We start from the raw sequence: 115197 nt of genomic DNA, 5'->3' as shown, positions 1-115197 counted from the left end.
CTAATGGTTTTATCCGCTTACTTGGGATTAAAGTCGACCACAATGGCGAAGATCACCTGAGCTCGGAAGAACTGCGCACCGTGGTGAACGAAGCGGGCAGCCTGATCCCAAGACGCCACCAAGATATGTTGATCTCCATTCTCGATTTAGAGCATGTGACGGTGAATGACATCATGGTGCCGAGAAACGAAATCACCGGCATTGATATCAACGACGATTGGAAATCGATTGTGCGTCAATTGTCTCACTCACCGCACGGGCGCGTGGTGCTGTATCGCGGTCAAATTGACGAAGTGGTGGGCATGCTGCGTTTGCGTGAGTCGTATCGCTTGATGCTAGAGAAAAACGAGTCGACCAAAGAGACCCTGCTACGCGCTGCCGATGAAGTCTACTTTATCCCAGAAGGCACGCCACTCAACGTCCAACTGCTTAAGTTCCAGCGCAACAAAGAGCGGATTGGTCTGATTGTTGATGAGTATGGCGACATCATAGGTCTCATTACGTTGGAAGATATTTTGGAAGAGATCGTCGGTGAGTTCACCACTTCTATCACGCCAAGTTTGTCGGATGAGATTACCCCACAACGTGATGGCAGTTTCTTGATTGAGGGCAGCGCCAACATCCGCGATATCAATAAAGGTCTCAAATGGGACTTCCCTACCGATGGCCCAAGAACCCTAAACGGTTTGATTCTCGAGCATCTTGAAGAGATCCCTGAGAGCCATTTGAGCGTTCATGTCTCTGGCCACCCAATGGAAATCGTCGAGCTAGAAGAGAATCGTATCAAGACGGTGAAAGTCTTCCCGCGCAGCAAAGGGAAAAAGCACGGTTAACCTTTGCCGTTTTTCATCACTGATTGAACAACGGCATTTCGCCACACGATCAAAAAAGCCTTGGTTCCCCCAAGGCTTTTTTCTGATTAAGACACTCTATCTATATCTCTGATTATGGATTATGTGTCTATCGTTATATCTCTTCCATTATACGTCTGTCGTTACTCTTCGGTCACACCAAACAAGTTCTCCATATTGAGACCTTGCTTAACCAGAAGCTCACGTAAACGACGCAGACCTTCCACTTGGATTTGGCGCACCCGCTCACGGGTGAGGTTGATCTCACGCCCGACTTCTTCAAGTGTTGAAGGCTCGTAGCCAAGTAGACCAAAGCGGCGTGCTAACACTTCTTTTTGTTTCGGATTGAGCTCGTCCAGCCAATGGATCAATGAATTTTTGATGTCATCGTCTTGAGTGGAAATTTCTGGGTCTGAGTTGTTGGCATCTGGGATAATATCCAGCAGAGCTTTCTCACCGTCACCACCAATTGGCGTATCCACAGAGCTAATGCGCTCATTCAGACGCAGCATTTTACTCACGTCATCAACTGGCTTATCCAGTTGCTGAGCAATTTCTTCAGCAGTCGGCTCGTGGTCGAGTTTTTGCGACAACTCGCGAGCAGTACGCAGATAGATGTTGAGCTCTTTCACCACATGAATAGGTAGACGGATGGTACGAGTTTGGTTCATGAGCGCACGCTCAATGGTTTGACGTATCCACCACGTCGCGTAAGTCGAGAAACGGAATCCGCGTTCTGGGTCGAATTTTTCTACCGCGCGAATCAATCCCAAGTTCCCTTCTTCAATAAGATCCAAGAGAGCAAGGCCACGGTTGCTATAACGACGGGAGATTTTCACAACCAAACGCAAGTTACTTTCGATCATACGTTTACGCGCTGCTTCATCGCCACGTAATGCACGTCTTGCGTAGAGGACTTCTTCCTCTGCGGTTAATAGGGGTGAGAAGCCGATTTCGCCAAGGTAAAGCTGTGTGGCATCTAGGCTTTTCGATGAAGCGTCAAACTCCTCTTTGACACTCTCAGATTTGGATGAGGTGAGTTCATTGCTGCCTTGAAGCGTATCTAGTTGTGCTTCCTGCTCAATATCAAACTCTTCGACTTTCGTTGCTGTATTGCTGATACTCATGGCGCCTCCCCTTGGCGAGCTAGCAAGACATTACTACCTCTAATGTCGCTAATTTACCCGGTCAGTAAAGTAAATTTAAGGTAAGTATCGTTTCGGATCGACCGACTTACCTTGATAGCGAATTTCAAAATGCAAACGAACGCTGTTCGTTCCGGAGCTGCCCATTGTTGCTATTTTTTGACCAGCCTTAACACTTTGTCCTTCATGTACTAGCAACTTGTCGTTGTGTGCATACGCACTTAGATAGTTATCGTTATGTTTGATAATCACCAGATTACCGTAGCCGCGCAGTGCGTTGCCTGAATAGACGACAGTGCCACTTGCTGTCGATACGATGGATTGACCACGCTGTCCTGCGATATCAATGCCTTTATTTCCCTGATCGCCAGCAGAAAAGTTTTTTATTACCCTCCCTTTTGTTGGCCATAACCATTTGGAAACCTTTTGATTAGAAGCCGTGTTACTCGCTTTACTGCTAGAGGCAGTATTGGCATTTTTGTTAACACTTTGTTGCTTCTTAGGTTCAACATACTCCTTTGATTTTGATTGATCAATACTCTTTTTAGGTGGCGTTTGGGTGACGTTTTTCTGACCGCTGCTGTTTTGCGATGTAACTGATTGATTAGAGTTTTTACTTGAATTCGGAGTGGATGGGGTAGCGGCAACCACAGCGACAGGCGCAGATACCGTACCAGCACCCGTCCCACCAAAGGCGGGCGCTTTGTAGGCACTACGCCATAAGTTGAGTTTTTGACCGGGGTAAATGGTGTAGGGCTCAGTCAAGCCGTTGTAACGAATAATATCGTTTACATCTTTATCTGTGACGTAGGCTATAAAGTATAGCGTATCGCCTTTTTCTACTTCGTAATAGCTGCCGCGATAACTGCCACGAGTGACAGACCCATAATCTTTGTTTAACCCAGACACAGGAGCAGGCGAGTGTGCAGCGCAGCCATACAGCGCACTGAATACCAGGATCAGCCACACACACCTTCTCAAGCTCATGCCTACGCCAATTCACCTGCGATTAAAGGAACAAAACGTACCATCTCTATGGGCTCTGTGGAGAACGCCTCACCCTGTCGGGTGATTTTGTACAGTTGCTGCTGCTCGACACCAACAGGAATGACCATGGTGCCGCCCTCACTGAGTTGTGAGAGCAGTGCCTGTGGCACAGACTCCGCTGCCGCTGTGACAATAATGGCATCAAATGGGCCTTTCGCTGGCCAACCTTGCCAACCATCACCGTGCTTGGTGGAGATGTTATAAATGTCGAGCTGCTTTAAACGTCGTTTAGCTTCCCATTGCAACGCCTTAATCCGCTCAATGGAGAAGACGTGATCGACCAGTTGAGCTAGTACTGCGGTTTGGTAACCAGACCCAGTGCCAACTTCCAGCACTTTGCTGTCTCGATTCAGAGCCAACAGTTCGGTCATTTTCGCCACGATATAGGGCTGAGAGATGGTCTGCCCAGCGCCAATCGGCAGCGCATTATTATCGTATGCTTGATGCATCATCGCCTGTGACACGAACTGCTCACGAGGCAATCGATAGATGGCATCTAATACGCGTTGATCTTGAATGCCACTCGCGACAAGAAAGTCGATTAATCTGTCGGCATGTGGGTTTACCATTGTTACTTGTCCTTTAACCAATTATCCATGCTCATCAGCGATTCATGAGCGGTCAAATCTACTTGCAGCGGTGTAATGGAGACAAAGCCATGTTCGATAGCATAAAAGTCGGTTCCTTCACCCGCATCCTGCTCTTTTCCTGGTGGGCCTAACCAATAAATATCATGACCACGAGGATCTTGCTGTTTTATCATTGCTTCCGCGTGATGGCGCGCACCTAAACGGGTTACTTTTGAACCTTTTAGCGCGGAGAGCTCAACGTCGGGAATATTGACGTTTAACAGTCGGTTAGTAGGAATAGGGCGTCGTCCGTGCTGCAACACCAGCTGTTTGGCAATGTGCGCCGCCGTGTCAAAATGGCGCAGCCCCACGAGTGAAAAGGCGATCGCCTGAACACCGAGAAAGTGCCCTTCCATCGCTGCCGCGACCGTGCCAGAGTAGAGCACATCATCGCCAAGGTTTGCACCATGGTTAATGCCCGCTAGCACCAGGTCCGGAAGATCGTCTTTCATCAGCTCATTAAGCGCAAAGTGAACACAGTCGGTCGGCGTTCCTTGTACCGAATAAGTACGCTCGGCTATGCGAGTCACCCTCAAAGGCTGCTCTAGGGTTAACGAGTTGGATGCGCCTGAGCGGTTTCTATCTGGCGCGACGATCGTCACTTCGGCGATCTCACTCAGTGCCTGCGCGAGCGCGTGTATGCCTTTCGCATGCACGCCATCATCGTTACTGATCAATACTCTCAGTGTGTTGGCTGTCATAAATCCTGTCACTTCCTGTTGAAAGAGGGCATATGGCCCTACCGGCTACTGACTGTCATTGGCCTTGCTGTCATTAGCGTAATGGCGTTCTTTCTCCGTCGCAATGAGCAGCTCTCGCAAAATAGCAGTCGCAAAACTGCCTGCATCCAATGAGAAGTCGAGCGTTAAGCTGTCACCATCGACGGACCAAGTCAGACTCTCAGGCTTCAATAACACCTCTCGGCGGTCGTGACGCATGCGATTACCACGAATCAACGCCATGAGATCTGGCTCATTATCAAGCAGCGGTTGTTCAAGTGCGAGCGCCTCGTGCTGAGTGGGTAAGGCATTGTCACCCGCGAGCGCAGCGGTTAATGTCACCTCACCACGCTGCAACTGCGCATTGAACGCCTCGCACTCTTCAGGCGTGACAAGGCGCGTTTCATTGCCTTGGTAGACAATATCGCCCGCAATACAGGTGTTCAATAGCGCTTGTTCAATCCGCGCGGAGACGATGGTGTTAAACACCCAAGAGCGAGCGGCAGAGAGGTAGAGACTGCGTTTGTTTTGGTTACGAGTACGGACATTGTCTCTTCCCCAACGTCTGGCTTCAGTGAGGTTATTGCCATCGTGACCAAAACGCTGACTGCCAAAGTAGTTGGGAACCCCTTTCGCTTGCACCTTCTCCAATCGAGACAGCACCGATGGCATGTCGGAGACTTGGGTTAACGTTAAGCGAAAGTCATTACCGATTAAGTCGCCGGGACGCAATTTTTTATGGTGTCGGTCTGTGGCGAGAATTTCGATACTCGGGTACGCCGCCAGAAAGGCGCTAAAGTCTGGTGTCTCGCCTTTAGGTAGATGTACACTCAGCCACTGCTCTGTGACTGCATGACGATCCTTAAGACCTGCCCAACTGACGTCTTTCGATTTCACCCCGCACGCTTTGGCCAGTTCATTGGCGACAAAGCTGGTGTTCTCGCCGGTTTTGCGAATACGCACCATTAGGTGCTCACCCGTACCACTAAATGAGAACCCTAAGTTTTCGCGTACTTGAAAGTGCTCGGGTTGCGCTTTGAGTACGCCGGTGGCGACAGGCTGACCATTGAGGTACGCCAAAGAAGAAAGTAAATCAGACATGAATAGAGTTCCGTTTAGCCAGCGGCCGCGCTTGTGACCGTCCGCTGTTGAAAAATAGCTAGAAATTACGCTTTAACCAGCAGAACAACTGCTTCGCTGGCAATGCCTTCTTTGCGCCCAGTAAAGCCGAGACGCTCTGTGGTGGTCGCTTTGACATTAATGTTGGTGACGTCGGTGTCCAAATCTTGTGCGATGGTTTGGCACATCGATTCGATATATGGCGCCATTTTCGGTGCTTGAGCAATGATGGTGATGTCAGCATTACCCAGCACATACCCCTGCGCTTGTACTCGTTGGTACACATCGCGCAGAAGAAAACGGCTGTCCGCGCCTTTCCACTCATCATCGGTATCAGGGAAATGGCGACCAATATCACCGGCAGCAATCGCGCCCAACAGTGCATCACACAGTGCGTGCAGCGCCACATCGCCATCGGAGTGAGCAATCAAACCTTGCTCGTAAGGAATGGCAACACCGCCAATGATGACTGGGCCTTCTCCGCCAAATTTGTGCACGTCAAAACCGTGACCGATTCGAATCATCGTGTTATGTCCTTTCATTTATTCGAGGCAAAGGGTCTGTTCCCTCTGCAAATAAAACTCTGCCAGAGCCAGATCCTCTGGTTGGGTGATTTTAATATTATCGCCGCTCCCAGGTACCAGCAGTGATGCTCCGCCACTCCACTCAATCGCGGACGCTTCATCCGTAATGACGGCCTGAGATTGCAACGCCTTGCTCAGCGCTTGGGTCAAGGTGTGAGTCGGGTACATCTGCGGTGTCAGGGCATGCCATAGCCCTTCTCTATCAACGGTGTGATCCACCGTATTGCTGACGGCGTTGTGATGAGCTGCTCGTTTCATGGTATCTCGTACCGGCATTGCAAGAATGCCTCCGATTTGCTCAGCTAAGCAGCGCTCAATCAGATGAGAAATATCCGCTAATTTCACACAAGGTCTGGCTGCATCATGCACTAACACCCACGGTGACATCTGATGCTGAGAAACATACTCGAGCCCACGCAGCACAGAATCAGCGCGCTCACGACCACCACTGACACGAATCACCTTGGGGTGAGTCGCAATGGGCAGCTGTTCAAAGTAAGGGTCGCCATCGCTAATCGCGACGACAACATGTTCAATATCTGGGTGAGAAAGTAGACGCGAGAGGGTGTGCTCAAGAACGGTTTTACCCAAGATCTCTAGATATTGCTTGGGACGATCCGCCTGCATGCGTTTGCCCACGCCCGCCGCGGGGACAATCGCAGTAATTTTGCCAGCAAAATGGCTGTCTGACATTTAGTTGTCCTCTCCAATGATGCGATAGAAGGTTTCCCCTTCTTTCACCATGCCCAGCTCATGCCGAGCACGCTCTTCGATGGCATCAAGTCCTTGGCGTAAATCGTCAATTTCGGCGAACATTTCATTGTTGCGAGATTGGAGGCTCGCATTGACTTGATGTTGAACGTCGATTTCTGCACTGACCGCTTGGTAGTCGGCCACGCCATTCTTACCCAGCCACAACTCATATTGTAGCCAGCCTAAAATCAGCAATAGAGTCAGAGCAAAAACACGCATACTGTCAATCAAAGATGAGAGATAAAGAAAGACCACATATATATCACAATGTTGCCCCTCAAGCGAGGTACGGATTGTCTATGTGGTCTGAGAAGAGTGGGATTAGCGAGTCAGCAGAAAAGCAAACAAACCGACACCCAAAAGCAAACGGTAAATCACAAATGGCGTCATACCCATTTTTGAAATCAGCTTCAAGAAGAAGTGAATACAGAGGTAAGCGCTGACAAATGACGTGACAATGCCCGTTAATAGGAAACCAGTGTGGATAGGCTCACCGCTGATCACCAACTTAAGACCTAAGTAACCGCCAGCAAGAAGAATGATAGGGATAGACATCAAAAACGAAAAACGCGCCGCGGCTTCGCGAGTAAAGCCTAGATAGAGCGCTGCCGTCATCGTTGCGCCAGAACGTGAGGTACCCGGAATCATCGCCATCGCTTGCGCAAGACCAATAAAGAGCGCCTTTTTCCAACCCGCTTGGTATTCATCATCGGTCAGCGTGGCGGTTTTATCCACCCACCAGAGCAACAAACCAAACACTATGGTGGTGGTGGCAATCACCCAGGCACTGCGCAAGTAGATCTCAATGATGTCTTTCATCAGTAGCCCGAAGATACAGGCCGGAATCGTGGCTAATAGAATCATCCACGCCAATTTGGCTTCTTTGCTGCGCTCTGCTCTAAAAATGGACGCAAAAAAGGACGAGAGCAGTGTCACCACTTCTTGGCGGAAATAGATAATGACCGCCGCTAACGTACCCACGTGTACCGCGACATCAAACGCTAAGCCTTGGTCATCCCAACCTAAAATGGCGGAAGGCAAAATTAAGTGCGCAGAGCTGGAGATGGGCAAAAACTCGGTCAGACCTTGGATCAAGGCCAAAATGAAGGCTTCAAAATAACTCATGGATATCTCATTGGGTGGTGTCATCGAACCACATCGGAACGGCGGTCAATGGCGTGGTTAAATTCAGTTGTTGCTGGAGTTCTTGCACTTGTCGGCCATCACCGGGAATGACCCTATCGGGGCAAAGCTCCGCCAATGGTTTGAGAACAAACGCGTAGTGATAAATGTCTTTGCGCGGAATCTGGGGCGATTGCGCAGAAACTTCATCACCAAACAGCAGAATGTCCAGATCGATAGTGCGAGGCTGAAATTTTTCTGCGTGTTCACAGCGGCCCCATTTAAGCTCAATATCGCGCAGAGAGCGTGAAAATTTTGTCAGATTTTCAGTCGTTTGCAACTCAACGACCAAATTATAGAAACGGTCTCCGTCAAATCCGACCGACGGGCACTCGTAAATGGTCGACAGCCTTAATCCTTGGCCTAAATGGCGTAACTCATCAATCGCCGCCTTGATGTGCTTTTTTCTCTCCACATTGGAACCGACGCCAATGTATGCGGTGATCATGCCTTGCCTCGCTCAATCACCACACCCACAGCTTTGGCCTGTGCCACCGCGCCCGGCTTGGCTAGTCGAATGCGAATCCAGGGTACATTAAAGGTGGTCATGACTAACTCCGCGACCTCTTCCGCCACACGCTCAACTAACAAAAAACGGCCTTGCTCAATGTGGTTCAACACCGCTTCACTCACCTTGGCGTAATCTAAGGCGTCCACCACATCATCGCTTTTACCTGCGGGGCGGTTGTCGTGCGCCATTTCAATGTCCAACACCAATTTTTGTTTGATTTGTTGTTCCCAGTCGTACACGCCAATGGTGGTGATGACTTCTAACTGCTCAATAAATACTTTATCCATGGTCACTGCTGTCCTGTTTGATCCGAGGAGAGGTCGGATACCCATTTCTCATAAAAAGTCGTACTATTTTACTGCTCTGGCGCTCAGTGTCAGTAGTTTAAGTCGCGAAGCCGCGATATGATACCAGTTAAACGCAACAGAATATCAATGACTGGTTTACCTCACCCTTGCTGACTATGAGTGAATTCGAATGACACCACTTGCCCTCATCTTGATCATTTGCGCCTATTTATTAGGCTCAATCTCAAGTGCGGTGCTGATTTGTCGTCTCCTCAAACTCCCCGACCCCAGAAAGCAAGGCTCACACAACCCCGGCGCCACTAATGTGTTGCGTATTGGGGGCAAGAAAGCCGCTATCGCAGTGTTACTGTGCGACATGCTCAAGGGTACCATTCCAGTGTGGGGGGGATACTTTTTGCACATTGATCCAATCATTCTTGGTGTTGTTGCAATTGCTGCCTGCCTGGGTCACATGTACCCCATCTTCTTTCACTTTAAAGGTGGTAAAGGCGTGGCCACGGCATTAGGTGCGATAGCCCCTATCGGTTTGGATTTAACAGGCATGATCATCGCCACTTGGCTCAGCGTTGCGCTTATCTTTCGCTACTCTTCGTTAGCGGCGATTGTCACCGTGCTGCTAGCCCCGTTTTATACATGGATGGTCAAGCCGCAGTACACCTTGCCAGTCGCCATGCTGTGTTGTCTGATTGTCTTGCGTCATCATCAAAACATTAAACGCCTGTTTGCTGGCACCGAGCCCAAAGTGGGCGAAAAGAAGCAGGCATAAAAAAGGCTTCAACCAAGAAGCCTTTAAACACGATGTATTCCGTTGAACCGAACGAAGAATCCAGCGATCATTCTGCGCCGCGCAGTGGTTGCAGAGTATCGATGGGCCATCTCGGCGTCGCTTGAACCGCCAAATCCGCTACCTCACCGTTTTTAAGACGCTGCATACCCGCAAACGCGATCATCGCACCGTTATCGGTACAAAATTCCGTACGAGGATAATAGACTTCCCCGCCAATTTTTTTCGCCAGCGCCGCCAAATCGGCCCGCAATCGCTTATTGGCACTTACGCCACCGGCAATAACGATGCGCTTAAAGCCGGTTTGTTCCAACGCTCGCTTACATTTGATGGTTAACGTCGCGCACACGGCCTCTTCAAACGCTAGGGCAATATCCGCTCGGGTTTGTTCATCATCGCCATTGGCGGCAATCGTGTTGGCTGTGAACGTTTTCAAGCCAGAGAAGCTCATATCAAGGCCCGGACGATCCGTCATTGGACGCGGAAACTTAAATCGCCCTGGCGTGCCTTTCTCGGCCAGTTTCGACAACAGCGGACCACCTGGGTAGTCTAGCCCCATCAGCTTTGCGGTTTTATCGAAGGCTTCCCCCGCGGCGTCATCAATCGACTCACCCAAGATTTTGTACTCGCCAATCCCTTTTACTTCGACCATCATCGAGTGGCCACCTGAGACCAACACCGCAACAAACGGAAACGGCGGCGGGTTCTCCTCTAGCATCGGCGCGAGCAAATGCCCTTCCATATGATGTACGGGCACGGCTGGCACACCCCAAGCGTACGCGAGACTGCGACCAATGGTCGCCCCAACCAGCAGCGCCCCCACAAGACCTGGGCCAGCGGTGTAAGCAATACCATCAATCTCTTTTGGCGTGACGCCCGCTTCTTTCATCGCCGCTTTAATTAACGGAATCGTCTTTTTAACGTGATCGCGAGAGGCCAACTCAGGCACAACACCGCCGTAGTCAGCATGAAGCTTAACTTGGCTGTAGAGTTGATGGGAAAGCAGCCCTTTCTCATCATCGTAAATGGCTATGCCTGTCTCATCACACGAGGTTTCAATACCAATAATGCGCATGGTTTACCCTGGATGCCTCTGTCTCAATTTCAAAATTGGCGCAATCTTACCTTGCCTTCGCGCTGCAAACAAATTTTGTACAGTGTATAAACAATAAAAGGCTTTACAAAGCTAATGTGATCGGATTAAAATTCCGCACCATTTTTGATCAAGCTGATTGTAGGCCTTGCAACTGAGCAGGTACTGTGAAGTCAGCATTAACGAATTAACCCCTGAGGTGAAAGGCATATGCCAGTAGTTAAAGTACGTGAAAACGAACCGTTCGACGTTGCACTACGTCGTTTCAAACGCTCTTGCGAAAAAGCAGGTATCCTTTCTGAAGTGCGTCGTCGTGAGCACTACGAAAAACCAACTACAGTTCGCAAACGCGCTAAAGCAGCAGCTCAAAAGCGTCACGCTAAGAAGCTAGCTCGCGAAAACGCTCGTCGCGTTCGCCTGTACTAATAGCTAAGTCCTAAAGGATTCTAGTTATGGCTCTGATTGACCAACTCAAAGAAGAGCAAAAATTAGCGATGAAAGCCAAGGACAAATTGCGCCTTGGCACTATCCGTTTAGCTTTGTCAGCAATTAAGCAACGTGAAGTCGACGAACAGATCACTCTTAACGACGACAACATTCTTGCTGTGTTGACGAAAATGGTTAAACAGCGTCGCGATTCTGTCGCTCAATATGAATCAGCGGGTCGCCAAGACCTTGCGGATGCAGAAAAAGCCGAAATTACGGTGCTTGAGGATTTTATGCCTCAACCACTGACCGACGACGAAGTTGCCGCATTGATTGACAATGCAGTTACTGAATCAGGCGCAGCGGGCATGCAAGACATGGGTAAAGTAATGGGCGTTCTAAAACCACAGATTCAAGGGCGTGCAGACATGGGTAAAGTGAGCGGTTTAGTTCGCGCTAAACTGGCTTAACACACCCAAGCCTATTACAACAAGCCGTGCTATCCTTCGGAATGCGCGGCTTGTTTGTATCTATCCCCCAATTGTTTAGTTAGTGCATTTTTCTAAGGTTTTATGGCAGGACACATTCCTCGTAGTTTTATTGATGATCTGCTTGCTCGACTGGATATCGTCGACATCATAGACGCACGAGTAAAACTTAAGAAAAAAGGCAAAAACTACAGCGCGTGCTGCCCTTTCCATAACGAAAAAACCCCATCATTCAGCGTGTCGCAAGAGAAGCAGTTTTACCACTGTTTTGGCTGTGGTGTGCATGGCAACGCCATCGACTTTATGATGGAGTATGAGCGCCTCGAATTTGTCGAAGCCATTGAAGAGCTTGCCTCATTCCTAGGTTTAGATGTCCCTAGAGAGCAGCGCCAAGATGGTCGTTTCAACCGAAGCAATCAACCGCAAGCCAGCAGCGAACAAAAGCGCAACCTCTACGATTTGATGGGCACCATCGCGCAGTTTTATCGTGACCAGCTTAAGCTCTCTAGCAGCAAGCCTGCGATTGAATACCTTAAGCAGCGCGGCCTCTCTGGCGAAATCGTGCAGAAATTTGGCATTGGCTATGTCGCCGACGAATGGGATTTAGTGCGCAAGAACTTTGGTCAGCATAAAGCGACCCAAGACATGCTGGTCAGTGGCGGCATGTTGATTGAGAACGACAAAGGCAACCGCTACGACCGTTTTCGCGGGCGTATTATGTTCCCGATTCGTGACCGACGCGGGCGGGTGATTGGCTTTGGTGGCCGAATTATTGACGAAGGCACGCCCAAGTACCTCAACTCGCCAGAGACGCCAATTTTCCACAAAGGCAAAGAGCTCTATGGCTTGTATGAAGTCATGCAGGCATATCGAGAGCCGAAACAAATCCTCGTGGTTGAAGGCTATATGGACGTGGTTGCCCTCGCGCAATATGGTATTGATTATTCCGTAGCGTCCCTTGGCACCTCAACGACCGGTGATCATATCCAGCTTTTGTTTCGACAAACCCATACCGTGGTCTGTTGTTATGACGGTGACCGAGCAGGTAAAGAAGCCGCATGGCGCGCTCTAGAGAATGCCCTTCAGTACCTAAAAACAGGCAACACACTGAAGTTTCTCTTCCTGCCGGACGGAGAAGATCCAGACAGTTACGTACGTAAATACGGTAAAGAGGCGTTTGAGCAACAAATGGAGCAGGCCACGCCGCTCTCCAGTTACTTATTTGATAATCTGATTGAGATTCACAACCTCAATTTAGGTTCAAACGAGGGCAAGTCAGCACTGCGCGCGCACGCCAGTAGCCTGATCGATAAGATTCCAGACCCGTATTTTCAAGAACTGCTAGAAAAATTGCTCGACGAGCGAACCGGATTCGATAATCAGCTTAGACAACCGCGCAAAAAGCAAAGCGAAACTCGACCTCAGCCACACAAAGAGATCAAACGTACACCCATGCGTGAGGTCATCGCTTTGCTTATCCAAAATCCGAGCTATGCTCAAATGGTACCGGATTTATCGAGCGTCCGAGAGTTACCCGTACCCGGTTTAAGTTTATTTGCCCAGGTGCTTGAATATTGTCATCAGCACCCCAATATCAACACAGGCCAGTTGCTAGAGACCTGGCGAAATACGAGCCATGAAGCGCTACTGTCTCGTTTAGCGAGCTGGGAAATCCCGCTCGATGCAGATAACGAGCAAGATATATTTTTAGACTCATTGGACAGAATACTGGCCCAGTGCGTCGAAAAACAAATTGAAAACCTGCAGGCCAAAGAAAGAAGTGTCGGTTTATCAGCCGAAGAAAGAAGGGAGCTGCTAGCGTTGATGCTAGATTTGAAAGCGTAACCCTGTTTAATTAGTCAGCAATCAATTAATTTGTTATTATGTGTGGTTTGCAACTCGCATACTAATTCCTTCACCAGATACTAAGTTGGATACCGTCTATGGATCAAAATCCGCAGTCACAGCTGAAACAACTTGTCATTAAAGGCAAGGAACAAGGCTATCTGACCTACGCAGAAGTAAACGACCACCTGCCAGCAGAAATCGTTGATTCCGAGCAGGTTGAAGATATCATTCAGATGATCAATGACATGGGCATTCGAGTCGTCGAAACGGCGCCCGATGCCGATGATCTTGCACTGAATGATGATGACACCATTACCGATGAAGACGCAGCAGAAGCTGCGGCAGCGGCGCTTTCTAGCGTAGAGAACGAAATTGGCCGCACAACTGACCCAGTTCGCATGTACATGCGTGAAATGGGTACGGTTGAACTTCTGACTCGAGAGGGCGAAATCGACATCGCTAAGCGTATTGAAGACGGTATTAACCAAGTTCAAAACGCTGTTGCCGAATACCCAGGCACTATCCCATACATTCTTGAGCAGTTCGACAAAGTACAAGCGGAAGAGCTTCGTCTTACCGATCTCATTACTGGCTTTGTTGATCCAGATGCAGAAGAGACCACAGCACCGACGGCGACGCACATCGGCTCTGAGCTCGCACAGTCTGACTTGAAAGATGAAGACGAAGAAGATGCGGATGACGATGAGGACGATTCAGATGACGATGACTCTGAAGAAGATACTGGTATCGACCCTGAGCTTGCACTAGAGAAGTTCACGTCGCTGCGTAATACCTTCCAGAACTTCCAGCTCGCCTGTAACGAGTACGGCAAAGAGAGTCCGAAAGCGCAAATCGCTCATGAACTCGTCCTCGACGTATTCAAAGAGTTCCGTCTGACGCCGAAGCAGTTTGACTACTTGGTCGATGAACTTCGCACCTCGATGGAGCGCGTTCGTACTCAAGAACGTCTAATCATGAAAGCGGCCGTTGAATACGGCAAAATGCCGAAGAAATCGTTCATTACGCTCTTTACCGGCAATGAATCTAGCGACGCTTGGCTTGATGAGATCCTTGCTTCTGACAAGCCGTACGCAGAGAAAGTTCGTCGCAGCGAAGACGACATCCGCCGCTCGATCATGAAGCTAAAAGCGATCGAAGAAGAGACCTCTTTGACGGTGCAAAACATCAAAGAGATCAGCCGCCGTATGTCGATCGGTGAAGCGAAAGCTCGCCGTGCGAAGAAAGAGATGGTGGAAGCGAACTTACGTCTGGTTATCTCGATTGCGAAGAAATACACCAACCGTGGTCTACAGTTCTTGGATCTTATCCAAGAAGGTAACATCGGCTTAATGAAAGCGGTCGACAAATTTGAATACCGTCGTGGTTACAAATTCTCGACCTACGCAACATGGTGGATTCGTCAGGCAATCACTCGCTCGATTGCAGACCAAGCACGTACGATCCGTATTCCGGTACACATGATCGAAACGATCAACAAACTCAACCGTATCTCTCGTCAAATGTTGCAAGAGATGGGTCGTGAGCCCCTACCGGAAGAGTTGGCTGAGCGCATGCAGATGCCAGAAGATAAGATCCGTAAAGTGCTGAAGATCGCCAAAGAGCCAATCTCAATGGAAACACCGATCGGTGATGATGAAGATTCACATCTAGGTGATTTTATCGAGGACACCACGCTTGAGTTGCCTCTCGATTCTGCCACCGCCACCAGCTTGAAAGTGGCCACCAAAGACGTACTGGCCGGCCTCACACCTCGTGAAGCAAAAGTACTGCGCATGCGCTTTGGTATCGACATGAACACAGACCACACTCTGGAAGAAGTCGGTAAGCAGTTCGATGTAACGCGTGAGCGTATTCGTCAGATCGAAGCAAAAGCGCTACGTAAATTGCGCCACCCTAGCCGCTCAGAAACTCTGCGCAGCTTCTTGGATGAGTAATTCACGCTAAGACGCATGATTGATGAAAAGGTGAGCAAGCGCTCACCTTTTTTATTATGGGTAGACTTAAGTGAATAAAAACTAAGCGCATTTAGCCATGCTTGCGGCTAGACAGCTTCGGGGGCTTCCCCTATAATCGATGCCCTACGGCCCCTTAGCTCAGTGGTTAGAGCAGTCGACTCATAATCGATTGGTCCCCAGTTCAAGTCTGGGAGGGGCCACCAATTCTAGAAGGCGAGTAACCAAAGGTTAACTCGCCTTTTTTGATCCTATACCTAATTGTACTAATCACACTACAGCTGTCTCGTATCGTTCGATTTAAACATTAGTAAACGCTAATTTTTTAAACTCTTAAAAACGAGACATTTTTTGAATCTGTGCCACATATAAACTAAGTTAGTATAAGTACGCGTCAGCTTTTTCGGCTAGTTTGATAATAAGCACTCATTAGAAAGTAGCAAACCTATTTATATTTCATCGACCTAACGCACCCTGTTGGTGCCAATGAGGCCATTTATGCTATTTTTTCGCAGCCGTAAAGACTCTGCTTACACTGATCTTGAACTCAATGCAATGCGTTCCTCTGCGCAAGTGTTCAGCGCCATCAAATCCAGCGTTGCCTACATTGAGTTTCAGCCTGACGGTCATGTCATCACCGCAAATCACTTATTTCTCGACACACTCGGCTACCAATTGAGTGACGTTCAGGGTAAACATCATCGCCTTTTTTGTGATTCGATCCTGACCTCTTCTTCCGATTATCAACAATTTTGGCGCGATCTAGCCAATGGACAGCCTCAGACAGGCACCTTCAGACGCCTTCGTAAGGGGGGCGAAGAGATTTGGATTGAGGCGACCTACGTTCCCGTGAAAGATGACAATAATAAAGTGGTCAAAGTGATCAAAGTCGCTAGTGATGTCACGGAGAAAAAGCACCGCCTAGACAATCAAGAAGCCATTTTTGAATCGCTTAAAAAATCCATGGCCTATATTGAATTTACCCCAAAAGGGGAAATCATCAATGCCAACGATAACTTCTGCGCCTGTGTTGGCTATAAGCTTTCTGAGATTCGAGGTCAGCATCACCACATTTTTTGTAGCGAAGATTTCATCCACAACAATCCAAACTTTTGGCCCTCATTAGCCAAAGGCGAGTTCAAAGGCGGGCTCTTTGAAAGACGTAACAAACACGGTGAGATACTGTGGTTAGAAGCGACCTACAACCCTGTTTTTGATCGTCATGGCAAGGTGGTGCGTGTGGTGAAATTTGCCAGTGATATCACTGACCGAATTCTTCATCAGCAGGCTATACGAGATGCCTCTAAGGTGGCTCAGCAGACCTCGCTTCACACTTTAGACATTGCCAATGATGGCGCTCGAACGCTAGGTACCGCGACCGATGTCGCCAATCAAATTGACGTATCAGTCAGTACCGCGTCCACTCTAATGGGGAAACTGACGGAGCAATCGCAACAAATTACCCACATTGTCACGACCATCTCCAACATTGCCGATCAAACCAACTTACTCGCACTGAATGCCGCCATAGAGGCCGCACGCGCAGGGGAGTTTGGCCGCGGGTTTGCGGTTGTTGCTGACGAGGTGCGAAACCTCGCAGCGAATACAACGAAAGCGACCGATGAGATAGGGAATATTGTTAAGCGCAACAGTGAGTTGACTTCAGAATCTGAGGAAACCATGGCGCAGATTCAAGCGAGAGTCGTCGAATGCAACCAGCAGTTGCAGGAGACACAAGCCCTGATTGACGAGATTCGACAAGGAGCGCAGAACGTTGCAGATACGGTGACGCAACTGGTCAAAGATTGATAAGGATATGTGCCCGACCAGCGTCGGGCACGTAATTTCATTAAAAGCCTTTGCTTTTCTTAATCAAGTCGTAAGCGTTTTGAATTTCCTGCGCTTTTTCTTTCGCGACATTCATCATTTCAGGGGGGAGGCCCTTCGCCATCAACTTATCTGGATGATGCTCATTCATCAGTTTACGATAGGCACGCTTGATCGCTTTGGCATCAGCGCTGCTATCAATACCCAGTAATTTGTAGGCATCGCTCAGTTGATCTGCGGTACTCGCTTGCTGCCACTGCCCGCCAGATTGATGAGAGTGCCCACCATTGCTGCCACCAAAACCCCCGCGTTGAAAACGAAACGCCGCTTCTTGCATGCGAAGGCGTTGCTCAAGTTGTTCTGATGAAAACCCCAAACCTTGTGCAATCTTGTGCAGGACATTGCGCTCTGCCGGGTGAATCTCGCCATCCGCAAACGCTGCAGATAGTTGTAACTCGAGAAAAAACTGCAGCAAATCAAAACGACCTCCGGTTGAGATGCGGACACGCTCTAAGACTCGCTCCAATGGGAAATCTGCGCTTTTTCCTTCTCTGAAGGCTTCTTGTGCCGCTAATTTCTGCTCACCATGCAGGTTCATGCGATCCATCATCGTTGAAGCCAGCTGAATCTCCTCGCGAGTGACCTGCCCTTTTGATTTCGCAACGTGCCCCATCACAGAGAACGCCGCTTTAAAAAACTCTTCTTGGCGCTGCGCTTGGCTTGGCCCTTCGCCAAAGCCGCTATTGAAACCCGCCTGTCTTAAACGGCGTGCTTTATCAAACTGATGGCCTAGAAAAAGACCGAACAACGCCCCAAATGGTCCTCCAAACAGAAAACCAAAAAAAGTGCCAAGGATTTTGCCGAAAATGTGCATTATATGCTCTCAACCTCTGAATTTTTTCTTCTCAACGCGGTCTGATAGTGCCGTACGCCACAATTTACTTTATTATAAAGACCGTTTTATCTTAGATTCGGTTACCTATTCACCGGATATATCAAGTTCAACAGGATAGTAAAACTCGATGTCATTTTTCCCCCGCACCTTACTGGCCGCATCGATCGGCGCTGCGCTCTATGTCCCTCAGGCCTTATCTGAAGCAATCGTAGACGATAGTGTGCAGGAACTGCCCTCTATTGATCAATGCTTAATCAACGAACCTGAGTCTGATAACCCGAATCAAGATCCCATCAATGTCGAAGCAGACAGCTTAGAGGCGATCAACGGCGATAAAGCCACCTACAGCGGGAACGTTGTGGTCGTTCAAGGCAAGAAGCAGATGCGTGCCGACAACGTCACCCTCCACCAGCAAGAAAACATCGTGGTTGCGGAAGGGAACGTGATGTTCAGCGACGGTGAGCTGAAAAGTATATCAGAGAAAGCCACCAACAACCTCAACACAGAAGAAGTGACATTGGAGAACACCCAGTATCAATTCTTGTGTGAGCCAGGGCGCGGTGAAGCGGTCTACGTGGCCAAGACGGGTAAGGCAATGTACGAAATCGAAGACGGTACGATTACCTCTTGCCCGGAAGGTGATAAATCATGGCGACTGCGTGCCTCTAGTATTGATGTTGACCAAAACGAAGAAGAAGCGACCTTCTACAATCCGCGTTTCGAAATCGTCAATGTGCCGGTATTCTACTTGCCTTATTTGACCGTACCTATCGGAGATACACGTAAGACAGGCTTTTTGTATCCAACGGTCTCATACGGCTCAAGCGATGGTTTTGAAATGGAGGTGCCGTTTTACTGGAACTTAGCACCAAACTATGACCTCGAAACCACACTCAAATACATGCAAAACCGTGGGACGCAACTCAATAGTGAATTCCGTTACTTGTCCAACTTTGGCCTCAGCACCATCAAATCTGAGTACCTTCCCGATGACAGTAAATATGATGAATATGATGATCGATGGGCAGCGCAGCTGACGCACTCTGGTCTGTACAAAGATAACTGGAAGTTCGATATCGACTATTCCAAAGTCAGTGATATCTACTACTTCTCTGATATAGATTCCGGTATTGGTAGCCGCGAAGACGGGCAACTCACTCAAGAGGCTCAAGTCTCGTACCGAAATCAATCATGGGATATGTCTCTTCTCACCCGTGACTTTCAAGTTTTAACGACCAGTGATAACCTCCCTTATCGTGTCGTTCCTCAGGTAGGCTTCAACTACTATGCACCGGAACTGATGCGCTACTTGGATTTTGACCTCGTGAGTCATATTTCCCGTTTCGAAACCGACGCGGAAGGCAAACCGAGCGCCACGCGTATGCATGTGGAACCCGGTCTCAAAATCCCCCTAGGCACAACTTGGGGAACATGGACAACAGAGGCGAGACTGTTAGGTACGTATTATCAACAGGATCTCGATGGTGTTACCTCAACGAGCTATGAAGAGAGCGTCACTCGCGTTATTCCAGAATTAAGAACCCACGCCGGGTTGATTTTGGAGCGTGATACCGTGGTATTTGACAACTACACGCAAACTCTTGAGCCTCAAGTCCAGTATCTCTACGTCCCGAAAGAGGACCAAAGCAATATTGCAAAATACGACACGACTTTACTTCAAACGGATTATTACGGTCTTTTCCGCAGCCGAAAGTTTAGTGGCGTAGACCAAATTGCTCACGCCAACCAGTTCAGTTACGGAGCGTCAACTCGATTCTATGACGATCGTTATAAAGAGCGTTTGAATATATCCTTCGGGCAAATCTTTTATTTAGACAAAGATATTAAGGGCCAAACGCTCTCAGAGGTTGATGAGGAAAAGCTCTCTAACTACTCTGCTTGGGCCGTCGAAATGGATTTTAATTATGACGACTACTTGTTTTACCACGGCGGCATTCAATACGATATTGACTCCAATGAAGTCCAGTTAGCCAACAGCACGCTTGAATATCGATTTAACCAAGGTTACGTTCAGGCTAACTATCGTTATGTCACTCGAAACTACATTGAGCAAACGCTCGGTGATAGTCTGGAAGATGACCTAGATACCATTACTGAAGATGGTATTTCTCAGGCCGGCATCCTCGCGAGCTACCAGATCTCAAGGCGTTGGAGCACAGGCGCTCAGTACTTCCACGATCTCACGACGAATGAGGCGTTGGAATGGTTAGCAAGATTAAAATATACGTCTGATTGCTGGTACTTTGGTCTGACTTATAGCAACAGATTACGCTCTTGGAGTGGCGATGGGTTTGTTGACTATCCCCAGTCTTCTCCTGAGTATGAAAATAACCTGAGTATCAACTTTGGCATTATTGGCTTCGGGACGAAAATTGGATCGGATATGGATAGTTCTGATAACTCCCTCGGCTACGGTCGCCCATTCTTCTTAAACAACTAAATCTCTCTCCTGCTGCGCAGCGGCAGGAGCCTAATAATGGATAGGATGTTAATGAAACCATTGAAACACACCCTACTCGCGCTCGTTGCCGCGAGCCAAGTTGCCATCGCTCACGCGCAGCCGGTTGAGCTGGATGGCGTTTCTGTCATCGTCAATGATGGGGTGATTTTACACAGTGACATCAACGCATCACTGAAAACATTGAAAGCCAACGCGCGTAAAAACAACCAAGCGTTACCCGATGAAGCGACGCTGCGTGAACAAGTCACGGAAAAACTTATCGTTGATACCATTCAGCAGCAAGAAGCCGAACGATTGGGTGTGCGTATTGATGACAACCGTCTTAACCAAGCCATCGCTGAGATTGCTGAAAACAATAACCAGACCATCGAAGAACTGAGTAACGCTATTGTCAGTGAAGGTCTCAGTTATCCTGAGTTTCGTGAACAAATCCGCAAAGAAATCGCGGCGAGCGAAGCACGAAATGCACTGGTCCGTCGCCGCATCAACATTCTGCCGGCTGAGGTTGATAACCTAGCGGATATTCTCGCGCAAGAGACCAACGCCACCGTGCAGTACAAAATCAGCCATATTCAGTTGCGTGTCGACGACGGTGAAGACAAAGCCGCGGTAGAAAAAGAGGCGACAACGCTCGTTGAACGCCTCAATCAAGGTGAAGACTTTAGCACCATGGCCTACACCTATTCAAAAGGCCCGAAAGCCCTTGAAGGTGGTGATTGGGGCTGGATGCGCAAAGAAGAGATGCCGACCATCTTCGCCGACCAAATTAGCTTGCAAAACAAGGGCACCATCATTGGTCCATTTCGCAGTGGTGTCGGTTTCCATATCCTCAAAATCGACGATGTAAAAGGGCTAGAAACCGTGGCGGTGACCGAGGTAAACGCGCGTCACATCCTGATTAAGCCAACGGTGATCCTCAGTGATGAAGGGGTGCAAAAAGAGCTAAACGACATCATTGAACGCATCAACAATGGCGAAGCGACCTTTGGTGAGATGGCGCAGCAATACAGCCAAGATCCAGGCTCTGCCGCACGCGATGGTGAACTCGGCTATCAAACCTCAGATCTCTACGTCCCTGAGTTCAAACACCAAGTGGACACCTTACCGGCTGGAGAGATCAGTGCGCCGTTTAAAACCGTCCATGGTTGGCACATTGTCGAAGTCCTGGATCGCCGCGAGGTGGACCGCACGGACTCTGCGCTGAAAAACCGCGCGTATCGCATCCTGTTCAACCGCAAATTTAATGAAGAAGCCAGCACATGGATTCAAGAGATCCGCGCCAGCGCCTTTGTCGAAATGGTTGAGGATGAGCAAGATGACAATTAGACGTATCGTAGTCACCGCCGGTGAACCTGCCGGTATTGGCCCAGACTTAGTTCTTGCGCTCTCCAAAGAGAGTTGGACTCATCAGATAGTGGTGTGCGCCGATAAGTCCTTACTTGCCGAGCGCGCAGCTCAACTCGGTATTGAGGTTGAGCTGCTGGATTATGAGAAAGGCAGCGATCCGAGCCCACAACGTCAAGGTACGCTGATTGTCGATCACATTGCGATGGATGCCCCCTGCATTGCGGGCGAACTCAATGAAACGAACGGTCACTACGTACTAAAAACGCTCGAAAGAGCCGCTTTGGGCTGTATGAATCGTGAATTTGATGCTATTGTCACCGGCCCTGTGCACAAAGGGGTCATCAACCGTGCCGGTGTGGCATTCAGTGGTCATACTGAGTTTTTCGCTGAAAAGTCGAATACGCCACTGGTGGTCATGATGTTGGCGACACAAGGCTTACGCGTCGCGCTTGTTACCACACACATACCTTTAGCGTATGTGTCCAAAGCGGTCACCACAGAACGCTTGGAAGCCATCATCCATATTCTTCACCAAGATTTGGTCGAGAAATTTGCGATCCCATCACCGAAAATTTACGTGTGTGGCTTAAACCCACATGCGGGTGAGGACGGTTGCTTAGGCCGAGAAGAGATAGAGACGATAACGCCAACATTAGAGCGCTTACGCGAGCGCGATGGCATCGACCTCATCGGGCCGTTACCCGCTGACACCATCTTCAACGAAAAATACCTTGAAGAGGCGGACGCCGTATTAGGGATGTACCACGATCAGGTACTTCCTGTACTAAAATATAAAGGATTTGGGCGCTCAGTAAACATTACTTTGGGCTTGCCCTTTATTAGGACCTCCGTTGATCACGGCACCGCATTAGATCTTGCAGGAACAGGCGATGCGGACACAGGAAGCTTTAGAACTGCACTGGCTCATGCCATTGAGCTAGTGGAAAAGAAACCCAGTTAACTTGAGATCATTATGAGAAACGATGTCCACTTAGGACACAAAGCACGTAAACGCTTTGGTCAGAACTTTTTAAACGACCCATACATCATTGACGGTATCGTCTCGGCCATCAACCCACTACCTGGGCAGAACTTGGTTGAGATCGGCCCTGGCCTTGGCGCCATCACTGAGCCAGTCGGTCGTGAAGTGGATAAATTCACCGTGATCGAGCTCGACCGCGATCTAGCAGAGCGCCTACGCAATCACCCTGAATTGGCGGATAAGCTGACCATTCATGAAGGCGATGCGATGCGTTTCGACTTCTCGCAACTCGTTAAGCCGAACAACAAGCTGCGCATCTTCGGCAACCTGCCATACAATATCTCAACGCCGTTGATGTTCCACCTTTTTGAGTACCATAAAGACGTACAAGACATGCACTTTATGTTGCAAAAAGAAGTGGTGAACCGCCTCGCTGCAGGCCCTGGTACTAAGGCATACGGCCGCTTGACGGTGATGGCACAATACTACTGCAAAGTGGTGCCGGTCCTTGAAGTGCCGCCGACGGCGTTTGTTCCGCCACCGAAAGTCGACTCAGCTGTGGTTCGTTTGGTGCCTTACGAGACGCTGCCTTACCCAGCGACCAGCTTGAATTGGCTTGATCGCGTTTGCCGTGAGGGCTTCAACCAGCGCCGTAAAACCGTGCGCAACTGCTACAAGTCACTTATTGATGCAGAATCGCTTGAAGCACTAGGTATTAACCCAGGCATGCGACCAGAGAACCTCACCTTGCAGCAATTTGTCTCCCTCGCCAACTGGCTGGATGCAAAACATCAATAAAATCATCTAGTATAAGGGGGACAGTGCCACGCATTGTCGCCCTTTTTCTTTTTTGGAGGTGTGAAATGGATGTCGACCCTTGCATCAAAGTTCAGGTCAATACTCGCTATATCCCTGAGCAGTCTCAACCACACGCGAAGCGCTATATTTTCGCCTACATGGTCACCATAAAAAACCTCAGCAATCAGACCGTGCAATTGATCAGCCGACGCTGGCTGATTACCGATGCTAATGGCAAGCAGATGACGGTGGAAGGCGATGGCGTCGTCGGCCAGCAGCCATTTATCGCCGCCGGTGATGAATACACGTACAGCAGTGGTACTGCACTCGAAACACCGGTCGGTGTTATGCAAGGCCAATACATAATGCACGATGAGCAAGGTCGAGAGTTCCATGCCGAGATTGAACCTTTTCGCCTCGCACTGCCCAATATTCTTAACTAAATTAGGACAACAGTTTGGCTACCTATATTGTCGGTGACATTCAAGGCTGCTTTGACGAATTGCAGCAACTCCTCAGTAACATCAAATTCAAACCCAAAAAAGATACCCTCTGGTTCGCCGGCGATTTGGTCGCACGCGGGCCCAAATCACTGGAAACCCTGCGCTTTGTCCAAAGCCTCGGCGAGAGCGCCAAAGTGGTGCTCGGTAACCACGATTTACACCTTCTGGCTGTTGCGCTGGGTATCCATAAGAAAAAAGACAAAGACAAAACGGCGCCGATTTTTGATGCGCCCGATAAACAGGCACTGCTTGACTGGTTGAGACAACAGCCGTTATTGGCAGAACATGACGAGTTCGTGATGTGCCATGCGGGCATCTCACCTGACTGGGATCTCGCAGAGGCCAGAGCGTGCGCCGCCGAAGTGGAAGCGATTTTAAAAAGTGACGATTGGCCTTGGCTGATTGAAAACATGTATGCCAACCAACCAGACAAATGGCACAACGCACTAAGCGGATTAGAGCGCTATCGCTACACCATCAATGCTTTCACGCGGATGCGATTTTGTTTTGCCGATGGGCGGCTAGACATGGCCTGCAAACTGCCACCAAAGCAAGTGAGCGATGGTGAATTGATGCCTTGGTTTAAACTGCCCAGTCGCATCGTACTGGAAAAGCCCGTGCTGTTTGGTCATTGGGCGGCCTTAGAAGGCTACCAGAGCAAGGAAGTGATTGGCTTAGACACTGGCTGTGTGTGGGGCGGAAAACTGACCTTACTCCATTGGGAAAAGCAGCGTTACCACAGTGTCGAAGCGGGGAAGAAATAGTAGAGGTTTGGGGTGATGGGTGATGGGTGATGGGTGATGGGTGATGCAGCTTAGGGACAGGATGGGCGAGTGCAAGCGCTATTAGGTAACGCTATTAGGTAAAAAGAGCGCGAACGGGAATGGTCCGCGCCAGAGTACTGCCCTACTTTTCTAACACCACAAACTGCATATCGTAGCGATTTTTCTCATCCGCAGCGTAGGCTTCGCGGTAGGTTTCTTGATACGCATCGCCCCAGTCTGGGAACTGGGTATCGCCCTCTACCTTGGCATCAATAAAGGTCAGGTACAACTTATCTGCTTGCGCCAGACAGTGTTGATAGATGGAGCCGCCACCGATGATCATCACTTCCTCGACATCCCCAGCTGCGGCAAGCGCCTGCTCAATCGACGCCACCACCGTCACTCCTTCAATAGACAAACTGCTGTCTCGGCTAATGACAATATTGGTTCGTCCCGGTAAAGGACGACCAATCGATTGATACGTTTTGCGCCCCATCACCACAGGCTTGCCCATCGTACAGCGCTTGAACCACGCAAAGTCAGCGGGCAGATGCCACGGCATTTGGTTATCTTTTCCAATGACACGATCCTGGGCCATCGCCGCGATCATACTGATGATCATACTCTACTCCTAATCAAGACTGCGCAATATCAACGCTATACAATGGGTTTGCGGCGATAGAATAGCAACCCAGGCATCGCTAAGCCAACCGCTAATCCGGCAATAATAAACATCGCCTTGAGAAAGTTCTCGAGCAGCATGGCCACCAACTCAGGGCTGTAACCCACATGGTTGAGCTCGACCAATGCAATCATGGCTTTAAAAGCAAACACGCCCGGCACCATGGGGATCAACGCCGCGACAGTAAACACTTTCGGATGCGCCAAAAATCGGCGTGACCAAACAATCCCCACCATGCTGACGATCATGGCCGCAAAAAACGTCGCCCACTCAATCGGCACGCCAAATTGCATCATCAGATAGCGTGAGCCATGACCAATCGCACCACCCAGTGCGCAATACAGCAAGGCTTTTTGCGGCACATTGAACACCAGAGCAAAGCCCACCGCGGGTATGGCGGCGAACAACATATCATTGAGTAGACCTAACAACAGTTCCATTCCGACATCCATCATCACACCACCCATCCACGAACGCCAACCACACTCATCGCGGCGACAATGCCCAAACAGGTCGCCAACGTGAGTAAGCTTGCCATCACGAATCGAGCGATGCCCATGTTGGTGTAGCCTTTGAGCATATCAGCCACCGCATTGATCAACGGAAACCCCGGTACGAGCATCAACACAGAAGACGCCATCACAATCGATGGCGCATTACCCAGCTCATAAATCACAGCTTGGGCCGAGATCACTGTAGTGACAAACGCCGTCACGGCAAAGTTCATCAGCGGGTTAAAGTGACGATGGCCTATCTCTTGGCGCACGATCATGCCACCGGATGAGGCGAGAAACGTCATCATAAACACCATCCAGTCGCCTCCCGCTAAGCGACTAAAGGCAGCGCAAGATAAGCCAATCATTCCGACCACCAACCAACGGTTATATCGCTCGGGGCTGATGGCGTTGAGCTTACGCTGCGCCATCTCATAGTCAATCACGCCGCGCTCAACCATAATGCAGATACGTTGGATTTGAGTGACGGCACGCATATTAATGCCGCGGTCGGGGCAACTGCGAGTGGTGGTGATGCAGTGCTGCTGATATAAGGTCGTCACGACGAGTGAACTTGATGATAGCGAGATTTCCACCTCATCCATCCCAGAGGCGCGCCCAAAGCGGCGCATCAAATCGCCCACCAACGTGCTTTCCGCGCCGTGGGCCAAGAGCATTTGCCCTGCTTGGGCAATCAAGCGAGAGACGGCTCGCTGCTTCGATGCCATATTACCGATGTCCTATTCCATTAGAGAGAAGTCACAGCCAAAGGCTGCTTATATTGATCAAGAAATATTGATCAAGAAAGAGCCCTATTGTGCAACTCACACACACTATACGTATTGATGTAGATAAAAAAACAGCCGCAATATGTGATTGCGGCTGCTTAAAAAGGTTTAATTAATCGCGGACGTAGACCACGTGACCATCGTCTTCTTCGTCGTCCCAATCATCCCAGTCGTCTTCATCTTCAGTGATGACGTCTTTACCTGACATGGCATCCTTGTGGTAATCATCCCACATGAAGTTGACCTTCTCTTCTTCAGAGATCTCTTCCTCTTCGCGTGGTAGAGATTCCATAAAGTCAGCCAGCTTGTAGCACAGTTCCTTAGTACCTTGTCGGTTGATGGCAGAGATTTTGAAGTACTCGTCTTCCCAACCCAGTGCATCAAGGATGGCTTGAATCACTTCATTGGCTTCTTCTTCTGGCATCAGATCCACTTTATTGAAGACTAACCAACGCGGCTTATCTGCAAGCTTCTCGCTGTACTGCTCGAGCTCATCAATGATCGTCAGCGCATTTTGCACTGGATCCGATTGATCAATCGGCATGATATCGATCATATGCAGCAACACGCGACAACGCTCAAGGTGCTTCAAGAATCGAATACCAAGACCAGCACCGTCAGCCGCGCCTTCGATGAGGCCCGGGATGTCGGCAACAACAAAGCTTTTCTCTGGGACAACACTGACCACACCCAAGCTTGGGATCAAGGTCGTGAATGGGTAGTCCGCCACTTTCGGCTTCGCCGCAGAAACGGCGCGAATAAAGGTCGATTTACCTGCGTTAGGAAGACCAAGCATACCCACATCGGCCAATAGCAATAGCTCCAAACGCAGCTCACGGATTTCACCTTTCGTACCCAACGTCTTTTGACGTGGCGCACGGTTCACCGAGGATTTAAAACGCGTGTTACCTAAACCGTGCCAACCGCCTTTTGCGACCATGACTTTTTTGCCATGCTCGGCCACTTCAGCCACGATCTCATTAGTGTGGATATCCACCGCACGTGTACCAACAGGCACGCGCAACACTTTGTCTTTTCCGCGTTTACCCGTACAGTTACCGCCGCGACCATTTTCGCCACGCTCTGCTTCATAGAAGCGCTGAAAACGGTAATCAATTAGGGTGTTGAGGTTCTCGTCCGCTAGGATGTAAACATCACCACCGTCACCACCATCACCACCATCAGGGCCACCTTTGGTTACGAATTTTTCGCGCCAAAAACTGACGACACCACTACCGCCGTCGCCGGCTTGAACTTTAACGACCGCTTCATCAACGAATTTCATCTCTTACTCCGCTCTCTTACCGCGCACCTCGCTGAGTGCGCCGCTGCGTTGCAACATCATCTCAACCGCTCAGGTTGAATGATATAAATTCTAGCAGATTCCACCTTCAGCTTGATCTCATCAGCTGAGCAGGACATCGCCCGTGGGGAACCAATAATGAGGGACTCTTATACAGAGTGCCTGAGTATTGGTTCATAAATAAAAAACCCCGCCGAATCGGCAGGGCTTTTGAATTCAGTCAGAAGGTAAATTATTCAGCTTCGATGCTTACAAATTTACGGTTCTTAGGACCTTTCACTTCAAATTTCACTTTACCTTCAGTAAGAGCGAAAAGAGTGTGGTCTTTACCGATACCAACGTTGGTGCCAGCGTGGAACTTAGTACCACGTTGACGAACGATGATGTTACCTGCAAGAACAGATTCACCACCGAAACGCTTAACACCTAGACGTTTGCTTTCTGAATCGCGGCCGTTACGAGTAGAACCACCAGCTTTTTTGTGTGCCATTGTTAAACTCTCCTAATCGATTAAGCGTTGATACCAGTGATCTTCACTTCCGTGAACCACTGACGGTGACCTTGTTGCTTACGAGAGTGCTTACGACGACGGAACTTAACGATTTTAACTTTATCGCCACGACCGTGTTGTACAACTTCTGCTACAACTTTACCGCCCTCTACTAGAGGAGCACCAACTTTAATGTCTTCACCGTTAGCAACAAGAAGAACTTTATCAAATTCAACAGTTGCACCAGTTTCAACGTCTAATTTCTCTAAACGAAGAGTTTGACCTTCGCTTACACGGTGTTGTTTACCACCAGATTGGAAAACAGCGTACATATCTTACTCCGCTTTTTCCGCACAGCCTTATGCACTTTGGGCAATTTGGGTGTGCGCTAAACTAATCATCAATAGGGCGCAGATTCTACAGAAAGCTCGCACCTATGACAAGCCATATTTTTAAAAAATTGGCGAAAAGCTAATCGCCAATGAAAAGTGCGCCAATCATGCCCGTTAAGCATGTATTAATCAACGTTTTTTAGTGTATTATTGGCCGATAAATACAGATAAGAATACCTTACCAGTTCTAACCTTCAGCCGGATGTATAATGGATTTTAAAGCTATCCAAGCGCTCACTGCCGATGACATGGCAAAAGTGAATGAAACAATTCATGCCCAACTCAACTCTGACGTCTCTTTAATCAACCAACTAGGGTTCTATATCGTCAGTGGTGGCGGTAAACGAATCCGGCCGCTGCTTGCGGTGTTGTCTGCCCGCGCACTGGGCTACCAAGGTCAGGATCACACCACCGCCGCCGCGTTCATTGAATTTATACACACAGCGACCCTGTTGCACGATGATGTCGTGGATGAATCTGATATGCGCCGTGGTAAAGCCACCGCGAATGCCGCGTTTGGCAATGCCGCCAGTGTTTTGGTGGGTGATTACATCTATACCCGTTCATTCCAAATGATGACTGCACTCGGATCATTAAAGATCCTCGAGCTAATGAGTGACGCGGTGAATGTGATTTCCGAAGGTGAAGTGCAGCAATTAATCAACTGTAACGATCCCGATACCACCGAAGAGAGCTACATGCAGGTCATCTATTCGAAGACGGCACGCCTCTTCGAAGCGGCAACACAAATCGGCGCGATTCTCACCGACGCCGATGCCGAACTTGAGCTCGCGATGCAAAACTACGGCAAATATCTCGGCACCGCATTCCAGTTGATTGATGATGTGATGGATTACACCTCTGACGGCGAAGAGATGGGTAAGAACGTGGGCGACGATCTGGCCGAGGGCAAACCAACCCTCCCTCTTCTTTACGCAATGCGTCATGGCACCCCAGAACAAGCGGCAATGATTCGCGAAGCCATTGAACAAGCAAACGGAATGGAGAAGCTCAACGAGATTCTGGCCGCGATGGATGAAACCGGCTCTTTGGAGTACACGCGCCAGCTGGCTTATCAAGAAGCCGATAAAGCCATTGCTCAGCTTGCCCTTGTGCCTGACTCGCCTTATAAAGAAGCATTGGTAACGCTTGCTCATATGGCGGTGCATCGCAGCGCTTAAACAGCGAAATCGTCCTCTCCTTATCAGGCAGTGAGTCAGCATTCACTGCCTGATCGCCATCCTATCGTTCGTCATCAAACCGTCATCGCTCAGTCACCGAACTCTCACTAAACTGTCCTTTCAGTGACATCTAAATGACCTACGCTCATCATCAACTCCTGTTTAGACGAGATTGATATGGACGTATCTAGCCCTTTCCGATTGCCGCGCAAAACGCCATTTGGCCTTGGTGAGAACCTCACTGAATGGGCCACGGGCCTCAGTCGTTTGGATAAGTTTTACGCCAAGCGTCCGGCTAACGCCACAACAGAGCAGTTTCTTCGCTACACCTTAACTATCCTAGGTATCGACTACCAGATTGCAAAAGGCTCGCTCGATCCTATCCCGCGCAGTGGTGCGACCGTTGTGGTCGCCAATCATCCGCTGGGTTGTGTCGAAGGTGTGATCCTCGCTGAATTGCTACTGCATATCCGCCAAGACGTGCAGATCTTAGCCAATCAGTACCTCAAAACTGTCCCTGAGTTGGATCGTCTATTTATTGGTGTGGATGTGTTTGAAGGCAAACAGGCGCACAAAGCCAATTTAAAAGCGCTGAGACTGGCTCACCAACACCTGGAGAAAGGGGGGATCTTATTGATCTTTCCCGCTGGCGAAGTGTCACAACTGGTCGATAGCAAAACTCAGAAATTAGAAGATAAAGAGTGGAGCCGCTCGGTCGCTAGCTTAGTACGAAGATCCAAAGCCACCACGGTGCCCGTTTTTATTGACGGTCAAAACTCAAAACGCTTTTACCTTGCGGGAAAAGTGCATCCACTGCTGCGCACATTAATGCTGGGTCGAGAGTTACTCAACAAATCACACACCCCGATTCGACTCTCCATCGGCTCCGCCATCAAGTACAAAGAGCTCCACGCGCTCAATGATACTCAAATCGTCAACTATCTGCGTCTCAATACCTATTTGCTCGCGACAAACACTCAGCTTCGCTCAAACAAGGCGCCTGGCATTGATCTCAGCGGTCCTATCGCGAGCCCTCTCCCAGCGAGCGATCTTGAAGTGGATCTCGACCAATTGCCGCGCGATCATCACCTATTATCAAGCGGTGAATTCGACGTCTACTGCACCAGCGCCGACTACATTCCCTCTGTGTTGTATGAAATCGGCCGCCTGCGTGAAAAGAACTTTCGTGCGGTGGGAGAAGGGACGGGCTTGGCCCTAGACATCGATCAGTTTGATGGTCACTACCAACATCTGTTTATTTGGGACAGAGAGCAACGACGCCTGGTCGGCGCCTACCGACTCGGTTTGGTCGATAAACTGATTGAGCAACAAGGGGTTGATGCGCTCTACTCTCGTACTTTGTTTGAATATGATGAGCGCTTTATTAATACGATGGGCTGCGCCATTGAAATGGGCCGCTCAGTGATCGATAAGCCGTATCAAAAAAGCATGGGCGCTTTACTCTTGCTTTGGAAGGGCATAGCAACGTTTGTTTCTCGCCATCCTCACTATACGCATCTGTTTGGTCCAGTCAGCATCAGTAGTGATTACAGCGAGCAGGCAAGACAACTGCTCGCAGAAACCATGACGCTTCACCACTACGACACGAAAGCCGCTGAGTACGTCTCGCCGTCCAACCCGCTACCGAAACACGACACCCACTGGAACACCAGCATGTTAACCGCGCTGGCGGATTTACAACTGCTCTCTCGCGTGATTGATCGTATTGACGAAGGCAAGGGAGTCCCTGTTCTGCTGCGTCAATATTTGAACCTCAATGGCAAGCTGGTCTCATTCAATGTCGATCCTGATTTCAACAACGCTTTGGATGGATTGATCATGGTGGATTTAACTCGTGTTGGCACCAAAACTCTTGCCCGCTATATGGGTCAAGATGCCGCAAGCCAATACCTTGAGCATCACCACCCGCAAGCGGATTGATCCCTATCGAGCAAAAACTCAATGCCATGTGATTCACATGGCATTTTCCATCGATCGCATCATTACTCTAAAAGCGCGGCTGGTTTTAGGGCAATTTAACTTCTTGCCGCTCAGCTAAGCTCACTTCTCACTGTTTATTCATTCTCTATCCGAATATCTTCTCGCCCCATCACTTGATGCCACCAATAAAATGGTTGACGAAAAATAGCGCAAATTCGAAGCTAACAGTGAATTTGAAGCAATAGACAAAAATCATTGCAATATTCTAATAACAACACAAAAGGACGTGAACTCAACATGCTGCCATCCACTCCCCGCTCACTCAAAAACATGAAACGCGTGACGACCACGTTGCTCGCGAGCGTATGCGCTTTGCTTGCTAGCGTCAGCCACGCTGACGATAAAGTCTACCGACTTAAACTTGCCGAAACTTGGGGGCCCAATACCCCTATCCTAGGTGATGCAAGTAAGAACATGGCCAAACTGGCTGAAGAGATGTCCAATGGTCGTTTGCAGATCCGTATTGACTCTGCCAATAAGCACAAAGCGCCTTTGGGTATTTTTGATATGGTCAAATCAGGTCAATACGATTTAGGCCATTCCAGTTCTTACTACTGGAAAGGCAAGGTACCCAATACGCTGTTTTTCTCCTCGATGCCTTTTGGCATGATGGCGACCGAGCAATACGCGTGGTTTTATCGCGGTGGCGGTATGGAGTTGATGGAGAAAGTCTACGCGCCGCACAATTTGCTCTCTTTCCCCGGCGGTAACTCCGATATTCAGATGGGCGGCTGGTTCAAAAAAGAGATCAACACCATTGATGACCTGCAAGGGCTGAAGATCCGCATTCCGGGCTTTGCCGGTGAAGTCATGGCACGCGTCGGCGCCGCTCCAACTAACATCGCACCTGGGGAACTCTACACCTCACTCGAGAGAGGTACAATTGACGCGCTCGAATGGGTCGGCCCTGCTTTTGATTTGCGCATGGGCTTTCAAAAAATCGCGCCGTATTACTACACCGCGTGGCACGAGCCAGGTTCCGAGACGCAGTTCTTAGTCAACAAGAAGGTGTGGGACAGCTTGCCAAAGGATCTGCAAGTGATCCTAGAAACCGCCTTTAGAGTGGCCGCTTTTGACATGTATACCCAAGCGATTGACGCTAATGCCAACAGTTGGGCAAGCATGAGCCAAGAGTTCCCAGACATCAAAGTGCGCGACTTCCCGCCGCAAGTATTGTCAGCGCTGCACAGCGCCACAGAAGCCTTGCTGCAAGAGCAAGCAGAAAAAGACGCACTGGCGCAAGAGATCATCACTTCGCAACGCGACTACCTCACTAAAGTGCGCGCTTGGACCGACATCTCAACCAAAGCCTATCTTGAGACGACGCCTTAAGCGCTGTACGGTTATTCCTGTCAAAAAATATGGCTGTCAAAAAGCATTGCTTTCAAAGTGACGTCTTCAATCACTATCGCCGCCTTCGGGCGGCGTTTTTAGTCGCTCGCTGGCCAACCCCTCCCCTCCCTTTTTACTCCTTTTCTCGCTTTATAAAAAAACTGTCACTATTGATGTAGAGAATAGAGTCATAAAAGCCGTTGATGGCCTAATTCGTGACGAAAGATCATTTATTCCACAAAAATAGTGGCGAAATCTCACGCCTTATTTTACAATGCAAATTAAGAAATCCAATCGAGCACTTGAAACAGGATAAAGACCAATGAGACTGATTCCCCTAAAAAATGCAGAACAAGTCGGCAAATGGGCTGCGCGTCATATCGCGAAGAAAATCAACGCCTTCAAACCGACGGCAGAACGCCCATTTGTTTTAGGTCTACCCACTGGCGGTACGCCACTGTCGACATACAAAGCACTGATCGAGCTATACCAAGCCGGTGAAGTCAGCTTTAAACACGTCGTCACGTTCAACATGGATGAGTACGTGGGCATTGACCCAAATCACCCAGAGTCATACCGCTCTTTCATGTACAACAACTTCTTCAACCATGTTGATATTCAGGAAGAGAACATCAACCTGCTTGATGGCCTAGCGGACGATATCGATGCACACTGCGCGGCATACGAAGACAAGATCCGCTCTTACGGCAAGATCAACCTATTCATGGGTGGCGTTGGCATTGATGGTCACATTGCGTTTAACGAGCCAGGCTCATCACTCTCATCACGTACTCGTATCAAGACGTTGACCGAAGACACGCGTATCGCAAACTCTCGCTTCTTTGATAACGACATCAACCAAGTGCCAAAATTTGCGTTAACGATTGGTGTCGCGACGCTACTGGATGCCGAAGAAGTGATGATTCTCTCGCTTGGTCACAACAAAGCCTTGGCACTGCAAATGGCGATTGAAGGCAGCGTAAACCACATGTGGACAGTCACTGCACTGCAAATGCACCGCAAAGCAATCATTGTTGCGGATGAGCCTGCGCAGCAAGAGCTTAAAGTGAAGACAGTGAAATACTTCTCTGAACTGGAAGCGGAAAACATCAAAGGTCTGTAAGACGTTTTCGCTAGCACGAAATAAAAAGCCACTTAGGTGGCTTTTTTATTGTCTGATATAGTTGGCTAAGGAAATTGCCTAGAATCGCTGTCTACTGTAGATGACGAAAAATGCTATCTAAAATAGATAGCGACAATAGAGCTGACAAAGAAAATCACTAAGAAGTCAGCGCGTTTTCTCTTGCGAGCTGCTGATGGATGTCGTTCACGGCCAACACTATGGTGGAACGCACTTTTTGGAAATGACGATCTAAAAACATGGCTTTCATTTCGTCATTTAATCCCTCGACCAACTCGGGTGAGTAATCGATAGGCATGATTTTCTGTATCGCGTTCACTCGGTTGAGCTCAAACACGATATCTTGGTCCCAGAAGTCCACTTTCCCCTCTTGAACCTTAACCCACTCTTTTAGGGTGACAAACACTTCGATGTCGTCATAGGTTTGTTTACTGATCACCCCGAGCCCGAGCAGTAACTTGATGCGCACCAGTATTTCCCCTAATGGCCCATCACTGGTCAGTAACGGATCAACGACGAATTTCACTGCATAATCGTCTTTGTGGAAAATACTTTTTAACAGGGTATCAAGCATGTCCTCCAATACATCATAAGCACATAGCAGACACTCAGCGGCATTGGCTGATTCTGCTAGCTCTTCTAAGAGCTCTACTTCATGACTCGAGTGTATTGGCATGGCTTCTTCAAAAGGAGAAAGTGCCACATCAGTGGCACTTTGGTGTTCCATCATTCATTGATTGCGTTGTACGCTTGTTCGGCTAGTTTAACAACTTCTGAGTCAATATTCAGCTCCGAATAGTGAGCTAGCGTCTCGGCAAAACCTTTCTCTGCGAACATACTCTGCAATTCAACCGCTTGTGGGTCATCGTCATTCTTGTAATGGAAGGCCGCAGCAATCCCTTTGATCAAATGCGCGTTTGGTAACCCATACTCTAACGTGCCATTAAGTGGCTTGATCAAACGATCTTGCGGGCTGAGCTTACGAATAGGCTGGCGCCCCACACGGTCCACTTCATCACGCAAGTACGGGTTGGCAAAACGACCTAAGATTTTCTCAATGTAGGCTGCGTGGGCTTTAGAATCAAAACCGTAGCGCTGGATCAGTACCGCACCGCTTTCTTCCATCGCCGCTTTCACTTCTTGGCGAATCGCGGGATCTTCAATCGAGTCTTTGATAGTTTCATGACCGGCCAGTACACCTAGGTAAGCCGTGATCAAGTGACCTGTATTGAGCGTAAACAACTTACGTTCTACAAACGCCATCAAGTTGTCTGTACATTCCATTCCCGGGATGGTTGGGATTGGGCCTTTGAACTGAGTTTGATCCACAATCCACTCACTGAAGGTTTCCACCGTGACGGCCAGTGGATCAGTTTCGCCCTCTTCTGCCGGCGGCACGATGCGGTCAACCGCAGAATCGACAAAACCAATGTGCGCATCACTGAACGCTTTGAGTTCGTCACTAAGATGCGCATACACAGCTTCTTTAAGCTGAGTGGTACCACGCACCATGTTTTCTGCCGCGATAACGTTCAGTGGCGACGTGTTGCCCGCAGCAAAACGCTGCTCAATGCCTTTAGCAATCGAGCCAGAAATGATCTTGAGTACTGTTGGGCCCACCGCTGTGGTGATGAGATCGGCGTTGGCGATACAGCCAATCACCTCATCGGTGGCGGAGTTGACTGCCGTGACGTTTTTCACCACTTCCACGACACACTCTTCACCGACGACTTTCACTGGGTATTCGTTGCGTCTTTGCAACTCAGAGACGACCGTTTCGTTGACGTCTGCAAATGTGACTTCCATGCCTGCGTCTGAGAGTAATTTACCGATAAAACCACGACCGATATTTCCTGCACCAAAATGTAACGCTTTCATAATCACTAACCTTTCAAATGTTGAATCTGTATAGCTAACGGCTTAACAGCACACGACTAAGCCTTCAGCTATCTAGACTAAAAAGGAGGCCAGAGCGGGGGAGAACTGGCCTCGTTCACTTAGGAGCTAGACAAAGTACTGCTATGCATTGAGAATATTCAGAACATCTTCTGGGTTGATTGTGTTCTGTAAACGCTCAACGGCCTCTTCGTCATCAAGTGAATTGGTAATAGCCATGAGAACCATGTTGTGCTCATCACCTTGGGCAGCGATGCCGATGACCATCTTGGCGATGTCATCCTCATCTTCACCCCACTGAATGCCTTCAGGGTATTGGCAGAACACAATGCCGGTTTTCTTGACGTACTGTTTCGCTTCAATGGTTCCGTGTGGCACCGCAATTGACTCACCTAGGTAGGTAGACACGAGTTCTTCGCGGGCAAACATGCCATCAACATATTCAGGTGCAACGTTGCCTAATTTGACCAGTTGCTCACCTGCAAACTTAATCGCCTCTTCCTTAGAGTTGGCTTTTAATCCGAGGAATACACTGTCGCTAGTCAGCGTCAACGTCTGTTCCTTTTCCTCGGTCGCTGCAGGTGCCTCAGGCTTTTTTACAGCGCCACTCCTTGCTTCAACTAGCTGAGCAACAAGGTTGTCGTACACAGTGCCATCTAAAAAGTTACTTAGAGAGATGTGCATTGCGCCAGTAGCGTGAGTACGAGCACGGTCTGTCAAATCTTTGTGGGTCACCACAATTTGCGAGTCACTCGGTAGGTTGTTGATAGCCAAGTTCGAGACTTCAATATCCAGACCAGCCGCTTGCACTTTCTTACGTAGAAGACCGGCACCCATCGCACTTGAGCCCATACCCGCATCACAGGCAACGTAAATCGCTTTCACTGCTGCTGGGTCCACAGAAACTGCAGCGGTTTGACCTTTAGATGCTGCTTTCATGTCGTGCATGGCGGCAGAAGCTTTCTCTAGAGACTCGTCTTCGTCGGTCGCTTTTGAAGTTTTCATTAGGATAGAAGCAACGATGAACGACACAGCGGCGGATGCAATCACAGATAGAACCACACCCACGTATGAGCCTTTAGGCGTCATCAGTAGTACCGCAAAGATTGAACCAGGAGACGCTGGAGAAATAAGACCAGAATCGAACATCACGTTAGTGAACACGCCTGTCATACCACCGGCAATAACCGCAAGGATAAGACGAGGGTTCATCAACACGTATGGGAAGTAGATTTCGTGGATACCGCCTAGGAAGTGGATGATTGACGCACCCGCTGCCGACTGCTTCGCGTTACCTTTACCAAACGCCATGTAAGCCAATAGAAGACCTAGACCAGGACCTGGGTTCGCTTCAATTAGGAAGAAGATTGAGCGGCCAAGTTCTTCAGACTGCTGGATACCCAGTGGCGAGAAGATACCGTGGTTAATCGCGTTGTTAAGGAAGAGGATTTTCGCTGGCTCAACGAAGATAGAAGCGAGTGGCAATGCACCTGTTTCTACCATCACGTTTACGCCCGCTGCCAATGCGCTAGAAAGAACTTTTACCGCAGGGCCAATGATGAAGAATGCTAGGATAGCGAGGATCATACCGATGATACCGGCAGAGAAGTTGTTCACTAGCATTTCAAAGCCGCTTTTCACTTTACCGTGAACCGACTCATCGAATTTCTTGATAGCGTAGCCACCAAGTGGACCGACAATCATCGCGCCCATGAACATAGGAATATCAGTACCGACAATCACACCCATTGTCGTGATGGCACCTACAACCGCACCGCGGTCGCCGCCCACCATTTTACCGCCGGTGTAACCGATCAGCAGTGGCAATAGGAATTTGATCATTGGGCCAACCAGTGATGCCAATGTTTCGTTTGGCAACCAGCCGGTTGGGATGAAAAGTGCAGTAATGAAACCCCAGGCAATAAATGCACCGATGTTTGGCATTACCATGTTGGATAGAAAACGACCAAAGTTTTGGACTTTGATCTTAGCTTCTGGTGATAACATAGGGAGACCTCAGTTTGTATTGGTTGGCCAAATGGCCCAAAATGTTTGTTCAAAAGTCGATTAAAATGTATCACAACATTTCTAAAAGGCACCCCACCCACAAATTAGTGACTCAGATCACACACAAAGCATTAACATATCTTTTTTATGGTGACCTAAATCACATTTAATCACTGTCAGTAAATTACAAAGCCATTTTGTCGATAATGATTATCAACAACCAGAGACTTAGATCACAAAAACACAATCCACACACTTAAAATAGTTAGTGACAAAGATCTCATTTTTATTATTTATCCGATTTTTAAGCACCACTTCAGTTCACTCTCTGCGCGACTTTGGTTCAATTATTCATCAAATATTGATTACAGCTGCGAATGTGTAATTAAATTACAAAATAAGATTCATCAAAATTTCATCGTAAAATTGGTTAGGATGGTGACGCACAATGGCCAAGAGAATTGATGGCGAAGAGCAGTGACGGAGAAAAGACAATGAAAGCGGTATTGTTTGATATGGATGGGCTAATCTTTGATACAGAGTCGCTCTATAAGAAAAGCTGGCAACGGGCGGCACAAGAGCAAGGTTTCGATTTGTGTGACGAGTTTTATCAGGGGTTCATCGGCGTACAAGATGGCGAGTGTGAGCGTCGCTTACAGCACCATTTTGGTGCTGAGTTTGATCTCCCGCGATTTATACGCTGCCGAGATCAGGACTTTACTGAGCGCAGCGCACTAGGCATTGACTACAAAAAAGGCTTTGAGACGCTGATGCGCCACCTTAAACAGAACAGTGTGAGGGCAGCGATCGTGACCTCATCCGGTCGAAAAGAGGTGCTAAGAAATTTTGCTGGCCGCGAGGTCCTCGAACAGTTTGAGTGCCTGATCACCTCTGATGAAGTAAGTCAAGGCAAGCCCGCGCCAGATGGCTACTTAATGGCATGCCAGCAACTCAACCTCAAACCGTCACAATGCCTAGCGTTAGAAGACTCCAATAACGGCGTGAAATCGGCCTTGGCAGCAGGTTGTTCAGTCATCATGGTGCCCGATTTGCTGCCACCAGAACCCCCACTTATCGAGAAAGTGACACTGGTCGATTCTTTAACTGAGGTGATCGCGTTGATCCCTAAGACGACGCCTTGTTAAGCGACTGAGTCAAGAATCGTACCCAGGTCAGCGTTGTTTCATCGGCCTTCAGTTGATGAGCCTTTTGCGCACTTTCTAGGGCTTTTTCATGCTCATCCAATCGGTAGAACGCTTGCGTCTTGGCCAATTCCACACGCTGACTGCTCGGCATGCTGGCCAGTACATTCAGCGCCGCTTGATACTGCTTCTGCTGCATCAGCAATTGCGCATACGACCAATGGTGATCTGCACTGAGGCGCGAGGCGTGTTGCCAGGCCTCTAGCGCGTATTGCCACTCCTTCGCGACTTGCCAGTAGCGAGCTAAAGTGGCGTAGCTCTCTGCCTCTTCTTGTTCAAGCAGATGCTCGGCGTAAACCTTCGCAGCAAGTTCTGGAGCGCCTTGTGAGGCGTAAAGCCCTGCTAAGGTTTGATACTCACTGGAGGATAAAGCAAAGCCTTTTCGCTCTCTCTGTTTGAGCGTCGCCAACGCCTCGGGGTAGTGTTTCAAACGAAGATGCAAGCTGGTCAATTGCTTCCACCACAGTTCGTTATCGGACTCCAAAGCACGCAGTTGCTCTGTGGTACTCACCGCTCCTTTCCAGTGACTCAGCGCCACTTGAGCGCCGAGCTTCATGCTCAGCAAAGAGACATCCGCTTTTTTATCTAGCGCTTGATACTGCTTGATACTCGACAGTACCGCTTGCCAATCTTGCAGCTGGTAATTGGACTGAGCGACCCGCAGCCACAGTTGAGTGACAAATTCCGTGGTATACATTTTTTCAGCTTGCGAGCGACTCACATCGGATTGTTTATCCAGCACACTTTGATAGTGTCTGAGTGCTTTTTCCGGCTCCCCAGTCGATAACAAAATATCGGCCAGCATGCGCTCGGTTTCAATCGCCTGTTCAATCGGCAAAGCACCAGTGGACAACGCATTTTCCAGCGCAACTTGCGATCGCTGAGGTTGCGCTTTTTGCCAATACAATATGCCCAACATACGCGCCACGTAGGCTTGATCGTACGCTTTCACGGCGTCGATACCTTCTAAGATGGTCACCGCCTCGGCTGTTTTTTCTTGCTGAGACAACTCAAACGCTTGATGGACTCGCATCGCAACGCTGCGTGATAGCTCTTGCGCCTGCGCCTGCGGAACGCTCATCAAGCCCATCAACACTGACCATGCCAAAAGACGGCGTATCCATGCTGTAACCTTGGTCATTATTGCAACCTAAATTCTAATTTCACGGTTTGCCCTTCCTGTCTGGTCGCTTTGCCTGCGACGATCAAAGGTTGATACTTCCACTGACGCAATGCGCGCATCGCTTCGCGATCAAACACGCCGCGTGGCGACCCTTCCACCACCTCAATCGCATCGGGCCGACCGGTTTCATCAATGGCAAATCGCATCACTACATAGCCTTCAATTTTTCGTTTCAATGCCCGCGAGGGGTAACGTGGTTCAATACGATGCAGTGGCATGATCTGTTGGTTTTGCGCAAGTTGAATCGGCCCTGGCGTTGCCATTGCCATTCCCGTTACTGACGTACTCAGATTGACGTTAGGCAAATTGGGCAGCGCCGTGGTCTGAATTTGCTGCGCGGCCATTTGGGTCGTCAAGCGCTCCACTTGCGGGGCCAAGGTCGGCGCTTTGGGTGGCTCAGGCAATTGTCTTGCTCTGCGCGCCGCCGCTCGCTCGTTTTCCACTTGCACGACATCAAAGCGCAGCGCCGACTGCGGCTCTGGCATCGGCGATTTTCCCGCGTCCACCAGCCACGCCATAAACGCAAAGAGAGAGAGCGTCACTAATAAGGCTAATGGGGTGGCAATCAGCCATCGTTTTAGCATCGTAATTTACGTCCTAGCATACGGATACCCTTCCTTCTTTCGGCTATTTCTGCTCGGTGGCCAATGCGATCTTCTCAATGCCCGCCCCTTTGGCGCCATCCATCACTTGCACCACAGTGCCATTGAACGCAAAGGCATCGGCTTGAATGACCAAGGAGGCATCCGGTTGTTCAAGCAGCACATTTTCGAGTGTCGCTTGCACTCGCTCTACATCGACCAATCGCTTATCGATGTAGACCTCGTTGTTGGCAGTAATGGCAATAAAAATGCCCGCGTCTTTTTGGCTAGTGGCATTCGCCGCCGTTGGGCGGTTCACTTCCACGCCCGACTCTCGCACAAACGAGCTGGTGACGATAAAGAAGATCAGCATGATAAACACGATGTCGAGCATCGAGGTCATGTCCACTTGGGCATCGTCTGACGGTTTTTTGTATCGACCTAGTCTCATGGTCATTCCTATTTAGTCATACGCATTAAACGTTCGAGGTGAAGGTGACGCGTTTCGCTCCACTTAGAGAGGCGAGCGTGGGCAAACATGCCGACCAATGCGGCGACCATGCCCGCCATCGTTGGCAACGTGGCCATCGAGATACCCGCGGCCATCAAGCGCGGCTGTGCACTGCCCTGCCCGGCCATCACATCAAACACGGAGATCATTCCCGTTACTGTGCCGAGTAGCCCCAGCATAGGGAAGAGCGCCACCAGCACTTTCATCAACGACAAGTGTTGATCAAGCGCCAACTTCGCTTCGGCCAACCAAGCGCTGCGCTGAGCGAGCGCATACCAGGAGTGGCGATCATCACGCAGTTGCCACTTAGCGACCCAGTGATGCTGCGCTTTGGGGAACAGCCAAAAAAGGTACACCAATCGCTCAATCGCCAGTAACCAAAACAGCGCCAACACGCCCGCTAACCACCAAAGCAGTGGACCACCACGATACATAAACTCGTTGATGGTGCTGCCAAGCGTGCTCCCCCCGAGATCGAGTAGAGACTGCCATTCCATTACGCGGCATCCTTCACAAGGCGGGTTGCTTGCTCGGCGCGCTCAGCCACCAAGCCAATACCCTGCTTCTCGATAATGGTGCGAATCGCTTCCGCCTTCGAGGCGAGGATATTGTGAATCAAGAGCAAAGGCATCGCAGCAATCAGACCCAATACGGTGGTGATCAGTGCCATTGAAATCCCGCCTGCCATGACACGCGGATCGGCGTTACCAAATTGAGTAATGGTTTGGAAAGTATCAATCATCCCGGTGACCGTACCCAACAAGCCAAGCATTGGAGCGAGCGCCGCCAGCAGTTTGATCATCGATAAACCGCGCTCTAGGTGCTGCTGTTCGTCCATCACCGCTTCGAGCAAGCGCAGCTCCAACGCCTCTACATTCGGGCTGCTATCTTGACGATAAACATTCAAAATACGCCCAAGTGCATTGCCATCTTGCGGCGAGTCGGTGTGTTTAAGCTGCTTGGCAATTTTTGCTTTCGCGCTCAGTAACGCTGCGCCGCGAACCAGACCAATCACCATGCCCACCAGCAGTAGCGCGATGATCACTTTGCCAACGATACCGCCATGCTCAATGCGATCGAGTAAAGTCGGCGCCATTCCCAGCTGTTCGAGCAGCGCGCCACGTGAGGCATCCAGTGCAACGATCGGTAGTCCGCTTATGACATCAGTGCTTAGAGTCAGTGCACCCTGTGGCTGCTGAGCGTACACGGTAGCGCGCTGGCGCTGACCATTCCAATCTAAGTAACCTTCTTCACCCGCTAAGGCAAAACTACCCAAACGCAGCACCGATTTTGTCTCGGTTTCACCTTGTCCGTTGATGACATCAACGTTGAGCGTTTGTGCCTCAGCACTGGCCTGAATTTGCTGTACAAACGCCTGCCACAGGCCGTAGAGCTGCCTCTTCTCTGGTAGCTGTCTTGCGGCCACAATCTCTTCTACTACCGCTCGGTGATCAGCGTGACCTAGGGTCGCAACAGAGCCAGCTTGCTCAAGGTCGAGATCTTTTGCCGCTTGACGCACCACGCCAAACAGCTCACCTAAGCTGCCCGTCGCCAGATGCAAGGCTTGCTCTTTTTCGGCCAGTACGGCTTCGTTTTGCTGAAAGGTCTCTGACAGCTGTTCGTTTTCTTGCTTGAGAGAGGCAAGCTGCGCGTTGAGCTTATCAAGCTCTGCCTGCAACGCCTGTTCACGCTGCTTAAACTCCCCTTCACGCGCTTGATTGTGCTTCGCTTGCTCAACTTTCGCTTGTTGCGTCTCTTTCAGTAAGGCAGCATCCGAAGCAGCAACAGACAGCGAGACCGTAGACAGTGAAACGGCGATCACGCTCGCCGCTAGCCAAGTCATCCCTCTCATTGTTGACTCTCCTTAACCGATACCGGTAAATGCAATAACGTTGGGGCGGCTTGTTTATTCGCCACATCAAACGCTTTATCAATCTCTAAACCGGCTTTGCTGTCGAGCGCTTGCCATTGTTCGTTAGACGCATTCCACGCCCAGTAGTGCGCGCGATCAACACTGCGCGCCACCAAGCTGATTCGGCCGAGATAGAGCTGCTCGGTGATAAGCGTTCTGCCGTCTACCTCGATCGGCGCAGAATAGGCACCAAGCTTAGTGCCGTAATCCAACTCGATTTGATACGCCTCTAGAATGCGGCGGTACTTCTCAGCATCACTGACGTCGGACTGAGTCATCATGTCGCGCAACTTGGCAACACGTTCGCGGCGCACCTCTTGGCGAAGTGGGCGATCGCTCTCTACCCATGCCTCTAGCCCATCAAGCATGCTGTACATCAACGGCACGATGCTTTCACGCGTGCGCTCAATCTCTGACAATTGTTCATCAAAGCTGGCGATTTCTTTCTGTTGGCTGTCGAGCATGCCGCGAAGGTGATCTCGATACACTTCTAGCCCTTCCACCTCAGCTTGGCGCTGCTCAATTTGCGCTTCAAGATCGAGCGCTTTTTCGCTGCTGGCCGACACGCGGCTTTGCGTGTTGGCATTTGCGGTGGTGATCTCTGTTTCAAGACGTTGCGACTGTTTCAACTCAGCCCCCGTTGCCATCGCAGCAGAAGACGCGGTCAGCATCCAACCTGCCAGCAACAAATGGGGTAAACGATTGTGTGTCATACTCTTCTCTTTGATCCGTTCTCTTTGACGTTAATCTTTGCGCTTGGGCTAGGATGACTTCTCTTCAAGAATGTTCGCCATCGCTGGCACCATTTCATCAATCAAATATTGAATCGACAATGGGCTAAAAAAGGAGAACGCGCCACCGATGATATCGCCAGTGAAGTATTCGCGTTTCTCTTTGTAAAACGGCATGCGTTTACGAAAAATGGCGTTGCTGGATTGCTCAAGCTGCTCTTCCGTGGTCAGCCAAATCACAAGGTCGTTGTCCAGCAAGTCCATACGCTCCTCGCTGAACGAGGTGTAAAACGCCTCCTTGGCGAGCGCATCAATGGACTCTGGAATATGAAAGCCCAGCGCAATCAGAAATTGTGAACGTAAGTCTTTGCTCGCATAGGCGCCAGGCTGTTTGTTGTAGTAAAACGCCACCGCCGCCGATTTGCCCTCAAACTCCGGGTGCTTTGCCCGCAGCTTAGCAATCTGCTGCTTTATATCTTGCACTATGGCTTGCGATTTTTCTTCATAACCCAGTGCTTTACCTATCATAAGATGACGCTCATCCCACGGCATCGCCCAATCGGTATAAGCGCCAGATTGTGCGAGCGTAGGCGCAATCGTGCTGAGCTTGTCGTAGGTTTTCTTATCCATGCCGGAAGAGACGCCGATGATCAGATCCGGTTTCAGCTGCGCGATGGCCTCAAAATCGACCGTTTGTCCTTTAAGTAATACCGGCTTCGCATCGCCCAACTCATCTTGCGCCCATGGCCACACGCCGTAGGGTTGGTCACCATACCAATCGCGCACGGCTAGCGGGATAACGCCGAGCGCCAGAATATCATCATGATCCGTGACGCCGACAGAGACCACGCGCTGCGGCTGTTCGCTAAGCTCAATCTGACCGTATTTGTGTTCAATCGTCAGCGGATAGGCCTGGACCAACACACTCACGACACTGGCCAATAGCAGCGCGCCTAGCCGAGTGACTTCTCTTACCATGATGTATCCCTTCTCTTTTTCTAGCCTTGTTGTTTTCGCATTAAAAGCAGCGCAAACAGAGGCGCGCCGATAAGCGCGGTCACTAAGCCTGCGGCCAATTGCGTCGGCGCAAACAGGGTGCGCCCTAAGGTATCGGCGAACAGCACTAAGCTTGCGCCGACCAATGTAGTCAATATTAAGTGGCTATTAGGACCTGCGATGGTCATCTTTCTCGCCATGTGCGGTGCAAGCAAACCGACAAAACCGATCGGCCCAACAATGGCGGTCGCTAGCGCCGCCGCGCACACACTCAGCATCAACTGAACACGGCTCGCCCAAACACTGTTCACACCCAGACCGACCGCCATATCAACACCAAACGACAATGCCGCCATGTTACGTGCTTGGCCGATCGCCAACGCCAAGGTGGTCAGCAGCGCGATGGAGAGCAGTCCGACTTCAGACCAAGTCACCGCATGCACACTGCCCGATAGCCACGCCAGTGCAGACATGGCAGCGTCAATGTCACCGTAAGTGAGCAAGCTTGAGGTCAAGGCACTGAAAAACGCCGCCACCCCGATACCCATTAAAATAAATTTCAGCGGGTGCCCAGAGCCACTCAAGCTCTGCACGCCCGCGGCGACCAGCATCGCCCCGGTAAACGCGCTCACTTCACGCCAAGCGTCGATCGCCTCCGGAAACAGCATCGTCAAACACACCACGGCAAACGCCGCGCCTTGACTGATGCCGACCAAACTGGGATCGGCGAGAGGGTTGCGGGTCAGGTTTTGCAGCAGCGCTCCTGAAAGCGCAAACAAGCCCCCCGCCAGCAACGCCGCTAGACTGCGCGGCAAGCGCAGCTCCCACATCACCAACGCCGCCTGACTATCGGCGATGGGGCCTTGCATGCCGAGCGCACTCATCACCTCATCCAATAGCGCCTGCATCGAGAGCGCATAACTGCCGATGCCAATACTGAGCAACCACAGCAACGCCATCAAAAGAGCCATCAACACCGTGACGCCGAGCGTTTTGGGCCGAACCCGAAATGAGACTCGACCGCCGAGCCACCTTAGCGCCACCATGTTAACGAATCCTCGTTTTGACCAGCCACACAAACAGCGGTGCTCCGAGCAAAATCGTCATCAGCCCAGTCGCCACCTCTTGTGGGGCAATCAACCAGCGCGCCAAACTGTCAACAAACAACAAGTAGGCGCCGCCAAGCAGCAGCGAATACGGCACGACCCAACGATAATCACTGCCCACCAGCAGCTTGACCACATGCGGAATCACCAAACCGACAAAACCCAGCGGGCCTGCCAGTGCAACCGAGGCGGCCGTCAAAGACACCACGCACAGCAGCAACTGCCATTTGCGCTTTTGAATATCAATGCCAAGGCCCGTCGCGACCTGATCGCCCATCGACATCGCCGTCACCGCAGGGGCCAGCAGTATCGCAGCCACTAAGCCAAATAGAATCCAAGGCAGGCACCACCAGTATGTCTCCAACTGACTCCCCAGCAGAGAGCCCACCAGCCAGCCGCGCAAGGTTTCAAACGTTTTCTGGTCGATCAAATGATGAATCGACAAGAGCGCGGCGGTAAACGCGCTAAACGCCGAGCCGGTCAGCGTCAACGTCAGCGGCGTCACTCCGCTCGGCGTTCGCGCGGCAATCGTCCAGACTACCGCAGCGGCAATCAGCGAGCCCACGGCCGCCACCAATGGCAACCATACGATGCCCTCGACAGGCGCAAAGCTTATCCAATAGACCACCGCCAACGCGCCGCCCGTCATCATGCCGAGTAAGCTAGGGTCGGCGAGCGGATTTCTCGTTACACCTTGCATTAAGGCGCCCGCCACAGCCAGACTCGCACCCACTGACGCGGCAACGATGGCGCGTGGTAAGCGCAACTCTCGCACCACCAAATGGGAGAACTGATTGTCATCGTACGCCACCAACGCGGACCATACCTCCGTCAGCGCGACAGGTTGCGCCCCTAGGGATAAATGCCAAAGCAAAAAGCCCAGCAGTATCATCGCCATCACGCCAAGACCTGCGCCACTTAACCAAGCACAGCGTCTCATATCACCGCCGACATCACCGACCTTGTCTGCCCATGGGCAACACTGGCGGTCTCTGTGGGTACGCATTGCAAGGTTTGTGTGTGCGGATCGCGAATCACATTGGCATTTAAACCAAACACCTGCTTGAGGTTGTCGGCGGTAAAGACCTGCTCGGGATGGCCAGCGGCGTAGATGGTGCCCGCTTTCATCATGATGAGCTCATCGGCATACGCAGCGGCAAGATTCAGTTCATGTAGCACCACAACAAGGGTGCGATTGTGTTGATGCGCCAATTGGCTCAATAAGCTCAGCAAGTCGACCTGAACTTTGAGATCCAAATAGGTGGTCGGCTCATCAAGTAAAATAATGTCGGTTTCTTGCGCCAGCACCATGGCAATCCAACAACGTTGACGCTGACCACCCGACAGGTCGGTCACCGCTCGATCGGCGAGCTCTGTGACCTTGGCCATCGCCATTGCCTCATCCACCATTTGCTCGTCATGCTCGCTCCACTGCTGGAAAAAGGTTTGATGCGGATAGCGCCCCTGAGCAACGAGCTCACGTACAGTGAGACCTTCCGGTGCAATCGGGCCTTGTGGCAAAAGCGCTAAGGTTTTTGCTACCGCTTTCGCGCCGAGTTGATGAATGGGCTCATCATTGAGCAGCACCTGACCAGACATCGGTGGCAGCACTCGTGCTAAGCATTTGAGCAGCGTCGATTTTCCACACCCATTCGAACCGACCAAAATCGTCAGTTTACCGGGTTGAATCTCAAGACTGATGTTGTTGACGATCGGTGTATCGTAACCGACGACCAGGGACGAAGCCGCGAGACGTGCACTGTGTTGATGGGGGTCTAGCATTACTCTTTCTTAAAGCGAAGAAAACAAAATGATAACAATTATCAATTTTATTTCCTTATAATATGAGTAATTAAAAAAAGGTTCAACCATAGCGCGCTATCGTTGAACCTTTTTGAGTGATGAAGGTTGGAAAGATTAACCTAAGAAGCCGCCGGTTTGGTGCTTCCAAAGTTGGGCGTAGATGCCTTCTTGTGCGAGGAGCTCTTGGTGACTGCCTTGTTCAACCACACGGCCTTGATCCATCACGATCAAGCGATCCATAGCAGCAATAGTCGATAAACGGTGCGCAATCGCGATCACGGTTTTGCCTTCCATCAGCACTTGCAAGTTTTCTTGAATCGCCGACTCCACTTCAGAATCGAGCGCGGACGTCGCTTCATCCATAATCAAGATCGGCGCATTTTTAAGTAACACACGCGCTATGGCAATACGTTGACGTTGCCCACCGGATAATTTCACCCCGCGCTCGCCCACTTCGACATCATAGCCGCTATGCCCCTGCTCATCTTTGAGGCCACAGATAAAGTCGTGCGCATGGGCTTTTTTCGCCGCCTCAATCAGAGCCGCGTCATCGGCATCTGGGTCACCGTAGAGGATGTTCTCTTTGATCGAACGGTGCAGAAGTGAGGTGTCTTGTGTGATCATGCCGATTTGCTGGCGCAGCGACTCTTGGCTTACGTCTGCGATGTTTTGACCATCAATGCAAATATCGCCGCCTTTCAAATCGTAAAAACGCAGCAGCAAGTTAACCAAGCTCGACTTACCGGCACCGGAGCGGCCAACAATCCCGACTTTTTCACCCGGTTTAATGGCTAAGTTGAGCTGCTCAAACACCGGTTTCTCATCGGTGTAGTCAAAGTCCACCGCGTCGAACTCGATGGCGCCTTTTGTCACCGTCAGCGCGGGTGCATTGGGTTTATCTTGCACTTCAACATCATTAGAGATGGTGTTCATGCCATCGACCACGGTACCAATATTTTCAAACAGCGCGCTCACTTCCCACATGATCCATTTCGACATGCCTTGTACGCGCAGCGCAATGCTGATCGCCACCGCAATCACACCGATGGTGACACTCGCCTCTAGCCATAACATGACCGACAAAGCGGCAATAGAGATGAGCAGCAGATAGTTAATCGCATCAACACTCAATAGCAGGCAAGTCACCATGCGCATTTGGCGATATACCGTCAGCAAAAACTGCTTCATGCTGCCTTTGGCATACTCCAATTCACGCTTGGAGTGGGAGAAAAGCTTAACGGTTGAAATATTGGTGTAGGTATCGACAATTCGCCCCGTCATCACTGAGCGCGCATCGGCTTGGTCAGTCGCCACCTTTTTCAAGCGTGGGATAAAAAACAGCTGGATAAGAATGTACATCACCAACCAAATCGCAATCGGCAGCATCAATAGCAGATCCGATTCGCCCATCATCCAGATCATCGCCACGAAATAGACCGAGATGTACACCAGTACATCAACCAGCTTCATCACGGTTTCACGTACAGCCAGGGCACTTTGCATCACCTTGGTTGCCACTCGGCCAGCAAAATCTCGCTGGAAAAAGCCGACCGCTTGCTTGAGCAAATAGCGGTGAATCAGCCAACGAATCGACATCGGATAATTGCCTAGCAAGGTTTGATGCATGATCATCGAGTGGGTAATCCCCAGCGCGGGCATCACCACCACAACCAGCAGCACCATAGTCCACATCCGATCGCCTTGGTCTTGCCAAAACGTCGCGCGATCTTGGGTGCTGAGAATATCGACCAGTTCGCCCATGTAACTGAGCAGCGTCACTTCCGTCCAGGCAATCAACGCACTGAGTATCGCCATCAAGAGTAATGGCACTTCAAAGCCTCGGGTGTAGTGACGACAAAAACCGAGTAAATGCTTCGGCGGCATTTGCGGCTCTTGCTCGGGAAACGCTTGCGTTAATTTTTCAAACCAATTGAACATGCTTCCTACTTTCGGGTTTCGGGTTTCGGGTTTCGGGTCGGGCACGTTTTACTATCTTTTGATGAAAAAGTCAGTAAAATAAAACCAATACGAATAATAATAAATATCATTACTAATTTAACTTTCATTTATAGGAAAAGGACATGCATAACCAAACTCCTCTTTCAGTCGCAGTTCGTAAAGCGATCTGGTTGGGATTGGCGCCTACTGCAGTGGTATGTTCAAGCGCTGTCTTTGCACAAGAGAGCACCACGGAACTGGAAACCATCACTGTCACGGCCCAAGCACTTAAAGTCGACACCCCTGCCCAAGAAACGCCTCGCAGTGTGTCGATTGTCACCGAAGATGACCTACGCACTCGCGCCCCACAAAAGCTTGATGAAGCGCTGCGTTATACGTCAGGTGTAACGGCTCAGCCTTATGGTGCGGATAATGATACGGATTGGTTCCGTGTGCGCGGTTTTGAAGCGGCGAGCTATTTAGATGGCAGTCGTTTACATCGTGACGGCTACTACACTTGGTTGTTAGAGCCATACGCACTGGAACAAGTGGAAGTCGTCAAAGGACCATCCGCCATTCTTTTCGGTGAGACCGCACCGGGTGGTGTAGTCAATGCCGTACAGAAGAAACCGACTCTCGTCCCACAAGGGGAAGTACGTCTTGAGCTAGGTAACAATAATACCCAAGGTATTGCCTTTGATATTTCCGACCATGCCTCTGAAGATGGCAGCGTGCGCTACCGTTTAGTCGGTATGATGAAAAGCGCCGATGGTGAGTTGGATGAAACTGAAAATACACGCTTCTACCTTGCTCCAAGTTTAGAAATCGACGTATCTGAACGTACTAGTCTGACACTACTGGCTTCTTATTTAGAAGATGATGGTGTGCCAACCAACCCATTTATGCCCGCTTATGGCACATTGCTTGATTCTGAGAAAGGCCACATTGAACCTTCCACCAATTTAGGTGAACCGGATTACGATACCTACCAAAGAAAACAAATTTCCTTAGGTTACTTGCTCGAGCACAATCTAAACCAAGACTGGACACTCAATCAAACTTTTAACTATGGCTATAACGAGCTCTATCTCATCAGCTCCTATATTTTTTCAACGCCTTATTACCTTGATCCCGAGCTGTACGATCGTGGCATGGTCTACCGAGATGGCGTGAACCAAAGCCTGACTCTTGATACCAACGCGGTAGGCAATTGGTTTAGTGGCCTCAACGAGCATACCGTGATGGTTGGGCTTGATCTTCAGTACCACAACACAGACGGTAAAGAAGAAACCGGCTTTGGCACGGACAACATTGATCCTATTGACCCTTGGAATCCAACCTACGGGAACTATACCCCGATCACAGACAGCGATCTTATTGACCGCACGATCGATAAGACATTGATCGGCTTGTACTCTCAGTACCAACTCAATGTCGCGTCGAAATGGATTGGTCAAGTTGGCGCTCGTTACGATTGGTACGATGTCGAAAACAAGAGTGTTCAAGGTAATGAATATGACTCAATGAGTGATGGTCAACTGTCACTCAACGCAGGGTTGATGTACTTATCCGATAGCGGCCTTTCGCCTTACATCAGCTACGCGCAAGGGTTCGAGGTGCTGAGCACGCTGAACGGCGCCTGGGGGCAACCGTCTGAAGATAAAGAGCTCTACAAGCCAAGAGAGAGTGAACAATTTGAGGTGGGGATTAAGTACGAGCCAAGCTTCTTTGACGGCTATGCCAACCTAGCCTGGTTTGACATTACCAATAAAAACGCTCTGACCCAATCGAGCAATTCTGCTAACATGATTCAAACAGGTGAGATGGCTGCAACCGGCGTTGAACTTGAAGTGGTCGGTTATATCACGGATGAGGTTAAACTTTCTGCGGCTTACACCTACGTCGATGCGACAATTGATTCACAAGACGATGGTAACGCAATTCCAGCCCCTTTAATTCCTAAACATCAAGCAACCGCTTGGGTTGACTATGATGCCAGTACCACGTTGCTGCCTGGCCTCTACTTAGGTAGTGGTCTTCGCTACATAGGTGAATCTAAGAATGACAAAGCAGCTGAAGCTTACGTTCCTCATAGCACTGTTCCTGACGTCCTACTGTGGGACCTTGCAGCCATTTACGACATCACTCGACAATGGCAAGCTCAGCTTAATGTGAACAACGTACTCGACAAAGAGTACATCGCAGGTTGTGATTGGTACTGTTACTACGGCCAATCACGGACTGTAATGCTAAACGCCAATTACCGCTGGTAATCAAGCAGATACTAAAAGGCCTAGCGAGATGCTAGGCCTTTTTTTAGCTGTTATTCCACCGTTACCGCTTTCGCTAGGTTGCGAGGTTGGTCGACGTCGGTGCCTTTGATCAGCGCAACGTGGTAAGACAGCAGCTGCATTGGAACGGTGTAGAAGATAGGTGCAGTCACTTCGTTGACGTGCGGCATCTTGATGATCTTCATGTTCTCATCGCCTTCAAACCCAGCGTCAGCATCGGCGAAGACGTACAGCAGGCCGCCACGGGCGCGCACTTCTTCAACGTTGGACTTCAGCTTCTCAAGCAGATCGTTGCTCGGCGCGATAACGACAACAGGCATGTCCGCATCGATCAAGGCTAGTGGGCCATGTTTCAGTTCACCCGCGGCGTAGGCCTCTGCGTGAATGTAAGAGATCTCTTTGAGCTTAAGCGACGCTTCCATCGCGATTGGGTAATACTCGCCGCGGCCAAGGAACAAGGTGTGGTGCTTATCGGCAAAATCTGGAGCCAGCGCTTCGATCTCTTTGTCAAAGGCGAGCGCTTTTTCAATCGCACTTGGTAGCTCATGGAGCGCTTTTACAATCTCTGCTTCGCGCGTTTCATTAACGCGGCCTTGCAAGCGACCAATGGACACCACCATCATCAGCATCGCAGCAAGCTGGGTCGTAAACGCTTTGGTCGAGGCCACACCGATCTCTGTACCTGCGCGCGTCATAAAGGCAAAGTCAGACTCACGCACCAATGAGGAGCCCGCGACGTTACAGATGGTCATCGCCGCCATGTAGCCTTTCTCTTTGGCCAAACGCAGCGCGGCTAGGGTATCCGCCGTTTCACCAGATTGAGATAGCGTCACCAACAAGCTGTTTGGACGAACCACGAAATCGCGGTAACGGAACTCAGACGCGATTTCCACATCACAGCTCACGCCAGCAATGGATTCAAACCAGTAACGTGCCGCCATGCCTGAGTTGTAAGAGGTACCACACGCAATAATCTGCACGTGATCGACTTTGCTCAGGATCTCTTCGGCATTCACGCCAATCGCATTGGTGATGACGGCTTTGTCGGAAATACGACCTTCCATCGTGTTGATCAGCGCCGTCGGCTGCTCAAAAATCTCTTTTTGCATAAAGTGGCGGTATTTACCTTTATCGCCGGCATCGTGCTCAGCGTTGGACTCAATCACTTCACGCTCTACCGCTTCGCCGTTGGCATCAAAGACAGTGACTGAGCGACGAGTCACCTCTGCAACATCGCCCTCTTCTAGATACATAAAGCGGCGTGTCACGCTCAGCAGCGCAAGTTGGTCTGACGCAAGGAAGTTTTCACCGACGCCAAAACCAATCACAATTGGGCTACCCGAACGGGCAACCACAATGCGAGAGGGATCTTTGCGATCCACGGCTACCGTGCCGTAAGCCCCTTCCAATTGCTTGGCGGTTTTTTGCAGCGCTTCAAGTAATGTGTCTGAGGTGCGACGTTCCCACTCAACCAAGTGTGCAATCACTTCGGTGTCAGTTTGTGATTCAAACACGTAACCACGAGATTGAAGCAGCTCGCGCAACGCTTCGTGGTTTTCGATGATCCCGTTGTGGACGACGGCAATATCGCCAGACATGTGTGGGTGCGCGTTCACTTCTGACGGCTCACCGTGCGTTGCCCAGCGTGTGTGTGCGATGCCAGTGCCACCAAGCACGTTCGCTTGCTCGACAGCGTCGGCCAACTCTTGCACTTTACCGAGGCGACGTACGCGAGTGAGGTTATTGTCACTGTCGACCACCGCCACACCTGCTGAGTCATAGCCGCGGTATTCAAGACGGCGGAGACCTTCCACTAAAATTTCCGCCACATCACGCTGTGCCACTGCACCAACGATTCCACACATAGGTTCTACTCCCTTCCCTTTTGCTAGGGTTGTTTGATTTAGGCGTCAGCCGAATAAGCAGCAAGCAAAAAACACTGACGTATATCGCCAAGTGGCCAATTCGGTTCGTGCGCCGATAATATGGTTAAAACGAGATGCCTAGACTCACACTTAAGTTTAGGCACAAATTACGGTGACGCCGTGAGACTCAATCTGTTGTTGGTACTCCGGCGGCAAATCGCTGTTGGTAATCAATACGTCAATACTGTCCCAGGCGAGCTCTAAGTTTGGGATTTTACGGCCAATTTTCTCGGACTCGACCATCACAATCACTTCGCGTGAGACTTCCGCCATCACCTTGCTAAGACCCACAAGCTCATTGAACGTGGTGGTGCCACGCGCCAAATCGACGCCGTCAGCACCGATAAACAGCTGGTCAAAGTCGTAGGAACGCAGTACCGACTCTGCCACCTGCCCTTGAAACGACTCGGAATGTGCATCCCAAGTGCCGCCCGTCATTAGTAAAGTAGGTTCACTCTCTAATTCGTTAAGCGCATTAGCGACATTGAGCGAGTTCGTCATCACCACCAAACCACGCATGCCATCCAGTTGACGAATCAATGCGCCCGTCGTGCTACCACTGTCGATGACAATACGGTTGTGTTCACGGATTAAGGTGGCGGCAGCTTTCGCTAGCTCATTCTTGCGAACCGAAACATTTTCACTCAATTCATCGCTGACGACTTCTTTCGGTAGCGCGATCGCCCCACCGTAACGGCGAAGCAACTGACCATTTTTCTCTAAAGAAGCCAGATCCTTTCTAATCGTGACTTCAGAGGTCTCAAAACGCTGAGAAAGCTCTTCAACACTGACCTCTCCTTTCTCGTTAACGAGATGGGAAATAGAGTGTCTTCTTAATTGAGTGTTTCGTTTCGACATGACTACCAAAAATCAAAGTTTCAAATCAAAACAAATTATAATCAAAACGAAACATTTTCGTCCATTTATTTTGAACCAAAAAATAAAAAAATTGCGGCAAAACCTTGTCCTAAGACAATTCTTAAACAGTGATCCTTGAGTCAATCAGTGGTAGAATTCGCCACCGAAAAGAAAAAAAATTACAGAATTGACTGTTATTTTTTTGCAACTAACCGCTGATATCCTAGGTTAGTCACAAATTTGCGGCGAATTTTCCCATCAATTTAGTCATAAAATGACTAAATTTGATGAAAGACTTTCAGTAGCGAAGTTGACCTTGAAAGTACGTTTTTCTCTATGAGCGACGTCTCATTTAGCCCGAGAAAACGCTCGACTTCGACATGATCCATGACTTTCAAATTGTAACTATTATTGACCGGAGAGTATCTTCCATGAAAAAGACCAAAATCGTATGTACGATTGGCCCTAAAACTGAATCTGTAGAGAAACTGACTGAGCTTGTAAACGCAGGCATGAACGTAATGCGTCTTAACTTCTCTCACGGTGACTACGCAGAACACGGCACTCGTATCACGAACTTCCGTGAAGTCATGGCAAACACTGGTAAGCAGCTTGCGATTCTTCTGGATACTAAAGGTCCTGAAATCCGTACGATCAAACTAGAAAACGGCGATGACGTTGATCTAGAAGCGGGTCAAGAATTCACGTTCACAACAGACACTGCTGTTGTTGGTAACAAAAACACCGTTGCGGTCACTTACGCAGGTTTCGCTGCTGACCTAAACGTTGGCAACACTATCCTAGTCGATGATGGTCTTATCGAGATGGAAGTGATCGCAACAACAGAAACTGAAGTGAAGTGTAAAGTTCTAAACAACGGCGCACTAGGTGAAAACAAAGGTGTTAACCTTCCTGGTGTTTCTGTTCAACTTCCAGCTCTATCTGAAAAAGACAAAAACGACCTTAAATTTGGTTGTGAGCAAGGCGTTGATTTCGTTGCCGCTTCTTTCATTCGTAAAGCAGCAGACGTGAAAGAAATCCGTGAACTTCTAGACGCAAACGGCGGCGAAAACATCCACATCATCTCTAAGATCGAAAACCAAGAAGGTGTGGATAACTTCGACGAGATCCTAGAGCTTTCTGACGGTATCATGGTTGCTCGTGGTGACCTAGGTGTTGAAATCCCAGCAGAAGAAGTGATCTTCGCTCAGAAGATGATGATCGAGAAATGTAACCGTGCACGTAAAGTGGTTATCACAGCGACTCAAATGCTGGATTCTATGATCAAGAACCCTCGTCCAACACGCGCAGAAGCGGGTGACGTAGCGAACGCTATCATGGACGGTACAGATGCAGTGATGCTTTCTGGCGAAACAGCAAAAGGTAAGTACCCAGTAGAAGCGGTAACTATCATGGCTCAAATCGCTAACCGCACGGATTCTGCACTAAAAGCGGAACTAGGTTCACGCCTAGACAGCCCACGTCTACGCATCACTGAAGCGGTATGTAAAGGCGCTGTAGACACTGCTGAGAAGCTAGCGGCTCCTCTTATCGTTGTTGCAACAGAAGGCGGTAAGTCTGCTCGTTCAGTACGTAAGTACTTCCCAACAGCAAACATCCTAGCGCTAACGACTAACAAGAAGACAGCCGCTCAACTTGTTCTGACTAAAGGCGTTCGTCCAGTATTGGTTGACTCAATCGACAGCACTGACTCTTTCTACATCAAAGGTAAAGAGTTGGCACTTGAGTCTGGCCTTGGTAACAAAGGCGACATCGTTGTAATGGTATCAGGTGCACTTGTTGCTTCTGGCACAACCAACACAGCGTCAGTTCACGTTCTATAATCGTTGAACTCAGTAACATGAATCAAGGGAGCTTCGGCTCCCTTTTCTTTTGCCTGCAATCACGGAGACGCATAGAGCAGTGAACAAAGAGAGTGTAAATAGAAAGAAAATTGGGGGGACTAACTTAGGCACTGACGTGCTCAATGAAGACGCGACGTACTTTAAGAAGAGACCTTCTTTAAGACGAAAGAGTTCGTTATGCGATGTCGTCGCTACTGCGACAAATAGAGACGCGGTTGCGCCCTAAGGTTTTTGATTCATACAGTGCGATATCCGCGCATTTATAACAGCGAGTGTAATCGTGAGTCATATCCGTAACCCCCACACTGATCGTGACCGGAATATCCAGTTGATTCGCCGTCGCTACTCTCAACCTATCGAGCGCGCGTTCTGCTTCTTCAAGCGGCGTGTGAGGCATGATCACTGCAAACTCCTCACCGCCAATTCGCGCCACAAAATCAGTATCGCGTAAGCGCTCTTTAATCAGATTGCCTACACGCTGAATCACGCGATCCCCCTGGTCGTGCCCTTGCTCATCATTGATTCGCTTAAAGTAATCAATATCAATCAAGGCAAGGCAGGTGGTGTTGCTCTCTCCGTAGCGCTCCACTAGCTTGGCACTCTTTCTTAGCTCTGCATCAAACTTGCGTCGATTCCAAAGCTGGGTTAACTCATCAATTTCGCTCAGCACCCTGAGGCGCTCTTCAAGGGCAACGCGATCAGAAATATCCACGAGAGAGGTGATGTAATAACTGACGTTGCCCGTTTTCGATAATACGCTCTGAACACGTGCAATCACAGTGACGTCATAATCGAGCGGCGAACTGTTGAGTCTCACCTCTCCTTCCCAAAACTGATGCTTAGACAGTTGTTCAAAAATGTGCATTGAGGCTTCGATCTGCTTTTCCCCCAGCAAGATCTTGAACACATTCCGATTCACCACCTCTTGTTGGCTTAGTCCCGTAAGCTTATTGAACTCATCATTGACTAAAATTGCTCGATACCAGCGGTCGGTGATGATCACCGCCGACATCCCACTGAGCGCCGCTCTCGCCAGTTGGCTCTCAATACTGCGTTTACGATAATAGAAGATCAATACGCCGCCAGGCACGATCACTGCGATCACCAATAAGATCGCGAGTAGTGCCTCTTGAAACAGCTCCAACAATTCTCGACCCGTGAGATCATTGAGCTGCTGCTGACTTAAATGGATCACCAAGTACATTTCATGGCGAGGAGAAAGGAACAACTTTTCAAACACGAGTAGCTCACCGTTCTCCATCACTGAGCCGGACTCTTTCACCTGCATTTTGGCCCAAGCTTGAGGAAATAGTTGAGGCAAACTGAAGTGCTTACGCTCTTCAATCACATGGCCAAAACGCTCTTGTTGATTGTCGCTGACTAAGAAATAACCGCCGTCATTAGCGAGTTTTGGTCGCAGTAGGCCATCGGGGGCATAGTTGAGTCTCGATGCCAACGCTTCCACATCGACATTAAGAATAAGGTAACCCGTCTTCACCTCATCAATGTATATCGGAGTCAATAAACGCAGGCTAGGACGATAGGGATACACCACCTCGCCACGCTCGATTTCCAAATCGACGCCCCAAGTCCCTATCTCGTTTTTTGCCAGAGTTTGAGCGTAATCAAAGTAGTCGCGCTGCGATTTATTTTGCAGGTTCTCCTCACTCACGACCGCACTTTTGCCATCGCGGAAGTTCACGCGGATCTGCTCTTTGCCTTGACGATCCAGATAGCGGACTTGGGTATACCACAGCTGGCTGTCGGTCACCGAGACCCAAGACTGCTCGACAATGGTTTTATGCTCGTCCGTTGGCTCGGCTATATAGTCATAAAGATTACGACTGTGCGATAACAAATTGACGACAGAAACAAACTGATTGCGAACATTCAGATACTCGCGTTCGCTGTAGGTCAATTGATGTGAAGCTTGAGTGATGATGGTGTTCATTGCCGCCGTTTTTACTTCTTGGTATCGGCCATGATAGTAAGTCATCACTATCAATATGAGCACTAACATAACTAGTATTAGATACCAAAAGTTACTGCGGCTTTTCATCACTAGCTATGCTCTTAAAAAAATGAGGAGGAAGTATAGCATTAATACGAAAGTCGATTAAAGAGCGAGCGATGACACATTCGACGCCTCGCTATTTTTCCCTTTAAAAAATAAAGGCTTTTAGTAAGAAATCAATCAATCTGATAAATAACATCCACGCTATCACGAATGATGATCGATGAGTCTTGGTAGCCCACTGACTCTCTTTTCGCGTCCATACTCATGGTACGCATCAATACCGGTTGGTTTTGCTGACTGCGATAATCGATTCGCCACACGCCTTTGAGTGTTTTACCAAACCCTTCAGACAACGCGTGCGCTTTCTGATTGGCATCACGGATCGCCGCTTGACGCGCTTGATCTTGGTAACGTGCGGCCTCTTTTACTTTCAACTCAATATTGCTCACTTGGTTGATGCCCACACTCAGCGCCAGGTCAAGATAATCATTGAGCTTTTCCAGTTCATTGACCGTGACTTGAATGGTACGAGTCGCACGATAGCCGACCAACTCAGGAGCCCCATTCTTAGGATACTGATATTGAGGTGAGAGATAGAGATTAGAGCTTTGAATCTGCTCGCTCGGGACTTCTTCTCGCCCTAACGCTTTGAGAAAGTCACTCACCACTTGGTCGACGGCTTGTTTTGCCTGCTCTGCGGTGAGCATCGATTCGACCACGGTCACCGTAAATTTCGCCATATCAGGCTCAGCGGTGACCTCACCATAGCCTGTGGTACTGAGGTGGGGAAAATCTATCTCGGCAAAGCTCGGCGCGCTGGCCACACATGCCAGCAAAGCGAGCCAGCGACATTGAACGCGCACAGCAGACATTCGAGTTGGGTTGGTCATAAAGCGATCCGTATGTTAGGTATTTCATACATAATAGAAAACGTTGATTTCTTCACCAAGTGAGACAAGAGAAAACTGACAAAGAATTAACGACTCGGCTGGATCAGGTGCTGCTGCGCATAACTGAGAATCGCTTCGCTGACTTCTTTCAGCAGGCCTGTTTCGAGTTGCCAGTGGTGCCAATACATCTCAAAGGAGAGACAATACCCGGGAAGCAAATCGACCAAAGTGCCCTGCTCAAGCTCCTTTTCGATCTGTATGGTGGGGATCAAACAGTAAGCGCAATGGTTAAGCGCCATATTGACGAACGCCTCAGAGCTCGAGACCCAGTGGTTGATCCCTCGATCAATATCAATGCCATGTTGCTTAAGAAAATCTCGATGCAATGGATCGTGTTGATCAAACGAGACCGCAGGGGCTATCGAGAGCGCCTCTTTGGTCAATCCTTTTGGAAAAAAACGCTCGCGAAACTGCGGCGTGGCCACGCAAATGTAATCCATCCGACCCAAATAGCGGGCCACGCAACCACTGAGGGCTTGGCTTGCCATACTGATCGCCCCCACCACCTCACCTTGCTTGAGTTTATTTAGTGTACGGCCCTCTCTATCGACTTCAAACCTCATCTCGAGCGGGTGCTTTTTCAGTACCGGGCTCAACGCCGGTAGTAGCCAGGTGGCCAAACTATCGGCGTTGGTCGCAATCGAGATCTGACGGATTTGCAAAGGCTGCTGATTGCTAATTTCCGGAATCAACTCTTGTTCCAGCAATTGAATGCGCTGATAGAAACCGAGCAGCTTTTGACCAAGGGGAGTAGGCCTTGGTGGCTGGTCACGAACCAAGACGGGCTGCGCCACGAATCGCTCAAGTTGTTTGATTCGCTGTGAAACCGCAGACTGGGTGACATACAGCGCATTGGCCGCTTTATCAAAGCCACCGGTTTTGATCACGCTATCCAGCGCTTCAATCCAACGATAATCCAGCCCTTTCATCGCACCATCCTCATAAGCATTACTAATAATCAATTAAAATCATTAATTGTATTTATATCTTAATTCTGATTATTGTGGGCGCCTATCATGAACAAAAAGAGAGGTTATCGTGAGTTTCTGGTTAATGCTGCAAGGGTTTGGCTTAGGGGCCAGTATGATTATCCCCATTGGCGCGCAAAATGCTTACGTACTGAATCAAGGCATCAAACGTCAACACCACCTGACTACGGCGACGATCTGCAGCTTTCTCGACATGCTGTTTATCTCTGTCGGTATTTTTGGCGGCGGGGCGATTCTGTCACAAAATGAGACCTTGCTGACTTTAGTGACCATCGGCGGCATTCTGTTTCTCGGCTACTATGGGTTTCTTTCTCTGAAAAGTGCGCTGGCCTCCCACAGCGAAGGGCTACAAAGCAGTGAGCTATCGCGCGGTCGTAAAGCGGTCATTTTAGGCGCGCTCGCCGTCACCGTATTCAATCCGCACCTTTATCTCGATACCGTGGTTATTTTGGGATCCATCGGCGGCCAATTCGAAGGTCAGGAGCGACTCTCTTTCGCCATCGGTACTATCTTGGCGTCCTTTGTGTGGTTTTACGGGCTGTCGATTGGCGCCGCTAAATTGGCGCCCACCTTATCCAAACCTAGAGTAAAACAAGTGATTGATTTTCTGGTCGGTACCATGATGTGGGTCATCGCGGGCATGCTCGCCAAGCACTTGCTGCAAGGCTGGGGATGAGTGGATAAAACAAAGCGAGGCTCAAGGGCCTCGCTTTTCGCTTTACGTCGTTCAATCGTATTAGTCGACTTTGTTGAGATGCACGTCCATTTGTGGGAATGGAATCTCAATACCCGCCGCATCCAACGCTTCTTTAATGTTTTGCATGGCGTCGAAGTAAACCCCCCAGTAGTCCGCCGTTTTCACCCAAGGACGAACCACAAAGTTCACCGAAGAATCCGCCAAAGCGAGAACACCAATCGTGATATCTGGATTTTTCAAGATACGCGGATCTTTTTCCAACGTTTCACGGATCACTTGCTTGGTCTGCTTAAGATCTGCCTTGTAGGAAACGCCAATCACGAGATCAACACGTCGCGTTTCATGACGAGAGTAGTTGGTGATCGCACCGCCGATAACGCCAGCGTTTGGCACCACGACCATTTTGTTGTCAGGCGTTTTCAGCACCGTTTGGAAGATTTGGATGGAATCAACGCTGCCTGCCACACCGGCAATCTCAACATAATCACCGGATTTGAAAGGACGAAACGCAACAATCAACACACCCGCTGCGAAGTTAGACAGCGAGCCTTGCAACGCTAAACCAACCGCAAGACCGGCCGCACCGATAACCGCAACCACAGACGCCGTTTGAACACCAATTCGGCCGAGCGCGGCAATCAACACAATCACAAAGAGTAGGTAGCGAACCAGACCGTGAATAAAGTCGACGACCGCTTTATCCATCTGCTTCTTCTCTAGAACTTTAGATATGCTGTTAGCAATGCTTTTAACAATGATGTTACCAATAAACAGTATAGCGACCGCAGAAATGATGTTCACACCATACTGAATCAGTAAATCTGAATTGTTATTTAGCCAAGATTCGGCGTGAGACAAGCTGTCGATGATTGGCGTTTCAATCCCTGTTGATTCTTCTGCCATACTCTCTTTCCTCTATTAAAGTGACTTAGTTGAATAGTTGTAGCTTACAGATTACGCAAAGCCATGGTATTTCGCCAGAGTTTATAACAATTTATATTCATTTGTATTAAAAAGCGGACACAAAAAAAGCCGCTCGATGAGCGGCTTCTTATCAATCAGAGTGACGGCTGAATTACAATACATCAACCGCGTTTAGGTCAGCAAATGCTTTCTCTAGACGAGCAACCATTGAAGCTTGACCAGCACGTAGCCATACGCGTGGATCGTAGTACTTCTTGTTTGGCGCATCTTCGCCAGTTGGGTTACCGATTTGACCTTGTAGGTAATCGTGGTTTTCCGCTTCGTACTTACGGATACCGTCCCATGTTGCCCACTGAGTATCAGTATCGATGTTCATTTTGATGACACCGTAGCTGATTGACTCTTGGATTTCTGCTTCAGTTGAACCAGAACCACCGTGGAATACGAAGTTTAGTGCGTTAGGTGCAATACCAAACTTCTCAGCACAGTACGCTTGAGAGTCACGTAGGATAGTTGGAGTAAGAACAACGTTACCTGGCTTGTAAACGCCGTGTACGTTACCGAAAGACGCTGCGATAGTGAAACGAGGGCTGATTGCCACCAATTTCTCGTAAGCGTAAGCCACGTCTTCTGGAGAAGTGTACAGCTCAGATGCGTCCATGTGTGAGTTGTCAACGCCGTCTTCTTCACCACCAGTACAGCCTAGTTCGATTTCTAGCGTCATACCCATTTTCGCCATGCGAGCTAGGTATTTTGCTGAGATCTCGATGTTCTCTTCTAGAGACTCTTCAGAAAGGTCAATCATGTGAGAAGAGAAAAGTGGCTTGCCAGTTTGAGCGAAGAACTCTTCACCCGCATCTAGTAGACCGTCGATCCAAGGAAGCAGTTTTTTCGCTGCGTGGTCAGTGTGAAGAATAACAGGCACACCGTAAGATTCTGCAACAGCGTGAACGTATTTCGCGCCAGCAACTGCGCCAAGCACTTGTGCGTCTTGACCTTCAAGTTTTAGACCTTTACCCGCAAAGAAACCGGCACCGCCGTTAGAGAACTGAACCACAACAGGCGCTTTTACTTTCGCTGCTGCTTCTAGAACGCCGTTGATTGAGTCTGTGTTTACTACGTTCACTGCTGGTAGAGCGAAGTTGTTTTCCTTTGCAACTTCAAACACTTTCTGAACGTCATCGCCAGAGATAACACCTGGTTTTACGAAATCGAAGATCTTAGACATGGATTTAATCCTATTAGCTGTCATTTTTAAAAATGGTCGTTATAAAAATAAAACTTTTCAGTTTAAATTCTTGCAAACGTTTGCTCACAACTTGCGCTATTCTAGCAAAAATGTGATGTGCCGCAAACAAGAAAGCGGGAGAGACTCCCCCGCTTTCTATCAATTACTTAGCGCGTGCTTCTAGCATTTCAACCGCTGGAAGGACTTTACCTTCTACAAACTCAAGGAACGCACCGCCGCCCGTTGAGATGTAAGACACATCTGCTTTGATACCGAACTTGTCGATCGCCGCTAGCGTGTCACCACCACCTGCAACAGAGAAACCTTCAGACGCTGCGATCGCTTCAGAGATACCTTTTGTGCCCGCTTCGAAGTTCTTGAATTCGAATACGCCCACAGGACCGTTCCAAAGGATGGTTTTCGCGTTCTTCAGAATCTCAGCCAATTGCGCGGTAGAGTTTGGACCTAGGTCGAAAATCATGTCGTCGTCTTGAACTTCAGATACGTCTTTGATTTCCGCTTCTGCGTTCTCATCAAATGCTTTTGCACAAGCAACGTCAGTCGCCACTGGAATCGCGCACTCTTCCATTAGCTTTTTCGCTGTGTCGACTAGGTCTGCCTCGTATAGCGATTTACCTACGTTGTGGCCAGCCGCTGCGATGAAGGTGTTAGCAATACCGCCACCGACAACCAGTTGGTCAGCGATTTTAGACAGAGACTCAAGCACAGTCAGCTTAGTCGACACTTTTGAACCACCAACGATAGCAACCATTGGACGCGCAGGCTTGTCCATTGCTTTACCTAGCGCTTCTAGCTCGTTCGCAAGTAGAGGACCTGCACACGCAACGTCGGCGTGCATACCCACACCGTGAGTTGATGCTTGTGCACGGTGAGCCGTACCGAATGCGTCCATTACGAAGATGTCACAAAGTGCAGCGTACTGCTTAGACAGTGCTTCGTCGTTTTTCTTCTCGCCAACGTTGAAACGAACGTTTTCTAGAACAACAAGCTCGCCCGCGTTCAGCTCTAGACCGTTTAGGTAGTCTTTCGCTAGCTTAACTTCGCAGTCAAGTGCATCGTTTAGGTAGTTTACGACAGGTTGTAGAGAGAACTCTTCCGCGTATTCACCCTCTGTTGGGCGACCTAGGTGAGAAGTAACCATCACTTTCGCGCCTGCTTCTAGGCAGTGCTTGATTGTTGGTAGAGACGCGAGGATACGCGCATCAGAAGTTACTTTGCCGTCTTTTACTGGCACGTTTAGGTCAGCACGGATGAATACACGTTTACCTGCTAGATCCAGGTCAGTCATCTTGATTACAGACATGGTTTGTCCTCTCAACTATTCAAAAAATAAAGTTTTCAGTCACTCGGCAACCCTGCCAAGCCTATTAATTCTTCAAACTGGTTTTGATATGGAGATTATCAATATTTATTTCAAGGGTAAAAATAAATATTACTCCACCGCCTTTCGGCGCTTCCAATCTGGGTAAAAATGACCGCTAAAAGGCACTACCCAGCTTGTTCTGAAGCGGCCTGCATTGCGAGCGCAGTATCCAGCATGCGGTTCGCAAAGCCCCATTCGTTATCACACCAAACCAACATTTTGACTAGGTGCCCATTACTCACGCGAGTCTGGGAACCATCAACAATGGCACTGTGGGGATCGTGATTAAAGTCAATCGATACGAGCGGCGCTTCAGTATAGTCAACAATGCCGTGTAATGTACACTGAGATACGTTAACAATGGTTTGATTTACGTCATTAACTTTCACATTCGTATTAATTGTGACACTTAAATCCATCGCAGTGACGTTTACCGTGGGAACGCGCACGGATATGGCTTCGAATTTGTTGGAAAATTTCGGGAAGATTCTTTCAATCCCTTTGTGCAATTTCGTATCAACTGGAATGATGGATTGGCTGGCGGCTCGAGTACGACGCAAATCGTTGTGATACGCATCAATCACCTGCTGATCATTCATTGAGGAATGAATGGTGGTGATCGTGCCAGAATCGATACCAAAAGCATCATCTAAAGCTTTGATGATAGGGACAATACAGTTGGTCGTGCACGAACCATTAGAAACGACGCGATGCTCTGCGGTTAATGTTTCATGGTTCACACCATAGATGATGGTGTGGTCGAGATCACTGGCGCCTGGGTGGGAGAACAGCACTTTTTTAGCGCCGGCTTTGATGTGCGCTTGGCCATCGGCTTGCGAGCCATAGACACCGGTGCAGTCGAGCACCATATCGACCTCAAGATCGCGCCAAGGCAGTAGCTCAATGTCGTTTAGGTGCAAAATCCGAATCGAATCAAAGTCGCCACTCTCCACGACGCCGTGATGAATATAGATATGCTCTTGGTCATGCGTGATTTTTTTGCCAAAACGACCGTGGCTCGTATCGTATTGCAGTAAGTGCGCCATCGCATCAGGCTGTGCCAACTCGTTGACCGCGACCACTTTGATCTGCTGATGTTTGCCGCTCTCGTAAACCGCGCGCAACACATTACGACCGATACGTCCAAATCCATTGATCGCAATTTTAAGCATCCTTTCCTCACCCTACCTGATTTTCGTGTCACAGATAGTAACTGAGCCCGTGCCCAGATGCGAGTTCCAATCCCCGAAACCGCCTATTTCTAGTAACTAGGCACTAGGAACTAAAATAAAAAAACCGAGCCACTCACGACTCGGTTTCCTTCAAACTACATCGCCACAATTAAGCAAGCAGTTCTTTCGCTGTGTTCACGACGTTTTCTGTCGTGAAGCCAAACAGCTTGAACAGCTCTCCAGCAGGCGCTGATTCACCGAAGGTTGTCATACCGATGATCTTGCCGCCAAAGCCGACATACTTGTACCAGAAGTCCGCAATACCCGCTTCGATAGCGATACGTGCTGTTACGTCAGCTGGCAGTACGGATTCACGGTACGCTGCGTCTTGCTTATCGAACGCATCCGTCGATGGCATAGACACCACGCGTACTTGCTTGCCTTCAGCGGTTAGCTGCGCCGCCGCTTCAACAGCCAGTTCTACTTCAGAACCGGTGGCGATAAGGATAAGCTCTGGCTTGCCCGCGCAATCTTTTAGGATGTAACCACCCTTAGCGATGTTAGCCACTTGCCCAGCGTCACGCGCTTGCTGCGCGAGGTTTTGACGAGAGAAAATCAGAGACGTTGGGCCATCTTTACGCTCAATCGCCAATTTCCAAGCGACCGCAGATTCCACTTGGTCACATGGACGCCATGTGCTCATGTTTGGCGTTAGGCGAAGTGACGCCATTTGCTCAACGGGTTGGTGAGTTGGGCCATCTTCACCCAGACCAATCGAGTCATGCGTGTACACTTGGATGTTCTGAATTTTCATCAGAGCGGCCATACGCATCGCGTTACGGGCGTACTCCATAAACATCAAGAAGGTCGCACCGTAAGGGACAAAACCGCCATGCAGCGCAATACCATTCATGATGGCCGTCATACCGAACTCACGCACACCGTAGTGAATGTAGTTACCTGAGAAATCGTCTGCTTCCAGTGATTTTGAGCCCGACCACATGGTCAAGTTGGATGGCGCAAGGTCCGCCGAACCGCCCATAAATTCAGGCAGCATTTTACCGAACGCTTCAAGCGCATTTTGAGACGCTTTGCGCGAGGCAATGTTCGCTGGGTTGGCTTGCAGATCAGCAATGATTTGATTCGCTTTCTCTTCCCATTGCGCAGGAAGCTCACCGTTGAGACGACGTTTCAGCTCCGCCGCTTCTGTTGGGTACGCCGCTGCGTAAGCCTCAAACTGAGCGTTCCACGCCGCTTCAGATGCTGCGCCTGCGGTTTTCGCATCCCACTGCTCATATACGTCTGCTGGAATCTCAAACGCTGGGTGCTCCCAACCTAAGAACTCACGCGCAGCTTTGATTTCGTCTGCACCTAGTGGCGCGCCGTGACAATCGTGAGAGCCCGCTTTGTTTGGTGAACCAAAACCGATGATGGTCTTAGTACAAATCAGAGTAGGACGAGGGTCCGCTTTCGCGGCAGTGATGGCGGCGTTGATCGCCTCAGCATCATGGCCATCGACAGCTGGAATAACATGCCAACCGTAAGCTTCAAAGCGTTTTGGTGTATCGTCAGAGAACCAACCTTCCACTTCACCATCAATCGAGATGCCGTTGTCATCCCAAAAAGCGATCAGCTTGCCAAGGCCCAGAGTGCCCGCTAGTGAACATGCTTCGTGAGAGATCCCTTCCATCAAACAGCCATCACCCATGAATACGTAGGTGAAGTGGTCGATGATGTCATGGCCTTCTTTATTGAACTGCGCCGCTAATGCTTTCTCTGCCAGCGCCATGCCCACTGCGTTTGTGATGCCCTGACCAAGAGGACCAGTGGTGGTTTCTACGCCCGGTGCATAACCATATTCTGGGTGGCCCGGCGTTTTTGAATGAAGCTGACGGAAGTTTTTCAGATCGTCAATAGACAGCTCGTAACCACTTAGGTGCAGCAAAGAGTAAATCAGCATTGAGCCGTGGCCGTTTGATAGCACGAAACGGTCGCGGTTTGCCCATTCTGGGTTCGCTGGGTTGTGGTTTAAGTGTGAACGCCAAAGAACTTCGGCGATATCCGCCATCCCCATCGGTGCGCCTGGGTGACCGGAATTAGCTTGTTGAACACCATCCATGCTAAGTGCACGAATTGCATTGGCCAAGTGTTTACGAGAAGACATGTCTGCTCCTGAATGCATTAAGCGAATTGATAACTAAGGTGGGCGATAATTCTCGCAGAGCATCTACGCAGGTGCAATCGATTACTGTCTAATCAACGCCAGATCTACGATATTTATTGCAAATTTCTCGAAGACCGCCGGTTTTCGTTACTGTTTGATGCAAACGATTGCTCTTTACCTCACGCGGCGGATTGAGAAGAATACGCGTTTTTACTCTACTTAAATCACAAAAATAACTTGTAATTCGAGCACGCAAAACTAGAATAGACGTCTAGATGTAGATACACCTACATAATTTAACCTTATTTTTGTGCTGGGCGAGCAATGACGCCCATCCAACAGATTAAATGGAGCTCTCATGGCTAAGCACCTGTTTACTTCTGAATCCGTATCAGAAGGCCATCCAGATAAAATTGCAGACCAAATCTCAGATGCGGTTCTCGATGCGATCCTCGAGCAAGATCCAAAAGCTCGCGTAGCGTGTGAAACCTACGTCAAGACCGGTATGGTCATGGTCGGCGGTGAAATCACCACTTCTGCATGGGTAGACATCGAAGAGTTAACGCGCCAAACCGTACGTGAAATTGGCTACGTTCACTCTGACATGGGCTTTGACGCGGATTCGTGTGCAGTGCTAAACACCATCGGTAAACAGTCTCCAGACATCAACCAAGGTGTCGACAAAGCGGATCCAAAAGAGCAAGGTGCCGGTGACCAAGGCATCATGTTTGGTTACGCATGTAACGAGACTGAAGTCCTCATGCCAGCGCCTATCACTTACTCACACCGCCTAGTGCAAAAGCAAGCGGAAGTGCGTAAGAACGGCACACTGCCATGGTTGCGTCCAGATGCAAAATCTCAGGTTACGTTCCAGTACAACGAAGGTAAGATCGTTGGTATCGATGCGGTCGTACTGTCAACTCAGCACTGTGACTCTATCTCAACGCCGGATCTGCGCGAAGCGGTAATGGAAGAGATCATCAAGCCAGTTCTACCGGCTGAGTGGCTCAACAAAGACACTAACTTCTTCATCAACCCAACCGGTCGTTTTGTTATCGGTGGCCCAATGGGCGACTGTGGTTTGACTGGTCGTAAGATCATCGTTGATACCTACGGCGGCGCAGCGCGTCACGGTGGTGGTGCATTCTCTGGTAAAGATCCATCGAAAGTAGACCGTAGTGCCGCTTACGCAGCACGCTACGTAGCGAAAAACATCGTCGCGGCTGGTATGGCAGATCGCTGTGAAATCCAATTGTCTTACGCAATCGGTGTTGCGGATCCAACGTCTATCATGGTGGAAACGTTCGGTACTGAGAAAGTCTCGCACGACATCATCATTGAGGCGGTACGTCAGTTCTTCGATCTACGTCCATACGGCCTGCAAGAGATGCTGAACCTACTTCAGCCAATCTACAAGAAGACCGCCGCTTACGGCCACTTCGGTCGTGAAGAGTTCCCTTGGGAAGCGACGGATAAAGCCGCAGAACTGCGTGACTTCGCTGGTCTCAAGTAATCACTGAGCCACACTATTTCAGGGCTTTTGGTTCGCCAAAAGCCCTTTCTTTTGCCTGCTATCTGGCCTCCTCGCTCGCTGTGCTCACCCCGACCTCGCATCCCCACCCATCATTGAACAAAATTTAACCTCCCAGGTTGTAATTTACGCCATTGAGGTCAATAGTTAACAATATGTTAAATGAACGCATCCAAGGATGACGTCTTTACGTATAAAACCAGACGTGACTGCCATCCCCTCTGCGCCGAGTAACACGCGCAAAGCTTGTGTTCAGATCACGGCACCAACATAAAACTGAGAGTTCACACCCTTTAACGTCAGCGTCTAGGAGCACATCAGCGAATCGGGTCAGCACTCTCTCGTGTTTGCGAACGGCTTGCGTTTAAAAACGTCTTCTGTTTACAAATACGTAACAACCCCTTTTCTCGGCCACTACTCAAAAGGCAAAGAAGAGGATGAGAATCGAGATTGATCAAGGAGGAGTTATGCCTCGTACGGTTAACCCACATGACTTCAAAGAGCAAAAACATAAGGAAGTCAGCGACCACGAATACGCGCGCACCATACCGTGTAATCAGGTCAGTATCTCTGCCCCATTTCATTGGCTCGCGCTCGGCTTGCACGACTTTGTTCGCATGCCGCTGATTAGCGCTTTCTACGGCTTGTGCTTTATGGCGGCGGCCATCGGCATTGTTCTCCTCGTCCAGTGGCAAGGCACCCACCTTGTGGTGATGCCCAGTCTGGTCGTCTATATGCTCATTGGGCCTTTTTTAGCGCTCGGTTTGTATGACGCGAGCTGGGAGCGAGAGCGCGGACATAAACCCAGTTTGCTTCACTCGATGAAAGCCATCGGACGTAACTCCACTTCACAATGGGCGTTTGCCGTGCTGCTTGCGGTGTGTATGATTTTTTGGATGCGTATCGCGGCGCTGCTGCACGCACTCTACCCGTCGGTACAAGGGGCGCCGTTGAGCGACTTCCTCCCCTTCTTGATCATCGGCTCATTAGTGGGTTTAGTGCTGGCGTGTGTTGTGTTCAGTATCTCAGCGTTCGCCATTCCGCTGATGATGGAGCGACGCGTGGATATGATGACCGGCGTATTCAGTAGCTTTAACGCCGTCAAGTCCAACATCGGTGCTATGATCGTTTGGGCTGCGATCATTTGTGGCGGGATCTTAATAGGCTTTGCCACTTATGGTATCGGGATGCTCTTTACGATGCCGATACTCGGCTACGCCACTTGGCACGCGTATCATGAGGTGATTAAGAAACGCCATCACCCTTAACATGTGGCCTATTTGAGGTATAGTGAACGCCCCGAGCTCTCTCGGGGCGTTTTTTTATCCTGTATCTCTGCCAGCGAAGATGAGTCACCTGTGGATCTGACCCTCACCTATTCAACTCAGCGAGTGATCGCGCAATGCATCGAGCAAGCCCGCCAAGCGTTCGGCCGGCCGTTTCCTATGCCAACGCTCTCGTTTAAGCTGCGCGGTAAAGCGGCAGGAAAAGCGTACCTGCAACTCAATGAGATCCGCCTCAACCCGGTGTTGTTTTCGGAGAATCAAGCGGCGTTTCTCCAAGAAGTGATCCCCCATGAAGTGGCCCACCTTGTCACCTATCAAGTTTATGGTCGCGTTCGCCCGCACGGCAAAGAGTGGCAAGGGGTCATGGAGTCAGTGTTCGGTGTCAAAGCCAACACCACCCACAGCTTTGCTGTCACCTCTGTTCAAGGTAAAACCTTTGAATACCTCTGTGCGTGTCGCGGCTATCCGCTCTCTATTCGACGCCACAATAAAGTGCAGCGCAACCAAGCAAGCTATCGCTGCCAACAGTGTCAGCAGACACTGGTGTTTTCTGGCAAACAGTTGTCGTAATCCCCCACACTCCATCCCTGCCAGCTATCTATCCCCACTCAATCACACCCTATGGCGCGATCTCGTTCAGCGTAACAAATAACATCATCACTAAAATCCTACCTTTTTGCGTGCTAGACTGTGAAAAATAATACTTTTTTCATGCTTTAACGCTCACTCAGGTTTCATTATGTCTCGACTGCCCGTTTGGTTTACTGTGATGAGCTCGCTGCTAGCGGTGACGCTCTCTTCTGCTTTCTCTTTCGCGCACGCAGCGCCGCCGTCCTCTTTTTCCAAAGCAAAGAAAGAGGCGGTCAAGATCTACGCCGATCACCCCACCAGCTTTTACTGTGGCTGCAATATTGAGTGGCAAGGGCGCAAAGGCACGCCGGATCTTAACTCGTGCGGCTATCAGGTGCGTAAGCAAGAGCGCCGAGCCTCTCGCATTGAGTGGGAACATGTGGTGCCTGCTTGGCAATTTGGTCATCAGCGCCAATGCTGGCAACAGGGTGGGCGTAAATACTGCACTAAAAACGATCAGCAATTTCGCTCGATGGAAGCCGATTTGCATAACCTGACCCCAGCGATTGGTGAGGTCAACGGCGATCGTTCAAATTACAACTTTAGCCAGTGGAATGGGGTTCAAGGAGTGACCTATGGGCGCTGTGAGATGCAGGTCAACTTCAAACAGCGTGAAGTGATGCCGCCCGATCGAGCCCGCGGATCCATTGCTCGCACCTATCTCTACATGAGTAAAGAGTACGGATTTAAACTCTCAAGCCAGCAAACCAAGCTGATGAATGCGTGGAATAAAACCTACCCCGCCGACGCCTGGGAGTGCGAACGCGACAACCGCATCGCTAAAGTGCAAGGCAATCACAACCCGTTTGTGGTTGAGGCATGCCAAGCAACCCCATAACCACCTAGCTCTAGGAACTAGGCACTCGACTTCTCAGCACGCTTTATCTCACGCTAGCCCCTTGTTTTTTCGCTCAAAGGCATCCATGTTAGTGGGATAACTTTTGGATTTGCAGGAAACCAACGCAATGCGCATGCCACGACTCTATCACCCAGAGACCATCCACCAGCTTGGGCCTCTCGCCCTCAGTGACGATGCCGCCGGCCACGTCGGCCGAGTGCTGCGCATGAAAGAGGGTCAACAGGTGCTGTTGTTTGATGGCAGCGGCGCACAATTCCCTGCCACCATTACCGCTGTAGGAAAGAAAAACGTCGACGTCGAGGTGTTAGATCGCGTTGAACAAAGCTGCGAGTCACCGCTGGATCTGCACTTAGGTCAAGTGATCTCACGCGGAGATAAAATGGAGTTCACGATTCAAAAATCCGTTGAGCTTGGCGTCAATACCATTACGCCCCTTATCTCTGAGCGCTGTGGCGTCAAACTCGACCCCAAACGTTTTGAGAAAAAGCTCGCTCAATGGCAAAAAATTGCCATCAGCGCCTGTGAACAGTGCGGCCGGAATACCGTCCCTACCATTCGCCCAATTATGTCGCTCGAAGCGTGGTGCCAAGAGCAATTCGATGGCTTGAAGCTCAATTTGCATCCGCGCGCCAAATACTCAATCAACACCCTACCGACTCCGGTAGAAAAAGTGCGTTTGTTGATTGGCCCTGAAGGCGGCCTTTCTAGCGATGAAATCGATATGACTCAGCAATACCAATTTGAAGAGACGCTGCTCGGTCCTCGCGTGCTACGTACCGAAACCGCAGCCCTTACCGCTATTACCGCCCTACAAGTTCGCTTTGGCGATCTTGGCTAAACGGAGAACACTATCCATGATCAAACTCGGCATCGTGATGGACCCGATCTCGTCCATCAACATCAAAAAAGACTCTAGCTTTGCCATGATGCTGGAAGCGCAGCGCCGCGGCTACGAAATTCACTACATGGAGATGAAGGATCTTCATCTAGAACAGGGCGTCGCGATTGCGGACACCAAAGTGGTGGAGCTAAAAGAAGATCCAAGCGGCTGGTATCAGTTTAAATCTGAGCAGACCATTGAGCTGTCAGAGCTTGATGCGGTATTGATGCGTAAAGATCCCCCATTTGATACCGAATACATCTACGCGACATACATCCTTGAGCGCGCCGAAGAAAAAGGCACCTTGATCGTCAACAAGCCGCAAAGCTTGCGCGACTGCAATGAAAAACTGTTTACCGCGTGGTTCCCAGAGCTAACGCCAACCACCTTAGTGACTCGCAGCGCAGACAAGATTAAAGCCTTCCGTGAGCAACATGGCGACGTGATTTTAAAACCATTGGATGGCATGGGCGGCGCGTCGATCTTCCGTGTAAAAGAGAACGATCCTAACGTTTCCGTGATCATCGAAACCTTGACCAACCATGGTCAACACTACGCGATGGCGCAAACTTTCGTCCCAGATATTAGCAATGGTGACAAGCGTATTTTGGTGGTGGATGGCGAACCGATGCCCTACTGCTTAGCGCGTATTCCTGCCAAAGGAGAGACTCGCGGTAACCTAGCCGCAGGCGGACGTGGCGAAGCAAGACCACTGAGTGAGACAGATAAACAGATCGCTCTCGCTGTAGCGCCTACACTTAAAGAAAAGGGGCTGATTTTTGTTGGCCTTGACGTCATCGGCGACAAACTGACTGAGATTAACGTTACCAGCCCAACGTGTATTCGTGAAATCGAAGCCGCATTTGATATCTCCATTACCGGCAAGCTGATGGATGCGATTGAACGTCGCATTGAGCAGAAATAATCTATCGGTGATGGGATAACCCAGCTCTTGAGCGGCATTCGCGCTATGAGTGCCGCTCAATTTAAGGTGGAGTCATGATGAATTTAACCAACCATTTTCTCGTTGCCATGCCGGGGATGAAAGATCCCTACTTTAAGCGCAGTGTCATCTATGTGTGTGAGCACAACGAAGAGGGCGCTATGGGCCTCATGATCAATGCGCCTATTGATATCACCATTGGAAAAATGCTCGAACGCGTCGATGTGCAGCCCGTTCATCCGCAGCTCAACACCGACAGTCTGGAAAAACCGGTCCTTAATGGCGGGCCTGTGTCTGAAGACCGAGGCTTTATCCTTCATCGCCCTAAAGACACGTATGAATCCAGCATTCAGATGACCAATGAAATCAGTGTCACCACCTCCAAAGACATTTTGAGTGTGCTCGGCACCGAGGCAGAGCCTAATCGCTACTTGGTCGCACTGGGGTATTCCGGTTGGGAGGCGGGTCAGCTGGAATCGGAGCTCTCAGAGAATTCATGGCTAACCATTGAAGCCGACCCGTCGGTCATCTTTGATACCCCGATTGCCGATCGCTGGCAAAAAGCGGTGCAGATGCTCGGCATTGACGTCGCACAGCTGTCCAACGACGTCGGTCATGCGTAACCATTCCGTGTTGCGCTAAAACGATAAGCGGCGATAACCCCTCGCCGCTGATTCACTCTAATTTCACGAATCTAATTTCACTAAGCAGAACCCTTATGTCTAAAACCATCATGGCCTTCGACTACGGCACCAAAAGCATTGGCAGCGCCATTGGCCAAGAAATTACTGGCACCGCCTCACCACTAAAAGCGTTTAAAGCCAAAGACGGCATTCCCAATTGGGATGAGATAGGAAAGCAGATTGCCGAGTGGCAACCGAATCTGTTGGTGGTAGGGCTACCGACCGACCTGCACGGCAAAGACCTCGAAAGCATCACTCCGCGAGCCAAAAAATTCGCCAACCGCCTCCATGGCCGATTTGGCCTACCGGTAGAACTGCACGATGAACGCCTTTCGACCACCGAAGCCCGTTCCGAGCTGTTCTCGATGGGCGGCTACAAAGCGCTCACCAAAGGCAACGTTGACTGCCAATCCGCCGTGATCATTCTAGAAAGCTGGTTTGAAGCCCAATACCAATAACCCCAATTCCTAAAGCGAGTTCTATCAAACGCCCTCCCTCTAGAAACTAGGAACTCGCCACTAGGAACTCTAATCCATATCAATCTTAACGTTATCCAACGCCCCACCGCCAAAGCCTTCTTGGCGATTGGTTTTCAGCATGATACGCAAATCATTGGCGGAATCAGCACTGTGCAAGGCATCCTCTTCGTTGATCTTGTCCTCCACCACCAGTTGATACAGCGCTTGGTCAAAGGTCTGCATGCCCACTTGGTTGGATTTGGCCATGGTGCTTTTCAGCTCATGCAAATCGCCGCGACGAATCAGATCCGAAACACGTGGGCTGTTGAGTAGGATTTCAAACACGCCGTGACGCCCTTGACCGTTTTTATCGCGAATCAACTGCTGAGCGATCACGCCGCGCAGATTCATCGACAGGTCAAACAAGAACTGCTCTTTTTGCTCTTTCGGCACCAGATGTAAGATCCGCTCTAGCGCTTGGTTGGCGTTGTTGGCGTGCAGTGTGGCCATACACAAATGGCCCGTTTCAGCGAAGGTCATGGCGTATTCCATCGTCTCACGACTGCGGATCTCACCAATCAGAATCATATCCGGCGCTTGGCGCAATGAGTTTTTCAGCGCCACTTCATAGCTCTCGGTGTCGAGCCCCACTTCGCGCTGCGTCACAATGCAGCGCTGGTGTTCATGAACAAACTCTATCGGGTCTTCGACCGTCAAAATGTGCCCGCTGCGATGCTGGTTGCGATAACCCGTCATCGCGGCCATCGTGGTCGATTTACCCGAGCCCGTCGCGCCCACCACCAGCACCAAGCCCCGCTTCGCAATCGCCAGGTCTTGCAGCACCTCTGGCAGCTTTAACTGCTCAAACGTTGGGATTTTGGTTTCAATGCGACGAATTACCGCACCGGGCAACTCACGCTGGTGAAACGCCGAGACACGAAAGCGCCCCACCTCTCGCACAATGGCGAAATTGGCTTCGTGTGTCTGGGCAAACTCCGCTTGGCGTTTTTCATCCATCATGCCGACCAAGAGCGCATCCACATCAGGTTGAGTCAGCGTTTCACCGTGCGCTTTAAGCTGACCATCAACGCGATACAACAGCGGCGCGCCTACCGTGATATAGAGATCCGACGCTTTTCGCGCCACCATCTCTTCTAAACAGGCTGTAATGTCCATCCGTCACCTCTTAAAATGGCGTGCTTTGCACTTCAATTTTCTTCGCCACTTCGTCGGCATCCACCAAGCCTTGCATGATCAACTGCTTGGCATTTTGTTCCATGGTTTGCATGCCGTGCGCCGCGCCCGTTTGAATAACTGAGTACATCTGCGCCACTTTATCTTCGCGGATAAGGTTACGAATCGCCGGCGTCGCCATCATGATTTCATGACACGCCACGCGTCCCCCGCCAAGGCGCTTGAGCAGTTTTTGGGCGATAACGCTGCGCAAGGATTCAGACAGCATAGAGCGCACCATGTCTTTATCGCTCCCCGGGAACACATCAATAATCCGGTCAATGGTTTTCGCGGCGCTACTGGTGTGCAGCGTACCAAACACCAGGTGACCGGTTTCTGCGGCGGTGAGAGCAAGGCTGATTGTCTCTTGGTCACGCAGCTCACCAACCAAAATCACATCCGGATCTTCACGTAGCGCACTGCGCAGTGCGTTGTTGAAGCTGTGGGTATCACGGTGCACTTCACGTTGGTTAATCAAACACTTATTGTTGCTGTGCACAAATTCAATCGGATCTTCAATGGTGAGGATATGCTTATTGTGGTGACGATTTATGTGGTCCACCATGGCGGCTAATGTGGTGGATTTACCCGAGCCAGTGGGCCCAGTCACTAACACCAGGCCTTTTTCCATATTGGCAATGTCGGAGAAAATCTTTGGCGCCTCTAACTGTTCTAGGCTTGGGATCTCAGTCGGGATAGTACGAAAGACCGCCGCACAGCCACGGCTTTGATTGAAGGCGTTGACCCTAAAACGGCCAACATCGGAGAGTTCAAAGGAGAAATCGACCTCAAGGCGCTCTTCAAATTCGCTGCGCTGAGCATCATTCATGATGTCGAACACTAAGCGATGCACCTCAGAGTGCGACAAAGCAGGAACGCCCAGCTTTCTGACATCACCATCAATACGAATCATTGGAGAAACCCCAGCAGAAAGATGTAGATCTGAGGCATTATGCTTTACACTAAAATCCAGTAACTCAGCGATATCCATTTCAATTCCTTAATAAAGTTAGCTATGAGTAGTATTCAACAAAACATCGAACAGATCACCTCACAGATTGATGCGTCCTTACAAAAGTGTGGACGCCCTCGAGACTCAGTGCAACTTCTCGCGGTAAGTAAAACCAAACCTGTTACCGATATTTTTGCAGCAGCGCAGGTTGGGCAACGTGCGTTTGGCGAAAATTACGTCCAAGAAGGGGCGGATAAAGTCGATTACTTTCGCCAAAATCACCCAGAGTTAGAGTTGGAGTGGCACTTCATCGGCCCGATTCAATCGAACAAAACCCGTATCGTGGCGGAGAATTTCGCCTGGGTACATACTGTTGACCGCGCCAAAATAGCGCAGCGCCTTAATGACCAGCGACCAGAAGGCCTAGCGCCGCTGCAAGTGCTCATTCAAGTCAACACCAGTGGCGAAGCCTCCAAATCCGGCGCCAGTGGCGAAGAAATCTTCGCACTCGCAGAGTTGATTTCTACGCTGCCCAACCTCACTTTAAGAGGGTTGATGTCCATTCCGGCAAGCACACCCGATTACGCGGCTCAGCTAGGTGCATTCACTGAACTGGCTGAGCTGCAGAGGTCGTTGGCGCAACGTTTGCCCGACGTCACCTTAGATACATTATCGATGGGCATGAGCGGGGATATGGACGCCGCCATTGAAGCAGGCAGCACTATGGTGCGGATCGGTAGCGCGATTTTTGGCGCCCGTAGTTAAGCGCCATTCCCAACCATCAGGGGCCAACACTTTGGCCAAATAACACAGAGATAAGGATTCACTCCGCCATGGAACAGAAGAAGATTGCCTTTATTGGCGCAGGAAATATGGTTCGCGCTATCGTTGCTGGCCTTGTCGCCGATGGTTACCCAGCATCACTGATTACCGCGACGGCGCCGTCAACCACGCGCCGCTTGCCACTGGAAGAGACCTATGGCATTCACACCACCAGCGACAATATTCAAGCAGCAAACGATGCAGATGTGGTGGTTCTTTCGGTCAAGCCACAAATGATGGAAGCGGTCTGTCAGCCACTACAGGGCATCGACTTTTCCAACAAACTGGTCATTTCTATTGCCGCAGGCATTCATTGCCAACGCCTACAAGAGATGCTCGCCACAAAGGCGCCACTGGTGCGTGTTATGCCAAACACACCATCGCAACTCGGCAAAGGGATGAGCGGTCTCTACGCGCCAGAGAGCGTCAGTGATAGCGACAAAGCCTTTGCTGAGCAGCTGATGAGCGCAGTGGGCCGCTGCTGCTGGGTAGAGCAAGAGTCCGGCATCAACAACATCATTGCCGCCGCAGGCAGCGCGCCGGCATACTTCTTCCTATTTATGGAAGCGATGCAGCAAGAGGCGATGGCTCAAGGATTTGACAAAGAGACCGCCAGATTGCTCGTCCAGCAATCGGCATTGGGCGCGGCTGAGATGGTGGTCGCCAACCCAGATATTGAACTGTCGACACTGCGCGAGCAGGTGACCTCCAAAGGTGGTACTACCGCAGAAGCGCTGCGTACATTCAACGAACACCAACTTTCCGCTATAGTAGCCAAAGCAATGCAAGCTGCGGTCAGCCGTGCGAAAGAGATGGAAACACTGTTTTAAAGTTCTGTTTTAACAGCCCGAGCCTTGGCTCGACGAAGTAAGGTTACCCTATGAATTCAATGAGTTTTTTGATTTCCACACTGTTCGACCTCTACATTATGGTCGTCATTTTGCGGATCTGGTTACAGGCGGCGCGCGCCGATTTCTATAACCCCTTCTCGCAATTTATCGTTAAAGCGACACAACCGGTCGTTGCGCCGCTGCGCCGCGTGATCCCATCGGTAGGCAGCATTGATCTCGCCACCGTGCTATTTGCTTACGTGTTGTGCGTCTTGAAGTTTGTCGCCTTGATTTTGATTGCCTCAGGCGGCTCCGTCACCTTCAGTGCCGACTTCCTGTTCCTTGGCTTGCTCTCTTTGCTCAAAGCCGCAGGCAGCTTACTGTTCTGGGTTCTACTGATCCGCGCGATTTTGAGCTGGGTCAGCCAAGGCCGCAGCCCAATTGAGTACGTGTTCCATCAGTTGACTGAACCTATGTTGGCGCCAATTCGCCGCGTTCTTCCAGCCATGGGCGGCTTTGATTTGAGCGTACTGGTGCTGTTTATCGTGCTGCAGTTTGCTAACTTCCTGATGGGTGACATCATTGGCCCTATTTGGTATCAGCTCTAATGGCACTCGCGGCTTGGCTAGAGGGCAGCGATCTGGTGCTGCGCCTTTATATCCAACCTAAAGCAAGCCGCGATAGTCTCGTCGGGGTGCATGGTGATGAATTAAAAGTTGCCATTACCGCCCCTCCAGTAGACGGTAAAGCCAATGCGCATCTCACCAAATATCTTGCCAAGCAATGCAAAGTGGCCAAGGGCATGGTGGCGATAGAAAAAGGCGAATTGGGCCGCCACAAACAAGTGCGCATCGCCGACGCCAAGCAGATACCACCCGTTATCCAAGCCATCCTCTAGGGTGGCTTACTTTTACGTTCAAGCCTCATGCTGTCTAACCATGTAAGGACACCATGTCTACCAGGCATGAAAAACAATCATTGAAAGGAACGCTCATGAAAGCTCGCTTTTGCCTATTTTTACTCGCTCTGCTGGCACTCCCTAGCACCGCCGAGCAGTTCAAAACCATCAAAGACATCGAAGTGCACTACTCCGCCTTTAATTCGACCTTTTTGACCCCAGCGGTGGCGCGCAGCTACCAGCTCAAACGCAACGGGTACTCGGCTATCCTCAATGTCAGTGTGCTCGACAACTCAGCTGCCGGCAAACCTGCTATCAAGGCTGCGGTCAGCGGTCAGGCCAAAAACCTGATTGGCCAAAGCAAAACATTGGCGTTCCGCGAGATAGTGGAAGGGGAAGCGATTTACTATATCGCCGAGTTTCCAATCAGTAATGAAGAAACCTTGTCGTTCACGATTGATGTTAATGCTGGCATTAAAGGCACAGGACCAGTAAAGTTCAGCCAAAAATTTTATGTCGAAGAGTAAGACGATAGAGAGAGCGAGAGAAGTATGAAGAAAATCGTATTAGCCACGAGCAATCAAGGTAAAGTCCGCGAAATGGCGGATCTGTTGTCTGAATTTGGCTTTGATGTGGTCGCACAAAGTGACTATGCGGTATCAGAAGTGGCCGAGACAGGCACCACCTTTATCGAAAACGCCATCATCAAGGCGCGCCACGCCGCGAAAGAGACGGGGCTGGCCGCCATTGCCGATGATTCTGGCCTTGAAGTCGATTACCTACAAGGTGCGCCGGGCATTTATTCTGCGCGTTATGCCGGAGAAGGTGCCAGCGATCAGCAGAACTTGGAAAAGCTGCTCGCGGCGATGGAGAATGTCCCAGAAGCGCAGCGCACGGCGCGCTTTCATTGTGTTTTGGTCTTGATGCGTCATCACCAAGACCCTACTCCGATCGTCTGTCATGGCATGTGGGAAGGGCGCATTTTGACTGAGCCTCAAGGTGAACATGGCTTTGGCTACGATCCGATTTTCTTTGTTCCAGAAGATCAGTGCGCCAGCGCGCAGCTTGAACCCGCACGCAAAAAGCAGCTATCGCACCGCGGTAAAGCGCTTAAGCAGCTCTTTGCTCAGCTATCACAACAGCCGCTGTAACCGCTCATGACCACGCTCATGTCCACGTTCATGACCAAGCTAACGCCTCCGAATCTCAGTCTCTATGTCCACATCCCTTGGTGTGTACAAAAGTGCCCGTACTGCGATTTTAACTCCCATGCACTCAAGGATACGATTCCTGAAGCGCAATACATTGATGCCCTGCTTGAGGATCTCGACAGCGATATTGAGCGCTACCAGCTCAATGCTAACCCGCGGCCTTTGCACTCGATTTTCATCGGTGGCGGCACGCCAAGCTTGATTTCGCCTCAGGGCATTGAGCGCATGCTCTCTGGTATTCGTGCGCGCATTGCGTTTAAAGATGACATTGAGATCACCATGGAAGCCAACCCTGGCACGATAGAGGCTGAGCGCTTTGGCGGATACCAAGTTGCAGGAGTGACCCGCATCTCGATTGGCGTGCAGAGTTTTGCGGCCGAGAAACTCCAACGATTGGGCCGTATTCACGGCGAGCAAGAAGCCGTCAACGCAGCGAAACTTGCGCATACCATAGGCTTAAACAGCTTTAATCTCGATTTGATGCACGGCTTGCCGGATCAATCAGTCCAAGAGGCATTGTCCGATCTTGAACAAGCCATCGAGCTCAACCCTCCGCACCTCTCTTGGTATCAGCTGACGATTGAGCCCAACACCCTATTCTACTCCAAACCACCCGTACTGCCGGATGACGATGCGCTGTGGGATATTTTCGAGCTGGGCCATCAAAAGCTCACTCAAGCAGGCTACGTGCAGTATGAAATCTCTGGCTACAGTAAGCCGGGCTATGAGTGTCAGCACAACCTCAACTACTGGCGCTTTGGCGATTACCTTGGCATTGGTTGTGGCAGCGCTGGGAAGATAAGCTTTGCCGATGGTCGCATTGTGCGGACCACGAAAATCAAACACCCCAAAGGGTACTTGGCGGCGTATCAGAACCTCACCAAGCCCTACATATCTGATGAGCATCAAGTCGAGCACAAAGAGCGCCCTTTTGAGTTCTTTATGAACCGTTTTCGCTTACTTGAAGCGTGTCCGAAGCAAGACTTCATCGACACCACCGGCTTAGCGCTAGACGTGATCGCGCCAACTATGAACTGGGCCGTTGAAAAAGGCTATATCGATGAAAGTGTGACAAGCTGGCAAGTCACCGAGAAAGGCAAATTGTTTCTCAATGACCTGCTCGCAGCGTTTATGGATGAGAGTGAATAAGGGCGCGCGACAGGCCAACCTGCGCCCTAATCAGCACCAGTGAAAGCAAGCACTAAAAAATAGAGCGCCCGATACGCTGAGAAAACAACTCAAGGGCGCAAGTGCCCGCTAATGAGTTGCCAGAGGCGTCTAGCTCTGGTGACCACACTGCGATGGTCATCTCACCAGGAATCACCGCGACAATGCCACCGCCAACTCCCGATTTACCCGGCATCCCCACTCGATAGGCAAACTCGCCCGCGCCATCATAGAGACCACACGTCGCCAGTAGCGCATTGAGCTGCTTAGTTTGTGTCGGCGTGATGACCGGCTTTTGTGTTTGCACTGAGGTGCCTTTGTTGGCCAGGTAACTGAAGGTTTTCGCCAAGTCGACGCAACTCATTTTCAACGCACAAGCGTGAAAATAGTTGTTCAGCACCGGGATGACCTCGTTTTCAAAGTTGCCAAATGAGCGCATCAAATACGCGATCGCCGCATTGCGGTCACTGTGCATCATCTCTGATGCGGCCACCACTTTGTCATAGCAAATATGAGTATCACCGGATAACTGACGCACAAACTCCAGCAGCCTCTGCCTGGGCGCTGAAAGGCGCGAACTGAGCAGATCCGCCACCACAATAGCACCAGCGTTAATAAACGGGTTACGTGGAATGCCCTGCTCCATCTCAAGCTGAATCAAAGAGTTGAACGCCTGACCAGACGGTTCTTTCCCCACACGGCGCCAGATCTCTTCTGGCTGATAGAGACACATGGCTAACGTTAAGCTGAGCGCTTTCGAAATCGATTGAATCGAAAAGGGCTCATCGACATCCCCCGCTTTAAACACCTCACCTTGGTTAGTGAAAACGGCCATGCCCAGTTTGTCTGCAGGCACTCTCGCCAGCGCGGGAATGTAGTTAGCGACCTTGCCCTTGCCAATCAGTGGGCGCACCTCATCGAGAATGCTCGCTAGCATGTCATTGGTCGGTGTCATTGCAAAACCTCAATCAGTTCAACGAAAAAAGCCAACATGAATCATGTCGGCTTTTGTGACTCTACGTGGCGCTTAGATTAGCCAACGCGCTTATATTTGATGTCCCAAACGCCGTGGCCTAAACGATGGCCTCGGGCTTCAAATTTGGTGAGAGGACGCTCGTCAGGACGAGGAACAAAATCGCCCTCTGTGGCGATATTCTCATAGCCCGGCGCTTGATTCATCACCTCAATCATGTGCTGCGCGTAGTTTTCCCAATCTGTCGCCATATGGAAGATGCCTTCGCCTTCAATTAGCTTTTTGCGCACCATCTCAGCAAACTCAAGCTGAACGATACGGCGCTTATGGTGACGCTTCTTATGCCATGGGTCTGGGAAAAAGAGTTGCAGCGTCGCCAGACTGCTGTCTGGGATCATGTGCTCAAACACTTCAACCGCATCGTGACACATGACGCGAAGGTTGCTGATGCCTGCGTCACGCGCATCCGATAGACACGCACCCACACCTGGGCTGTGTACTTCAATACCGATAAAGTTCTTTTCAGGGGCATTCTTGGCCATTTCGACCAAAGAGGCGCCCATGCCAAAACCAATTTCTAGCACAACAGGGTTATCATTGCCGAACACCTCACGCCAATTGAGTCGCTCCGCTTTGTAATCGATGCCCATGGTCGGCCAGCACTCTTTCATCGCATTCTCTTGACCTTTGGTCAAACGACCTTCGCGACGAACAAAGCTTCTTACTTTGCGTATCAGTTTACCGTCTTCGTTGTACTCGTTGGTGGTCACTTCACTCATGATTCTGCCTGTCTAAAAATTGGTCTCGCCTCAAAGGGATTGTGATTATCCAAAGAATCGCCACTGGTGCAAGTGTTTTACGCGCACAAAGCGACAATTGCTCAAGCGCCTCAACACAACTCTAAGCTCAACCATGAGTTCAACATATCCCTACAGATTGTCGGTTGCACTCAAGGCGTGTTCTGTGGTGCAATTTTGCTCCATAAATCATAGAACACAGAGCAAGTCGTGACGCCTTATGCAACCGCCATCTTAGAGTGGTATGACGCCTATGGTCGCAAAAACCTTCCATGGCAACAGAATAAAACCGCCTACAGTGTTTGGCTGTCGGAGATCATGCTCCAGCAGACCCAAGTCGCTACGGTTATCCCATATTACCAGCGTTTTTTGGCGCGCTTTCCGACGGTGACCGCGCTTGCTGATGCGCCGCAAGACGAAGTGCTGCATCTATGGACTGGGCTCGGCTATTACGCCAGAGCGCGCAATTTGCACAAAGCCGCTCAAATCGTTCGTGACCAGTACCAAGGCGAGTTTCCACAACAGATTGAACAACTCAACGCCCTACCCGGCATTGGCCGCTCCACTGCGGCGGCGATTTTGTCCTCTGTGTACAAACAGCCACATGCGATCTTAGATGGCAACGTCAAACGCACTCTCGCACGCTGTTTTGCCGTAGAAGGTTGGCCGGGGCAAAAACGGGTCGAAAATCAGCTCTGGTCCTTTGCCTGTGAACACACACCAAGCCGCGACGTCGACAAGTACAACCAAGCCATGATGGACATGGGCGCGATGGTCTGCACGCGCAGCAAGCCGAAATGTTCACTCTGTCCTGTCTCCACCTTCTGCGCGGCCTACAAACAGGGTAATCCGCTGGATTACCCGGGCAAAAAGCCGAAGAAAGAGAAACCGGTCAAAGAGACCTGGTTTGTGATCTTGCATCACAACCAACAGGTGTGGCTCGAGCAGCGCCCACAGTCGGGCATTTGGGGCGGTTTGTACTGTTTTCCTGAACACCACAACGCTGCTATCGAACCATCACTCGACACCCGAGGCGTGCTGCCAAGCAGCATTGTCGACCAACAACCACTGATCGCGTTTCGCCACACCTTCAGTCACTATCACCTCGATATCACGCCAATTTTGGTAGACGTATCAAAGCAACCCGATAGGATAATGGAAGGCAGCAAAGGTCTTTGGTATAACTTATCCCAACCTGTAGAAGTCGGTTTGGCCGCTCCTGTGAAGCAATTGCTGGAGAGCTTACCGTCAGAACTACGCAGCATTCGATCAAAGGAGTCGTTATGAGCCGCACGGTATTTTGTGCTCGACTACAAAAAGAAGCCGATGGACTGGATTTCCAGCTCTACCCAGGCGAACTAGGTAAACGTATTTTTGACAACATCTCAAAAGAGGCATGGGCGCAGTGGCAACACAAACAAACCATGCTGATCAATGAAAAGAAGCTCAACATGATGGATCCTGAGCACCGTAAATTGATCGAAACCGAGATGGTCAACTTCCTGTTTGAAGGCAAAGAGGTCCATATCGAGGGATACACGCCACCGAGCGAATAACAGCAGCCTTTAAAGACACCCCATTAAGAGCGGGTGTCTTTTTTTTTTGAGAGAGATATGAAGAAGTTAGCTTACTTTGGCCCAGTTATATCCTTGAGCCTAGCCGTGGTCTTAACGGGTTGTAGCCGCGAATTTGTTGAAAGCCTTTATGACGTCAACTACGAGCCCACCAACCGTTTCGCCAAAAATCTGGCTGAGTTGCCTGGTCAATTTGAGAAAGACACCGCCGCACTGGAGTCGCTCATATCCAGTTTCTCTGGCAACATCGAAAAACGCTGGGGCCGCGCGGAAGTCAAATTCGCCGGTAAAAGTAACTACGTCAAATACATCGACAACTATCTAAGTCGTTCAGAAGTGAACTTCGATAAAGGACTGATCACGGTTGAAACCGTCTCTCCAACCGATCCTAAAGGCCACTTAAAAAACGCCATCGTCACCACACTGCTCACGCCCGATGATCCCGCGAACGTCGATCTCTTCTCCTCTAAAGGGATCAAACTCGAAGGTCAGCCGTTTCTTTATCGCCAAGTGGTCGACCAAGACAACAAAGCTATTCAGTGGTCATGGCGCGCGAATCGCTTCGCCGATTACCTCATTGCCAATCACCTGAAAGTGAAAGATGTCGACTTCAAAAAGGCCTACTACGTTGAAATTCCAATGGTGGAAGAGCAAATTGAGATCCGCAGCTATCAGTACGCCGATATTGTCCGCCGCGCATCGAAAAAATATGACATTCCAGAAGATCTTATCTACGCCATCATTAAAACCGAAAGTAGTTTTAATCCTTATGCGGTGAGTTGGGCCAACGCGTATGGTCTGATGCAGGTCGTGCCGAAAACCGCTGGGCGCGATGTGTTTCAACTGGTGAAAAAGAAATCCGGCCAACCGACGCCGGAGTATCTGTTTAATCCTGAGAACAACATAGATACGGGTACCGCCTACTTCTACATTCTCAAAAATCGCTACTTGAAAGACGTTCGCCATCCGACATCGCTCGAATACAGCATGATTTCTGCCTACAACGGTGGCACCGGGGGCGTACTCAACACTTTTGATCGCAACGACAGGAAACGGGCAATGCGTGACCTCAATGCCCTACAGCCAAATCAGGTCTACTGGGCGCTGACGAAAAAGCATCCCAACGCAGAAGCGCGTCGTTACCTAGAGAAAGTAACAAATTTCAAAAAAGCCTTTAACTCGGGGAGAACCTAATGTGCCAAAACGGCTAAATTGTCGGCACTTAACCACTTTTTTGTTTTTTTTTCCAAAAACAAGTTGACGCGAAGACGGAAAATCCGTTTAATAGCGCTCCGTCGCCCGGATAGCTCAGTCGGTAGAGCAGAGGATTGAAAATCCTCGTGTCGGTGGTTCGATTCCGCCTCCGGGCACCATATTTAAGGTGTTTGAAGTAAGACGAATGCAAAGATAATTGCTCTGCAATTATGTGTCGGTGAACTAGCTGTCCGCGTTCGATTCCATCTCCGGGCACCACAATTTGATTGTTGGTGTCTTAATAAAATATTAATACACAAGCAAAGCACAAAGAATACAGTGTGCCGACTTAGCTCAGTAGGTAGAGCAACTGACTTGTAATCAGTAGGTCACCAGTTCGATTCCGGTAGTCGGCACCATTCTTTTGCCTCGATAGCTCAGTCGGTAGAGCAGAGGATTGAAAATCCTCGTGTCGGTGGTTCGATTCCGCCTCGAGGCACCATTATTTGGTGTCATGTTTATACGCGATACACGAATAATTCCTCCTTAGCTCAGTTGGTAGAGCGACGGACTGTTAATCCGCAGGTCGCTGGTTCGAGCCCAGCAGGAGGAGCCACATCAGAGCCTCAGTCGAAAGACTGGGGCTTTTTTGTATCGACACCCTTATCGTTTCAGTACAAATATAGATTGCCTCCATCTCGCTTTTGGAGCTCCCGTGCCAAACAGTACAGCGCATATCACTCCCGGAGCAGAGAGTCAGAATCTAGGTAAGCAAGTTTAACGTTAAACACTAATCCATACGATAAGTAACAAAAAGCACGCTTTAACGCGTGCTTTTTCCTCTCTGTTATCACTCTTTGTTCTTTTCCACCCGGCTTTATACGCCAAGCGTTATGGTTCAAATCAGCAAAATGGGCAAAAACAGCCCACTAAGTATAGAAAAGCAACAAACGATATTTTTTTTGCAATTTGATGTTGACCTCAAACACGAAAAGTCTTTTAATACACCCCGTCGCCCGGATAGCTCAGTCGGTAGAGCAGAGGATTGAAAATCCTCGTGTCGGTGGTTCGATTCCGCCTCCGGGCACCACAATTTGATTGTTGGTGTCTAAGACAATTAAACATCAGCAAAGCGCAAAGAATGCAGTGTGCCGACTTAGCTCAGTAGGTAGAGCAACTGACTTGTAATCAGTAGGTCACCAGTTCGATTCCGGTAGTCGGCACCATTTATTCTTTATCGCAAACGAGATAATTCCTCCTTAGCTCAGTTGGTAGAGCGACGGACTGTTAATCCGCAGGTCGCTGGTTCGAGCCCAGCAGGAGGAGCCAATATCATTAACGAGCTTAGCTTGTTAATCCGGCGCCGACTTAGCTCAGTAGGTAGAGCAACTGACTTGTAATCAGTAGGTCACCAGTTCGATTCCGGTAGTCGGCACCATTTCTTTATTAGAGCTCTGTTCATAAAGAAACGTAAAAAGATAATTCCTCCTTAGCTCAGTTGGTAGAGCGACGGACTGTTAATCCGCAGGTCGCTGGTTCGAGCCCAGCAGGAGGAGCCACTTTTAAAGCCAAGTCGAAAGACTTGGCTTTTTTTGTGTCTCTATAAATCAAACAAAAAAGCAGCGACTCTAGGTCACTGCTCATATTCGACTTCGCGGTCGTGGGCTGAATTAGGCTTTCACGCCCTCTTGCTGATTCAGCCTCGCCACTTCATTATCGAGCTCTTCTAGCTTTTTCGCCATCTGCTCGCGGCATAGCGTTGCCAATTCACGCACATTCTCTTTGCCATACCCTTCGGTAGACACCGGTGGCAGCATTTCTACAATGACATGACCGTTGTTCCAACGATTGAGCTTCAAGCCACTGGTTGAGCTGCACACAATAGGAATGATCGGTAATTTCGCTCCCACAGCGGCGTGAAAGGCACCAGTTTTAAATGGCAGTAAGCCACGGCCACGTGAGCGCGTTCCTTCAGGGAACATCCATACAGAGACATCGCTGCTGTTCATGCTATCGACCACTTGATCAATGGTACCTTTCGCTTTCGAGCGGTTCGCACGGTCAATCAGGATATTACCGGTCAACCAGTACAGCTGACCAAACAGTGGCATCCACGCAAGGCTCTTCTTACCCACAGTGACCACTTTTGGTGTCACCGCCGAAGAGACAGTGAACAAATCCCAGTTGTTCTGGTGGTTGGCAATGTAGATATGTTGACCGCGTTGGTAGGCATCGTCTGGAATGCGCAGTTCTAGCTTGATACCAAACACACTCGACATTTTGCCAAACAGGCGACCGAAGGTGAAAACATGTTTAGGGTTGCGAGGGCTTAACAAGCAATAGCCGCAACCAAAAATAAACATAACAATTGCAAAAAGCGCAACAGCCAATACACGAAGTAGTGCAATCATTGTGGTTCTCCAAGAACACTATGAACTAAAAACTAGCTCGACTCTAACTGATCTCACCCTTATAAAAAAGCCGAAACTCCCGTTTCGGCTTACTATTGTCGGCAAGAGACTATGACAAGGTGTTAATCGCGAAAGCGCTCAATCTTGGCGCCGAGCGCTGTCAACTTGTCTTCGATTTTGTCGTAACCACGATCGATGTGGTAAATACGGTCAACGATGGTTTCGCCTTGGGCAATACAGCCTGCGATCACCAGACTGGCAGAAGCGCGCAAATCCGTCGCCATCACTTGAGCGCCGCTCAGCGAGGTCACATCACCGCAAATAACGGTATTGCCTTCAATCTCGGCTTTCGCGCCCATACGCATTAACTCAGGCACATGCATAAAGCGATTTTCAAAGATGGTTTCCGTGATCACACCACCACCCTTCGCCATCATGTTCAGCAAAGTGAACTGCGCCTGCATGTCGGTTGGGAACCCTGGATGTGGTGCAGTGCGAATCGACACGGCTTTAAGCTCGCGCCCAGTCATATCCACGGAAATCCAATCGTCTCCCGTTTCAACCAAGGCCCCCGCCTCTTCCAGTTTCGCCAGTACCGCTTCAAGCAAGTACGCACTGGTGTTGCGACACACCACTTTACCTCCCGATACGGCGGCAGCTACAAGGAAGGTCCCCGTTTCAATGCGATCGGCCACCACAGAGTGCTGACCGCCACCTAAGCGCTCAACCCCTTCAATCGTGATGGTGTCCGTACCTGCACCAGAAATTTTTGCGCCCAGCTTATTCAAAAACTCAGCCGTATCAACAATCTCTGGTTCACGCGCGGCGTTATCTAATACGGTTTTGCCATCTGCCAAGGTCGCAGCGCACATGATGGTGATGGTTGCGCCCACGCTCACTTTATCCATCACGATATGCGCGCCTTTAAGGCGACCATCGACGTGCGCTTTCACGTAACCGTCTTCTAGAGTGATCGTTGCGCCTAGTTGCTCTAAGCCGTGGATATGCAAATCCACAGGACGAGCACCTATTGCACAGCCACCAGGCAGCGAGACTTGGCCTTGACCAAAACGTGCCACCAGCGGGCCAAGCGCCCAAATCGATGCGCGCATGGTTTTCACCAAGTCATACGGCGCGCAGTACTCTGTGATGCAGCTTGGGTCGACATGGACACTGCCATTGCGCTCAACCTTAGCGCCAAGGCGCTTAAGCAGCTCCATCGTAGTATCGATGTCACGTAACTTGGGAACATTCGATACTTCAACAGGCTCCTCGGCCAAAATAGAGGCAAACAAAATCGGCAAAGCCGCGTTTTTGGCGCCTGAAATGGTGACTTCACCAACGAGAGGTTGCTTAGACCCCGTTACTCGAAACTTTTCCATGACTAAACCTTATAGTGACATCAACTTCTTATCACGAGCCCACTCTTGCGGCGTAAAGGCTTTGATAGAAACAGCGTGAATGTCATTTCTTTGGATGTATTCCATGAGAGGAGCATAAATTAGCTGCTGTTTTTTAACGCGGCTCATGCCATCAAAACACGCATCAACGGCCACCACTTCATAGTGGCTGCCCTCTCCTTTAACGTGTATTTCTTCCAGGTTTAGTGCGTTATTTAAAATCTGTTGTACTTGTGCGCTATCCACGATCCACCCCGGTATTAATTTTTAATGTGTCCAGCCAGCTCCTTGCGGATATTACTCAATTGAAAAAGGGTATTGAGTTCCACTGGTACGAAGCTGAGCATTATATGACAGTTTTGTTTTTTTGCATGCTCAATTAGGTGAATTAGCATCACCATTCCGGCAGAATCGATACGATTAACCGCTTTTAATGACCATTCTACGTTCTGCGCTTGAGGTTGCCACTGCCGCAATGTGCGCCAAAGTGCAGGTACGCTGTCTCTATCCAAATGGCCAGACAGTTCACAGCATTCGGCGGACAACGACTGCCATGTCGCCCCGCTCATTACGACTTGTTCTCGTAGCGAATCGGCGTTTTCGCCAGTGTTTGCAGCTCCTGTGCGACGGCAAGAATTCCTTCTTGGCGCAGCTTGCCACTCCACTCAGATTGTTTGCTCGACAGCATGCTGATGCCTTCTGCAATCATGTCAAACGCACTCCACTCACCACTCGATTTGTCTTTACGCAATTTGAACTCAAGCTTGATGTTCGGTCTTGGCGAATCAATGATGTCGAGCTTCACGCCAGTAATGGTGCGGCTGTCATCCACACGACCTTCAGGTTCAAATTCAATCGTCTGGTCGGTGTATTGGGTCAGCACTTGCGCGTAAGAGGCGACAATATAAGCGCGAAAAGCGTCGATAAACACCAATACGTCCTCACGCTTCGCCCCTTTTAAATTTGGCCCTAGCAGCTTGAGCGCCGCGTATTTTTCATCCACATACGGCATCAACTCTTGTTCTACGATGAGCTTCAATCTTTCTGGCTCTTGCTGAATTTGCGCCTGCTCCGCTTTGAGACGCGCAAAGGTTTGATCCGACACCTGAACCATCATTTGATACGGGTCTTGCCTGTTGACCTCTTTGGCTCCAACCGAAACACTGGCAATAACCAATGCGAGAGTAAGCACTAACTTTCTAAACATCCTTTTCTCCTTACTCTGCCTGTTTGTCAGAGTCACTGCCAAAGCTATATAGCACTTGGCCAATCAAATCTTCCAATACCAAGGCTGACTTGGTGTCTTCAATATAATCGCCGTCCACCAGCATCTGCTCATCATCAAAGACAAATCCAGGCGTCAAACCAATATACTGTTCGCCAATCAAACCTGAGGTGAGAATTTTAAGGCTCGATGTCTCCGGAAACTGGTCGAATTGGCGGCTAATCGACAAGGTGACCACCGGCAGCAGTGACTCAGGGTTAAGCTCAATTTTCGCCACGCGTCCAATCACTACCCCGCCCACTTTCACCGGCGAACGCACCTTCAAGCTGCCGATGTTGTCAAACTCGGCTTTGAGCGTGTAAGTGTCACCAGAACCGAGTCCTTTAACGTCAGCGACTTGAAAAATCATCACTAAGATTGCGCAAATTCCGGCAAGGACAAAGCTGCCGACCCATAATTCTGTCTTTCGTGTTTGTTGCATGATTAATTCCCAAACATCAAGGCGGTGAGTACGAAGTCTAGCCCCAGTACCGCGAGTGAAGAGTGCACGACGGTGCGTGTCGTCGCTTGGCTGATCCCGGCCGAAGTCGGCACGGCATCATAGCCATTAAACAGCGCTATCCAGGTCACTGTGATAGCGAATACAAAACTTTTGATGAAGCTGTTACCTATGTCTTGACCTAACTCAACCGACGCCTGCATCGCTGACCAAAAGCTGCCATGATCAATCCCTTTCCAATCAACGCCGACCAGTTGCCCGCCCCAGATGCCGACCGCCATAAATATCATCGTCAGCAGCGGCATAGAAATCACCCCGGCCCAAAAGCGTGGCGCAATCACTCGTTTCAGCGGATCGACCGCCATCATTTCCATGCTCGATAATTGCTCGGTGGCTTTCATCAAACCGATCTCTGCGGTCAATGCTGAGCCCGCTCGCCCGGCAAACAGCAGCGCCGTCACCACAGGGCCAAGCTCTCGCAGTAGCGACAACGCCACCATCTGGCCGAGTGCGCCCTCCGCGCCAAAATCCACCAAGATAACGTAGCCCTGCAAACTCAGTACCATGCCGATAAATAGCCCCGACAAGACAATAATGATCAGCGATTGCACACCGGCGCTATAAAGCTGCTTAACCAATAACGGCAAGTGTTTGACGGGCTGAGGGCGAGCGATGATCGCGCCCGCCAACATCAAACTCGAGCGACCAAAGGCACTCGCGATAGCTAAACTGCGTTGCCCTATATGAGCGATGACATTGACCAAATCCGACATTAGGAGAACAGCTCCTTTGCGATGGGTTGAGAGGGATAACGAAACGGCACAGGGCCATCGGCCTGGCCAAGCAGAAACTGCTGCACTTGTGGATCCGGATTATCACGCAGTTGCTGCGGCGACCCTGACGCAATCACTTGCCCATTGGCCATTAAGTACACCTTATCAGCAATGCTCATCACCTCAGGGACATCGTGTGAGACCACAATAGCGGTGATCCCAAGTGCGTGGTTAAGACTGCGAATCAGCTCCACCAGCACGCCCATGGTGATTGGATCTTGGCCAACGAAAGGCTCATCAAACATGATGAGCTCTGGGTCTAGCGCAATAGCGCGAGCCAGCGCAGCGCGGCGTGCCATCCCACCGGAGAGCTCGCTTGGCATTAACTCGGCTGCCCCGCGCAGACCAACGGCCTCTAGCTTAAGCAGCACCAAAGTGCGAATCATGGCTTCGTCAAGTTCGGTATGTTCACGCAGCGGAAATGCCACGTTGTCAAACACGGTTAAGTCGGTGAACAGTGCGCCCGATTGAAACAGCATGCTCATTTTTTTACGCTCTCGATAGAGCTTGCTGCGACTCAGGGTAGGAATATTGTGACCGTCAAACCAGACCTCACCGCTGTCTGGGTAGAGTTGACCGCCGATCAACCTGAGTAAGGTCGTTTTACCAATCCCTGATGGGCCCATAATGGCTGTGACCTTGCCTTTCGGCACGCTGAGATCGACATTGTCGAAGATCTTGCGCGTCCCTCGAGAGAAGGTAAGCTTCTGGATAGTAACCAAATCTTCTTCTGGCATAACGAACCCGTTGATATCCCTATTGATGCGCAATCATAAGCAGATTAATGACGAATTTAAAGCCACATAGCGTGAATTGTGAGTGACTCTTTCTTTATTAATTTAACGACAAAAATAATTAAATTACGAATTTCACAACAAAATGAACATGAAAATTCTCCTTTTACCGCTTCCCTTTTAAACGGCAAAGCGTCAAAATTGACGGTTAAATTCTCACGTTGTCTACTGTTTAGGGATTATCATGCTTGAAGCGATTGCGTTTCTCATCGTCGGGTTAGTGTTGCTTGTTTGGAGTGCGGACAAACTGGTGTTTGGCTCCGCCGCGCTGGCTCGAAACTTCGGTATTTCTCCGTTGGTTATCGGTATGACAATCTTGGCGATGGGCTCCTCAGCACCGGAAATGATGGTCTCGGCAACCGCCGCCCTTGAAGGTAAAACCGATACCGCGGTGGGCAACGTACTAGGCTCGAATATCGCCAACATCGCACTGATTCTCGGCATCACAGCGCTCATTAAACCTCTCTCCATCAGCTCAGCCGTTATTCGACGTGAGTTACCACTGATGGTGGGCGTTACCGTCCTAGCGGGTGTCCTGCTCTGGGATAACCATTTAGGCTTTTATGAAGGGGCGCTACTGTTTGTGCTGTTTGCTGCCTTTATTGTGGCAATGTTGCAAATAAGCCGCAGCGAAAAACAAAAAGGCGACGCACTACTGGAAGAGCAAGAGTCTGAAGTGCCTGAAGGGGTGAGTAACCTCAAAGCGGGCATCTGGGTTGTGGTCGGTTTAATTTTGCTGCCCATCGCGGCCGACACTTTGGTCGATAACGCGGTGGTCATCGCCCAATACTTTGGCATGAGCGATCTGGTCATCGGCCTGACCATCATTGCTGTCGGCACCAGTCTTCCTGAGCTCGCCGCCTCACTGGCTGGCGTCATGAAAGGGGAAGATGACATGGCGGTCGGTAACATCATCGGCTCAAACGTATTCAATATTCTTGCGGTCATGGGCATCCCTGGCATTCTTAACCCATCCATGCTCAGCGAGTATGCAATGGGACGTGATTTTTGGGTCATGCTCGGCGTATCACTCTTATTGGTCGCGATGGCGCTGGGTAAATCACGCAGCATCAATCGATTAGAAGGTGGCGTGCTGTTTTTCTGCTTTATCGCCTACCAGACTTATCTCGTGATGAACATGGCCGCTTAACCTTTTGGAGTTTTGTATGTACGACTACCGCAGCGCCGCGCTCGAGGTGCTGAACACTGAAATTGATGCACTCAAGCAGCTCGACCAATACTTCAATGACGATTTTGCCAAGGCGTGCGATCTCATTTTGAACAACCGTGATGGCAAAGTGGTCGTAATGGGGATTGGCAAATCTGGCCATATTGGCAATAAAATTGCCGCCACGCTGGCGAGCACAGGCACATCGGCGTTTTTCGTCCACCCAGGCGAAGCCGCGCATGGCGATCTCGGCATGATTGATCCCAATGATATCGTGCTGGCTATTTCAAATTCCGGCGAATCTTCAGAAATCTTGGGCCTTTTCCCTGTGCTTAAGCGCCTAAATATCAAAATCATCAGCATGACCGGCAAGCCAGAATCCAACATGGCTAAGCTGTCTGATTTGCATTTGCAAATCACGGTGCCAAAAGAAGCCTGCCCACTAGGCCTGGCGCCTACCTCTAGCACCACGGCAACGCTGGTGATGGGTGATGCACTGGCGGTTGCCATGCTCCAAGCACGCGGCTTTACCGCCGAAGATTTTGCGCTCTCCCACCCGGGCGGCGCTTTAGGTCGTAAGCTACTGCTGAAGCTGTCAGACATCATGCACACCGGTGAACAACTGCCTTTGGTGACGCCAACCACAGTGATTCGCGATGCACTCTTGGTCATCAGCGAGAAAGGGCTGGGCATGACGGCCGTGGTCGATGAAGCGCAAAAACTGGTCGGCATTTTCACCGATGGTGATTTACGTCGTATTCTCGATAAACGTATTGATATCCATACCGCGTTAATCGGTGATGTCATGACCACGCACCCAACGACGGCCAGCCCAGACATTCTCGCCGCAGAAGGTCTGGCTTTGATGCAAAACAAAAGCATCAATGGCCTGATTTTATGTCAAGAACAACGCGTCGTGGGCGCACTGAATATGCACGATTTATTGAAAGCGGGAGTGATGTAATGTCTGCGATGATTGACACTCTTTACCAACCCGTGGAACCGAATCTGTTTGCGATTGCCAAACAGATTAAACTGCTTATTTGCGATGTCGATGGGGTGTTTTCTGACGGCCTGATTTACATGGGTAATCAGGGCGAAGAACTCAAAACCTTTCACACTCGCGATGGCTATGGCGTCAAGTCCTTGATGAATGCAGGGATTGAGATTGCCATTATTACCGGGCGCCGCTCTGCGATTGTCGAAAATCGCATGAAAGCACTGGGAATTACGCTAATCTATCAAGGCCAAGATGACAAACTTAAGGCATACCAAGACATTTGCGACAAGCTCAACATTGCACCTGAGCATACCGGTTACATTGGTGATGATTTGATTGATTGGCCAGTTATGGATAAAGTCGCGCTCAAAGTGTGCGTGGCGGATGGTCACCCATTGCTAGCTCAGCGCGCCAATTATGTCACGGCTATTCGTGGCGGACATGGCGCCGTGCGTGAGGTGTGCGACCTGATCCTCCAAGCACGCGATGAACTGGATACTCACAAAGGTTTGAGTATATGACACTAACCCGTATTGGCTATCTACTCTTGCTACTTGTTGTCGCCATCAGTGCTTACACTCTGATCAACAAGCAGCAAAGTTATGATATTCAAGTTGATCCGGACACAGAACTGCCCATGTTCAGTGGTCAAGGCTTAGAAAATACCTCATACAATGAACAAGGGGTTCGCAGCTATGTGATCACGTCTGCTCATTTGGATCACTTCGCGCAAAGCGGCGATACCGTTTTTCAAAGCCCTGTGCTAAAAGTCTATCGAGACGGCACAGTGCAAGAGTGGGAAGTCACCGCAAAACGTGGTGTCCTCACCAAAGATCATGTATTGACTCTGTATGAAGACGTTCTGACCACCAACTTATTGCCAGATTCTGGCTTTGACACTCTGTCCACTGACACCATGAGTATTCAATTGGACAACCGAGATTTTTGGGCTGACAACCAAGTCACTTTAGTCGGCCCACAGTTTGAAACAGTAGGGCAAGCCATGAAAGGCAACTTTGCAGATAACAACGCAACCCTCTACAAACACGTACAAGGTAGATATGAAACTCTCACACCTTAGTCTGATTTCCTGCTTGTTACTGACAAGCAACGCCATGGCCCTCTCAACCGACCGAGATCAGCCCGTATACATTGACTCTGACAGTCAACAGCTCGATATGCAGAGTAACCAAGTCACCTTCCTCGGCGATGTGAAGCTCAAGCAAGGCAGTATCAACATCAACGCCGACAAAGTGGTAGTGACTCGAGATCCTGCCGATGGTTCCATTCAAGAGATTGAAGGGTATGGGGATTTAGCGACTTTTTCCCAGTTGACCGACGATGGTAAAACCCTTTACGGTGAAGCGAAAGAGCTCTACTACAAGATGAGCGATGATCAACTGACGATGATTGACCAAGCGATGCTATCTCAAGACGACAGCGTGATTCGCGGCAGCAAAATTCGCTATAAAATCTCTTCACAGAAGTTGATTGCAGACGGCAAAGAGAAAGGCGACCGCGTGTCGACGGTTCTTCAGCCACAAACGGTACAAGAGTAACGAGCTAAAACGTCGCGATCACTCGCGAAAGCATCACTAAAGCGAAACGTAGCTATTTCGATACGTAACTATATCGATACGTAACTACAGCGATACGAAACCATAGCGACACAAAAAATTATGGCGATATTAAAAGCGCAAAACTTAGCGAAAACCTACGGCAATCGAACCGTCGTGACCGACGTCAGCCTGCAAGTCGAATCGGGCCAAATCGTCGGGTTGCTCGGCCCGAACGGCGCGGGTAAAACCACCTCCTTCTACATGATCGTAGGGTTAGTGGCTCGTGACGAAGGCTCTATCAGCATTGATGACAACGATATCAGTATTTTGCCGATGCACAGCCGCTCTCGCATGGGCATTGGTTACCTGCCTCAAGAAGCGTCGATTTTTCGTAAGTTGTCGGTCGAGGACAACATCATGGCGGTACTTGAGACACGTGAAGAGTTGACCCGTGAGCAGCGCCAAGACCGCTTGGAAGATTTACTTGAAGAATTCCACATTCAGCACATTCGACACAGTGCGGGTATGGCATTATCAGGGGGAGAACGTCGCCGAGTTGAAATCGCGCGAGCATTAGCGGCCAATCCACAGTTCATTTTGTTGGATGAACCCTTTGCTGGGGTCGACCCCATTTCCGTTATCGACATCAAGAAAATCATTGAACACCTCAGGGATAGAGGTCTCGGTGTCTTGATCACTGACCACAACGTTCGAGAAACACTGGATGTGTGTGAAAAGGCATACATCGTTAGCCAAGGCCATCTGATTGCAGAGGGCACACCGAGCGAAGTGTTGAACAACGAGCAGGTGAAACAAGTTTATCTTGGTGAACAATTCCGTCTATGATTACAGTAAGTAACAGAGATAATAATAGGACGAACAAGAAAGTTCTCCAGCATTAAGGCAAGCATTACTGAATGAAACCCTCATTACAACTCAAGCTAGGACAGCAGTTAGCCATGACGCCACAATTGCAACAAGCGATTCGCTTATTGCAGTTGTCGACCTTGGATCTTCAACAAGAAATTCAGGAAGCATTAGACTCCAACCCACTACTCGAAGTGGAAGAGGCCAATGACGAGGTAAACGTTGAAGAAAAAAACCGTACTGAGGAAAAAGAGAGCCGCAACGAGGCGTCAGACTCGGATTCTGCAGAACCTGAATTTTCCGAGGTCGAGACCCAAGACAGCTCCGAAATGATTGAAAAATCGGAAATCAGTAATGAGCTTGAAATCGATACTACATGGGATGATGTCTACAGCGCTAACACCGGCAGCACAGGGTTAGCCGTTGATGATGACATGCCGGTTTATCAGGGTGAAACCACCCAATCTCTCCAAGATTACTTGGTGTGGCAACTGGATCTGACCCCGTTTAGCGACACTGACCGCACCATAGCACTCGCGCTCATTGATGCCATTGATGACTACGGCTACCTCACCGTTTCACCGCAAGATATTCTCGACAGCTTCGACAATGAAGAGATCGAAATCGAAGAGATTGAAGCGGTGCGTAAACGCATCCAGCAATTTGACCCACTCGGCGTCGGCTCTGTGAACTTGCAAGATTGCTTGCTGCTGCAACTGGCGACCTTCCCTGAAGAGACCCCTTGGCTTGCGGAAGCGAAAAAGGTGCTGACCGATCATATTGATCAATTAGGTAACCGCGACTACAAACTGATCATTAAAGAGACTAAGCTCAAAGAAGCCGAGCTCAAAGAGACCTTAGCACTGATTCAACAGTTAGCTCCTCGCCCTGGTAGCCGGATCGCTGAAGATCACGCCGAGTACGTTATCCCTGATGTGTCGGTGTACAAAGATCATGGCAAATGGGTGGTGACCATCAATCCCGACTCTGTGCCACGTTTGAAAGTCAACCAACAGTACGCGGCGCTCGGTAAAGGCAACAGTGCCGATAGCCAGTACATTCGCACCAATTTGCAAGAGGCGAAATGGCTGATCAAAAGCTTAGAAAGTAGAAATGAGACGCTACTCAAAGTTGCAAAATGTATTGTTGAACATCAACACGATTTCTTTGAGTATGGCGAAGAAGCCATGAAGCCGATGGTATTGAACGACGTCGCATTAGCGGTTGATATGCACGAGTCCACCATCTCACGGGTTACGACACAAAAGTATATGCACACCCCTCGTGGCATTTTTGAGTTGAAATATTTCTTCTCTAGCCATGTCAGTACCGACAATGGCGGAGAGTGCTCATCCACTGCAATCCGAGCACTCATTAAGAAGCTGGTCGCTGCCGAAAACAGCGCTAAACCTCTTAGTGACAGTAAGATTGCAGCACTACTCGCTGACCAAGGAATTCAGGTCGCAAGGCGGACAATAGCTAAGTACCGTGAATCTCTAGGGATCGCCCCGTCGAGTCAGCGTAAACGCCTGCTATAAGGCCAACAACCGAGAAGGAAAGTCTATGCAAATTAATATTACCGGTCATCACGTCGAGCTCACCGATGCAATGCAAGACTACGTAAACGAAAAGTTTCAAAAGCTAGAGCGGTTCTTCGATCACATCAACAACGTCCATGTGGTACTTCGAGTTGAAAAAGTCCGTCAGATCGCTGAAGCTACCCTTCACGTAAACCAAGGCGACATTCACGCCTCTTCAGACGAAGAAAACATGTACGCGGCGATCGATTCGTTGGTCGATAAACTCGTGCGTCAATTGAACAAGCACAAAGAAAAGCTAAATACCCACTAAGTCCATAACCATGCAACTACGCGAAATCCTTACACTGGACTGCACGAAAAGTGCAGTTCAGTGCACCAGCAAAAAACGAGCCCTAGAAATGATCAGTGAAATTGTGGCTGATAAAACAGGCCAAAGTTCCACTGAATTATTCGAATGTATGCTCAGCCGCGAAAAAATGGGCAGTACTGGCATAGGAAATGGAATTGCCATTCCCCATGCTCGTATGCAATCGAGCGACAAAGCGATTGCCGTTCTACTGCAATGCGAATCGCCGGTCGAATTTGATTCCATCGACAATCGCCCTGTCGATCTGATGTTTGCGCTTCTGGTCCCTGACGAGCAGTGCAAAGAGCATTTGAAAACCCTCTCGAGTATGGCAGAACGCCTCAACGACAAACAGGTCCTCAAACAGCTGCGCAAAGCTCAGTCTGATCAAGAACTTTACGACATCATGGTAAATCAGTAATGCGCTTAATTGTGGTCAGCGGTCAATCGGGTGCCGGGAAAAGCGTGGCACTGCGTGTCTTAGAAGACCTCGGATACTATTGCGTCGACAATCTACCGGTGGATCTGTTGGATGTGTTTATCCAGAGAGTGCAGACCAGCAAACAGAGCGTTGCGGTCAGTATTGATATCCGCAACCTGCCCTCAGAGCCAACACTACTGGAAGACATCCTGACCAAACTTAAGCAATCGTCGGATGCCAGTGTGTTGTTTCTCGATGCCAACAAAGAGACCTTGCTCAAACGCTACAGTGAAACGCGCCGCATCCACCCGCTGACATTAACCCAGCACAACACCTCCCTTGAGCAAGCGATCGAAAAAGAGAAATGCCTCCTCGCCCCGCTCAAAGAGCAAGCCGACTTGATCATCGACAGCAGCAGCCAATCATTGCATGAGCTGAGCGAAACCGTGCGCATGCGCGTGGAAGGCCGCGAACGCAAAGATTTGGTGATGGTGTTTCAGTCGTTTGGTTTTAAATATGGCCTACCTTCTGATGCCGACTACGTGTTCGATGTGCGCTTTTTACCTAACCCACATTGGGATCCGTCGCTCCGGCCGTTGACTGGCCTCGATACGCCAATCAAATCGTTTTTAGAGCAGCATCAAGAGGTGCTGGAGTTAAAACGACAAATCCAAGGATTTATTGAGCAGTGGTTGCCGCTGCTTGAAAAAAATAATCGCAGCTACCTCACCGTAGCCATAGGTTGCACCGGCGGGAAACATCGCTCGGTCTACCTCACTCAGCAGATTGGCGAGTACTTTGCCCAGCTGGGCCATCAGGTCCAAATTCGTCATACCTCTCTAGAGAAACATCACAAGGAATAGCCGTATGCAGCAAGAGAGCAGAACCGTCCTCATTCAAAATCGACTTGGCCTTCATGCTCGTGCTGCCGTCAAATTGGTCGAGCTTGCTCAATCCTTCGATGCCGTGCTCACCATCCAAAACCCTGAAGGCAAAGAAGCCACCGCAGACAGTGTGATGGGTCTACTGATGCTTGAGTCCGCTCAAGGTGAACACGTGACGATCAGCGCAGAAGGCAGCGATGCCTCACCCGCCTTAGAAGCGGTCTGCTCGCTGATCGAAGACAAGTTCGACGAAGAGGAATAGCGCCGATTCGGCCCTCACTCGCACACGCTACCTTTTAATTCCCCCCTTAGAACGCCACTCGCCTTCCATTCATCACGTGGGTGCACTTTTCTCCTCGGCAAAGTCGTATCATGAGGTTACTTAACGTAAGATTTAAGTTACTATTCAATCCATTGTGAACCATTAGAGTCAGGGGGAATCCATGGCCGAGCAAATTGAATTCGATCAAGCTCACCAAGCCCTGCAAGAAGTATCTGAAGCGCTCGAAAACGGCCGCTTCGTCCATGTCCGTCGCCAATTGCAGGACATGGAACCCGAAGATATCGCCCATCTCCTCGAAGCCTCACCTCGTAAAAGCCGTGAAGTCCTTTGGCAACTCACCGATCCAGAAGATTACGGTGAAATCCTCGACGAGCTCAACGAAGACGTCAAAGACGACTTGGTGTCCAAAATGGCACCAGAAAAGCTCGCCGAAGCCACCGAAGGGATGGACACCGACGATGTCGCTTACGTACTGCGAAGCCTACCGGATGATCTCTCTAGAGAAGTTCTGTCCCAAATGGATTCGACAGAGCGTCTGCGCATTGAAACCGCGCTCTCTTACCCAGAGGACTCAGCCGGTGGTCTAATGAATACCGATGTCATCACCATTCGTGGTGATGTCGATGTGGATGTCGTGCTGCGTTATCTGCGCATGAAAGGCGAGCTTCCAGAAGCGACGGATGCCTTGTATGTCATTGATGAAGAGAACCACCTTATTGGTGAACTGCCCATTACCACGCTGATTACGACTCAGCCCGACATCAAAGTCGCCGAAGTAATGGAAGATGCGGATGAAGCCATCGAAGTGACCATGAGCGACTCCGACGTCGCCAGCTTGTTTGAACGCCGTAATTGGGTCTCAGCGCCGGTTATCGATGAGAACAAACATCTGGTTGGGCGTATTACCATCGATGATGTGGTCGATGTCATCCGAGAAGATGCCGAGCACTCCATGATGAGTATGGCCGGTATGGACGACGACGAAGATACCTTTGCGCCCGTGGTCAAATCAGCCCGAAAACGCAGCATTTGGCTTGGGGCCAATGTGTTAGCGGCGCTTGCAGCGGCCTCGGTATCGAACATGTTTGAAGCCACACTCGAGCAGATGGCCGCTATTGCCGTCTTGATGACCATAGTGCCTTCGATGGGCGGCGTAGCAGGCAATCAGACGGTCGCGCTCGTCATCCGTGGCTTGGCATTGGGCCATATCGGTGACGCCAACAAACGTGAACTATTAATGAAAGAAGCCGCCATCGGTCTGCTTAACGGCATTTTGTGGGCATTGATCATCGGCGGGATCGTGATTGCTTGGAAAGGCGACTGGATGCTTGGAGGCATCATCTCTGCCGCCATGCTCACCAACCTGTTTGTTGCCGGTGTGGCTGGCGTAATGATTCCAGTGCTGCTGAAAAAAATGAACATCGACCCTGCATTGGCAGGCGGCATGGCGCTCACTACTGTCACCGACGTCATCGGTCTGTCGGTCTTTTTAGGCTTAGCGACGCTGTTTGTTTAACTCAGCCGCCAACAGATATTCAACAGATATTTCAAAAAGACAAAGCGCGACCCAAGGGCCGCGCTTTTTGTTTGTGACACTCAGCGCAAGTGCTAAGAGAGCAGGTTACCCATTGATGTTGGGACCAAGCCACTTCTCCGCTTCCAACATGTCCCAACCTTTGCGCTGTGCATAGCTCTCCACCTGATCTTGCTGGATTTGAGCAACGGCAAAGTAGCGCGAGTCAGGGTGAGAGAAGTACCAACCCGAGACAGAAGCGCCAGGGAACATCGCATAGCTCGACGTCAGCGTCATGCCTATGGTGTTTTCAACGTCCATGAGTTCCCAAATTGCGCCCTTCTCTGTGTGCTCAGGACACGCAGGATAGCCCGGTGCAGGACGAATGCCTTGGTATTTCTCGCGAATCAACTCCTCGTTGGATAAGTTCTCATCGGCCGCGTAGCCCCAGATCTCTTTGCGCACCCGCTCATGCAAGTACTCGGCGAACGCTTCGGCCAAACGGTCTGCCACCGCCTGAATCATAATGGCATTGTAATCATCCCCTTGCGCTTTGTATTCATCGGCCAACTCACGCTCATTGATGCCACCTGTCACCGCAAACGCGCCAATCCAATCCGCTTTACCGGATGATTTCGGTGCGATGTAATCCGACAAACAGTAGTTGTAACCTTTAGGTTTTTCCGTCTGTTGACGTAAGTTGTGCAACACTTTAGCCACCTCGGTACGCGACTCATCGGTGTACACTTCAATGTCATCGCCAACGCTGGCCGCTGGGAACAAAGCACACATGCCCCGGGCTTGCATCAAGCCCTCTTTTTCAACGCGATCCAACAGAGCGTTGGCATCTTCGAACAAGCGTTTCGCCTCTTCACCGACCTCTTCATGGTCAAAGATTGCTGGGTATTTACCGACCAAGGACCACGTCATAAAGAATGGCGTCCAATCGATGTATTGGCGCAGCGTTGCAATATCAAAATCATCAAGCACATGCACACCGGGTTTCAAAGGGACCGGCGGCGTGTAGCTTTGCCAATCAATTGCCACTTTATTGCTTTGCGCCTGCTCTAAGCTTACCGGCTTAGTGCGGGGTTTCTTACGGTTATGTTGATCGCGCACCACGTCGTAGTCCGCTTGCAGCTTTTCAACAAACGCTGGCTTTAACGTCTCAGACAACAGTGAGGAACAGACCCCGACCGCTCGTGAGGCATTATTCACATACACCACAGGTTGTGAGTAATTTTGCTCAATTTTCACTGCGGTATGCGCTTTCGATGTGGTCGCGCCACCAATCAAGAGTGGCAAATCGAAGTTGAGGCGCTCCATCTCTTTGGCAACATGCACCATTTCATCCAAGGATGGGGTGATCAGGCCAGACAAACCAATGATGTCTACCTTCTCTTCTTTTGCGACTTTTAGGATTTGCTCGCACGGCACCATCACACCTAAGTCGATAATTTCGTAGTTATTACACTGCAGCACCACACCAACGATGTTTTTACCTATGTCGTGAACATCGCCTTTTACGGTCGCCAGCAGAATCTTACCGTTGGTCGAGCCGGCTTGTTTCTCTGCATTAATGTACGGCTCTAGGTGAGCCACGGCTTGCTTCATCACACGCGCGGATTTCACCACTTGAGGAAGGAACATTTTCCCTTCACCAAACAGGTCTCCAACCACGTTCATGCCATCCATCAGTGGCCCTTCGATGACCTCAAGAGGCTTGCTCGCATTGATTCGCGCCTCTTCTGTATCGTCAACAATAAACTCGGTGATGCCTTTCACTAGCGCATGTTCCAAACGCTTTTCAACAGGCCATGTGCGCCATTCCAGTGCTGAGGCATCCTCTTCTTTGCCGACCCCTTTTTCGGCGTATTCGCCGGCAATATCCAATAAGCGCTCGGTGGCATCAGAGCGGCGGTTAAGCACCACATCCTCTACCGCTTCACGCAGCTTGTCTGGAACGTTGTCATAAATTTCTAACTGACCGGCGTTGACGATGCCCATGTCCATGCCGTTCTTGAAACAATGGTAGAGGAACACCGCATGAATTGCTTCGCGTACATAGTTATTACCGCGAAACGAGAACGACACGTTGGATACGCCACCTGAAATCATCGCATACGGCAGATCGCGTTTGATGTCTGCTACGGCTTCAATGAAATCGACGGCGTAGTTGTTGTGCTCTTCAATACCGGTGGCCACCGCGAAGATGTTCGGGTCAAAAATGATGTCTTCCGGTGGGAAGCCCACTTCGTTAACCAAAATACGATACGCGTTAGTACAGATCTGAAGTTTACGCTCACGCGTCTCCGCCTGACCCACTTCATCAAATGCCATCACAATCACAGCGGCGCCGTAGCGTCGGATCAGCTTGGCCTGCTCAATGAATTTCTCTTTGCCTTCTTTGAGCGAAATCGAGTTAACGATGCCTTTGCCTTGGATGCATTTCAGACCCGCTTCAATCACCTCCCACTTCGACGAGTCGACCATAATCGGCACACGGGAGATTTCAGGCTCAGAGGCGCACAAGTTAAGGAAGCGCACCATGCAGGCCTGCGCATCAAGCATGCCTTCGTCCATATTGATATCGATGATTTGTGCGCCGTTTTCCACTTGCTGACGTGCCACTTCCAGCGCTTCATCATACTGCTCTTCTTTAATAAGACGCTTGAATCGTGCCGAGCCCGTGACGTTAGTTCGCTCGCCGACGTTAATAAATAGCGTCTCTTTCTCAATAGTGAGCGGCTCTAACCCTGACAAACGGCACGCGACGGGGAGCTCTGGCAGTGCGCGCGGCGTCACGCCATCGACCACACGGGCCATTTCACGAATATGCTCTGGCGTGGTACCACAACAGCCCCCAATTAAGTTAAGAAAGCCGCTTTTCGCCCACTCCTCAACATGTTGCGCCATCTCTTGTGGCGACAAGTCATACTCACCAAACGCATTCGGCAAACCGGCGTTTGGGTGCGCCGAGACAAAAGACTCCGAAATACGCGAGAGTTCATCGACGTAGGGACGTAGTTCATCAGGGCCAAGTGCACAGTTCAAGCCAAACGATAACGGTCTAACGTGACGCAGTGAGTTGTAAAAAGCTTCGGTAGTCTGGCCAGAGAGCGTACGTCCAGAGGCATCAGTAATCGTCCCTGAAATCATCACAGGCAGGGTAATGCCGAGCTCTTCAAATACGCTGTCAACGGCAAACGCACACGCTTTGGCGTTGAGGGTGTCAAAAATGGTTTCGATAAGAATCAGATCGCTGCCGCCTTTGATTAGGGCACGCGTCGACTCAGAATACGCCTCGACCAACTGATCAAAGCTGACATTGCGATAACCTGGGTCGTTCACATCAGGAGAGATGGAACAGGTGCGGTTGGTTGGGCCCAATACGCCCGCGACATAGCGAGGTTTGTCCGGCGTTTTTGCCGTCCATTCATCGGCCGCCTCACGTGCAAGTTGGGCCGCTGCGAAGTTAATCTCTTCGCTTAAACTCTGCATGTCGTAGTCGGCCATCGCAATCGTGGTGGCATTAAAGGTATTGGTTTCGAGAATATCCGCACCGGCTTCTAAATAGGCGCTGTGGATCTCTTTGATCAATGTAGGCTGAGTCAACACCAACAGATCGTTGTTCCCTTTTAAATCACAATGCCAATCGGCGAAACGCGTACCACGATAATCTTGCTCTTCGAGCTTGTAACCTTGGATCATGGTGCCCATACCACCATCGATCAAAAGTATTCGTTGTTGCAATTGCGCTTCGATTTGCTGCCTTACATTACTTCCCACAGTACTGCCTCATTCCTTTCGTTATTTCCCCATCCTATCACAGATCAAAAAGGAGTCTAGACGTCTAAACGGTAAAAATACGTCTCACACCACGGGTAAAAATCATTTGCTATTTGAACAAGTCAGTAACAAAATTCTTGTTCATAATTTGTTACATACTGGAACGCTCATGTCAGTCTACTACACACTCTGCTTTTTATCGGCTGCGGCAATGCTGATTGCCTTTGTAAACAGCAAGATAGGTAAAATGCAGACCACCATCGCCATCACTGCGGGCTCTATGGTGCTGTCGTTACTCATTTTGGTTGCAGGCCAAAATGATTGGTTCCAACTGACAGACATTGCGTCAAAGACGGTCGCCAGCATCAACTTCGAAGATTTTTTGTTGAAGGGGATTCTCGGCTTTCTCCTCTTCGCTGGCGGATTGGGTATCAAACTGCCCAACCTTAAAGATCAAAAATGGGAGATCACTGTCTTAGCCTTGGGCGCCACGCTGTTTTCGACGTTCTTCATCGGATTTGGTCTTTATGCTTTTTGCCAATGGCTGCACATTCCGTTTGATCTGGTGTACTGCTTACTCTTCGGGGCACTGATCTCTCCGACGGACCCGATTGCCGTGTTAGCGATTGTCAAAAAGCTCGATGCCCCCAAACGTATCTCGACCCAAATTGAGGGAGAGTCCCTTTTTAATGACGGCTTTGGCTTGGTCATTTTCGTCACTCTTTACACTATCGCTTTTGGTCACGACACGCCGACACTAGGCAGCGTCGCCTTGCTGTTCGCACAAGAAGCGATAGGTGGCATTGTGTATGGCTTTGCCTTAGGGCTCTTGTTCCACTACCTGATCAGCGCGACCGACGATCACTCTATGGAGCTGCTGCTGACCATCGGCATTCCCACTGCAGGTTATGCCTTTGCCGAGATTTTGCATGTGTCGGGCCCGTTAGCAATGGTGGTATCAGGAATCATGATCGGTAACTGGACGCGCTTTATCGGCTTTTCAAAAGAGAGTGAAGATCACCTCGACCATTTCTGGGAGCTGATCGATGAATTCCTTAACGGGGTCTTGTTCCTTTTGATCGGTATGTCGATGTTGCTGTTTGAATTCCATCAAGAAGACTGGATCATGATGGCGGTCGCCGTTCCTTTGGTCTTGCTTTCGCGTTATCTGAGCGTGTTTTTCTCTTACGTAGGGTTTAAGCGCTATCGCACCTACAACCCTTGGTCCATCAAAATCCTTACCTGGGGCGGCCTAAGAGGTGGATTAGCGCTGGCCATGGCACTCTCCATTCCCTCTGGCATTTGGGTCATTCAAGATAAGCTGATTGACGTTAAAGAGATCATCCTGGTTATGACTTACTCTGTAGTGGTATTTTCCATCTTAGTGCAAGGCTCTACCATTACCCCAATGATAGAGAAAGCCAAACGGGCAGAACAGCAAGCCTAATCGATGCAGCATAGTGCATAAGTGCCAGCGAAATACGCTGGCATTTTTCTACCTGTATCGGATAAATGACATCCGATTGCAGCTATCGCCAAGCAAAATGTCTACTATGACTCTTCGATAGGCGCCCCCATCTTTGGCTACATTATGGAAATCCTCTCTTTAGACATTCGCACACTTAACTTCACGGTTATCGTCTTCTCCTTTATTTATTCTTCAGGCTTGTTCTTTTATCAAACCTCGCAGAAACAAGTTCTTGGACTAAACCGACTGGCCGCTGGCATCTTTATGATTGGCTTAGGGCCGATGTTTTTAGGTTTTCGAGGAACCGCGCCAGAGTGGCTGACCATAGTGCTCGCCAATACCCTCATCATGCTGGGTTTTCTTTTTACCGTGAAAGGCATCTGCTCGATTCGCGCCTATCACAGTAAAGGAGTGCGATGGCTAGAGGGGGCATTGCTGCTAGCAGGTCTACTGTTTGTTTTCTTTACCTATGTAACGCCATCCATCAATGCCCGTATTCTTATCTTAAGCGCCTACCTCAGCGCCTCCTGTTTTTTCGCGGCTTGGGCACTGCTTAAGGGCGAGAAGGACGATGCCAAATTTCCACTTCTCATGATGGTGATCCCATTTGTCAGCTATGGCAGTTTTATGGTATTTCGCATCATCTATACCGCGCTCGGACCTACGATTAGCAGTTATATGAGTTCTGGACTGATTCATGCCCTGACCTACCTATTCTGCATCATATTAATGGTTGCCATTAGCCTGAGCATGTTATGGCTCATCAATGCGAGATTGCTCGACTCCATCCATCAGTTGTCACAAAAGGATCCATTGACAGGACTCTATAACCGACGAGCGATGGACTCGTTACTGCCTTCTCTAGTTTGTCAATCGAAAGAGGAACATCTGCCCCTTAGCGTGATAATGACCGATATCGATAACTTCAAACAGATTAACGATGAGCTAGGGCATCTGGTGGGAGACAAAACCATTGAGAAAGTCGCCAAGCTTATGCAGCACTCTCTACCAGACTCGGTTTTGGCAATACGTTTTGGCGGTGATGAGTTTATGCTACTGTTACCCAAGCACACAGCGGAAGAAGCGATTCAACAAGCAGAACTATTGAGGCAAAAGGTGTCGCTGAACCCTATCGTCAGTAGTGTTCATCTTGATTGCACCATGAGCTTTGGCGTCGCAGAACTCAAACGCAGTGACTCGGTGGATGACCTACTCTCCAATGCCGATATTGCCCTCTATGAAGCCAAAAATGGTGGACGAAACCAAGTGGTTGTTGCCCAGTGACCGCAACCATTTGTTGAGAAGCCCTGCCTATAGCAGAGCTTTTCACATCTATACTGTCTGTACAAAGGTGACATTCAGAAAGCGGGAGCTGACCCATAGAAACTAGAGACTTCGACTCTGCTGAAAACGCTGAGTTGATGGCAATTTGTATTGCTTTGATGCGAAGAAGCCTACTTTTCTACCTGTAGTAGTACAGCTGGATACGAGTTGCTGGCTGAGCAGGGGAGAGTAGATGGTCCAGCATTCCGGCCCGCGAGAAAGTGCACAGCACTTTCAGGAGCGTTAAACGTAAAAAAGCCCAGTCTTTCGACTAGGCTTTCTAATAAGTGGCGGAGTGGACGGGACTCGATGGTCCGGCATTCCGGCCCGCGAAAAAGTGCACAGCACTTTCGGGAGCGTTAAACGTAAAAAAGCCCAGTCTTTCGACTAGGCTTTCTAATAAGTGGCGGAGTGGACGGGACTCGAACCCGCGACCCCCGGCGTGACAGGCCGGTATTCTAACCAACTGAACTACCACTCCGCAGTGGTGTCACTCGCCTAAGCAAGTGTCCATAATTTGAAGCCTGGCGATGTCCTACTCTCACATGGGGAAACCCCACACTACCATCGGCGCTAATTCGTTTCACTTCTGAGTTCGGCATGGAATCAGGTGGGTCCAAATCGCTATGGTCGCCAAGCAAATTCTTTAATTCGGAAAGCTGTTTTCAGTTCTTACACATTCAATGTTCTTTCATTGAGTCCATCAAAACCCTTTGGGTGTTGTATGGTTAAGCCTCACGGGCAATTAGTACAGGTTAGCTCAACGCCTCACAGCGCTTACACACCCTGCCTATCAACGTTCTAGTCTCGAACAACCCTTAAGGATACTTAAAGTATCAGGGAAGACTCATCTCAGGGCTCGCTTCCCGCTTAGATGCTTTCAGCGGTTATCGATTCCGAACTTAGCTACCGGGCAATGCGTCTGGCGACACAACCCGAACACCAGAGGTTCGTCCACTCCGGTCCTCTCGTACTAGGAGCAGCCCCCTTCAATCTTCCAACGCCCACGGCAGATAGGGACCGAACTGTCTCACGACGTTCTAAACCCAGCTCGCGTACCACTTTAAATGGCGAACAGCCATACCCTTGGGACCGACTTCAGCCCCAGGATGTGATGAGCCGACATCGAGGTGCCAAACACCGCCGTCGATATGAACTCTTGGGCGGTATCAGCCTGTTATCCCCGGAGTACCTTTTATCCGTTGAGCGATGGCCCTTCCATTCAGAACCACCGGATCACTATGACCTGCTTTCGCACCTGCTCGAATTGTCATTCTCGCAGTCAAGCGGGCTTATGCCATTGCACTAACCTCACGATGTCCAACCGTGATTAGCCCACCTTCGTGCTCCTCCGTTACTCTTTGGGAGGAGACCGCCCCAGTCAAACTACCCACCAGGCACTGTCCTCACCCCGGATAACGGGGCTAAGTTAGAACATCAAACATACAAGGGTGGTATTTCAAGGTCGGCTCCACAGATACTGGCGTACCTGCTTCAAAGCCTCCCACCTATCCTACACATGTAGGCTCAATGTTCAGTGCCAAGCTGTAGTAAAGGTTCACGGGGTCTTTCCGTCTAGCCGCGGGTACACTGCATCTTCACAGCGATTTCAATTTCACTGAGTCTCGGGTGGAGACAGCGTGGCCATCATTACGCCATTCGTGCAGGTCGGAACTTACCCGACAAGGAATTTCGCTACCTTAGGACCGTTATAGTTACGGCCGCCGTTTACCGGGGCTTCGATCAAGAGCTTCGACCGAAGTCTAACCCCATCAATTAACCTTCCGGCACCGGGCAGGCGTCACACCGTATACGTCATCTTACGATTTTGCACAGTGCTGTGTTTTTAATAAACAGTTGCAGCCACCTGGTATCTGCGACTCTCAATAGCTCCATCCGCGAGGGACTTCACCGTCAAGAGCGTACCTTCTCCCGAAGTTACGGTACCATTTTGCCTAGTTCCTTCACCCGAGTTCTCTCAAGCGCCTTGGTATTCTCTACCCGACCACCTGTGTCGGTTTGGGGTACGATTCCAACTTATCTGAAGCTTAGAGGCTTTTCCTGGAAGCATGGCATCAATGACTTCACGCCCTTGGGCGCTCGACGTCGTGTCTCAGCCTTAAAGAGAGCCGGATTTACCTAACTCTCAAGCCTACGCACTTGAACCTGGACAACCGTCGCCAGGCCCACCTAGCCTTCTCCGTCCCCCCATCGCAATAAGTTGAAGTACGGGAATATTAACCCGTTTCCCATCGACTACGCCTTTCGGCCTCGCCTTAGGGGTCGACTTACCCTGCCCCGATTAACGTTGGACAGGAACCCTTGGTCTTCCGGCGAGGAGGTTTTTCACCCCCTTTATCGTTACTCATGTCAGCATTCGCACTTCTGATACCTCCAGCATGCTTTACAACACACCTTCAACGGCTTACAGAACGCTCCCCTACCCAATACCTAAAAGGTATTGCCGCAGCTTCGGTTTATAGCTTAGCCCCGTTACATCTTCCGCGCAGGCCGACTCGACTAGTGAGCTATTACGCTTTCTTTAAATGATGGCTGCTTCTAAGCCAACATCCTAGCTGTCTAAGCCTTCCCACATCGTTTCCCACTTAGCTATAATTTGGGACCTTAGCTGGCGGTCTGGGTTGTTTCCCTCTCCACGACGGACGTTAGCACCCGCCGTGTGTCTCCCGGATAGTACTTACTGGTATTCGGAGTTTGCAAAGGGTTGGTAAGTCGGGATGACCCCCTAGCCTTAACAGTGCTCTACCCCCAGTAGTATTCGTCCGAGGCGCTACCTAAATAGCTTTCGGGGAGAACCAGCTATCTCCAGGTTTGATTGGCCTTTCACCCCTAGCCACAAGTCATCCGCTAATTTTTCAACATTAGTCGGTTCGGTCCTCCAGTTGATGTTACTCAACCTTCAACCTGCCCATGGCTAGATCACCTGGTTTCGGGTCTATATCCAGAGACTGAGCGCCCAGTTAAGACTCGGTTTCCCTACGGCTCCCCTAGATGGTTAACCTTGCCACTGAATATAAGTCGCTGACCCATTATACAAAAGGTACGCAGTCACGGAACAAAGTCCGCTCCTACTGCTTGTACGTACACGGTTTCAGGTTCTATTTCACTCCCCTCACAGGGGTTCTTTTCGCCTTTCCCTCACGGTACTGGTTCACTATCGGTCAGTCAGTAGTATTTAGCCTTGGAGGATGGTCCCCCCATATTCAGACAGGATATCACGTGTCCCGCCCTACTCGATTTCACTGAATGTGCGTTGTCAACTACGGGGCTATCACCCTTTATTGCCGGACTTTCCAGACCGTTCGTCTAACGCATATAAAGCTTAAGGGCTAGTCCAATTTCGCTCGCCGCTACTTTCGGAATCTCGGTTGATTTCTTTTCCTCGGGGTACTTAGATGTTTCAGTTCCCCCGGTTCGCCTCGCTACGCTATGTATTCACGTAGCGATACCTGCTTATGCAGGTGGGTTTCCCCATTCGGAAATCCCAGACTCAAATGGTTTTTACTACCTAATCTGGGCTTATCGCAAGTTAATACGTCCTTCATCGCCTCTGACTGCCAAGGCATCCACCGTGTACGCTTAGTCACTTAACCATACAACCCCAAAGGGTCTTATTGGCTCATTTACTTTCACTTTGAAAAGTGAAAACAAACTAAGCAACCAAAGTTGTCTGCAATTATTTAAACATGATGCAGACTCGATTTTGCCGGACTCAAATATGAATAAGTGCCTAGAGACT

At 49.9% G+C, this 115197-nt stretch carries 109 protein-coding genes, 11 tRNA genes and 2 rRNA genes; 63 read left to right on the top strand and 59 right to left on the bottom strand.

Annotated elements, in window-relative coordinates:
- A partial coding sequence (locus AC6R03_RS03195) for a transporter associated domain-containing protein (protein WP_500653633.1) occupies positions 1-833 on the top strand: 833 nt, incomplete at its 5' end.
- 161 nt (positions 834-994) lie between these two features.
- Here the strand turns inward: AC6R03_RS03195 and rpoS are convergent.
- From rpoS to folB, 11 genes are all read right to left on the bottom strand, one after another.
- Positions 995-1978 (bottom strand): RNA polymerase sigma factor RpoS, encoded by a 984-nt coding sequence (rpoS, locus tag AC6R03_RS03190; RefSeq protein WP_487902129.1) that lies wholly within the window; start codon positions 1976-1978, stop codon positions 995-997.
- Positions 1979-2053: 75 nt separating this feature from the next.
- Complete coding sequence (gene nlpD, locus AC6R03_RS03185) at positions 2054-2983, bottom strand: murein hydrolase activator NlpD (RefSeq protein ID WP_500631470.1); 930 nt, start codon at positions 2981-2983, stop codon at positions 2054-2056.
- 2 nt (positions 2984-2985) lie between these two features.
- Complete coding sequence (locus AC6R03_RS03180) at positions 2986-3612, bottom strand: protein-L-isoaspartate(D-aspartate) O-methyltransferase (protein WP_500631469.1); 627 nt, start codon at positions 3610-3612, stop codon at positions 2986-2988.
- A gap of 2 nt (positions 3613-3614) precedes the next feature.
- Positions 3615-4373, bottom strand: coding sequence for a 5'/3'-nucleotidase SurE (gene surE, locus AC6R03_RS03175; protein WP_500631468.1), 759 nt, complete (start codon positions 4371-4373; stop codon positions 3615-3617).
- 45 nt (positions 4374-4418) lie between these two features.
- Entirely contained in the window at positions 4419-5492 is a 1074-nt protein-coding gene (truD, locus tag AC6R03_RS03170) for a tRNA pseudouridine(13) synthase TruD (RefSeq protein ID WP_500631467.1), read from the bottom strand.
- A gap of 65 nt (positions 5493-5557) precedes the next feature.
- On the bottom strand, positions 5558-6034 hold the full coding sequence (ispF, locus tag AC6R03_RS03165; RefSeq protein WP_487902134.1) for a 2-C-methyl-D-erythritol 2,4-cyclodiphosphate synthase: 477 nt from the start codon (positions 6032-6034) through the stop codon (positions 5558-5560).
- Between the two features lie 18 nt (positions 6035-6052).
- Positions 6053-6787 (bottom strand): 2-C-methyl-D-erythritol 4-phosphate cytidylyltransferase, encoded by a 735-nt coding sequence (ispD, locus tag AC6R03_RS03160; protein WP_500631466.1) that lies wholly within the window; start codon positions 6785-6787, stop codon positions 6053-6055.
- Positions 6788-7066 (bottom strand): cell division protein FtsB, encoded by a 279-nt coding sequence (gene ftsB / locus AC6R03_RS03155; protein ID WP_334553629.1) that lies wholly within the window; start codon positions 7064-7066, stop codon positions 6788-6790. It abuts the gene before it with no gap.
- 102 nt (positions 7067-7168) lie between these two features.
- Positions 7169-7972, bottom strand: a complete 804-nt coding sequence (locus AC6R03_RS03150) for an undecaprenyl-diphosphate phosphatase (protein ID WP_500631465.1) — start codon at positions 7970-7972, stop codon at positions 7169-7171.
- A 7-nt stretch (positions 7973-7979) separates the two neighbouring features.
- Positions 7980-8477, bottom strand: a complete 498-nt coding sequence (gene folK, locus AC6R03_RS03145) for a 2-amino-4-hydroxy-6-hydroxymethyldihydropteridine diphosphokinase (protein WP_500631464.1) — start codon at positions 8475-8477, stop codon at positions 7980-7982.
- Positions 8474-8833: a bifunctional dihydroneopterin aldolase/7,8-dihydroneopterin epimerase gene (gene folB, locus AC6R03_RS03140; protein ID WP_500626382.1), complete on the bottom strand. Its 360-nt coding sequence runs from the start codon at positions 8831-8833 to the stop codon at positions 8474-8476. Before folB ends, folK begins: the two co-directional genes overlap by 4 nt.
- Positions 8834-9017: 184 nt before the next feature.
- Between folB and plsY the strand changes: the two genes are divergently transcribed.
- The gene (gene plsY, locus AC6R03_RS03135) at positions 9018-9614 is read left to right on the top strand and encodes a glycerol-3-phosphate 1-O-acyltransferase PlsY (protein WP_487902140.1); all 597 of its coding nucleotides are present in this window, start codon (positions 9018-9020) and stop codon (positions 9612-9614) included.
- Positions 9615-9681: 67 nt separating this feature from the next.
- Here the strand turns inward: plsY and tsaD are convergent, their stop codons facing one another.
- The gene (gene tsaD / locus AC6R03_RS03130; RefSeq protein WP_500626383.1) at positions 9682-10707 is read right to left on the bottom strand and encodes a tRNA (adenosine(37)-N6)-threonylcarbamoyltransferase complex transferase subunit TsaD; all 1026 of its coding nucleotides are present in this window, start codon (positions 10705-10707) and stop codon (positions 9682-9684) included.
- A gap of 228 nt (positions 10708-10935) precedes the next feature.
- Between tsaD and rpsU the strand changes: the two genes are divergently transcribed.
- The 6 genes from rpsU (at position 10936) to AC6R03_RS03100 (ending at position 17269) form a co-directional block, all read left to right on the top strand.
- Complete coding sequence (rpsU, locus tag AC6R03_RS03125) at positions 10936-11151, top strand: 30S ribosomal protein S21 (RefSeq protein WP_001145625.1); 216 nt, start codon at positions 10936-10938, stop codon at positions 11149-11151.
- A gap of 26 nt (positions 11152-11177) precedes the next feature.
- The gene (locus tag AC6R03_RS03120; protein ID WP_500631463.1) at positions 11178-11621 is read left to right on the top strand and encodes a GatB/YqeY domain-containing protein; all 444 of its coding nucleotides are present in this window, start codon (positions 11178-11180) and stop codon (positions 11619-11621) included.
- A 102-nt stretch (positions 11622-11723) separates the two neighbouring features.
- On the top strand, positions 11724-13484 hold the full coding sequence (gene dnaG / locus AC6R03_RS03115; protein WP_500631462.1) for a DNA primase: 1761 nt from the start codon (positions 11724-11726) through the stop codon (positions 13482-13484).
- Between the two features lie 98 nt (positions 13485-13582).
- Entirely contained in the window at positions 13583-15442 is a 1860-nt protein-coding gene (gene rpoD, locus AC6R03_RS03110; RefSeq protein WP_500631461.1) for an RNA polymerase sigma factor RpoD, read from the top strand.
- 148 nt (positions 15443-15590) lie between these two features.
- Positions 15591-15666: transfer RNA gene (locus AC6R03_RS03105), tRNA-Ile, on the top strand.
- A 292-nt stretch (positions 15667-15958) separates the two neighbouring features.
- A complete protein-coding gene (locus AC6R03_RS03100; RefSeq protein WP_500631460.1) occupies positions 15959-17269 on the top strand; it encodes a methyl-accepting chemotaxis protein in 1311 nt (436 codons plus the stop codon).
- A gap of 40 nt (positions 17270-17309) precedes the next feature.
- Here the strand turns inward: AC6R03_RS03100 and djlA are convergent, their stop codons facing one another.
- Complete coding sequence (gene djlA / locus AC6R03_RS03095) at positions 17310-18161, bottom strand: co-chaperone DjlA (protein WP_500631459.1); 852 nt, start codon at positions 18159-18161, stop codon at positions 17310-17312.
- 148 nt (positions 18162-18309) lie between these two features.
- Here djlA and lptD point away from each other — a divergent pair, with 148 nt between their 5' ends.
- The 6 genes from lptD to apaH all read left to right on the top strand — a co-directional run bounded on the left by lptD (position 18310) and on the right by apaH (position 25058).
- Complete coding sequence (gene lptD / locus AC6R03_RS03090) at positions 18310-20643, top strand: LPS assembly protein LptD (RefSeq protein WP_500631458.1); 2334 nt, start codon at positions 18310-18312, stop codon at positions 20641-20643.
- A 51-nt stretch (positions 20644-20694) separates the two neighbouring features.
- On the top strand, positions 20695-21990 hold the full coding sequence (surA, locus tag AC6R03_RS03085) for a peptidylprolyl isomerase SurA (protein WP_500631484.1): 1296 nt from the start codon (positions 20695-20697) through the stop codon (positions 21988-21990).
- Positions 21971-22972: a 4-hydroxythreonine-4-phosphate dehydrogenase PdxA gene (gene pdxA, locus AC6R03_RS03080; protein ID WP_500631457.1), complete on the top strand. Its 1002-nt coding sequence runs from the start codon at positions 21971-21973 to the stop codon at positions 22970-22972. The genes surA and pdxA overlap by 20 nt, the downstream gene beginning before the upstream one ends.
- 12 nt (positions 22973-22984) lie before the next feature.
- Positions 22985-23791 (top strand): 16S rRNA (adenine(1518)-N(6)/adenine(1519)-N(6))-dimethyltransferase RsmA, encoded by an 807-nt coding sequence (rsmA, locus tag AC6R03_RS03075; protein WP_334553605.1) that lies wholly within the window; start codon positions 22985-22987, stop codon positions 23789-23791.
- Between the two features lie 65 nt (positions 23792-23856).
- Positions 23857-24234: a Co2+/Mg2+ efflux facilitator ApaG/CorD gene (gene apaG / locus AC6R03_RS03070; protein ID WP_334568374.1), complete on the top strand. Its 378-nt coding sequence runs from the start codon at positions 23857-23859 to the stop codon at positions 24232-24234.
- Between the two features lie 14 nt (positions 24235-24248).
- Positions 24249-25058, top strand: coding sequence for a bis(5'-nucleosyl)-tetraphosphatase (symmetrical) ApaH (apaH, locus tag AC6R03_RS03065; protein WP_500631456.1), 810 nt, complete (start codon positions 24249-24251; stop codon positions 25056-25058).
- Positions 25059-25200: 142 nt separating this feature from the next.
- On the opposite strand, the gene folA is transcribed toward apaH, so the two are convergent.
- The 6 genes from folA to rplU all read right to left on the bottom strand — a co-directional run bounded on the left by folA (position 25201) and on the right by rplU (position 29147).
- A complete protein-coding gene (gene folA, locus AC6R03_RS03060) occupies positions 25201-25680 on the bottom strand; it encodes a type 3 dihydrofolate reductase (protein ID WP_500631455.1) in 480 nt (159 codons plus the stop codon).
- 35 nt (positions 25681-25715) lie between these two features.
- Entirely contained in the window at positions 25716-26207 is a 492-nt protein-coding gene (locus AC6R03_RS03055; RefSeq protein ID WP_334553598.1) for a threonine/serine exporter family protein, read from the bottom strand.
- Positions 26195-26962: a threonine/serine exporter family protein gene (locus AC6R03_RS03050; protein WP_500631454.1), complete on the bottom strand. Its 768-nt coding sequence runs from the start codon at positions 26960-26962 to the stop codon at positions 26195-26197. Before AC6R03_RS03050 ends, AC6R03_RS03055 begins: the two co-directional genes overlap by 13 nt.
- A 172-nt stretch (positions 26963-27134) precedes the next feature.
- Positions 27135-28307 (bottom strand): Obg family GTPase CgtA, encoded by a 1173-nt coding sequence (gene cgtA, locus AC6R03_RS03045; RefSeq protein ID WP_500631453.1) that lies wholly within the window; start codon positions 28305-28307, stop codon positions 27135-27137.
- A 250-nt stretch (positions 28308-28557) separates the two neighbouring features.
- On the bottom strand, positions 28558-28815 hold the full coding sequence (gene rpmA, locus AC6R03_RS03040; protein WP_004409945.1) for a 50S ribosomal protein L27: 258 nt from the start codon (positions 28813-28815) through the stop codon (positions 28558-28560).
- Positions 28816-28835: 20 nt separating this feature from the next.
- Positions 28836-29147 (bottom strand): 50S ribosomal protein L21, encoded by a 312-nt coding sequence (gene rplU, locus AC6R03_RS03035; RefSeq protein WP_000271393.1) that lies wholly within the window; start codon positions 29145-29147, stop codon positions 28836-28838.
- Between the two features lie 269 nt (positions 29148-29416).
- On the opposite strand from rplU, the gene ispB reads away from it, so the two are divergent.
- The 4 genes from ispB to nagB all read left to right on the top strand — a co-directional run bounded on the left by ispB (position 29417) and on the right by nagB (position 34844).
- A complete protein-coding gene (gene ispB / locus AC6R03_RS03030; RefSeq protein ID WP_500629569.1) occupies positions 29417-30388 on the top strand; it encodes an octaprenyl diphosphate synthase in 972 nt (323 codons plus the stop codon).
- Positions 30389-30565: 177 nt separating this feature from the next.
- Complete coding sequence (locus AC6R03_RS03025) at positions 30566-32329, top strand: bifunctional lysophospholipid acyltransferase family protein/GNAT family N-acetyltransferase (protein WP_500631452.1); 1764 nt, start codon at positions 30566-30568, stop codon at positions 32327-32329.
- 330 nt (positions 32330-32659) lie between these two features.
- Positions 32660-33721 carry a TRAP transporter substrate-binding protein gene (locus AC6R03_RS03020; protein ID WP_500631483.1) on the top strand — a complete coding sequence of 354 codons (1062 nt, stop codon included), beginning with the start codon at positions 32660-32662 and terminating at the stop codon, positions 33719-33721.
- Between the two features lie 322 nt (positions 33722-34043).
- Entirely contained in the window at positions 34044-34844 is an 801-nt protein-coding gene (gene nagB / locus AC6R03_RS03015) for a glucosamine-6-phosphate deaminase (protein ID WP_334553589.1), read from the top strand.
- Positions 34845-35001: 157 nt separating this feature from the next.
- Here nagB and AC6R03_RS03010 read toward each other — a convergent pair whose 3' ends face one another.
- The 3 genes from AC6R03_RS03010 to AC6R03_RS03000 form a co-directional block, all read right to left on the bottom strand.
- A complete protein-coding gene (locus AC6R03_RS03010; protein ID WP_500626419.1) occupies positions 35002-35538 on the bottom strand; it encodes an MltR family transcriptional regulator in 537 nt (178 codons plus the stop codon).
- Positions 35539-35588: 50 nt separating this feature from the next.
- The gene (locus tag AC6R03_RS03005; RefSeq protein ID WP_500631451.1) at positions 35589-36740 is read right to left on the bottom strand and encodes a mannitol-1-phosphate 5-dehydrogenase; all 1152 of its coding nucleotides are present in this window, start codon (positions 36738-36740) and stop codon (positions 35589-35591) included.
- Between the two features lie 141 nt (positions 36741-36881).
- Positions 36882-38765 (bottom strand): PTS mannitol transporter subunit IICBA, encoded by a 1884-nt coding sequence (locus AC6R03_RS03000; protein ID WP_500629575.1) that lies wholly within the window; start codon positions 38763-38765, stop codon positions 36882-36884.
- Positions 38766-39229: 464 nt separating this feature from the next.
- Between AC6R03_RS03000 and AC6R03_RS02995 the strand changes: the two genes are divergently transcribed.
- Entirely contained in the window at positions 39230-39910 is a 681-nt protein-coding gene (locus tag AC6R03_RS02995) for an HAD family hydrolase (RefSeq protein WP_500631450.1), read from the top strand.
- Here AC6R03_RS02995 and AC6R03_RS02990 read toward each other — a convergent pair.
- The 11 genes from AC6R03_RS02990 to AC6R03_RS02940 all read right to left on the bottom strand — a co-directional run bounded on the left by AC6R03_RS02990 (position 39891) and on the right by AC6R03_RS02940 (position 50728).
- The gene (locus AC6R03_RS02990; protein ID WP_500631449.1) at positions 39891-41108 is read right to left on the bottom strand and encodes a tetratricopeptide repeat protein; all 1218 of its coding nucleotides are present in this window, start codon (positions 41106-41108) and stop codon (positions 39891-39893) included. The genes AC6R03_RS02995 and AC6R03_RS02990 overlap by 20 nt on opposite strands.
- A complete protein-coding gene (locus AC6R03_RS02985) occupies positions 41108-41734 on the bottom strand; it encodes an energy transducer TonB (RefSeq protein ID WP_500631448.1) in 627 nt (208 codons plus the stop codon). The genes AC6R03_RS02990 and AC6R03_RS02985 overlap by 1 nt, the downstream gene beginning before the upstream one ends.
- A gap of 43 nt (positions 41735-41777) precedes the next feature.
- Complete coding sequence (locus tag AC6R03_RS02980; RefSeq protein ID WP_334553579.1) at positions 41778-42182, bottom strand: ExbD/TolR family protein; 405 nt, start codon at positions 42180-42182, stop codon at positions 41778-41780.
- A gap of 8 nt (positions 42183-42190) precedes the next feature.
- A complete protein-coding gene (locus AC6R03_RS02975) occupies positions 42191-42739 on the bottom strand; it encodes a MotA/TolQ/ExbB proton channel family protein (protein ID WP_500631447.1) in 549 nt (182 codons plus the stop codon).
- Positions 42739-44085 carry a MotA/TolQ/ExbB proton channel family protein gene (locus tag AC6R03_RS02970; RefSeq protein ID WP_500631482.1) on the bottom strand — a complete coding sequence of 449 codons (1347 nt, stop codon included), beginning with the start codon at positions 44083-44085 and terminating at the stop codon, positions 42739-42741. Before AC6R03_RS02970 ends, AC6R03_RS02975 begins: the two co-directional genes overlap by 1 nt.
- 5 nt (positions 44086-44090) lie before the next feature.
- Positions 44091-44867, bottom strand: a complete 777-nt coding sequence (locus AC6R03_RS02965) for a DUF3450 domain-containing protein (protein WP_500631446.1) — start codon at positions 44865-44867, stop codon at positions 44091-44093.
- A 48-nt stretch (positions 44868-44915) separates the two neighbouring features.
- Complete coding sequence (locus AC6R03_RS02960) at positions 44916-45863, bottom strand: iron-siderophore ABC transporter substrate-binding protein (protein ID WP_500631445.1); 948 nt, start codon at positions 45861-45863, stop codon at positions 44916-44918.
- Between the two features lie 20 nt (positions 45864-45883).
- Entirely contained in the window at positions 45884-46927 is a 1044-nt protein-coding gene (locus AC6R03_RS02955) for a FecCD family ABC transporter permease (protein ID WP_500631444.1), read from the bottom strand.
- Between the two features lies 1 nt (position 46928).
- Positions 46929-47993 (bottom strand): FecCD family ABC transporter permease, encoded by a 1065-nt coding sequence (locus AC6R03_RS02950; protein ID WP_500631443.1) that lies wholly within the window; start codon positions 47991-47993, stop codon positions 46929-46931.
- Positions 47924-48769 carry an ABC transporter ATP-binding protein gene (locus tag AC6R03_RS02945; protein ID WP_500631442.1) on the bottom strand — a complete coding sequence of 282 codons (846 nt, stop codon included), beginning with the start codon at positions 48767-48769 and terminating at the stop codon, positions 47924-47926. Before AC6R03_RS02945 ends, AC6R03_RS02950 begins: the two co-directional genes overlap by 70 nt.
- Positions 48770-48904: 135 nt before the next feature.
- Entirely contained in the window at positions 48905-50728 is a 1824-nt protein-coding gene (locus AC6R03_RS02940) for an ABC transporter ATP-binding protein (RefSeq protein ID WP_500631441.1), read from the bottom strand.
- A gap of 143 nt (positions 50729-50871) precedes the next feature.
- On the opposite strand from AC6R03_RS02940, the gene AC6R03_RS02935 reads away from it, so the two are divergent.
- Positions 50872-53001 carry a TonB-dependent siderophore receptor gene (locus AC6R03_RS02935; RefSeq protein ID WP_500631440.1) on the top strand — a complete coding sequence of 710 codons (2130 nt, stop codon included), beginning with the start codon at positions 50872-50874 and terminating at the stop codon, positions 52999-53001.
- A gap of 50 nt (positions 53002-53051) precedes the next feature.
- Here the strand turns inward: AC6R03_RS02935 and glmS are convergent, their stop codons facing one another.
- Both glmS and AC6R03_RS02925 read right to left on the bottom strand, forming a co-directional pair.
- Positions 53052-54884 (bottom strand): glutamine--fructose-6-phosphate transaminase (isomerizing), encoded by a 1833-nt coding sequence (gene glmS / locus AC6R03_RS02930; RefSeq protein ID WP_500626413.1) that lies wholly within the window; start codon positions 54882-54884, stop codon positions 53052-53054.
- Between the two features lie 156 nt (positions 54885-55040).
- A complete protein-coding gene (locus tag AC6R03_RS02925) occupies positions 55041-55802 on the bottom strand; it encodes a DeoR/GlpR family DNA-binding transcription regulator (RefSeq protein WP_500629584.1) in 762 nt (253 codons plus the stop codon).
- Positions 55803-56233: 431 nt separating this feature from the next.
- On the opposite strand from AC6R03_RS02925, the gene pykF reads away from it, so the two are divergent.
- Positions 56234-57646, top strand: a complete 1413-nt coding sequence (gene pykF, locus AC6R03_RS02920) for a pyruvate kinase PykF (protein ID WP_500631439.1) — start codon at positions 56234-56236, stop codon at positions 57644-57646.
- A gap of 196 nt (positions 57647-57842) precedes the next feature.
- Here pykF and AC6R03_RS02915 read toward each other — a convergent pair whose 3' ends face one another.
- From AC6R03_RS02915 to AC6R03_RS02905, 3 genes are all read right to left on the bottom strand, one after another.
- The gene (locus tag AC6R03_RS02915; RefSeq protein ID WP_500631438.1) at positions 57843-59663 is read right to left on the bottom strand and encodes a GGDEF domain-containing protein; all 1821 of its coding nucleotides are present in this window, start codon (positions 59661-59663) and stop codon (positions 57843-57845) included.
- A 194-nt stretch (positions 59664-59857) separates the two neighbouring features.
- Positions 59858-60574: an oxidative stress defense protein gene (locus AC6R03_RS02910; protein WP_500631437.1), complete on the bottom strand. Its 717-nt coding sequence runs from the start codon at positions 60572-60574 to the stop codon at positions 59858-59860.
- Between the two features lie 86 nt (positions 60575-60660).
- Positions 60661-61563: a LysR family transcriptional regulator ArgP gene (locus AC6R03_RS02905; RefSeq protein ID WP_500631436.1), complete on the bottom strand. Its 903-nt coding sequence runs from the start codon at positions 61561-61563 to the stop codon at positions 60661-60663.
- Between the two features lie 109 nt (positions 61564-61672).
- On the opposite strand from AC6R03_RS02905, the gene AC6R03_RS02900 reads away from it, so the two are divergent.
- On the top strand, positions 61673-62299 hold the full coding sequence (locus AC6R03_RS02900; RefSeq protein ID WP_500627747.1) for a LysE/ArgO family amino acid transporter: 627 nt from the start codon (positions 61673-61675) through the stop codon (positions 62297-62299).
- Between the two features lie 60 nt (positions 62300-62359).
- On the opposite strand, the gene mscS is transcribed toward AC6R03_RS02900, so the two are convergent.
- From mscS to tkt, 5 genes are all read right to left on the bottom strand, one after another.
- Complete coding sequence (mscS, locus tag AC6R03_RS02895; protein WP_500631435.1) at positions 62360-63223, bottom strand: small-conductance mechanosensitive channel MscS; 864 nt, start codon at positions 63221-63223, stop codon at positions 62360-62362.
- A gap of 172 nt (positions 63224-63395) precedes the next feature.
- On the bottom strand, positions 63396-64472 hold the full coding sequence (fbaA, locus tag AC6R03_RS02890; protein ID WP_500627749.1) for a class II fructose-bisphosphate aldolase: 1077 nt from the start codon (positions 64470-64472) through the stop codon (positions 63396-63398).
- 163 nt (positions 64473-64635) lie between these two features.
- Complete coding sequence (locus AC6R03_RS02885) at positions 64636-65796, bottom strand: phosphoglycerate kinase (RefSeq protein ID WP_500629325.1); 1161 nt, start codon at positions 65794-65796, stop codon at positions 64636-64638.
- 185 nt (positions 65797-65981) lie between these two features.
- Entirely contained in the window at positions 65982-67028 is a 1047-nt protein-coding gene (gene epd, locus AC6R03_RS02880; protein WP_500631434.1) for an erythrose-4-phosphate dehydrogenase, read from the bottom strand.
- Between the two features lie 169 nt (positions 67029-67197).
- Positions 67198-69192, bottom strand: coding sequence for a transketolase (tkt, locus tag AC6R03_RS02875; protein ID WP_500631433.1), 1995 nt, complete (start codon positions 69190-69192; stop codon positions 67198-67200).
- A gap of 358 nt (positions 69193-69550) precedes the next feature.
- On the opposite strand from tkt, the gene metK reads away from it, so the two are divergent.
- The 8 genes from metK (at position 69551) to ruvX (ending at position 76462) form a co-directional block, all read left to right on the top strand.
- A complete protein-coding gene (gene metK / locus AC6R03_RS02870) occupies positions 69551-70705 on the top strand; it encodes a methionine adenosyltransferase (RefSeq protein ID WP_334553521.1) in 1155 nt (384 codons plus the stop codon).
- Positions 70706-71190: 485 nt separating this feature from the next.
- On the top strand, positions 71191-71991 hold the full coding sequence (locus tag AC6R03_RS02865) for a DUF2189 domain-containing protein (protein ID WP_334568345.1): 801 nt from the start codon (positions 71191-71193) through the stop codon (positions 71989-71991).
- A 90-nt stretch (positions 71992-72081) separates the two neighbouring features.
- Positions 72082-72579 carry a SprT family zinc-dependent metalloprotease gene (locus AC6R03_RS02860; protein ID WP_500631432.1) on the top strand — a complete coding sequence of 166 codons (498 nt, stop codon included), beginning with the start codon at positions 72082-72084 and terminating at the stop codon, positions 72577-72579.
- A 199-nt stretch (positions 72580-72778) separates the two neighbouring features.
- Positions 72779-73477 (top strand): deoxyribonuclease I, encoded by a 699-nt coding sequence (endA, locus tag AC6R03_RS02855; RefSeq protein WP_500631481.1) that lies wholly within the window; start codon positions 72779-72781, stop codon positions 73475-73477.
- Positions 73478-73604: 127 nt separating this feature from the next.
- Entirely contained in the window at positions 73605-74336 is a 732-nt protein-coding gene (gene rsmE / locus AC6R03_RS02850) for a 16S rRNA (uracil(1498)-N(3))-methyltransferase (protein WP_500631431.1), read from the top strand.
- Between the two features lie 16 nt (positions 74337-74352).
- Positions 74353-75303: a glutathione synthase gene (gene gshB, locus AC6R03_RS02845; RefSeq protein ID WP_487903653.1), complete on the top strand. Its 951-nt coding sequence runs from the start codon at positions 74353-74355 to the stop codon at positions 75301-75303.
- 77 nt (positions 75304-75380) lie between these two features.
- Positions 75381-75944: a YqgE/AlgH family protein gene (locus AC6R03_RS02840; RefSeq protein ID WP_500631480.1), complete on the top strand. Its 564-nt coding sequence runs from the start codon at positions 75381-75383 to the stop codon at positions 75942-75944.
- 95 nt (positions 75945-76039) lie between these two features.
- Positions 76040-76462, top strand: a complete 423-nt coding sequence (gene ruvX, locus AC6R03_RS02835) for a Holliday junction resolvase RuvX (protein ID WP_334553512.1) — start codon at positions 76040-76042, stop codon at positions 76460-76462.
- A gap of 69 nt (positions 76463-76531) precedes the next feature.
- Here ruvX and AC6R03_RS02830 read toward each other — a convergent pair whose 3' ends face one another.
- Positions 76532-77638: a PilT/PilU family type 4a pilus ATPase gene (locus tag AC6R03_RS02830; RefSeq protein ID WP_500627755.1), complete on the bottom strand. Its 1107-nt coding sequence runs from the start codon at positions 77636-77638 to the stop codon at positions 76532-76534.
- Between the two features lie 10 nt (positions 77639-77648).
- Entirely contained in the window at positions 77649-78686 is a 1038-nt protein-coding gene (locus AC6R03_RS02825) for a type IV pilus twitching motility protein PilT (RefSeq protein WP_334553508.1), read from the bottom strand.
- A gap of 24 nt (positions 78687-78710) precedes the next feature.
- Here AC6R03_RS02825 and AC6R03_RS02820 point away from each other — a divergent pair, with 24 nt between their 5' ends.
- The 7 genes from AC6R03_RS02820 (at position 78711) to hemW (ending at position 83557) form a co-directional block, all read left to right on the top strand.
- Positions 78711-79412 carry a YggS family pyridoxal phosphate-dependent enzyme gene (locus AC6R03_RS02820; RefSeq protein WP_500631430.1) on the top strand — a complete coding sequence of 234 codons (702 nt, stop codon included), beginning with the start codon at positions 78711-78713 and terminating at the stop codon, positions 79410-79412.
- Positions 79413-79480: 68 nt separating this feature from the next.
- Positions 79481-80299 (top strand): pyrroline-5-carboxylate reductase, encoded by an 819-nt coding sequence (proC, locus tag AC6R03_RS02815; RefSeq protein WP_500629335.1) that lies wholly within the window; start codon positions 79481-79483, stop codon positions 80297-80299.
- Positions 80300-80349: 50 nt separating this feature from the next.
- Positions 80350-80907, top strand: a complete 558-nt coding sequence (locus tag AC6R03_RS02810; protein WP_500627759.1) for a YggT family protein — start codon at positions 80350-80352, stop codon at positions 80905-80907.
- The gene (yggU, locus tag AC6R03_RS02805) at positions 80907-81197 is read left to right on the top strand and encodes a DUF167 family protein YggU (RefSeq protein ID WP_334568338.1); all 291 of its coding nucleotides are present in this window, start codon (positions 80907-80909) and stop codon (positions 81195-81197) included. The genes AC6R03_RS02810 and yggU overlap by 1 nt, the downstream gene beginning before the upstream one ends.
- Before the next feature lie 95 nt (positions 81198-81292).
- Positions 81293-81724 carry a DUF4426 domain-containing protein gene (locus AC6R03_RS02800; RefSeq protein WP_500631429.1) on the top strand — a complete coding sequence of 144 codons (432 nt, stop codon included), beginning with the start codon at positions 81293-81295 and terminating at the stop codon, positions 81722-81724.
- A 24-nt stretch (positions 81725-81748) separates the two neighbouring features.
- Positions 81749-82348: an XTP/dITP diphosphatase gene (locus AC6R03_RS02795; RefSeq protein WP_500631428.1), complete on the top strand. Its 600-nt coding sequence runs from the start codon at positions 81749-81751 to the stop codon at positions 82346-82348.
- A gap of 30 nt (positions 82349-82378) precedes the next feature.
- On the top strand, positions 82379-83557 hold the full coding sequence (gene hemW / locus AC6R03_RS02790; protein ID WP_500631427.1) for a radical SAM family heme chaperone HemW: 1179 nt from the start codon (positions 82379-82381) through the stop codon (positions 83555-83557).
- A gap of 52 nt (positions 83558-83609) precedes the next feature.
- Here hemW and glsB read toward each other — a convergent pair whose 3' ends face one another.
- Together glsB and trmB are read right to left on the bottom strand one after the other, a co-directional pair.
- Entirely contained in the window at positions 83610-84530 is a 921-nt protein-coding gene (gene glsB / locus AC6R03_RS02785; protein ID WP_500631426.1) for a glutaminase B, read from the bottom strand.
- Between the two features lie 77 nt (positions 84531-84607).
- A complete protein-coding gene (gene trmB / locus AC6R03_RS02780; protein WP_334568334.1) occupies positions 84608-85327 on the bottom strand; it encodes a tRNA (guanosine(46)-N7)-methyltransferase TrmB in 720 nt (239 codons plus the stop codon).
- A 228-nt stretch (positions 85328-85555) separates the two neighbouring features.
- Between trmB and mutY the strand changes: the two genes are divergently transcribed.
- The 12 genes from mutY (at position 85556) to AC6R03_RS02720 (ending at position 89672) form a co-directional block, all read left to right on the top strand.
- The gene (mutY, locus tag AC6R03_RS02775; RefSeq protein WP_334553492.1) at positions 85556-86632 is read left to right on the top strand and encodes an A/G-specific adenine glycosylase; all 1077 of its coding nucleotides are present in this window, start codon (positions 85556-85558) and stop codon (positions 86630-86632) included.
- Entirely contained in the window at positions 86629-86901 is a 273-nt protein-coding gene (locus AC6R03_RS02770) for an oxidative damage protection protein (protein WP_138971437.1), read from the top strand. The genes mutY and AC6R03_RS02770 overlap by 4 nt, the downstream gene beginning before the upstream one ends.
- Positions 86902-86958: 57 nt before the next feature.
- Positions 86959-88113, top strand: coding sequence for a membrane-bound lytic murein transglycosylase MltC (mltC, locus tag AC6R03_RS02765; RefSeq protein WP_500631425.1), 1155 nt, complete (start codon positions 86959-86961; stop codon positions 88111-88113).
- 103 nt (positions 88114-88216) lie between these two features.
- Positions 88217-88292, top strand: a tRNA-Phe gene (locus AC6R03_RS02760).
- 164 nt (positions 88293-88456) lie between these two features.
- Positions 88457-88532: transfer RNA gene (locus AC6R03_RS02755), tRNA-Thr, on the top strand.
- Positions 88533-88539: 7 nt separating this feature from the next.
- A tRNA-Phe gene (locus AC6R03_RS02750) sits at positions 88540-88615 on the top strand.
- A gap of 38 nt (positions 88616-88653) precedes the next feature.
- Positions 88654-88729: transfer RNA gene (locus AC6R03_RS02745), tRNA-Asn, on the top strand.
- Positions 88730-89127: 398 nt separating this feature from the next.
- Positions 89128-89203 (top strand) — tRNA-Phe (locus AC6R03_RS02740).
- Positions 89204-89263: 60 nt separating this feature from the next.
- Positions 89264-89339, top strand: a tRNA-Thr gene (locus AC6R03_RS02735).
- 27 nt (positions 89340-89366) lie between these two features.
- A tRNA-Asn gene (locus AC6R03_RS02730) sits at positions 89367-89442 on the top strand.
- A gap of 33 nt (positions 89443-89475) precedes the next feature.
- Positions 89476-89551, top strand: a tRNA-Thr gene (locus tag AC6R03_RS02725).
- A gap of 45 nt (positions 89552-89596) precedes the next feature.
- A tRNA-Asn gene (locus tag AC6R03_RS02720) sits at positions 89597-89672 on the top strand.
- Positions 89673-89783: 111 nt separating this feature from the next.
- On the opposite strand, the gene AC6R03_RS02715 is transcribed toward AC6R03_RS02720, so the two are convergent.
- The 8 genes from AC6R03_RS02715 to mlaF all read right to left on the bottom strand — a co-directional run bounded on the left by AC6R03_RS02715 (position 89784) and on the right by mlaF (position 95218).
- Positions 89784-90524: a 1-acylglycerol-3-phosphate O-acyltransferase gene (locus tag AC6R03_RS02715; RefSeq protein WP_500631424.1), complete on the bottom strand. Its 741-nt coding sequence runs from the start codon at positions 90522-90524 to the stop codon at positions 89784-89786.
- 122 nt (positions 90525-90646) lie between these two features.
- On the bottom strand, positions 90647-91906 hold the full coding sequence (gene murA, locus AC6R03_RS02710; RefSeq protein ID WP_500631423.1) for a UDP-N-acetylglucosamine 1-carboxyvinyltransferase: 1260 nt from the start codon (positions 91904-91906) through the stop codon (positions 90647-90649).
- A 9-nt stretch (positions 91907-91915) separates the two neighbouring features.
- On the bottom strand, positions 91916-92170 hold the full coding sequence (ibaG, locus tag AC6R03_RS02705) for a BolA family iron metabolism protein IbaG (RefSeq protein ID WP_487903523.1): 255 nt from the start codon (positions 92168-92170) through the stop codon (positions 91916-91918).
- 14 nt (positions 92171-92184) lie between these two features.
- Positions 92185-92493, bottom strand: coding sequence for an STAS domain-containing protein (locus AC6R03_RS02700; protein WP_500631422.1), 309 nt, complete (start codon positions 92491-92493; stop codon positions 92185-92187).
- Positions 92493-93131, bottom strand: a complete 639-nt coding sequence (locus AC6R03_RS02695) for an ABC transporter substrate-binding protein (RefSeq protein ID WP_500631421.1) — start codon at positions 93129-93131, stop codon at positions 92493-92495. Before AC6R03_RS02695 ends, AC6R03_RS02700 begins: the two co-directional genes overlap by 1 nt.
- 10 nt (positions 93132-93141) lie before the next feature.
- A complete protein-coding gene (gene mlaD / locus AC6R03_RS02690) occupies positions 93142-93630 on the bottom strand; it encodes an outer membrane lipid asymmetry maintenance protein MlaD (RefSeq protein ID WP_334553477.1) in 489 nt (162 codons plus the stop codon).
- A 2-nt stretch (positions 93631-93632) separates the two neighbouring features.
- The gene (gene mlaE, locus AC6R03_RS02685; RefSeq protein WP_500631420.1) at positions 93633-94421 is read right to left on the bottom strand and encodes a lipid asymmetry maintenance ABC transporter permease subunit MlaE; all 789 of its coding nucleotides are present in this window, start codon (positions 94419-94421) and stop codon (positions 93633-93635) included.
- A complete protein-coding gene (gene mlaF / locus AC6R03_RS02680) occupies positions 94421-95218 on the bottom strand; it encodes a phospholipid ABC transporter ATP-binding protein MlaF (protein ID WP_500631419.1) in 798 nt (265 codons plus the stop codon). Before mlaF ends, mlaE begins: the two co-directional genes overlap by 1 nt.
- Before the next feature lie 241 nt (positions 95219-95459).
- On the opposite strand from mlaF, the gene AC6R03_RS02675 reads away from it, so the two are divergent.
- The 12 genes from AC6R03_RS02675 to mgtE all read left to right on the top strand — a co-directional run bounded on the left by AC6R03_RS02675 (position 95460) and on the right by mgtE (position 104860).
- Positions 95460-96425: a calcium/sodium antiporter gene (locus tag AC6R03_RS02675; RefSeq protein ID WP_334553471.1), complete on the top strand. Its 966-nt coding sequence runs from the start codon at positions 95460-95462 to the stop codon at positions 96423-96425.
- A gap of 16 nt (positions 96426-96441) precedes the next feature.
- Complete coding sequence (locus AC6R03_RS02670; protein WP_500631418.1) at positions 96442-97407, top strand: KpsF/GutQ family sugar-phosphate isomerase; 966 nt, start codon at positions 96442-96444, stop codon at positions 97405-97407.
- Entirely contained in the window at positions 97407-97964 is a 558-nt protein-coding gene (kdsC, locus tag AC6R03_RS02665; protein ID WP_500627770.1) for a 3-deoxy-manno-octulosonate-8-phosphatase KdsC, read from the top strand. Before AC6R03_RS02670 ends, kdsC begins: the two co-directional genes overlap by 1 nt.
- Positions 97961-98524, top strand: a complete 564-nt coding sequence (gene lptC, locus AC6R03_RS02660) for an LPS export ABC transporter periplasmic protein LptC (protein ID WP_500627771.1) — start codon at positions 97961-97963, stop codon at positions 98522-98524. The genes kdsC and lptC overlap by 4 nt, the downstream gene beginning before the upstream one ends.
- A complete protein-coding gene (lptA, locus tag AC6R03_RS02655; protein WP_500627772.1) occupies positions 98505-99002 on the top strand; it encodes a lipopolysaccharide transport periplasmic protein LptA in 498 nt (165 codons plus the stop codon). The genes lptC and lptA overlap by 20 nt, the downstream gene beginning before the upstream one ends.
- 120 nt (positions 99003-99122) lie before the next feature.
- A complete protein-coding gene (gene lptB, locus AC6R03_RS02650; RefSeq protein WP_500631417.1) occupies positions 99123-99848 on the top strand; it encodes an LPS export ABC transporter ATP-binding protein in 726 nt (241 codons plus the stop codon).
- Positions 99849-99919: 71 nt separating this feature from the next.
- The gene (locus AC6R03_RS02645; protein WP_500631416.1) at positions 99920-101407 is read left to right on the top strand and encodes an RNA polymerase factor sigma-54; all 1488 of its coding nucleotides are present in this window, start codon (positions 99920-99922) and stop codon (positions 101405-101407) included.
- 25 nt (positions 101408-101432) lie between these two features.
- Positions 101433-101720: a ribosome hibernation promoting factor gene (gene hpf, locus AC6R03_RS02640; protein ID WP_334553461.1), complete on the top strand. Its 288-nt coding sequence runs from the start codon at positions 101433-101435 to the stop codon at positions 101718-101720.
- Between the two features lie 10 nt (positions 101721-101730).
- Positions 101731-102177 carry a PTS IIA-like nitrogen regulatory protein PtsN gene (ptsN, locus tag AC6R03_RS02635; protein ID WP_334553460.1) on the top strand — a complete coding sequence of 149 codons (447 nt, stop codon included), beginning with the start codon at positions 101731-101733 and terminating at the stop codon, positions 102175-102177.
- A complete protein-coding gene (gene rapZ / locus AC6R03_RS02630; protein WP_500627839.1) occupies positions 102177-103040 on the top strand; it encodes an RNase adapter RapZ in 864 nt (287 codons plus the stop codon). Before ptsN ends, rapZ begins: the two co-directional genes overlap by 1 nt.
- A gap of 4 nt (positions 103041-103044) precedes the next feature.
- Positions 103045-103323, top strand: a complete 279-nt coding sequence (locus AC6R03_RS02625; RefSeq protein WP_334553456.1) for an HPr family phosphocarrier protein — start codon at positions 103045-103047, stop codon at positions 103321-103323.
- A gap of 181 nt (positions 103324-103504) precedes the next feature.
- A complete protein-coding gene (gene mgtE / locus AC6R03_RS02620; protein ID WP_334553454.1) occupies positions 103505-104860 on the top strand; it encodes a magnesium transporter in 1356 nt (451 codons plus the stop codon).
- A 105-nt stretch (positions 104861-104965) separates the two neighbouring features.
- On the opposite strand, the gene metH is transcribed toward mgtE, so the two are convergent.
- Positions 104966-108646, bottom strand: coding sequence for a methionine synthase (gene metH, locus AC6R03_RS02615; RefSeq protein WP_500631415.1), 3681 nt, complete (start codon positions 108644-108646; stop codon positions 104966-104968).
- Between the two features lie 169 nt (positions 108647-108815).
- Between metH and AC6R03_RS02610 the strand changes: the two genes are divergently transcribed.
- On the top strand, positions 108816-110093 hold the full coding sequence (locus AC6R03_RS02610; RefSeq protein WP_500631414.1) for a cation:proton antiporter: 1278 nt from the start codon (positions 108816-108818) through the stop codon (positions 110091-110093).
- Between the two features lie 144 nt (positions 110094-110237).
- Positions 110238-111398 (top strand): GGDEF domain-containing protein, encoded by a 1161-nt coding sequence (locus tag AC6R03_RS02605; RefSeq protein WP_500631413.1) that lies wholly within the window; start codon positions 110238-110240, stop codon positions 111396-111398.
- A gap of 443 nt (positions 111399-111841) precedes the next feature.
- Here AC6R03_RS02605 and AC6R03_RS02600 read toward each other — a convergent pair.
- From AC6R03_RS02600 to AC6R03_RS02590, 3 genes are all read right to left on the bottom strand, one after another.
- Positions 111842-111918, bottom strand: a tRNA-Asp gene (locus tag AC6R03_RS02600).
- A 41-nt stretch (positions 111919-111959) separates the two neighbouring features.
- Positions 111960-112075, bottom strand: a 5S ribosomal RNA gene (gene rrf / locus AC6R03_RS02595).
- An 86-nt stretch (positions 112076-112161) separates the two neighbouring features.
- A 23S ribosomal RNA gene (locus tag AC6R03_RS02590) occupies positions 112162-115051 on the bottom strand.
- Positions 115052-115197: the final 146 nt, after the last annotated feature.

This window comes from Vibrio sp. R10-SG-ISO4 (assembly GCF_059834135.1).
This window is presented reverse-complemented; position numbering and strand designations above follow the sequence as displayed.

Excerpts from the sequence above, each read along its gene's own strand:
- AC6R03_RS02925 (WP_500629584.1), bottom strand. The coding sequence starts at position 55,802 with ATGTCGAAACGAAACACTCAATTAAGAAGACACTCTATTTCCCATCTC.
- cgtA (WP_500631453.1), bottom strand. The coding sequence starts at position 28,307 with ATGAAATTCGTTGATGAAGCGGTCGTTAAAGTTCAAGCCGGCGACGGC.
- AC6R03_RS03120 (WP_500631463.1), top strand. The coding sequence starts at position 11,178 with ATGGCTCTGATTGACCAACTCAAAGAAGAGCAAAAATTAGCGATGAAA.
- AC6R03_RS02810 (WP_500627759.1), top strand. The coding sequence starts at position 80,350 with ATGAATTCAATGAGTTTTTTGATTTCCACACTGTTCGACCTCTACATT.
- AC6R03_RS02670 (WP_500631418.1), top strand. The coding sequence starts at position 96,442 with ATGTACGACTACCGCAGCGCCGCGCTCGAGGTGCTGAACACTGAAATT.
- AC6R03_RS03100 (WP_500631460.1), top strand. The coding sequence starts at position 15,959 with ATGCTATTTTTTCGCAGCCGTAAAGACTCTGCTTACACTGATCTTGAA.
- AC6R03_RS02695 (WP_500631421.1), bottom strand. The coding sequence starts at position 93,131 with ATGTTTAGAAAGTTAGTGCTTACTCTCGCATTGGTTATTGCCAGTGTT.
- AC6R03_RS03150 (WP_500631465.1), bottom strand. The coding sequence starts at position 7,972 with ATGAGTTATTTTGAAGCCTTCATTTTGGCCTTGATCCAAGGTCTGACC.
- lptA (WP_500627772.1), top strand. The coding sequence starts at position 98,505 with ATGAAACTCTCACACCTTAGTCTGATTTCCTGCTTGTTACTGACAAGC.
- ptsN (WP_334553460.1), top strand. The coding sequence starts at position 101,731 with ATGCAACTACGCGAAATCCTTACACTGGACTGCACGAAAAGTGCAGTT.
- hpf (WP_334553461.1), top strand. The coding sequence starts at position 101,433 with ATGCAAATTAATATTACCGGTCATCACGTCGAGCTCACCGATGCAATG.
- AC6R03_RS02715 (WP_500631424.1), bottom strand. The coding sequence starts at position 90,524 with ATGATTGCACTACTTCGTGTATTGGCTGTTGCGCTTTTTGCAATTGTT.
- folK (WP_500631464.1), bottom strand. The coding sequence starts at position 8,477 with ATGATCACCGCATACATTGGCGTCGGTTCCAATGTGGAGAGAAAAAAG.
- AC6R03_RS02830 (WP_500627755.1), bottom strand. The coding sequence starts at position 77,638 with ATGGACATTACAGCCTGTTTAGAAGAGATGGTGGCGCGAAAAGCGTCG.
- AC6R03_RS03055 (WP_334553598.1), bottom strand. The coding sequence starts at position 26,207 with ATGGGTGGTGTGATGATGGATGTCGGAATGGAACTGTTGTTAGGTCTA.
- AC6R03_RS02970 (WP_500631482.1), bottom strand. The coding sequence starts at position 44,085 with ATGACTTGGCTAGCGGCGAGCGTGATCGCCGTTTCACTGTCTACGGTC.
- trmB (WP_334568334.1), bottom strand. The coding sequence starts at position 85,327 with ATGAGTGAAGTGACCACCAACGAGTACAACGAAGACGGTAAACTGATA.
- dnaG (WP_500631462.1), top strand. The coding sequence starts at position 11,724 with ATGGCAGGACACATTCCTCGTAGTTTTATTGATGATCTGCTTGCTCGA.
- AC6R03_RS02905 (WP_500631436.1), bottom strand. The coding sequence starts at position 61,563 with ATGAAAGGGCTGGATTATCGTTGGATTGAAGCGCTGGATAGCGTGATC.
- AC6R03_RS02995 (WP_500631450.1), top strand. The coding sequence starts at position 39,230 with ATGGCGAAGAGCAGTGACGGAGAAAAGACAATGAAAGCGGTATTGTTT.
- AC6R03_RS03000 (WP_500629575.1), bottom strand. The coding sequence starts at position 38,765 with ATGTTATCACCAGAAGCTAAGATCAAAGTCCAAAACTTTGGTCGTTTT.
- endA (WP_500631481.1), top strand. The coding sequence starts at position 72,779 with ATGAGCTCGCTGCTAGCGGTGACGCTCTCTTCTGCTTTCTCTTTCGCG.
- AC6R03_RS02675 (WP_334553471.1), top strand. The coding sequence starts at position 95,460 with ATGCTTGAAGCGATTGCGTTTCTCATCGTCGGGTTAGTGTTGCTTGTT.
- AC6R03_RS02945 (WP_500631442.1), bottom strand. The coding sequence starts at position 48,769 with ATGCTAGACCCCCATCAACACAGTGCACGTCTCGCGGCTTCGTCCCTG.
- gshB (WP_487903653.1), top strand. The coding sequence starts at position 74,353 with ATGATCAAACTCGGCATCGTGATGGACCCGATCTCGTCCATCAACATC.
- AC6R03_RS02885 (WP_500629325.1), bottom strand. The coding sequence starts at position 65,796 with ATGTCTGTAATCAAGATGACTGACCTGGATCTAGCAGGTAAACGTGTA.
- AC6R03_RS03020 (WP_500631483.1), top strand. The coding sequence starts at position 32,660 with ATGAAACGCGTGACGACCACGTTGCTCGCGAGCGTATGCGCTTTGCTT.
- tsaD (WP_500626383.1), bottom strand. The coding sequence starts at position 10,707 with ATGCGCATTATTGGTATTGAAACCTCGTGTGATGAGACAGGCATAGCC.
- AC6R03_RS02825 (WP_334553508.1), bottom strand. The coding sequence starts at position 78,686 with ATGGATATCGCTGAGTTACTGGATTTTAGTGTAAAGCATAATGCCTCA.
- lptB (WP_500631417.1), top strand. The coding sequence starts at position 99,123 with ATGGCGATATTAAAAGCGCAAAACTTAGCGAAAACCTACGGCAATCGA.
- tkt (WP_500631433.1), bottom strand. The coding sequence starts at position 69,192 with ATGTCTTCTCGTAAACACTTGGCCAATGCAATTCGTGCACTTAGCATG.
- AC6R03_RS02700 (WP_500631422.1), bottom strand. The coding sequence starts at position 92,493 with ATGAGCGGGGCGACATGGCAGTCGTTGTCCGCCGAATGCTGTGAACTG.
- AC6R03_RS02990 (WP_500631449.1), bottom strand. The coding sequence starts at position 41,108 with ATGACCAAGGTTACAGCATGGATACGCCGTCTTTTGGCATGGTCAGTG.
- AC6R03_RS02800 (WP_500631429.1), top strand. The coding sequence starts at position 81,293 with ATGAAAGCTCGCTTTTGCCTATTTTTACTCGCTCTGCTGGCACTCCCT.
- rapZ (WP_500627839.1), top strand. The coding sequence starts at position 102,177 with ATGCGCTTAATTGTGGTCAGCGGTCAATCGGGTGCCGGGAAAAGCGTG.
- proC (WP_500629335.1), top strand. The coding sequence starts at position 79,481 with ATGGAACAGAAGAAGATTGCCTTTATTGGCGCAGGAAATATGGTTCGC.
- yggU (WP_334568338.1), top strand. The coding sequence starts at position 80,907 with ATGGCACTCGCGGCTTGGCTAGAGGGCAGCGATCTGGTGCTGCGCCTT.
- AC6R03_RS02965 (WP_500631446.1), bottom strand. The coding sequence starts at position 44,867 with ATGACACACAATCGTTTACCCCATTTGTTGCTGGCAGGTTGGATGCTG.
- AC6R03_RS03180 (WP_500631469.1), bottom strand. The coding sequence starts at position 3,612 with ATGGTAAACCCACATGCCGACAGATTAATCGACTTTCTTGTCGCGAGT.
- rpmA (WP_004409945.1), bottom strand. The coding sequence starts at position 28,815 with ATGGCACACAAAAAAGCTGGTGGTTCTACTCGTAACGGCCGCGATTCA.
- AC6R03_RS02940 (WP_500631441.1), bottom strand. The coding sequence starts at position 50,728 with ATGTTCAATTGGTTTGAAAAATTAACGCAAGCGTTTCCCGAGCAAGAG.
- fbaA (WP_500627749.1), bottom strand. The coding sequence starts at position 64,472 with ATGTCTAAGATCTTCGATTTCGTAAAACCAGGTGTTATCTCTGGCGAT.
- AC6R03_RS02955 (WP_500631444.1), bottom strand. The coding sequence starts at position 46,927 with ATGGTGGCGCTAAGGTGGCTCGGCGGTCGAGTCTCATTTCGGGTTCGG.
- AC6R03_RS02960 (WP_500631445.1), bottom strand. The coding sequence starts at position 45,863 with ATGGTAAGAGAAGTCACTCGGCTAGGCGCGCTGCTATTGGCCAGTGTC.
- AC6R03_RS03005 (WP_500631451.1), bottom strand. The coding sequence starts at position 36,740 with ATGAAAGCGTTACATTTTGGTGCAGGAAATATCGGTCGTGGTTTTATC.
- pykF (WP_500631439.1), top strand. The coding sequence starts at position 56,234 with ATGAAAAAGACCAAAATCGTATGTACGATTGGCCCTAAAACTGAATCT.
- AC6R03_RS02610 (WP_500631414.1), top strand. The coding sequence starts at position 108,816 with ATGTCAGTCTACTACACACTCTGCTTTTTATCGGCTGCGGCAATGCTG.
- truD (WP_500631467.1), bottom strand. The coding sequence starts at position 5,492 with ATGTCTGATTTACTTTCTTCTTTGGCGTACCTCAATGGTCAGCCTGTC.
- AC6R03_RS02820 (WP_500631430.1), top strand. The coding sequence starts at position 78,711 with ATGAGTAGTATTCAACAAAACATCGAACAGATCACCTCACAGATTGAT.
- rpsU (WP_001145625.1), top strand. The coding sequence starts at position 10,936 with ATGCCAGTAGTTAAAGTACGTGAAAACGAACCGTTCGACGTTGCACTA.
- nagB (WP_334553589.1), top strand. The coding sequence starts at position 34,044 with ATGAGACTGATTCCCCTAAAAAATGCAGAACAAGTCGGCAAATGGGCT.
- AC6R03_RS02605 (WP_500631413.1), top strand. The coding sequence starts at position 110,238 with ATGGAAATCCTCTCTTTAGACATTCGCACACTTAACTTCACGGTTATC.
- ftsB (WP_334553629.1), bottom strand. The coding sequence starts at position 7,066 with ATGCGTGTTTTTGCTCTGACTCTATTGCTGATTTTAGGCTGGCTACAA.
- AC6R03_RS02840 (WP_500631480.1), top strand. The coding sequence starts at position 75,381 with ATGAATTTAACCAACCATTTTCTCGTTGCCATGCCGGGGATGAAAGAT.
- glsB (WP_500631426.1), bottom strand. The coding sequence starts at position 84,530 with ATGACACCGACCAATGACATGCTAGCGAGCATTCTCGATGAGGTGCGC.
- surE (WP_500631468.1), bottom strand. The coding sequence starts at position 4,373 with ATGACAGCCAACACACTGAGAGTATTGATCAGTAACGATGATGGCGTG.
- apaG (WP_334568374.1), top strand. The coding sequence starts at position 23,857 with ATGGATGTCGACCCTTGCATCAAAGTTCAGGTCAATACTCGCTATATC.
- epd (WP_500631434.1), bottom strand. The coding sequence starts at position 67,028 with ATGCTTAAAATTGCGATCAATGGATTTGGACGTATCGGTCGTAATGTG.
- AC6R03_RS02795 (WP_500631428.1), top strand. The coding sequence starts at position 81,749 with ATGAAGAAAATCGTATTAGCCACGAGCAATCAAGGTAAAGTCCGCGAA.
- nlpD (WP_500631470.1), bottom strand. The coding sequence starts at position 2,983 with ATGAGCTTGAGAAGGTGTGTGTGGCTGATCCTGGTATTCAGTGCGCTG.
- djlA (WP_500631459.1), bottom strand. The coding sequence starts at position 18,161 with ATGCACATTTTCGGCAAAATCCTTGGCACTTTTTTTGGTTTTCTGTTT.
- AC6R03_RS03010 (WP_500626419.1), bottom strand. The coding sequence starts at position 35,538 with ATGCCAATACACTCGAGTCATGAAGTAGAGCTCTTAGAAGAGCTAGCA.
- hemW (WP_500631427.1), top strand. The coding sequence starts at position 82,379 with ATGACCAAGCTAACGCCTCCGAATCTCAGTCTCTATGTCCACATCCCT.
- mlaE (WP_500631420.1), bottom strand. The coding sequence starts at position 94,421 with ATGTCGGATTTGGTCAATGTCATCGCTCATATAGGGCAACGCAGTTTA.
- ispD (WP_500631466.1), bottom strand. The coding sequence starts at position 6,787 with ATGTCAGACAGCCATTTTGCTGGCAAAATTACTGCGATTGTCCCCGCG.
- kdsC (WP_500627770.1), top strand. The coding sequence starts at position 97,407 with ATGTCTGCGATGATTGACACTCTTTACCAACCCGTGGAACCGAATCTG.
- rplU (WP_000271393.1), bottom strand. The coding sequence starts at position 29,147 with ATGTACGCTGTTTTCCAATCTGGTGGTAAACAACACCGTGTAAGCGAA.
- plsY (WP_487902140.1), top strand. The coding sequence starts at position 9,018 with ATGACACCACTTGCCCTCATCTTGATCATTTGCGCCTATTTATTAGGC.
- AC6R03_RS02950 (WP_500631443.1), bottom strand. The coding sequence starts at position 47,993 with ATGCGTACCCACAGAGACCGCCAGTGTTGCCCATGGGCAGACAAGGTC.
- AC6R03_RS02865 (WP_334568345.1), top strand. The coding sequence starts at position 71,191 with ATGCCTCGTACGGTTAACCCACATGACTTCAAAGAGCAAAAACATAAG.
- AC6R03_RS02645 (WP_500631416.1), top strand. The coding sequence starts at position 99,920 with ATGAAACCCTCATTACAACTCAAGCTAGGACAGCAGTTAGCCATGACG.
- AC6R03_RS02910 (WP_500631437.1), bottom strand. The coding sequence starts at position 60,574 with ATGACCAACCCAACTCGAATGTCTGCTGTGCGCGTTCAATGTCGCTGG.
- pdxA (WP_500631457.1), top strand. The coding sequence starts at position 21,971 with ATGAGCAAGATGACAATTAGACGTATCGTAGTCACCGCCGGTGAACCT.
- mlaF (WP_500631419.1), bottom strand. The coding sequence starts at position 95,218 with ATGCCAGAAGAAGATTTGGTTACTATCCAGAAGCTTACCTTCTCTCGA.
- AC6R03_RS02975 (WP_500631447.1), bottom strand. The coding sequence starts at position 42,739 with ATGGAATGGCAGTCTCTACTCGATCTCGGGGGGAGCACGCTTGGCAGC.
- murA (WP_500631423.1), bottom strand. The coding sequence starts at position 91,906 with ATGGAAAAGTTTCGAGTAACGGGGTCTAAGCAACCTCTCGTTGGTGAA.
- mscS (WP_500631435.1), bottom strand. The coding sequence starts at position 63,223 with ATGGCAGAAGAATCAACAGGGATTGAAACGCCAATCATCGACAGCTTG.
- glmS (WP_500626413.1), bottom strand. The coding sequence starts at position 54,884 with ATGTGTGGAATCGTTGGTGCAGTGGCACAGCGTGATGTGGCGGAAATT.
- ruvX (WP_334553512.1), top strand. The coding sequence starts at position 76,040 with ATGTCTAAAACCATCATGGCCTTCGACTACGGCACCAAAAGCATTGGC.
- AC6R03_RS02770 (WP_138971437.1), top strand. The coding sequence starts at position 86,629 with ATGAGCCGCACGGTATTTTGTGCTCGACTACAAAAAGAAGCCGATGGA.
- AC6R03_RS03025 (WP_500631452.1), top strand. The coding sequence starts at position 30,566 with ATGGACGTATCTAGCCCTTTCCGATTGCCGCGCAAAACGCCATTTGGC.
- AC6R03_RS02625 (WP_334553456.1), top strand. The coding sequence starts at position 103,045 with ATGCAGCAAGAGAGCAGAACCGTCCTCATTCAAAATCGACTTGGCCTT.
- lptD (WP_500631458.1), top strand. The coding sequence starts at position 18,310 with ATGTCATTTTTCCCCCGCACCTTACTGGCCGCATCGATCGGCGCTGCG.
- rsmE (WP_500631431.1), top strand. The coding sequence starts at position 73,605 with ATGCGCATGCCACGACTCTATCACCCAGAGACCATCCACCAGCTTGGG.
- AC6R03_RS02935 (WP_500631440.1), top strand. The coding sequence starts at position 50,872 with ATGCATAACCAAACTCCTCTTTCAGTCGCAGTTCGTAAAGCGATCTGG.
- AC6R03_RS02985 (WP_500631448.1), bottom strand. The coding sequence starts at position 41,734 with ATGCTAAAACGATGGCTGATTGCCACCCCATTAGCCTTATTAGTGACG.
- AC6R03_RS02980 (WP_334553579.1), bottom strand. The coding sequence starts at position 42,182 with ATGAGACTAGGTCGATACAAAAAACCGTCAGACGATGCCCAAGTGGAC.
- mlaD (WP_334553477.1), bottom strand. The coding sequence starts at position 93,630 with ATGCAACAAACACGAAAGACAGAATTATGGGTCGGCAGCTTTGTCCTT.
- AC6R03_RS02915 (WP_500631438.1), bottom strand. The coding sequence starts at position 59,663 with ATGACTTACTATCATGGCCGATACCAAGAAGTAAAAACGGCGGCAATG.
- metK (WP_334553521.1), top strand. The coding sequence starts at position 69,551 with ATGGCTAAGCACCTGTTTACTTCTGAATCCGTATCAGAAGGCCATCCA.
- rsmA (WP_334553605.1), top strand. The coding sequence starts at position 22,985 with ATGAGAAACGATGTCCACTTAGGACACAAAGCACGTAAACGCTTTGGT.
- folA (WP_500631455.1), bottom strand. The coding sequence starts at position 25,680 with ATGATCATCAGTATGATCGCGGCGATGGCCCAGGATCGTGTCATTGGA.
- mgtE (WP_334553454.1), top strand. The coding sequence starts at position 103,505 with ATGGCCGAGCAAATTGAATTCGATCAAGCTCACCAAGCCCTGCAAGAA.
- lptC (WP_500627771.1), top strand. The coding sequence starts at position 97,961 with ATGACACTAACCCGTATTGGCTATCTACTCTTGCTACTTGTTGTCGCC.
- surA (WP_500631484.1), top strand. The coding sequence starts at position 20,695 with ATGAAACCATTGAAACACACCCTACTCGCGCTCGTTGCCGCGAGCCAA.
- rpoS (WP_487902129.1), bottom strand. The coding sequence starts at position 1,978 with ATGAGTATCAGCAATACAGCAACGAAAGTCGAAGAGTTTGATATTGAG.
- ispB (WP_500629569.1), top strand. The coding sequence starts at position 29,417 with ATGGATTTTAAAGCTATCCAAGCGCTCACTGCCGATGACATGGCAAAA.
- mltC (WP_500631425.1), top strand. The coding sequence starts at position 86,959 with ATGAAGAAGTTAGCTTACTTTGGCCCAGTTATATCCTTGAGCCTAGCC.
- ispF (WP_487902134.1), bottom strand. The coding sequence starts at position 6,034 with ATGATTCGAATCGGTCACGGTTTTGACGTGCACAAATTTGGCGGAGAA.
- rpoD (WP_500631461.1), top strand. The coding sequence starts at position 13,583 with ATGGATCAAAATCCGCAGTCACAGCTGAAACAACTTGTCATTAAAGGC.
- AC6R03_RS03050 (WP_500631454.1), bottom strand. The coding sequence starts at position 26,962 with ATGGCATCGAAGCAGCGAGCCGTCTCTCGCTTGATTGCCCAAGCAGGG.